Source organism: Enterobacter sp. KBR-315C3_2022 (assembly GCF_041399425.1).
In the GTDB taxonomy this organism is placed as follows: Bacteria; Pseudomonadota; Gammaproteobacteria; order Enterobacterales; family Enterobacteriaceae; genus Enterobacter.
Window position 1 is genome coordinate 1 of record NZ_JBGKEB010000001.1, and the last position, 112,518, is coordinate 112,518.

General features: G+C 57.9%; 114 protein-coding genes, 4 tRNA genes and 1 other annotated feature (1 of these 119 only partly in view). Of the genes, 72 read left to right on the top strand and 46 right to left on the bottom strand.

Annotation, left to right across the window (positions count from 1 at the left end):
* Positions 1-82: 82 nt before the first annotated feature.
* The 7 genes from AB8804_RS00005 to ugd all read left to right on the top strand — a co-directional run bounded on the left by AB8804_RS00005 (position 83) and on the right by ugd (position 7,903).
* The gene (locus AB8804_RS00005; RefSeq protein WP_371181777.1) at positions 83-778 is read left to right on the top strand and encodes a glycosyltransferase; all 696 of its coding nucleotides are present in this window, start codon (positions 83-85) and stop codon (positions 776-778) included.
* Positions 771-2,051 carry a polysaccharide biosynthesis C-terminal domain-containing protein gene (locus tag AB8804_RS00010; RefSeq protein ID WP_371181778.1) on the top strand — a complete coding sequence of 427 codons (1,281 nt, stop codon included), beginning with the start codon at positions 771-773 and terminating at the stop codon, positions 2,049-2,051. Before AB8804_RS00005 ends, AB8804_RS00010 begins: the two co-directional genes overlap by 8 nt.
* Before the next feature lie 13 nt (positions 2,052-2,064).
* Entirely contained in the window at positions 2,065-2,871 is an 807-nt protein-coding gene (locus tag AB8804_RS00015; RefSeq protein WP_371181781.1) for a glycosyltransferase, read from the top strand.
* Between the two features lie 151 nt (positions 2,872-3,022).
* On the top strand, positions 3,023-4,429 hold the full coding sequence (gndA, locus tag AB8804_RS00020; RefSeq protein WP_371181783.1) for an NADP-dependent phosphogluconate dehydrogenase: 1,407 nt from the start codon (positions 3,023-3,025) through the stop codon (positions 4,427-4,429).
* Between the two features lie 91 nt (positions 4,430-4,520).
* Positions 4,521-5,606, top strand: a complete 1,086-nt coding sequence (gene rfbB / locus AB8804_RS00025; protein ID WP_371181785.1) for a dTDP-glucose 4,6-dehydratase — start codon at positions 4,521-4,523, stop codon at positions 5,604-5,606.
* Entirely contained in the window at positions 5,606-6,487 is an 882-nt protein-coding gene (gene rfbA / locus AB8804_RS00030) for a glucose-1-phosphate thymidylyltransferase RfbA (RefSeq protein ID WP_371181787.1), read from the top strand. The genes rfbB and rfbA overlap by 1 nt, the downstream gene beginning before the upstream one ends.
* A 249-nt stretch (positions 6,488-6,736) precedes the next feature.
* Positions 6,737-7,903: a UDP-glucose 6-dehydrogenase gene (gene ugd, locus AB8804_RS00035; RefSeq protein WP_371181789.1), complete on the top strand. Its 1,167-nt coding sequence runs from the start codon at positions 6,737-6,739 to the stop codon at positions 7,901-7,903.
* Positions 7,904-7,955: 52 nt separating this feature from the next.
* On the opposite strand, the gene AB8804_RS00040 is transcribed toward ugd, so the two are convergent.
* Positions 7,956-8,960, bottom strand: a complete 1,005-nt coding sequence (locus AB8804_RS00040) for an NAD-dependent epimerase (RefSeq protein WP_371181791.1) — start codon at positions 8,958-8,960, stop codon at positions 7,956-7,958.
* Between the two features lie 187 nt (positions 8,961-9,147).
* On the opposite strand from AB8804_RS00040, the gene wzzB reads away from it, so the two are divergent.
* Positions 9,148-10,128: an LPS O-antigen chain length determinant protein WzzB gene (wzzB, locus tag AB8804_RS00045; protein WP_371181793.1), complete on the top strand. Its 981-nt coding sequence runs from the start codon at positions 9,148-9,150 to the stop codon at positions 10,126-10,128.
* A 39-nt stretch (positions 10,129-10,167) separates the two neighbouring features.
* On the opposite strand, the gene hisIE is transcribed toward wzzB, so the two are convergent.
* From hisIE to hisL, 9 genes are all read right to left on the bottom strand, one after another.
* Positions 10,168-10,779 carry a bifunctional phosphoribosyl-AMP cyclohydrolase/phosphoribosyl-ATP diphosphatase HisIE gene (gene hisIE, locus AB8804_RS00050; RefSeq protein WP_371181795.1) on the bottom strand — a complete coding sequence of 204 codons (612 nt, stop codon included), beginning with the start codon at positions 10,777-10,779 and terminating at the stop codon, positions 10,168-10,170.
* A complete protein-coding gene (hisF, locus tag AB8804_RS00055; RefSeq protein ID WP_371181797.1) occupies positions 10,773-11,549 on the bottom strand; it encodes an imidazole glycerol phosphate synthase subunit HisF in 777 nt (258 codons plus the stop codon). The genes hisIE and hisF overlap by 7 nt, the downstream gene beginning before the upstream one ends.
* On the bottom strand, positions 11,531-12,268 hold the full coding sequence (hisA, locus tag AB8804_RS00060; RefSeq protein ID WP_371181799.1) for a 1-(5-phosphoribosyl)-5-[(5-phosphoribosylamino)methylideneamino]imidazole-4-carboxamide isomerase: 738 nt from the start codon (positions 12,266-12,268) through the stop codon (positions 11,531-11,533). The genes hisF and hisA overlap by 19 nt, the downstream gene beginning before the upstream one ends.
* Complete coding sequence (gene hisH, locus AB8804_RS00065; protein ID WP_371181801.1) at positions 12,268-12,858, bottom strand: imidazole glycerol phosphate synthase subunit HisH; 591 nt, start codon at positions 12,856-12,858, stop codon at positions 12,268-12,270. Before hisH ends, hisA begins: the two co-directional genes overlap by 1 nt.
* Entirely contained in the window at positions 12,858-13,925 is a 1,068-nt protein-coding gene (gene hisB / locus AB8804_RS00070) for a bifunctional histidinol-phosphatase/imidazoleglycerol-phosphate dehydratase HisB (RefSeq protein WP_371181803.1), read from the bottom strand. Before hisB ends, hisH begins: the two co-directional genes overlap by 1 nt.
* Positions 13,922-14,983 (bottom strand): histidinol-phosphate transaminase, encoded by a 1,062-nt coding sequence (hisC, locus tag AB8804_RS00075; RefSeq protein WP_371181805.1) that lies wholly within the window; start codon positions 14,981-14,983, stop codon positions 13,922-13,924. Before hisC ends, hisB begins: the two co-directional genes overlap by 4 nt.
* A complete protein-coding gene (gene hisD / locus AB8804_RS00080; RefSeq protein WP_371181807.1) occupies positions 14,980-16,284 on the bottom strand; it encodes a histidinol dehydrogenase in 1,305 nt (434 codons plus the stop codon). Before hisD ends, hisC begins: the two co-directional genes overlap by 4 nt.
* Before the next feature lie 5 nt (positions 16,285-16,289).
* Positions 16,290-17,189 (bottom strand): ATP phosphoribosyltransferase, encoded by a 900-nt coding sequence (gene hisG, locus AB8804_RS00085; protein ID WP_371181809.1) that lies wholly within the window; start codon positions 17,187-17,189, stop codon positions 16,290-16,292.
* Between the two features lie 45 nt (positions 17,190-17,234).
* Positions 17,235-17,358, bottom strand: a sequence feature (His leader region).
* Entirely contained in the window at positions 17,334-17,384 is a 51-nt protein-coding gene (gene hisL / locus AB8804_RS00090) for a his operon leader peptide (protein WP_001364200.1), read from the bottom strand. (Overlaps the previous feature by 25 nt.)
* Before the next feature lie 175 nt (positions 17,385-17,559).
* Between hisL and AB8804_RS00095 the strand changes: the two genes are divergently transcribed.
* The 4 genes from AB8804_RS00095 to AB8804_RS00110 all read left to right on the top strand — a co-directional run bounded on the left by AB8804_RS00095 (position 17,560) and on the right by AB8804_RS00110 (position 20,985).
* Positions 17,560-18,384 (top strand): SDR family oxidoreductase, encoded by an 825-nt coding sequence (locus AB8804_RS00095; protein ID WP_371181812.1) that lies wholly within the window; start codon positions 17,560-17,562, stop codon positions 18,382-18,384.
* A 41-nt stretch (positions 18,385-18,425) separates the two neighbouring features.
* Positions 18,426-19,355: a LysR substrate-binding domain-containing protein gene (locus tag AB8804_RS00100; RefSeq protein WP_371181814.1), complete on the top strand. Its 930-nt coding sequence runs from the start codon at positions 18,426-18,428 to the stop codon at positions 19,353-19,355.
* Between the two features lie 219 nt (positions 19,356-19,574).
* Positions 19,575-19,637: a membrane protein YoeI gene (gene yoeI / locus AB8804_RS00105; protein ID WP_128738933.1), complete on the top strand. Its 63-nt coding sequence runs from the start codon at positions 19,575-19,577 to the stop codon at positions 19,635-19,637.
* Complete coding sequence (locus AB8804_RS00110) at positions 19,627-20,985, top strand: APC family permease (protein WP_371181816.1); 1,359 nt, start codon at positions 19,627-19,629, stop codon at positions 20,983-20,985. Before yoeI ends, AB8804_RS00110 begins: the two co-directional genes overlap by 11 nt.
* A gap of 111 nt (positions 20,986-21,096) precedes the next feature.
* Here the strand turns inward: AB8804_RS00110 and sbcB are convergent, their stop codons facing one another.
* Positions 21,097-22,530: an exodeoxyribonuclease I gene (gene sbcB / locus AB8804_RS00115; RefSeq protein WP_371181818.1), complete on the bottom strand. Its 1,434-nt coding sequence runs from the start codon at positions 22,528-22,530 to the stop codon at positions 21,097-21,099.
* Between the two features lie 198 nt (positions 22,531-22,728).
* Between sbcB and dacD the strand changes: the two genes are divergently transcribed.
* The 4 genes from dacD (at position 22,729) to AB8804_RS00135 (ending at position 26,144) form a co-directional block, all read left to right on the top strand.
* Positions 22,729-23,895, top strand: a complete 1,167-nt coding sequence (dacD, locus tag AB8804_RS00120) for a serine-type D-Ala-D-Ala carboxypeptidase DacD (RefSeq protein ID WP_371181820.1) — start codon at positions 22,729-22,731, stop codon at positions 23,893-23,895.
* Positions 23,896-24,025: 130 nt separating this feature from the next.
* Positions 24,026-24,499, top strand: coding sequence for a DNA gyrase inhibitor SbmC (gene sbmC / locus AB8804_RS00125; protein WP_371181822.1), 474 nt, complete (start codon positions 24,026-24,028; stop codon positions 24,497-24,499).
* 92 nt (positions 24,500-24,591) lie between these two features.
* A complete protein-coding gene (locus tag AB8804_RS00130) occupies positions 24,592-25,650 on the top strand; it encodes an FUSC family protein (RefSeq protein WP_371181823.1) in 1,059 nt (352 codons plus the stop codon).
* Between the two features lie 158 nt (positions 25,651-25,808).
* Positions 25,809-26,144 carry a DUF496 family protein gene (locus tag AB8804_RS00135; protein ID WP_028013754.1) on the top strand — a complete coding sequence of 112 codons (336 nt, stop codon included), beginning with the start codon at positions 25,809-25,811 and terminating at the stop codon, positions 26,142-26,144.
* Positions 26,145-26,289: 145 nt separating this feature from the next.
* On the opposite strand, the gene AB8804_RS00140 is transcribed toward AB8804_RS00135, so the two are convergent.
* Positions 26,290-26,365: transfer RNA gene (locus AB8804_RS00140), tRNA-Asn, on the bottom strand.
* Positions 26,366-26,371: 6 nt separating this feature from the next.
* Between AB8804_RS00140 and AB8804_RS00145 the strand changes: the two genes are divergently transcribed.
* The 3 genes from AB8804_RS00145 to AB8804_RS00155 all read left to right on the top strand — a co-directional run bounded on the left by AB8804_RS00145 (position 26,372) and on the right by AB8804_RS00155 (position 28,189).
* Entirely contained in the window at positions 26,372-26,464 is a 93-nt protein-coding gene (locus tag AB8804_RS00145) for a DUF5951 family protein (protein WP_371181825.1), read from the top strand.
* A gap of 93 nt (positions 26,465-26,557) precedes the next feature.
* Positions 26,558-28,033 carry a multidrug efflux MATE transporter EmmdR gene (gene emmdR, locus AB8804_RS00150; protein ID WP_371181827.1) on the top strand — a complete coding sequence of 492 codons (1,476 nt, stop codon included), beginning with the start codon at positions 26,558-26,560 and terminating at the stop codon, positions 28,031-28,033.
* Positions 28,034-28,113: 80 nt separating this feature from the next.
* A tRNA-Asn gene (locus AB8804_RS00155) sits at positions 28,114-28,189 on the top strand.
* Positions 28,190-28,310: 121 nt separating this feature from the next.
* Here AB8804_RS00155 and AB8804_RS00160 read toward each other — a convergent pair.
* The 4 genes from AB8804_RS00160 to AB8804_RS00175 all read right to left on the bottom strand — a co-directional run bounded on the left by AB8804_RS00160 (position 28,311) and on the right by AB8804_RS00175 (position 33,336).
* Positions 28,311-30,083 carry an aminopeptidase P family protein gene (locus tag AB8804_RS00160; RefSeq protein WP_371181829.1) on the bottom strand — a complete coding sequence of 591 codons (1,773 nt, stop codon included), beginning with the start codon at positions 30,081-30,083 and terminating at the stop codon, positions 28,311-28,313.
* A 15-nt stretch (positions 30,084-30,098) separates the two neighbouring features.
* Positions 30,099-31,553 carry an AMP nucleosidase gene (locus AB8804_RS00165; protein WP_371181831.1) on the bottom strand — a complete coding sequence of 485 codons (1,455 nt, stop codon included), beginning with the start codon at positions 31,551-31,553 and terminating at the stop codon, positions 30,099-30,101.
* Positions 31,554-31,640: 87 nt separating this feature from the next.
* Positions 31,641-32,963, bottom strand: coding sequence for a shikimate transporter (gene shiA / locus AB8804_RS00170; RefSeq protein ID WP_371182781.1), 1,323 nt, complete (start codon positions 32,961-32,963; stop codon positions 31,641-31,643).
* Between the two features lie 297 nt (positions 32,964-33,260).
* Positions 33,261-33,336, bottom strand: a tRNA-Asn gene (locus AB8804_RS00175).
* A 320-nt stretch (positions 33,337-33,656) separates the two neighbouring features.
* On the opposite strand from AB8804_RS00175, the gene nac reads away from it, so the two are divergent.
* On the top strand, positions 33,657-34,574 hold the full coding sequence (gene nac, locus AB8804_RS00180) for a nitrogen assimilation transcriptional regulator NAC (RefSeq protein ID WP_371181832.1): 918 nt from the start codon (positions 33,657-33,659) through the stop codon (positions 34,572-34,574).
* Positions 34,575-34,670: 96 nt separating this feature from the next.
* On the top strand, positions 34,671-35,621 hold the full coding sequence (gene cbl, locus AB8804_RS00185) for an HTH-type transcriptional regulator Cbl (RefSeq protein ID WP_371181833.1): 951 nt from the start codon (positions 34,671-34,673) through the stop codon (positions 35,619-35,621).
* A 121-nt stretch (positions 35,622-35,742) separates the two neighbouring features.
* Here the strand turns inward: cbl and AB8804_RS00190 are convergent.
* Positions 35,743-35,818: transfer RNA gene (locus AB8804_RS00190), tRNA-Asn, on the bottom strand.
* 100 nt (positions 35,819-35,918) lie between these two features.
* Positions 35,919-36,716: a DgsA anti-repressor MtfA gene (gene mtfA, locus AB8804_RS00195; RefSeq protein WP_371181834.1), complete on the bottom strand. Its 798-nt coding sequence runs from the start codon at positions 36,714-36,716 to the stop codon at positions 35,919-35,921.
* 501 nt (positions 36,717-37,217) lie between these two features.
* Between mtfA and AB8804_RS00200 the strand changes: the two genes are divergently transcribed.
* On the top strand, positions 37,218-37,607 hold the full coding sequence (locus tag AB8804_RS00200; RefSeq protein ID WP_371181835.1) for a DUF1090 domain-containing protein: 390 nt from the start codon (positions 37,218-37,220) through the stop codon (positions 37,605-37,607).
* 224 nt (positions 37,608-37,831) lie between these two features.
* Complete coding sequence (locus AB8804_RS00205; protein ID WP_371181836.1) at positions 37,832-38,491, top strand: class I SAM-dependent methyltransferase; 660 nt, start codon at positions 37,832-37,834, stop codon at positions 38,489-38,491.
* Between the two features lie 63 nt (positions 38,492-38,554).
* Here AB8804_RS00205 and AB8804_RS00210 read toward each other — a convergent pair whose 3' ends face one another.
* The 8 genes from AB8804_RS00210 to fliE are packed head-to-tail and all read right to left on the bottom strand — an operon-like array spanning position 38,555 to position 45,507.
* On the bottom strand, positions 38,555-38,965 hold the full coding sequence (locus AB8804_RS00210; RefSeq protein ID WP_371181837.1) for a flagellar protein FlhE: 411 nt from the start codon (positions 38,963-38,965) through the stop codon (positions 38,555-38,557).
* Positions 38,962-41,055, bottom strand: coding sequence for a flagellar biosynthesis protein FlhA (gene flhA, locus AB8804_RS00215; RefSeq protein WP_371181838.1), 2,094 nt, complete (start codon positions 41,053-41,055; stop codon positions 38,962-38,964). The genes AB8804_RS00210 and flhA overlap by 4 nt, the downstream gene beginning before the upstream one ends.
* Positions 41,055-42,200, bottom strand: coding sequence for a flagellar biosynthesis protein FlhB (gene flhB / locus AB8804_RS00220; protein WP_371181839.1), 1,146 nt, complete (start codon positions 42,198-42,200; stop codon positions 41,055-41,057). The genes flhA and flhB overlap by 1 nt, the downstream gene beginning before the upstream one ends.
* Positions 42,201-42,218: 18 nt before the next feature.
* Positions 42,219-42,857: a protein phosphatase CheZ gene (gene cheZ / locus AB8804_RS00225; RefSeq protein WP_371181840.1), complete on the bottom strand. Its 639-nt coding sequence runs from the start codon at positions 42,855-42,857 to the stop codon at positions 42,219-42,221.
* Between the two features lie 2 nt (positions 42,858-42,859).
* Positions 42,860-43,249, bottom strand: coding sequence for a chemotaxis response regulator CheY (cheY, locus tag AB8804_RS00230; RefSeq protein WP_371181841.1), 390 nt, complete (start codon positions 43,247-43,249; stop codon positions 42,860-42,862).
* 12 nt (positions 43,250-43,261) lie between these two features.
* Entirely contained in the window at positions 43,262-44,317 is a 1,056-nt protein-coding gene (locus tag AB8804_RS00235) for a chemotaxis response regulator protein-glutamate methylesterase (RefSeq protein WP_371181842.1), read from the bottom strand.
* Positions 44,314-45,168 carry a CheR family methyltransferase gene (locus tag AB8804_RS00240; protein ID WP_371181843.1) on the bottom strand — a complete coding sequence of 285 codons (855 nt, stop codon included), beginning with the start codon at positions 45,166-45,168 and terminating at the stop codon, positions 44,314-44,316. The genes AB8804_RS00235 and AB8804_RS00240 overlap by 4 nt, the downstream gene beginning before the upstream one ends.
* Before the next feature lie 15 nt (positions 45,169-45,183).
* Positions 45,184-45,507 (bottom strand): flagellar hook-basal body complex protein FliE, encoded by a 324-nt coding sequence (gene fliE / locus AB8804_RS00245; protein ID WP_371181844.1) that lies wholly within the window; start codon positions 45,505-45,507, stop codon positions 45,184-45,186.
* Between the two features lie 264 nt (positions 45,508-45,771).
* On the opposite strand from fliE, the gene fliF reads away from it, so the two are divergent.
* The 13 genes from fliF (at position 45,772) to fliR (AB8804_RS00310) (ending at position 56,206) form a co-directional block, all read left to right on the top strand.
* Positions 45,772-47,451, top strand: coding sequence for a flagellar basal-body MS-ring/collar protein FliF (gene fliF, locus AB8804_RS00250; protein WP_371181845.1), 1,680 nt, complete (start codon positions 45,772-45,774; stop codon positions 47,449-47,451).
* Positions 47,451-48,437 carry a flagellar motor switch protein FliG gene (gene fliG, locus AB8804_RS00255; RefSeq protein WP_371181846.1) on the top strand — a complete coding sequence of 329 codons (987 nt, stop codon included), beginning with the start codon at positions 47,451-47,453 and terminating at the stop codon, positions 48,435-48,437. The genes fliF and fliG overlap by 1 nt, the downstream gene beginning before the upstream one ends.
* Positions 48,424-49,128, top strand: coding sequence for a flagellar assembly protein FliH (locus AB8804_RS00260; protein WP_371181847.1), 705 nt, complete (start codon positions 48,424-48,426; stop codon positions 49,126-49,128). The genes fliG and AB8804_RS00260 overlap by 14 nt, the downstream gene beginning before the upstream one ends.
* Positions 49,125-50,492 (top strand): flagellar protein export ATPase FliI, encoded by a 1,368-nt coding sequence (gene fliI / locus AB8804_RS00265; protein ID WP_371181848.1) that lies wholly within the window; start codon positions 49,125-49,127, stop codon positions 50,490-50,492. Before AB8804_RS00260 ends, fliI begins: the two co-directional genes overlap by 4 nt.
* A gap of 12 nt (positions 50,493-50,504) precedes the next feature.
* Positions 50,505-50,954, top strand: a complete 450-nt coding sequence (gene fliJ, locus AB8804_RS00270) for a flagellar export protein FliJ (RefSeq protein WP_371181849.1) — start codon at positions 50,505-50,507, stop codon at positions 50,952-50,954.
* The gene (locus AB8804_RS00275) at positions 50,951-52,015 is read left to right on the top strand and encodes a flagellar hook-length control protein FliK (RefSeq protein ID WP_371181850.1); all 1,065 of its coding nucleotides are present in this window, start codon (positions 50,951-50,953) and stop codon (positions 52,013-52,015) included. The genes fliJ and AB8804_RS00275 overlap by 4 nt, the downstream gene beginning before the upstream one ends.
* 129 nt (positions 52,016-52,144) lie before the next feature.
* Positions 52,145-52,651: a flagellar basal body-associated FliL family protein gene (locus AB8804_RS00280; RefSeq protein ID WP_371181851.1), complete on the top strand. Its 507-nt coding sequence runs from the start codon at positions 52,145-52,147 to the stop codon at positions 52,649-52,651.
* Between the two features lie 5 nt (positions 52,652-52,656).
* Entirely contained in the window at positions 52,657-53,649 is a 993-nt protein-coding gene (gene fliM / locus AB8804_RS00285; RefSeq protein WP_371181852.1) for a flagellar motor switch protein FliM, read from the top strand.
* Positions 53,650-53,656: 7 nt separating this feature from the next.
* Positions 53,657-54,040 (top strand): flagellar motor switch protein FliN, encoded by a 384-nt coding sequence (fliN, locus tag AB8804_RS00290; protein WP_112010528.1) that lies wholly within the window; start codon positions 53,657-53,659, stop codon positions 54,038-54,040.
* The gene (gene fliO, locus AB8804_RS00295; protein WP_371181854.1) at positions 54,040-54,411 is read left to right on the top strand and encodes a flagellar biosynthetic protein FliO; all 372 of its coding nucleotides are present in this window, start codon (positions 54,040-54,042) and stop codon (positions 54,409-54,411) included. The genes fliN and fliO overlap by 1 nt, the downstream gene beginning before the upstream one ends.
* Positions 54,408-55,148, top strand: a complete 741-nt coding sequence (gene fliP / locus AB8804_RS00300; RefSeq protein WP_371181856.1) for a flagellar type III secretion system pore protein FliP — start codon at positions 54,408-54,410, stop codon at positions 55,146-55,148. Before fliO ends, fliP (AB8804_RS00300) begins: the two co-directional genes overlap by 4 nt.
* Before the next feature lie 9 nt (positions 55,149-55,157).
* Complete coding sequence (gene fliQ, locus AB8804_RS00305) at positions 55,158-55,427, top strand: flagellar biosynthesis protein FliQ (RefSeq protein WP_112010530.1); 270 nt, start codon at positions 55,158-55,160, stop codon at positions 55,425-55,427.
* Positions 55,427-56,206: a flagellar biosynthetic protein FliR gene (fliR, locus tag AB8804_RS00310; RefSeq protein ID WP_371181859.1), complete on the top strand. Its 780-nt coding sequence runs from the start codon at positions 55,427-55,429 to the stop codon at positions 56,204-56,206. Before fliQ (AB8804_RS00305) ends, fliR (AB8804_RS00310) begins: the two co-directional genes overlap by 1 nt.
* Before the next feature lie 5 nt (positions 56,207-56,211).
* Here the strand turns inward: fliR (AB8804_RS00310) and AB8804_RS00315 are convergent, their stop codons facing one another.
* Positions 56,212-56,736, bottom strand: a complete 525-nt coding sequence (locus AB8804_RS00315; RefSeq protein ID WP_371181861.1) for a hypothetical protein — start codon at positions 56,734-56,736, stop codon at positions 56,212-56,214.
* Positions 56,702-57,508, bottom strand: a complete 807-nt coding sequence (locus AB8804_RS00320) for a transcriptional regulator (protein WP_371181863.1) — start codon at positions 57,506-57,508, stop codon at positions 56,702-56,704. The genes AB8804_RS00315 and AB8804_RS00320 overlap by 35 nt, the downstream gene beginning before the upstream one ends.
* Positions 57,509-57,831: 323 nt before the next feature.
* Here AB8804_RS00320 and AB8804_RS00325 point away from each other — a divergent pair, with 323 nt between their 5' ends.
* Positions 57,832-58,152 (top strand): hypothetical protein, encoded by a 321-nt coding sequence (locus AB8804_RS00325; RefSeq protein ID WP_371181865.1) that lies wholly within the window; start codon positions 57,832-57,834, stop codon positions 58,150-58,152.
* Positions 58,153-58,268: 116 nt separating this feature from the next.
* Complete coding sequence (locus AB8804_RS00330; protein WP_371181867.1) at positions 58,269-59,432, top strand: methyl-accepting chemotaxis protein; 1,164 nt, start codon at positions 58,269-58,271, stop codon at positions 59,430-59,432.
* 436 nt (positions 59,433-59,868) lie between these two features.
* Here the strand turns inward: AB8804_RS00330 and AB8804_RS00335 are convergent, their stop codons facing one another.
* Positions 59,869-61,374 carry a flagellin gene (locus tag AB8804_RS00335; protein ID WP_371181869.1) on the bottom strand — a complete coding sequence of 502 codons (1,506 nt, stop codon included), beginning with the start codon at positions 61,372-61,374 and terminating at the stop codon, positions 59,869-59,871.
* A gap of 302 nt (positions 61,375-61,676) precedes the next feature.
* On the opposite strand from AB8804_RS00335, the gene fliD reads away from it, so the two are divergent.
* From fliD to fliT, 3 genes are read left to right on the top strand one after another with little or no spacing between them, the layout of a single operon-like run.
* Positions 61,677-63,146 (top strand): flagellar filament capping protein FliD, encoded by a 1,470-nt coding sequence (fliD, locus tag AB8804_RS00340; protein ID WP_371181871.1) that lies wholly within the window; start codon positions 61,677-61,679, stop codon positions 63,144-63,146.
* A 45-nt stretch (positions 63,147-63,191) separates the two neighbouring features.
* Positions 63,192-63,599, top strand: a complete 408-nt coding sequence (fliS, locus tag AB8804_RS00345) for a flagellar export chaperone FliS (RefSeq protein WP_371181873.1) — start codon at positions 63,192-63,194, stop codon at positions 63,597-63,599.
* The gene (gene fliT, locus AB8804_RS00350; RefSeq protein WP_371181875.1) at positions 63,592-63,912 is read left to right on the top strand and encodes a flagellar protein FliT; all 321 of its coding nucleotides are present in this window, start codon (positions 63,592-63,594) and stop codon (positions 63,910-63,912) included. The genes fliS and fliT overlap by 8 nt, the downstream gene beginning before the upstream one ends.
* A gap of 253 nt (positions 63,913-64,165) precedes the next feature.
* On the opposite strand, the gene AB8804_RS00355 is transcribed toward fliT, so the two are convergent.
* From AB8804_RS00355 to flgA, 3 genes are all read right to left on the bottom strand, one after another.
* The gene (locus AB8804_RS00355) at positions 64,166-64,609 is read right to left on the bottom strand and encodes a flagella synthesis protein FlgN (protein ID WP_371181877.1); all 444 of its coding nucleotides are present in this window, start codon (positions 64,607-64,609) and stop codon (positions 64,166-64,168) included.
* 17 nt (positions 64,610-64,626) lie between these two features.
* Entirely contained in the window at positions 64,627-64,926 is a 300-nt protein-coding gene (gene flgM, locus AB8804_RS00360; protein WP_371181879.1) for a flagellar biosynthesis anti-sigma factor FlgM, read from the bottom strand.
* 71 nt (positions 64,927-64,997) lie between these two features.
* Positions 64,998-65,696: a flagellar basal body P-ring formation chaperone FlgA gene (gene flgA, locus AB8804_RS00365; RefSeq protein WP_371181881.1), complete on the bottom strand. Its 699-nt coding sequence runs from the start codon at positions 65,694-65,696 to the stop codon at positions 64,998-65,000.
* 226 nt (positions 65,697-65,922) lie between these two features.
* Here flgA and flgB point away from each other — a divergent pair, with 226 nt between their 5' ends.
* The 20 genes from flgB (at position 65,923) to AB8804_RS00465 (ending at position 84,878) form a co-directional block, all read left to right on the top strand.
* Entirely contained in the window at positions 65,923-66,357 is a 435-nt protein-coding gene (flgB, locus tag AB8804_RS00370) for a flagellar basal body rod protein FlgB (protein ID WP_371181883.1), read from the top strand.
* Positions 66,358-66,363: 6 nt separating this feature from the next.
* Positions 66,364-66,768 carry a flagellar basal body rod protein FlgC gene (gene flgC, locus AB8804_RS00375; protein WP_371181885.1) on the top strand — a complete coding sequence of 135 codons (405 nt, stop codon included), beginning with the start codon at positions 66,364-66,366 and terminating at the stop codon, positions 66,766-66,768.
* Positions 66,769-66,776: 8 nt separating this feature from the next.
* Complete coding sequence (locus AB8804_RS00380; RefSeq protein ID WP_371181887.1) at positions 66,777-67,478, top strand: flagellar hook assembly protein FlgD; 702 nt, start codon at positions 66,777-66,779, stop codon at positions 67,476-67,478.
* A gap of 21 nt (positions 67,479-67,499) precedes the next feature.
* Complete coding sequence (gene flgE / locus AB8804_RS00385) at positions 67,500-68,705, top strand: flagellar hook protein FlgE (protein ID WP_371181889.1); 1,206 nt, start codon at positions 67,500-67,502, stop codon at positions 68,703-68,705.
* A 9-nt stretch (positions 68,706-68,714) separates the two neighbouring features.
* Positions 68,715-69,452 (top strand): flagellar basal body rod protein FlgF, encoded by a 738-nt coding sequence (locus tag AB8804_RS00390; RefSeq protein WP_371181891.1) that lies wholly within the window; start codon positions 68,715-68,717, stop codon positions 69,450-69,452.
* 21 nt (positions 69,453-69,473) lie between these two features.
* Entirely contained in the window at positions 69,474-70,256 is a 783-nt protein-coding gene (gene flgG, locus AB8804_RS00395; RefSeq protein WP_371181893.1) for a flagellar basal-body rod protein FlgG, read from the top strand.
* A 49-nt stretch (positions 70,257-70,305) separates the two neighbouring features.
* Positions 70,306-71,016, top strand: a complete 711-nt coding sequence (locus AB8804_RS00400; protein WP_371181895.1) for a flagellar basal body L-ring protein FlgH — start codon at positions 70,306-70,308, stop codon at positions 71,014-71,016.
* A gap of 1 nt (position 71,017) precedes the next feature.
* Positions 71,018-72,145, top strand: a complete 1,128-nt coding sequence (locus AB8804_RS00405) for a flagellar basal body P-ring protein FlgI (RefSeq protein WP_371181897.1) — start codon at positions 71,018-71,020, stop codon at positions 72,143-72,145.
* Complete coding sequence (gene flgJ / locus AB8804_RS00410) at positions 72,145-73,065, top strand: flagellar assembly peptidoglycan hydrolase FlgJ (protein ID WP_371181899.1); 921 nt, start codon at positions 72,145-72,147, stop codon at positions 73,063-73,065. The genes AB8804_RS00405 and flgJ overlap by 1 nt, the downstream gene beginning before the upstream one ends.
* A 94-nt stretch (positions 73,066-73,159) precedes the next feature.
* Positions 73,160-74,806: a flagellar hook-associated protein FlgK gene (gene flgK / locus AB8804_RS00415; protein ID WP_371181901.1), complete on the top strand. Its 1,647-nt coding sequence runs from the start codon at positions 73,160-73,162 to the stop codon at positions 74,804-74,806.
* An 11-nt stretch (positions 74,807-74,817) separates the two neighbouring features.
* The gene (flgL, locus tag AB8804_RS00420; protein WP_371181903.1) at positions 74,818-75,711 is read left to right on the top strand and encodes a flagellar hook-associated protein FlgL; all 894 of its coding nucleotides are present in this window, start codon (positions 74,818-74,820) and stop codon (positions 75,709-75,711) included.
* A 69-nt stretch (positions 75,712-75,780) separates the two neighbouring features.
* Positions 75,781-77,406 (top strand): methyl-accepting chemotaxis protein, encoded by a 1,626-nt coding sequence (locus AB8804_RS00425; RefSeq protein WP_371181905.1) that lies wholly within the window; start codon positions 75,781-75,783, stop codon positions 77,404-77,406.
* Positions 77,407-77,564: 158 nt separating this feature from the next.
* Complete coding sequence (fliA, locus tag AB8804_RS00430) at positions 77,565-78,290, top strand: RNA polymerase sigma factor FliA (protein ID WP_371181907.1); 726 nt, start codon at positions 77,565-77,567, stop codon at positions 78,288-78,290.
* Between the two features lie 358 nt (positions 78,291-78,648).
* Positions 78,649-78,999, top strand: a complete 351-nt coding sequence (gene flhD / locus AB8804_RS00435) for a flagellar transcriptional regulator FlhD (RefSeq protein ID WP_371181909.1) — start codon at positions 78,649-78,651, stop codon at positions 78,997-78,999.
* A 1-nt stretch (position 79,000) separates the two neighbouring features.
* Entirely contained in the window at positions 79,001-79,576 is a 576-nt protein-coding gene (gene flhC / locus AB8804_RS00440; RefSeq protein ID WP_371181911.1) for a flagellar transcriptional regulator FlhC, read from the top strand.
* A gap of 80 nt (positions 79,577-79,656) precedes the next feature.
* On the top strand, positions 79,657-80,553 hold the full coding sequence (motA, locus tag AB8804_RS00445; RefSeq protein WP_371181913.1) for a flagellar motor stator protein MotA: 897 nt from the start codon (positions 79,657-79,659) through the stop codon (positions 80,551-80,553).
* Positions 80,550-81,455, top strand: coding sequence for a flagellar motor protein MotB (motB, locus tag AB8804_RS00450; protein ID WP_371181915.1), 906 nt, complete (start codon positions 80,550-80,552; stop codon positions 81,453-81,455). Before motA ends, motB begins: the two co-directional genes overlap by 4 nt.
* Complete coding sequence (cheA, locus tag AB8804_RS00455; protein WP_371181917.1) at positions 81,442-83,382, top strand: chemotaxis protein CheA; 1,941 nt, start codon at positions 81,442-81,444, stop codon at positions 83,380-83,382. Before motB ends, cheA begins: the two co-directional genes overlap by 14 nt.
* Positions 83,379-83,897 carry a chemotaxis protein CheW gene (locus AB8804_RS00460; RefSeq protein WP_371181919.1) on the top strand — a complete coding sequence of 173 codons (519 nt, stop codon included), beginning with the start codon at positions 83,379-83,381 and terminating at the stop codon, positions 83,895-83,897. Before cheA ends, AB8804_RS00460 begins: the two co-directional genes overlap by 4 nt.
* 66 nt (positions 83,898-83,963) lie before the next feature.
* Complete coding sequence (locus AB8804_RS00465) at positions 83,964-84,878, top strand: LysR family transcriptional regulator (RefSeq protein ID WP_371181921.1); 915 nt, start codon at positions 83,964-83,966, stop codon at positions 84,876-84,878.
* Here the strand turns inward: AB8804_RS00465 and AB8804_RS00470 are convergent.
* The 3 genes from AB8804_RS00470 to AB8804_RS00480 all read right to left on the bottom strand — a co-directional run bounded on the left by AB8804_RS00470 (position 84,859) and on the right by AB8804_RS00480 (position 88,503).
* Positions 84,859-85,638, bottom strand: coding sequence for a substrate-binding domain-containing protein (locus AB8804_RS00470; RefSeq protein WP_371181923.1), 780 nt, complete (start codon positions 85,636-85,638; stop codon positions 84,859-84,861). The genes AB8804_RS00465 and AB8804_RS00470 overlap by 20 nt on opposite strands.
* Positions 85,639-85,648: 10 nt before the next feature.
* Positions 85,649-86,944 (bottom strand): MFS transporter, encoded by a 1,296-nt coding sequence (locus AB8804_RS00475; RefSeq protein ID WP_371181925.1) that lies wholly within the window; start codon positions 86,942-86,944, stop codon positions 85,649-85,651.
* Positions 86,945-87,204: 260 nt separating this feature from the next.
* Positions 87,205-88,503 (bottom strand): serine hydrolase domain-containing protein, encoded by a 1,299-nt coding sequence (locus tag AB8804_RS00480; protein WP_371181927.1) that lies wholly within the window; start codon positions 88,501-88,503, stop codon positions 87,205-87,207.
* 67 nt (positions 88,504-88,570) lie between these two features.
* Here AB8804_RS00480 and AB8804_RS00485 point away from each other — a divergent pair, with 67 nt between their 5' ends.
* Positions 88,571-89,503 (top strand): LysR family transcriptional regulator, encoded by a 933-nt coding sequence (locus tag AB8804_RS00485; protein WP_371181929.1) that lies wholly within the window; start codon positions 88,571-88,573, stop codon positions 89,501-89,503.
* 33 nt (positions 89,504-89,536) lie between these two features.
* Here AB8804_RS00485 and fumA read toward each other — a convergent pair whose 3' ends face one another.
* Both fumA and AB8804_RS00495 read right to left on the bottom strand, forming a co-directional pair.
* A complete protein-coding gene (gene fumA, locus AB8804_RS00490) occupies positions 89,537-91,186 on the bottom strand; it encodes a class I fumarate hydratase FumA (protein ID WP_371181931.1) in 1,650 nt (549 codons plus the stop codon).
* Between the two features lie 56 nt (positions 91,187-91,242).
* Positions 91,243-92,751 carry an anion permease gene (locus AB8804_RS00495; RefSeq protein ID WP_371181933.1) on the bottom strand — a complete coding sequence of 503 codons (1,509 nt, stop codon included), beginning with the start codon at positions 92,749-92,751 and terminating at the stop codon, positions 91,243-91,245.
* A 607-nt stretch (positions 92,752-93,358) separates the two neighbouring features.
* Here AB8804_RS00495 and AB8804_RS00500 point away from each other — a divergent pair.
* Both AB8804_RS00500 and AB8804_RS00505 read left to right on the top strand, forming a co-directional pair.
* Entirely contained in the window at positions 93,359-96,139 is a 2,781-nt protein-coding gene (locus AB8804_RS00500; RefSeq protein ID WP_371181935.1) for a flavocytochrome c, read from the top strand.
* Between the two features lie 94 nt (positions 96,140-96,233).
* Positions 96,234-97,193 carry an FAD:protein FMN transferase gene (locus AB8804_RS00505; protein ID WP_371181937.1) on the top strand — a complete coding sequence of 320 codons (960 nt, stop codon included), beginning with the start codon at positions 96,234-96,236 and terminating at the stop codon, positions 97,191-97,193.
* Here AB8804_RS00505 and dcuR read toward each other — a convergent pair.
* Together dcuR and AB8804_RS00515 are read right to left on the bottom strand one after the other, a co-directional pair.
* Positions 97,174-97,893 (bottom strand): two-component system response regulator DcuR, encoded by a 720-nt coding sequence (gene dcuR / locus AB8804_RS00510; protein WP_371181939.1) that lies wholly within the window; start codon positions 97,891-97,893, stop codon positions 97,174-97,176. The two genes, AB8804_RS00505 and dcuR, sit on opposite strands and share 20 nt — an antisense overlap.
* The gene (locus tag AB8804_RS00515) at positions 97,890-99,518 is read right to left on the bottom strand and encodes a sensor histidine kinase (RefSeq protein WP_371181941.1); all 1,629 of its coding nucleotides are present in this window, start codon (positions 99,516-99,518) and stop codon (positions 97,890-97,892) included. The genes dcuR and AB8804_RS00515 overlap by 4 nt, the downstream gene beginning before the upstream one ends.
* Before the next feature lie 165 nt (positions 99,519-99,683).
* Between AB8804_RS00515 and AB8804_RS00520 the strand changes: the two genes are divergently transcribed.
* Entirely contained in the window at positions 99,684-100,547 is an 864-nt protein-coding gene (locus tag AB8804_RS00520; RefSeq protein WP_371181943.1) for an N-acetylmuramic acid 6-phosphate etherase, read from the top strand.
* A gap of 55 nt (positions 100,548-100,602) precedes the next feature.
* Here AB8804_RS00520 and ompC read toward each other — a convergent pair whose 3' ends face one another.
* Positions 100,603-101,745 carry a porin OmpC gene (gene ompC / locus AB8804_RS00525; RefSeq protein WP_371181945.1) on the bottom strand — a complete coding sequence of 381 codons (1,143 nt, stop codon included), beginning with the start codon at positions 101,743-101,745 and terminating at the stop codon, positions 100,603-100,605.
* A 469-nt stretch (positions 101,746-102,214) separates the two neighbouring features.
* Between ompC and AB8804_RS00530 the strand changes: the two genes are divergently transcribed.
* Genes AB8804_RS00530 through AB8804_RS00540 form a run of 3 tightly spaced genes read left to right on the top strand, consistent with a single transcriptional unit; the run spans position 102,215 to position 104,877 of the window.
* A complete protein-coding gene (locus tag AB8804_RS00530; protein ID WP_371181947.1) occupies positions 102,215-102,916 on the top strand; it encodes a phosphohydrolase in 702 nt (233 codons plus the stop codon).
* A 43-nt stretch (positions 102,917-102,959) separates the two neighbouring features.
* Entirely contained in the window at positions 102,960-104,390 is a 1,431-nt protein-coding gene (locus tag AB8804_RS00535) for a DNA cytosine methyltransferase (RefSeq protein WP_371181949.1), read from the top strand.
* Positions 104,374-104,877, top strand: coding sequence for a very short patch repair endonuclease (locus tag AB8804_RS00540; RefSeq protein WP_371181951.1), 504 nt, complete (start codon positions 104,374-104,376; stop codon positions 104,875-104,877). Before AB8804_RS00535 ends, AB8804_RS00540 begins: the two co-directional genes overlap by 17 nt.
* On the opposite strand, the gene yedA is transcribed toward AB8804_RS00540, so the two are convergent.
* A complete protein-coding gene (gene yedA, locus AB8804_RS00545) occupies positions 104,837-105,751 on the bottom strand; it encodes a drug/metabolite exporter YedA (protein WP_371181953.1) in 915 nt (304 codons plus the stop codon). The two genes, AB8804_RS00540 and yedA, sit on opposite strands and share 41 nt — an antisense overlap.
* A 177-nt stretch (positions 105,752-105,928) precedes the next feature.
* Here yedA and AB8804_RS00550 point away from each other — a divergent pair, with 177 nt between their 5' ends.
* The 3 genes from AB8804_RS00550 (at position 105,929) to dgcQ (ending at position 108,904) form a co-directional block, all read left to right on the top strand.
* Positions 105,929-106,840: a DUF808 domain-containing protein gene (locus AB8804_RS00550; protein WP_371181955.1), complete on the top strand. Its 912-nt coding sequence runs from the start codon at positions 105,929-105,931 to the stop codon at positions 106,838-106,840.
* A 78-nt stretch (positions 106,841-106,918) separates the two neighbouring features.
* Positions 106,919-107,101 (top strand): YodC family protein, encoded by a 183-nt coding sequence (locus tag AB8804_RS00555; protein ID WP_371181957.1) that lies wholly within the window; start codon positions 106,919-106,921, stop codon positions 107,099-107,101.
* Between the two features lie 111 nt (positions 107,102-107,212).
* The gene (dgcQ, locus tag AB8804_RS00560) at positions 107,213-108,904 is read left to right on the top strand and encodes a cellulose biosynthesis regulator diguanylate cyclase DgcQ (protein WP_371181959.1); all 1,692 of its coding nucleotides are present in this window, start codon (positions 107,213-107,215) and stop codon (positions 108,902-108,904) included.
* Positions 108,905-109,199: 295 nt separating this feature from the next.
* Here the strand turns inward: dgcQ and yodD are convergent, their stop codons facing one another.
* Complete coding sequence (gene yodD, locus AB8804_RS00565) at positions 109,200-109,427, bottom strand: YodD family peroxide/acid resistance protein (protein WP_371181961.1); 228 nt, start codon at positions 109,425-109,427, stop codon at positions 109,200-109,202.
* Positions 109,428-109,554: 127 nt separating this feature from the next.
* Between yodD and dsrB the strand changes: the two genes are divergently transcribed.
* Positions 109,555-109,743 carry a protein DsrB gene (dsrB, locus tag AB8804_RS00570; protein ID WP_371181964.1) on the top strand — a complete coding sequence of 63 codons (189 nt, stop codon included), beginning with the start codon at positions 109,555-109,557 and terminating at the stop codon, positions 109,741-109,743.
* 97 nt (positions 109,744-109,840) lie between these two features.
* Here dsrB and rcsA read toward each other — a convergent pair whose 3' ends face one another.
* From rcsA to fliP (AB8804_RS00590), 4 genes are all read right to left on the bottom strand, one after another.
* Positions 109,841-110,464 carry a transcriptional regulator RcsA gene (gene rcsA, locus AB8804_RS00575; protein WP_371181967.1) on the bottom strand — a complete coding sequence of 208 codons (624 nt, stop codon included), beginning with the start codon at positions 110,462-110,464 and terminating at the stop codon, positions 109,841-109,843.
* 296 nt (positions 110,465-110,760) lie between these two features.
* Complete coding sequence (gene fliR / locus AB8804_RS00580) at positions 110,761-111,546, bottom strand: flagellar biosynthetic protein FliR (protein WP_371181968.1); 786 nt, start codon at positions 111,544-111,546, stop codon at positions 110,761-110,763.
* A gap of 7 nt (positions 111,547-111,553) precedes the next feature.
* Positions 111,554-111,823 (bottom strand): flagellar biosynthesis protein FliQ, encoded by a 270-nt coding sequence (gene fliQ, locus AB8804_RS00585; protein WP_112010588.1) that lies wholly within the window; start codon positions 111,821-111,823, stop codon positions 111,554-111,556.
* Between the two features lie 10 nt (positions 111,824-111,833).
* A protein-coding gene (gene fliP, locus AB8804_RS00590; protein ID WP_112010589.1) for a flagellar type III secretion system pore protein FliP crosses the window boundary here: on the bottom strand, positions 111,834-112,518 show its 3' portion. Its footprint extends 53 nt past the window's final position; only the last 685 of its 738 coding nucleotides appear in the window; the start codon falls outside the window, past its right edge; it ends in the stop codon at positions 111,834-111,836.

Sequence of the window (112,518 nt, forward strand, 5' to 3'; positions counted from 1 at the left end):
CAATAGCCATAGAGAAGTTTTTAGTCGTCCAGAATTTAATAATTTAATGCCTTTTAGTAAAATTTTATAAAAATCTAATATTTTGACATTCTCACAAGATATAGCTCGAGAGTTGAGAGATATTAGAGGTTTTGAAAAAAACACCATTAAAACAATATATAATCCTTTCGATTTTAATGAGCTTAAAGAAAAGGCAGACTCAAATTATTCTGGCTCGATTTCTTTACCAGGAAAATATATAATTACTGTTTCGACTTTGACATCTAGAAAAAGGGTTGATAGAACTATATATGCTTTTAAGAAAATTATAAAGAATGATCCTGAACTAAAATTAATAATCCTTGGTGATGGAGAGCTTCGTCTGAAGCTTGATGATGATGTCAAAAAACTTGGTATGGAAAATAATGTCATTTTTCTTGGTTTCCAGCCAAACCCCTATTATTATATTAGTAAAGCGAAATTGCTGATGCTTACTTCTGACTCAGAAGGGTTGCCAACAGTTCTTATTGAATCATTGATTCTTGGTGTTCCTGTAGTTAGCACAGATTGCCCAACCGGGCCTGCTGAAATATTGTGTGGCTGGGGGGAAGAAAACTTAGTCAAGATAAATTCTGATTGTTCGGATCAGATAGTAATAAACGAATTAGCCCATAAAGCATCTAAAGTTATTTCTCATTCTTATACTAGTGACGAGGTTGCGATAAAATCTGGTCTTGAAAGATTTGAAGAGAATGTTATTGCAAAACAATGGGAGGAGTTGGCTGAGAATTATGATTAAGAAATATTTAAATTCTTTCTTCTCTCTCGCTCTCAGAATGATGACTATAATTTCATCATTTTTGTTCAGCTGGATTGTTGCTCGTTATTATGGTGCAGAAAATGCCGGGACAATATTCTTTTATATTACATTACTTACTATAATTGTAACCATTTCATCGCAAGGCACCGAAATTGGAATAGCAAAGGCCGTTGCTAGAATTAATTTAGAGAATAAAGTAAACATAAATGGTCTTTTTAATTATGTTTTCACAAAAAGTTTAAAACTGTATTTTTTGGTTTTCCCGTTGCTTGCTATTTATGTATTTTATGAGGCAGTGGCTTACTACGATGCTTCTATAATTGTAGTCGCTTTAATGATTTCGGGAATCTGCTTTGTTTATATGAATGTTATTTCATACCTGTATCAAGGGGTTGGTAATATTCTGATGATGATTCTCACCCAACGAACAGTCTTCAACTTTTTAGCTTTTATTTTTATCGCAACTTCATACTTCTTATTTTATCGCACATCATTAGATATCAAAAATATATCTTTATATAAACAAATAATTATCATTATGATAGCGGCAGTATTGGCTGCATCATTTTTTTACTTCAACCACAAAAGAAAATTTGGTCACTCAAGAAGCATATTTAAACCAGATGATTTTGATCATTCGTGCAAGCAATTGTTTCGCATTCAATTTCTCCAGTTAGCAACAATGTATGGCTCTCAGATTATTATTAGTTTGTTTGCCACAAAATCTGATATTGCAGGTTTCATTGTTTCGCAACGAATTTCTACATTGCTAGGTTTTTTTGTACTTGCAGTTAGTGGTGTCGTTTCAAGTCAAGTATCACGTGCATACTCTGTTCGTGACTGTCATTCGGTGCAAAAGCATGCTTATCAATCATTTGTTTTTTCGGCATCTTTAGGACTTCCTGTAGGGATTCTTTTGATTGTATTTTCAAAAGAAATTCTTTCTGTTTTTGGGCCTGATTTTGTTCAGTTTTCCATGGTTCTTATAATTCTCATCATTTCTCAGATTGTAAATTGTTTTACCGGTGCATGTGACATAGTCTTAATGTTTATCGATGGCGAAAAAGAACACAAGCGTAACGTTATTATTGGCACTATACTTGCTTTAGGCCTTTCTTTGATACTGATTCCATTTTATTCCGCTATAGGTGCTGCTATTGCCGCCGCGCTTTCAGCGATAATGGTAAATATTTTGGATGTATTATCGATTAGAAAAAGAGCGGGTTTTTGGATGTTTAAATCAAAACATTAAATTAGGATGGTAAATGAAATTTTCAGTATTACTTTCATTATATAACAAGGAAAAACCCTCTTTTCTTTCTGAGTGTCTAGATAGCATCGCAAATAATACTCTTTTACCTGAACAAATCGTTATCGTTTATGACGGCCCTATCGGTAGCGACCTCGAAGCAGTGGTTAATGACTTTTCAAAACGATTACCTATTGATATCGTTCCATTAAGCAACAATGTTGGTTTGGGTTCTGCTTTAAATCATGGTTTAAAATTTTGTAATTATGAAACCATTCTGAGAATGGATACAGATGATGTTTGTACTCAGGAACGCTTCTCCAAACAAATTAATTATTTAAAATTGCATCCTAATATTGGATTGCTTGGAGGAGCTATAAGAGAGTTTGACGAAAACATGAGTATCCCAGGGGGGATTCGGTTTTCTAATAGTGATCATGGCGAAATAAAAGATTATGCAAAAAAAAGAAACCCTTTTAACCACATGGCTGTTGCGTTTAACAAAACAGCAGTTGAGAGAGTAGGGGGATATCAACATCATCATCTGATGGAAGATTATAATCTTTGGTTGCGTATGATTGCTTCTGGTGTTGAGACTCACAACCTAAAAGAAGTACTTGTAAATGTCAGAGCAGGTAATAGCATGTTAATTAGAAGGAAAGGATTAAAGTATATTCGCAGTGAGGTTAAGCTTGCCAAACTTAAGTATGATCTTAAGATAGATGGTTTCTTCGGTACTTTATCTTGTGCTTTTATTAGAATTATACCCAGACTAATGCCAGTATTTTTACTGAACTCAATCTATAAGATCCTGAGAAAATAATTTTTCATCATTGATTGATTTTAATACACTTTTATCATTATGTGGCCGGTTAACTTCGATTTGCTATTCATCGCAATGATCATGAGTTAACATCATTCATACATTTCAAGCCGCGCACAGTCGCGGCGACCACACCTGACAGGAGTATGTAATGTCCAAGCAACAGATCGGCGTTGTCGGTATGGCAGTGATGGGGCGCAACCTGGCGCTCAACATCGAAAGCCGCGGTTATACCGTCTCCGTTTTCAACCGCTCCCGTGAAAAAACTGAAGAAGTGATTGCCGAGAATCCGGGCAAGAAGCTGGTTCCTTTTTATACGGTTAAAGAGTTCGTTGAGTCCCTGGAAACTCCACGCCGTATCCTGTTAATGGTGAAAGCGGGCGCAGGCACTGATGCTGCTATCGACTCCCTGAAGCCTTACCTTGATAAAGGCGACATCATCATCGATGGTGGCAATACCTTCTTCCAGGACACCATTCGTCGTAACCGTGAACTGTCTGCTGAGGGCTTGAACTTCATCGGTACCGGCGTATCCGGTGGTGAAGAGGGCGCTCTGAAGGGTCCATCCATCATGCCTGGCGGGCAGAAAGAAGCGTATGAGCTGGTCGCGCCAATTCTGACCAAAATTGCAGCCGTGGCTGAAGACGGTGAGCCATGTGTGACCTATATCGGCGCTGACGGTGCTGGCCATTACGTGAAGATGGTCCACAACGGTATCGAATACGGCGATATGCAGCTTATCGCTGAAGCGTACTCCCTGCTGAAAGGCGGTCTGAACCTCTCCAACGAAGAGCTGGCCGAAACCTTCACCGAGTGGAACAAAGGCGAGCTGAACAGCTACCTGATCGATATCACCAAAGACATCTTCACCAAGAAAGACGAAGACGGTAAGTATCTGGTTGATGTGATTCTGGACGAAGCGGCGAACAAAGGTACCGGTAAATGGACCAGCCAGAGCTCTCTGGACCTGGGGGAACCGCTGTCTCTGATCACCGAATCCGTATTCGCTCGCTACATCTCTTCCCTGAAAGAGCAGCGCGTTGCGGCATCTAAAGTTCTCTCTGGTCCGCAGGCGAAGCCAGCGGGCGAGAAAGCCGAGTTCGTAGAGAAAGTCCGCCGCGCACTGTATCTGGGTAAAATCGTCTCTTATGCGCAGGGCTTCTCCCAGCTGCGTGCCGCATCAGACGAAAACAACTGGGATCTGAACTACGGCGAAATCGCGAAGATCTTCCGCGCTGGCTGTATCATCCGCGCTCAGTTCCTGCAGAAAATCACCGACGCCTATGCTGAAAATGCCGGTATCGCAAACCTGCTGCTGGCACCGTACTTCAAGAAAATCGCTGACGAGTACCAGCAAGCCCTGCGTGATGTGGTTGCCTACGCCGTGCAGAACGGTATCCCGGTGCCGACCTTCTCCGCAGCCGTGGCGTACTACGACAGCTATCGCGCTGCCGTGCTGCCTGCCAACCTGATTCAGGCGCAGCGCGACTACTTCGGTGCGCATACTTACAAGCGTACTGATAAAGAAGGCGTGTTCCATACCGAATGGCTGGATTAATCTGATTCTGCCATTCCACTAAGCCCGGTAGCGATACCGGGCTTTTTTATCTTGTAAACTCCACTCAACTCACTTTAACGGAATAGACTGCGTGAAAATTCTTGTTACTGGCGGTGCCGGTTTTATTGGCTCCGCGGTTATACGACATATAATTAGCAATACTCAGGATAGCGTTGTTAACGTTGATAAATTGACCTATGCCGGTAATCTGGAATCCCTGAGTGAAGTGAGCACCAGCGAACGCTATGTTTTTGAACACGCCGATATCTGCGATAAAGCCGCAATGGAGCGCATTTTCGCGGTCCATCAGCCGGACGCGGTAATGCATCTTGCAGCAGAAAGTCATGTCGATCGTTCAATTACCGGCCCCGCAGCGTTTATTGAAACCAATATTGTTGGCACCTATGTTCTGCTGGAGACCAGCCGTGCGTACTGGTCTGCGCTGGATGATGTTGCTAAAGCGGCGTTTCGTTTCCATCATATTTCAACTGATGAAGTTTATGGGGATTTACCGCATCCAGACGAATCAAATGGATTGGACGCGCTACCGCTCTTTACGGAACAAACGGCATATGCGCCAAGCAGCCCGTATTCAGCGTCAAAAGCGTCTAGCGACCATTTAGTGCGCGCCTGGATTCGCACATATGGGCTACCGGGTATTGTGACCAACTGTTCGAATAACTATGGCCCTTACCACTTCCCTGAAAAGCTTATTCCGCTTGTCATCTTAAATGCGCTTGAAAATAAGCCGCTGCCTATATACGGCAAGGGAGACCAGATCCGTGACTGGCTTTATGTGGAAGATCATGCCCGCGCGCTTTATACCGTATTAACGACGGGCCGGGTGGGCGAAACCTATAATATCGGCGGGTATAACGAGAAAAAGAACCTTGAAGTTGTTCACACCATTTGCGATCTGCTTGATGAGATCGTACCTAAAGTCGGCACCTATCGTGAACAAATCACCTATGTAGCCGACCGCCCGGGGCACGACCGCCGCTATGCAATAGACTCCCACAAGATCAGCAGTGAATTGGGCTGGACGCCGCAGGAGACCTTCGAGAGTGGAATACGTAAAACCGTTGAGTGGTATTTGAATAATTCGACGTGGGTCTCGAACGTTAAAAGTGGCGCGTATAAAAGTTGGATTGAGCAGAATTATGGGGAGCGTAAATAATGACCAAACGTAAGGGGATTATACTGGCCGGTGGCTCAGGAACGCGGCTCTACCCCGTCACGATGGCGGTCAGCAAACAGCTGCTGCCAATCTATGATAAGCCGATGATATATTATCCGCTCTCTACCCTAATGCTTGCGGGTATTAGGGATATCCTGATCATCAGCACGCCGCAGGACACCCCTCGTTTTGAGCAGCTGCTTGGCGACGGCAGCCAGTGGGGGCTGCGCCTGCAGTATAAAGTGCAGCCAAGTCCTGACGGACTGGCACAGGCCTTTATTCTCGGGGAAGAGTTCATCGGTGAGGACAACTGCGCCCTGGTGCTTGGCGATAACATTTTCTACGGACACGACTTGCCGAGGCTGCTTGAGGGCGCGGCCTGTCAGGAAGAGGGCGCGACGGTTTTCGCTTACCACGTGAGCGATCCTGAACGCTACGGCGTCGTTGAGTTTGATAAAGAAGGCACGGCGATTGGGCTTGAAGAGAAACCGAAGCAGCCCAAAAGCAACTACGCCATTACCGGCCTCTATTTTTACGATAACGACGTGATCGAGATGGCGAAAAGCCTGCGGCCGTCAGAACGCGGAGAGCTGGAAATTACCGATATAAACCGCCTGTATATGCAGCAGGGCCGATTGTCCGTCGCCATGATGAGGCGCGGCTATGCGTGGCTTGATACCGGCACCCACCAGAGCATGATTGAGGCGAGCAATTTTATTGCTACCATCGAAGAGCGCCAGGGCTTAAAAGTCTCTTGTCCTGAAGAGATTGCATACCGCAGAGGCTTTATTGATGCGGAGCAGCTTCGTAAACTGGCAGAACCGCTGAGCAAGACGGGATATGGTCAATACTTATTAAACCTGACCAAGGGATTAGTCTGATTTGATTTTCGATGGTGCGGGTAATTTTGGCTTTACTATTTTTTGTGAATTGCGTGCTGAGAGCCCGCTCTGCCGTGTTTTCCGTAATGATTTACCATTCTGTCACGCTTATCTTTTACGGGATAATCATTGATCCCCTCGGGGCATTCACCTTGACACCCAATCCGTATTAGCGATAAAAAATCCGCAGCTATCATTTAGGTGACTCAGTAATGAGCACCAGACACTCAAACTTTAAGAAGTGAACGAATGAAAATAACCATCTCCGGAACCGGCTACGTTGGCCTATCAAACGGCATCCTGATTGCGCAGAACCATGAAGTGGTTGCGCTGGATATCGTGCAGTCGAAAGTGGATATGCTCAATCAGAAGCAATCCCCGATTATTGACAAAGAGATTCAGGATTATCTTTCGAACAAGCCGCTGAATTTCCGCGCAACCACCGATAAAGAAGATGCCTACCGCGATGCGGACTACGTCATCATCGCTACGCCGACGGACTACGACCCGAAAACCAACTACTTCAATACCTCGACCGTTGAAGCGGTGATCAAAGACGTGGTGGCGATCAATCCAAAGGCGGTGATGGTGATCAAGTCTACGATCCCCGTCGGCTTCACCAAATCCATCAAAGAAGAGCTGGGTATTGATAATGTCTTCTTCTCGCCGGAATTTCTGCGCGAGGGCAGGGCGTTATACGATAACCTGCACCCTTCCCGTATCGTGATTGGTGAACGCTCTGAGCGCGCCGAGCGTTTTGCCGCGCTGCTCCAGGAAGGCGCTATCAAGCAGGATATTTCCGTGCTGTTTACGGACTCGACCGAAGCCGAGGCAATTAAGCTTTTCGCCAACACCTATCTGGCAATGCGCGTGGCGTACTTCAACGAGCTGGACAGCTATGCGGAGAGCCTGGGCCTGAACACGCGTCAGATCATCGAAGGCGTCTGCCTCGACCCGCGCATCGGCAACCACTATAACAACCCCTCATTCGGCTACGGTGGCTACTGTCTGCCAAAAGACACCAAGCAGCTGCTGGCCAACTATCAGGCGGTGCCAAACAACCTGATCTCTGCGATTGTTGATGCCAACCGCACGCGTAAAGATTTTATCTCCGACTCGATTCTGGCGCGTCAGCCGAAGGTCGTCGGCGTGTATCGTCTGATCATGAAGAGCGGTTCGGATAACTTCCGCGCCTCTTCCATTCAGGGGATCATGAAGCGTATTAAGGCGAAGGGCGTGCAGGTCATTATTTTTGAACCGGCGATGCAGGAAGATGAGTTCTTCCACTCCCGCGTGATCCGCGACCTGGATGCGTTCAAAAAAGAAGCGGATGTAATCATCTCTAACCGCATGGCGGAAGAGCTGGCAGACGTGGCGGACAAAGTGTACACCCGCGATCTCTTCGGCAGCGATTGATACGCAGTATTAAGACCATAAAAAACCCGGCTTATGTGCCGGGTTTTTTGTTTTATACCTTGTAGAAGTCTCGATACCAGTCCACGAAGTTCTTCACCCCATCCTTGACGGAGGTCTGTGGTTTAAACCCGATGACCTCGTAAAGCGCAGCGGTATCTGCACTGGTTTCCAGCACGTCACCCGGTTGAACCGGCATCATATTTTTCTCGGCCTTTTTGCCAAGCGCCTCTTCCAGGGCGGTGATGTAATCCATCAGCTCCACAGGCGAGCTGTTGCCGACGTTATACACGCGGTACGGCGCGGAGCTGGTGGCAGGTGAGCCGGTTTCAACGGTCCAGTTAGCGTCAGCCTGTGGGATCACATCCTGCAGGCGGATAATGGCTTCCGCGATATCGTCGATATAAGTGAAGTCGCGCTTCATCTTGCCGTAGTTGTAGACGTCGATGCTCTTGCCTTCAATCATCGCTTTAGTGAACTTGAAGAGCGCCATGTCCGGGCGTCCCCACGGGCCGTACACGGTAAAGAAGCGCAGGCCGGTGGTCGGCAGGTTGTAGAGGTGCGAGTAGGTGTGCGACATCAGCTCGTTGGCCTTTTTAGTCGCCGCATACAGCGAAACCGGATGGTCAACGGAGTCATCCGTTGAGAACGGCATCTTGCGGTTAAGACCGTAGACGGAACTGGAAGAGGCATACAGCAGGTGCTGAACCTTGTTGTGACGGCAGCCTTCCAGCACGTTGAGATGGCCCACCAGGTTGGCGTCGGCATAGGCATGCGGATTTTCCAGCGAGTAGCGAACGCCCGCCTGCGCGGCCAGATGGATCACCCGGTCAAATTTCTCGTCAGCGAAGAGTGAGGCCATTCCCTCGCGATCGGCCAGGTCAAGCTTATGGAAGATGAAATTATCGGATTTGAGCAGATCCAGACGGGCAAGCTTCAGGTTAACATCATAATAATCATTCAGATTATCAATACCGATAACGTTGTGTCCGGCGTCAAGAAGACGCTTGCAGACGTGGGAGCCGATAAAACCCGCTGCACCTGTAACCAAAAATTTCATATCGATCCTTATCCAATTCTTACGGGTGCCTTTACGCACCAGACTGCGTCTATGATAGCGCGACACGCAAAGGTTGCCTAACTCATCTTTACGATATAACTAATCGGATTCTTATAGAAAAATCCCCAGTAAACGATAAACTGTGCAGATAAAATTTTTTTGCGCTTTTTTTGCCGTTAAGGATTGTATGACGCAGAACAACAATAGCCCGGTCATGCGAAGCAATGACCCGGAGCAAATTGATTTACTTGATTTAGTGCTGCAGCTGTGGCGTGGGAAGTGGGTAATTTGCGCATTTGTCGCCGTGTTTATTGTTCTTGCGGTCGTCTACATCACGACCGCCAAAGAGAAGTGGACCTCAACGGCGATCGTCGCCCAGCCGGATGCTGCGCAGGTTGCAACTTACAGCAATGCGCTGAATATTTTGTACGGTAGCGCTGCGCCCGGCATGCTGGACATTCAGACCCGCGTTATAGGTCGTTTTAACGCGTCGTTCTCGGCGTTATCGCAGGCGTTAGAAAACCAGGACATTCCAGAAAAGCTGGTGATTGAGCCTGCGGTCAAGGGGCAGCCCCTGCCGCTAAACGTTTCCTATACCGGCGAGTCCGCTGAAGCGGCGCAGAAGCAGCTCGCGCAGTATATTCAGCAGATTGATGAACAAACGGCGAAAGAGCTGACCATTGACCTGAAGGACAACATCAAGCAGCAGATCGCCACCCTGAACGACTCTCTGGAAAACCAGGAGAAAGTGGCGCAGGAGCAGAAAGATCTGCGTATCAAGCAAATCAGCGAAGCGCTTAAGAATGCTAAAGCCGCGAAAATTACGTCTCCGCGCCTCCAGCAGACGCAGGATGTGACGCAGGAAACGATGTTCCTCCTGGGAAGCGAAGCGCTGAAGTCGATGGTAGATAATGAATCGTCGCGACCGCTGGTCTTCTCCCCGGCCTATTACCAGACCAAACAGTCTCTGCTGGATATTCAGAATTTAGACGTTGAGCCCGGTACGCTTCACGTTTATCGCTACGTGATGAAGCCCGATCTGCCCGTCCGTCGCGACAGCCCGAAAAAGGCGATTACGCTGATCCTGGCCGCGCTGCTGGGCGGGATTATCGGTTCCGGCGTCATTCTGGGGCGTAACGCTTTGCGCAACTACACGCCAAAGGCGTAATGCGCAGATAAAAAAAGGGCCGGGTTTCCCCGGCCTTTTTTATTGGTGACGTTTTCGCAAATTCTCAATTACCGCCGTCAGGTCCAGCTCCTGATCCTGCAGCAGCACCAGCAGGTGGTACATCAAGTCGGATGCTTCATTCGTCAGCTCTTCCCGGTCGTGCACGGTGGCGGCCAGCGCGGTTTCGACGCCTTCCTCACCCACTTTCTGCGCGATACGCTTGGTACCGCTGGCGTAAAGCTTTGCCGTATATGAGCTGGCAGGATCGGCCGTTTTACGTTCGGCGAGCAGCTGTTCCAGCTGATACAGGAACAGCCACTGGTGCCCCGCTTCGCCGAAGCAGCTGCTGGTGCCTTTATGGCAGGTTGGGCCAATAGGGTTAGCCAGCACCAGCAGCGTATCGTTATCGCAGTCTGGCATAATGCTGACCGCGTTGAGGAAATGGCCCGAGGTTTCGCCTTTCGTCCACAGGCGCTGCTTTGTGCGCGAGAAGAAGGTCACTCTGCCGCTATCGAGGGTTTTCGCCAGCGCGTCCTGGTTCATATAACCCACCATCAGCACTTCGCCGGAAACGGCGTGCTGTACCACCACCGGCAGTAATCCGTCCGTTTTTTCCCAGTCCAGCTGCGCCCGTTGTTGCTCTGTTAACATACCCTGATCTCCACGCCCTGGTCGGCCAGGAACGTTTTTAACTCACCAATATTGATTATCTGCTTGTGGAACACGGAGGCCGCCAGCGCGCCGTCAACGTTCGCATCCCGGAAGGCCTCAAGGAAGTGTTCCATCGTGCCCGCACCGCCGGAAGCAATCAGCGGCACGTTGCATACCGCGCGCACTTTCTTCAACTGCTCAAGGTCGTAGCCGTTACGCACGCCGTCCTGGTTCATCATGTTCAGCACGATTTCGCCCGCGCCGCGCTTCTGCACTTCTTTTACCCAGTCCAGCGTCTCCCACTGGGTGACGCGGGTACGGCTCTCATCGCCGGTATACTGATTAACGTGGTATTTACCCGTTGCGTCGTCGAACCAGGTATCAATGCCGACCACGATGCACTGCACGCCGAAGCGATCCGCGAGCCGGGTAATCAGCTCCGGGTCGGCGAGGGCAGGTGAGTTGATGGAAATTTTGTCAGCGCCAAAGGTCAGTATTTTGGCCGCGTCTTCGGCGGATTTGATCCCGCCCGCTACGCAGAAGGGAATATCAATCACCTCCGCGACGCGCGCCACCCAGCTTTTATCCACCACGCGCCCGTCGCTGGAGGCGGTGATATCGTAAAATACCAGCTCGTCTGCACCCTCATCGGCGTAGCGCTTTGCCAGCGGGACGATGTCGCCGATGATCTCATGGTTGCGGAACTGCACGCCTTTCACCACCTGACCGTCACGCACGTCCAGGCAGGGAATTATCCGTTTTGCCAGCATTGAATCGCCTCCGTCACCGTAAATTTTTCTTCGAGTAAAGCGCGCCCGACAATCACGCCGCGCACGCCGGTTCCGCGCAGGGCGGAAATATCGGCCAGCCCGCCGATGCCGCCAGACGACTGAAACGCCACCTGCGGATAGCGCGCGCACACTTCTTCATATAAAGAGACGTTCGACCCGGCCAGCGTCCCGTCGCGCGAAATATCGGTGCACAGCACGTGCTTCAGGCCAACCGGCAGATAAATCTCGACCAACTCCTCAAGGGTTACGCCGGAGTTTTCCTGCCAGCCGCTGACGGCAACCTGCTTGTTGCCCTGCTCGTCGATGCGCACGTCCAGCGCCAGCACCAGCGCGTCTGCGCCAAAGCGGCGGAACCAGCCTTTTACCGTGTCAGGATTTTTGACGGCGGTGGAGCCCACCACCACGCGCGCCACGCCCGCGTCCAGCAGGGCCGCAACGTCCTCTTCCGTACGAACGCCGCCGCCAACCTGGACGGGAACATCCACGCCGGCAACCAGTTTTTTCAGCAGCGGGATCTGGCGCTTCGCCGGATCTTTTGCCCCCGTGAGGTCGACCAGGTGCAGAACGTCCGCGCCCTGAGCCGCGTAGTCCTGCAGGCGCGGCAGCGGGTCATTGCCGTAGTCGCGCTGCTGGCCGTAATCGCCCTGATGGAGACGAACAACCGTGCCGTCAATTAAGTCCAGTGCGGGAATAATCATCACATCTCCAGGAAGTTTTTGAGCAGCTGTGCGCCCGCGGCGCCGGAGCGTTCCGGGTGAAACTGCACGCCGAAGAAGTTGTCCTTCTGTACCGCCGCGGTGAACGCTTCGCCGTAACTGCACTGGGCGATGGTGCACGCGTTAACCGGCATGGCGTAGCTGTGCACAAAGTAAAAATAGCTGCCGTCCTCAATGCCGCGAAACAGGCGGTCGCCCGCCTTCGGGTAGACACGGTTCCAGCCCATGTGCGGCAGCGGCAGGCCGTGGTCGGTCATTTTCGGCACGTCCTCTTCGATAATGCCGAGCAGCTCGACGCCGTTAGACTCTTCGCTGCGGCGGCCGAGCAGCTGCATGCCGAGGCAAATCCCCAGCACCGGCTGGGTGCAGGCTTTGATCAAATCGACCAGCTCGCGCTCGCGGATCTGATCCATCGCCGCCTGGGCCGTGCCCACGCCCGGCAGGAACAGCTTATCCGCGCGCAGCACCACGTCCGGGTCGCGGCTCACCGCGGGCTCGTAGCCGTGGCGGGCAATGGCCGATTTCACCGAGTTGAGGTTGGCGCATCCGGTATCCAGAATCACCACGTTCATCACAGCACTCCTTTTGACGAGGGCAGGGCGTCGCCTTCCACGCGGATCGCCTGGCGCAGAGTGCGGCCAAAGGCTTTAAACAGGCTCTCCACGCGGTGGTGATCGTTCTTGCCTTTGGTTTTCAGGTGCAGCGTCAGGCCCATGGTATAGGTCAGCGAGCGGAAGAAGTGCTCCACCATTTCGGTGCTGAGATCGCCCACGCGCTGGTAGGTGAAATCGGCTTTATATTCCAGGTGCGGACGTCCGGAGATATCCATTGCGCAGCGCGCCAGGCATTCGTCCATCGGCAGTACGAAGCCAAAACGGTTGATGCCGCGCTTGTCGCCGAGCGCCAGCTTGAGGGCCTCGCCCAGCGCCAGGCCGGTATCTTCCACGGTGTGGTGGTCGTCAATGTAGAGATCGCCTTTGACCGTAATCTCCATGCGGAAGCCGCCGTGGGTGGCGATTTGGTCCAGCATGTGGTCGAAGAAGCCCACGCCGGTGTGGATCTTGCTGCCGCCTTCGCGGTCCAGCCAGACCTTCACGTCAATCTGGGTCTCTTTGGTGTTGCGCTCCACGTGGGAGTAGCGGTCGCGCCTGGTGAGCTGCTCGCCGATTTTCGCCCAGTTCAGATCGTCGGTGCCGTAGCGCAGGCCCGTAATCCCCATATTTTGCGCGAGCGTCATGTCGGTGGCGCGGTCGCCGATGACGTAGCTGTTGGCTTTATCCAGCGCCTCGTCGGCAAGATAGCGCTCAACGAGCTTCACCTTCGGCTTGCGGCAGTCGCACTCGTCGGCCGGCAGGTGCGGGCAAATCAGCACCTCGTCAAACTTCACGCCCTGCGAGGTGAGGATCTGCATCATCAGGTTGTGCGGACCGTCAAAGTCCGCCTGCGGGAAGCTCGCCGTGCCGAGGCCGTCCTGGTTGGTGATCATCACCAGCTTAAAGCCCGCTTTCTGCAGCTTCAGCAATACCGGGATCGCGTCCGCTTCAAACGCCAGCTTGTCGAAGCGATCGACCTGAAAATCGCTGGGTGGCTCCGAAATAATCGTGCCGTCACGATCGATAAAGAGGTACTTCTGGCTCATACTTTCTCCGCTTTCAGGGCGTCAATCACGCGCTGGCTCTCTTCGCGCGTGCCTACGGTAATGCGCAGGCAGCCGCTTAAGGATGGTTGTTTATTCTGGTCTCGTAAGATAATGCCCTGATCCCACAAAGATTTAAATACGGCGCTGGAGGCCGTAAAGCGCGCCAGGATGTAGTTAGTCTCAGAATCAAACACCTGCTCCACGCAGGGAATCGCCTTCAGCGCGGTGACCAGGTACTGGCGTTCCTGCAGAATGCTCGCCACGCGCTCGCGCATTGCGTTGATCCCCTGAGGCGCGAGCGCCTGCGCCGCAATGTCCGCAACCGGCGTTGAGAGCGGGTAGGGGGCGATCACCTTCAGCAGCAGGTCGATAACCTCTTTATTCGCCAGCGTAAAGCCGCAGCGCAGGCCAGCGAGCGCGAAGGCTTTTGACAGCGTGCGTAAAATCACCAGGTGCGGATACTCCTCAAGCCAGCCTGAGAGCGTGGCCTGAGGGCAAAATTCGATATAGGCCTCGTCGGCAACCACCAGCGCCTTGCCGCGCGTCATCTCCAGCAGCGTGCGGATATCCTGCGGGTTGATAATTTGCCCGGTCGGGTTGTTGGGGCTGCAGACGAAAACAACCTTCACGCCGTCAAGGCTGTCGGCAATGCCCTGTAAATCCAGCTGCCAGTCGTCCAGCGCCTGCACGTTACGGCAGGCAACGCCAAAGGTTTCCGCGCTGACGCTGTACATGCCGTAGGTCGGCTGGCAGTACATCACCGCGTCTTTGCCCGGCTCGCAGAACGCGCGGATCAGCAGCTCGATGCCTTCATCCGCGCCGCGGCTCACCAGCACCTGCTCCGGCTTCACGCCCGCATACTGCGCATAGTTTTCGATCACCGCTTTCGGCTGACACTCCGGATAGCGGTTCAGCGTCTGCTGCGAAAGTTCAAACTGCACCGCGGTGGGGTATTCGTTGGCGTTCAGCCAGACGTCGCCGCTGCCGCCGAGACGGCGAGCAGACTGATACGGAGTCAGTCGACGAACGTTTTCGCGGGCTAATTCTTCAATGTTCATGCTTGCTCCTTCAGGGCGGCGACGCGCAGCGTCACGGCGTTTTTGTGGGCGGTCAGGCGCTCGGCGGCGGCCAGCGTTTCAATAGTGGCGGCAAGCGAGGCAAAGCCTTCGCGGGAAAGCTCCTGCACGGTCATGCGCTTCTGGAAATCCGCCAGCCCCAGGCTGGAACAGGTGGCGGTGTAGCCGTAGGTCGGCAGCACGTGGTTTGTGCCGGAGGCGTAATCCCCCGCGGACTCCGGCGACCAGTCGCCGAGGAACACCGAGCCCGCGCTGGTGATGCGCTCAACCAGATCCCGCGCGCGGCGGGTCTGAATGATCAGGTGTTCAGGGCCGTACTGATTAGAGATGGCAACGCACTGCTCCAGGTCGCGGGTCACGATCAGGCGGCTGGCGGAGAGCGCCTGGCGCGCCGTGTCGGCGCGGGGTAAGTCTGCCAGCTGGCGCTCGACCGCCTCGCCCACGCGTTTCGCCATAGCGGCGTCCGGCGTCAGCAGAATCACCTGCGAGTCCGGGCCGTGCTCCGCCTGTGAAAGCAGGTCGGAGGCCACGAAGTCCGGCGTAGCGCCGCTGTCGGCAATCACCAGCACCTCGGACGGCCCGGCGGGCATATCAATCGCCGCGCCGTCCAGCCGCTGGCTGACCTGGCGCTTCGCTTCGGTGACGAAGGCGTTGCCCGGCCCGAAGATTTTATCCACCTTCGGCACGGATTCGGTGCCGAAGGCCAGCGCGGAGATGGCCTGGGCGCCGCCGACCTTGAAGACTTCCTGCACGCCGCAAAGCTTCGCCGCGTAGAGGATCTCATCGGCAATCGGCGGCGGGGAGCAGAGCACGACTTTCTGGCAGCCGGCAATGCGCGCCGGGGTCGCCAGCATTAATACGGTAGAGAACAGCGGGGCCGACCCGCCCGGAATATAAAGGCCGACGGAAGCCACCGGGCGCGTGACCTGCTGGCAGCGCACGCCGGGCATCGTCTCCACGTCAACCGCAGGCAGCTGCTGCGCGGTGTGGAAGGTCTCAATATTTTTAACCGCCACGGCCATCGCCCGCTTGATCTCGTCGCCGAGGCGGCCTTCCGCTTCGGCCATTTCCTGCCCGGTGACCCTTAACGCGTCGACCTCGGTTTTATCAAACTTTGCGCTGTACTCGCGCAGCGCGTCGTCGCCGCGGCGCTTAACGTTTTCCATAATTTCCGCAACGGTGCGGGTGATGCTTTCCGAAGCTGAAATCGCCGGGCGCATCAGCAATTCACGCTGCTGCTCTTCGGTGCAGCTATTCCAGTCGATGAGGGTGTTAAAGGTCATGGCAATTACTCCATCATCTTCTCAATGGGCAGTACCAGAATCGAGCTTGCGCCCAGCTCCTTCAGCTTTTCCATGGTTTCCCAGAACAGGGTTTCGCTGCTGACCATGTGCATCGCCACGCGCTGCTGGTCGCCCGCCAGCGGCAGAATGGTCGGGCGCTCGGCGCCCGGCAGCAGGGCAATCACCTCGTCCAGACGCTCCGTCGGCGCATGCATCATGATGTATTTGGATTCGCGCGCCTGAATCACGCCCTGAATGCGGGTCAGCAGGCGGTCAATAAGCTGCTGTTTGGCATCCGCCATCTCGCCGTCGCGCTGAATGAGGCACGCTTTTGAGCGGTAAATAACTTCTACTTCGCGCAGGCCGTTTGCTTCGAGCGTTGCGCCGGTTGACACCAGATCGCAGATGGCGTCCGCCAGCCCCGCGCGAGGTGCCACTTCAACGGAGCCGTTCAGCAGGCAGGATTTAAACTGCACGCCTTTCTGATCGAGGTAACGCTTGAGCAGGTGAGGGTAGGAGGTGGCGATTCGCTTGCCGTTCAGCGCCGCCGGGCCGTCCCAGGCTTCGTCTGCCGGGGTGGCGAGCGACAGGCGGCAGCCGCCGAAATCGAGACGACGCAGGGTGAAATAGCGCGGATCTTCGCCTTGGGCGCGGCGGGTCAGGAGCTCTTCTTCGAGCACGTTTTCGCCGATAATGCCAAGGTCAACCACGCCGTCCATCACCAGTCCCGGGATATCGTCATCACGTACGCGCAGAATATCGATAGGCATGTTTTCCGCCAGCGCAATCAGGCGCTGGGTGTGCAGGTTAATTTTAATCCCGCAGCGGGCCAGCAGCTCGCGTGAATCGTCGCTCAGACGGCCTGATTTTTGAATAGCTATGCGCAAACGTGAGTTATCTAACATTCTTTTTTCCTCGTTAACCTGTTTTAACCTGTCTGAATACGGTCCAAAAAAAAGCCCCCGGAAGAAGATCTTCCGGGGGCTTTCTCATGCGTTCATGCACCACTGGAAGATCCAAACGTCTTCCAGCACACATCGCCTGAAAGACTAGTCAGGATGATGGTGATGATGGTGGTGTTTAAATTGAACGCGTGTCATATAAATTCTCGTTGAATGCTTATGCATCAGATGTCTTTTAACCTAAACCACTTAGGCGACAGAAAGCAAGGGCTTTTTTTTATCATTAATTCATTTCATATTGATGCAATGAATTGTGTGTTTGCCAGCGCTGGCGTAGCCTTATGAAAGACAGGTGAGAGCCAGGAGAATTTGCATGAAAAAGGTCGCGATTGTCGGTTTAGGTTGGTTGGGAATGCCGCTGGCGATGTCGCTCGCCGCAAGGGGCTGGCAGGTGACCGGAACGAAGACCACGGTGGATGGCGTTGAAGCGGCACGGATGTGCGGCATCGACGCCATTGAGCTGCGTCTGGAGCCCGAGCTGGTTTGCAATACCGATGAGCTCGATGAACTTATGGATGTCGATGCGCTGGTAATTACGCTCCCGGCGCGCCGCAGCGGCCCGGGAGAAACGTTCTATCTCCAGGCGGTGCAGGAGATTGTGGATAGCGCGCTGGCGCACCATATCCCGCGGATCCTCTTCACCAGCTCAACGTCGGTTTACGGCGACGCTGACGGGACGGTAAAGGAAACTACCGAACGCCAGCCGGTGACCGCCAGCGGACGGGTGCTGAAAGAGCTGGAGGACTGGCTGCATAACCTGCCGGGCACGCAGGTGGATATTTTGCGCCTGGCCGGACTGGTGGGGCCGGGACGTCATCCCGGACGTTTCTTTGCCGGAAAATCGGCGCCGGACGGGCAGCACGGCGTCAATCTGGTGCATCTTGAGGATGTTATCGGCGCGATTGAGCTCCTGTTACAGGCTCCAAAAGGCGGTCACATCTATAATATATGTGCACCTTCTCATCCAGCGCGCAGCGAGTTTTATCCGCTGATGGCGCGCCAGCTTGGCCTGACGCCGCCGGTCTTTAGCGCGGCGCGGGGAGAAGGCAAAGGCAAAGTCGTTGATGGCAATCGTATTTGCCGTGAACTGGGATTTGAGTATCAGTATCCCGATCCGCTGGTCATGCCAATGGAATAATTCCGCCAGCGGAAAATCTCGCACACCGTAAGGGGGCGAACATGAAGCCGCTGCTGGATGTTCTGATTATTCTGGATGCGCTGGAGAAAGAGGGGAGCTTCGCGGCGGCATCGGCGAAGCTCTATAAAACGCCTTCGGCCCTGAGCTATACGGTGCATAAGCTGGAGAGCGATCTCAATATCCAAATCCTCGATCGCACCGGCCATCGCGCGCGTTTTACCCGCACCGGACAAATGCTGCTGGAAAAGGGCCGCGACGTTCTTCACACGGTGCGGGAGCTGGAAAAACAGGCCGTTAAGCTCCATCAGGGATGGGAAAACGAGCTGGTCATCGGCGTTGACGATACGTTTCCCTTTTCCCTGCTGGCGCCGCTTATCGAAGCGTTCTATCAGCACCACAGCGTCACCCGGCTGATCTTTATCAACGGCGTGCTGGGCGGCTCCTGGGACGCCCTGACGCAGGGACGTGCCGATATTATCGTCGGCGCGCTCCACGAGCCTCCCCAGCTCAGCGATTTCGGCTTTGCCCGGCTCGGCACGCTTGAACAGGTTTTTGCCGTTGCGCCGCATCACCCGCTGGCGAGCGAGCCAGAGCCGCTGAATCGCCGCATCATTAAGGGCTTCCGCGCAGTTGCGGTCGGGGACAGCTCCCGTCCGGGCTGCGCGGTCTCTTCACAGCTGTTAGACGAACAGGAAGCCATCACCGTATTTGATTTTAAAACCAAGCTGGAGCTGCAGATAAGCGGACTAGGCTGCGGCTATTTACCGCGCTATCTGGCGCAGCGGTTTATAGAAAGCGGCGCGCTGGTGGAAAAGCAGGTTTTAGCGCAAAGCAGCAACGAACCGGTGTGGATTGGCTGGAATGAACAGACCGCCGGGCTCGCCAGCGCCTGGTGGCGGGAACAAATTTTAGCAAATAGTGCTATTGCCGCGGTTTACACTCAGGCAGATGCGGGTAAATCAGTCGGTTAGCGAAATTAATTTATTGATGGCTTTCTCAATCTATTGCGTTTTGTGTCTGGAATAGGGCAAAATGCCGCCGCTGCAAACAAATGAATAATCGACGATATAAAAGGCGTCGGTTATTTTTTTTTGCATGTACGAAACGAAACTAAAAACCAAGAGGCCGGGCTTCGTACCGGATAGATATTTACTAAAATCCGACAGTTGTTGTCGCTGAGGAAGACTGAAATGGGGCAATTTTTCGCTTACGTGGCGGTTATCACCGTAAAGGAGATTAACCATGTCGCATAACGCAACTCCAAAAACCTCTCGCGTGGAATTACGTAAAACGCTTACGTTGATTCCGGTTGTTATGATGGGCCTTGCCTACATGCAGCCAATGACGCTGTTCGATACATTCGGTATCGTATCAGGCCTTACTGACGGTCACGTTGCAACGGCGTATGCCTTTGCGCTGGTCGCTATTCTCTTTACTGCGCTGAGCTACGGTAAACTGGTTCGCCGTTTCCCGTCCGCAGGCTCCGCGTATACCTATGCTCAGAAATCCATTAGCCCTGCGGTTGGCTTTATGGTGGGCTGGTCATCTCTGCTGGACTATCTGTTCATGCCGATGATCAACATTCTGCTGGCTAAAATTTACTTTGAAGCGCTGGTACCTTCCGTACCGTCGTGGATCTTCGTTGTGGCGCTGGTGGCCTTTATGACCATCTCTAACCTGCGCAGCATCAAGACCGTGGCGAACTTCAACACCCTGATTGTGATTCTGCAGATGGGTATTGTTTCCGTCATCGTGGGCCTGATCATCTATGGCGTGATGCACGGTGAAGGCGCCGGTACCCTGACCAGCACCCGTCCGTTCTGGTCTGAAGGCGCGCACGTTGTGCCGATGATCACCGGTGCGACAATCCTGTGCTTCTCGTTCCTGGGCTTCGACGGCATCTCTTCACTGTCTGAAGAGACCAAAGACGCCGAGCGCGTGATCCCGAAAGCGATTTTCCTGACCGCGCTGATTGGCGGCCTGATCTTCATCGGTGCGTCTTATTTCCTGCAGCTGTACTTCCCGGACATCTCTCGCTTTAAAGATCCGGATGCGTCTCAGCCTGAAATCATGCTGTACGTGGCAGGTAAGACCTTCCAGTGGGGCGTGCTGATCTTCTCCAGCGTGACCGTTCTGGCCTCCGGTATGGCTGCGCACGCGGGCGTTTCCCGTCTGATGTACGTTATGGGCCGCGACGGCGTGTTCCCAACGCGCTTCTTTGGCTATGTGCATCCGAAATGGCGCACGCCAGCGTGGAACGTGCTGCTGGTTGGCGCAATCGCGCTGCTGGCGATTAAATTCGACCTGGTGACGGCAACTGCTTTGATCAACTTCGGTGCGCTGGTGGCGTTCACCTTCGTTAACCTCTCCGTGATCTCTCAGTTCTGGATCCGCGAGAAGCGCAACAAAACGCTGAAGGACCACTTCAACTATCTGGTTCTGCCGGTGTGCGGCGCGCTGACCGTTGGCGCACTGTGGATTAACCTGGAAGAAAGCTCCATGGTTCTGGGTCTGATCTGGGGCGCTATCGGCCTGGTTTACCTGGCATGCGTGACCAAGAGCTTCCGCAACCCGGTTCCTCAGTACGAAGACGTCGCCTAAGACGGTGTCGGGTGGCGGCTAAGCCTCACCCGACCTGCACAACCTTTAGGCCCGCGCCAGCGGGCAAAAAAAAGCCGGAGACATCGCCTCCGGCTTTTTTGTACCCTTCGGTCAGACGATTTCCTGCGCGTACTGGAACAGGGCTTTCAACAGCGCCTGCTTCTCGGCATCGCCCTCGTACTGCCCGTACAGCATCTCCAGCTCTTCGGCATAGCGTTGAAGGTACTCTGGCGTAAAGACGTTACGACGGTGCTGCAGCCAGCGCTCCTGCTCGGCTTCATCCAGCGTGCCGGGGAAGTTACGCGCCCGGTAGTTAAATATCAATTTTTCAATGCGCTTATCGGCGAAGGTAATGTCCAGCGCCGGCAAGTTGCGCGGTTCGGTCTGCAGCACAATTTTCATCGCCGCGCGGTCGGCGTCGCTGAAGAAGCCGTTGTACAGCTGGGCATCGACGTTATCGGACGGGATAAACGGCTCGGCTTCGGCAAAGATCGCAACGGCCTTTTCGCGCACCTGCGGGTTCTCTCGCAGCACCTTCAGGTTATCCAGGCAGCGCTGACGGTCAATCCCCAGCCTGTCGGCATCCTCCGGGCGCAGCGTATTGGCCTGCGCCAGAACCGGGCATTTATTGATATGCACCAGCTTCACCGGCACGGCGGGCAGATCGCCCAGCTCGGCTTTCGGGGTGTACAGCCGCTCGCGCAGCGCGTCGCTGTCGAGCTCGAGCAGCGGGGAGATGTCGCCAGCCAAATCGACCATAATGACGGCGTTGCGGTTGTCCGGATGCCAGGCCAGCGGCGCAACCCAGCTGGTATTCCCGCGCCACGCGCCAAACATCCCGGAAATATGCACCAGCGGCTTCATCTGCGGGACGTCGATAAGCGTTGTGAGCTTATGCTTGCTGCGATGGCTGAGCAGATAATCAAAGAGCCGCGGCTGCGCGGCCTTCACCAGCTTCGCCATGGCGATAGTGGCATACACGTCGGCCATCGCGTCGTGGGCGTTGCTGTGCTCAATGCCGTTGGCGCGCGTCAGATGCTCCAGACGGAAGCTCGGCAGGCCCTCTTCATTTTCCGGCCAGTTAATGCCTTCCGGGCGCAGGGCATAGCAGGCGCGCATGATGTCCAGCAGGTCCCAGCGCGAATTGCGGTTCTGCCAGCTCCACGCGTAGGGATCGTAGAAGTTGCGGTAAAAAATGTTGCGCGTCACTTCGTCATCGAAGCGAATATTGTTGTAGCCCACCACGCACGTATTGGGCACGGTAAAGAGATCGTGAATGCGGCGCGCAAACTCCGCTTCACTGACGCCTTTCTCTCGCGCTTCCTGCGGCGTAATGCCCGTCACCATCACGGCGCCCGGCTGGGGCAGATAATCATCCGCCGGACGGCAATAAAAGACTTCGGGTTCGCCGATAATGTTGAAATTTTCGTCGGTACGGATGGCGGCAAACTGCGCCGGACGGTCCAGCGCCGGATGGGTGCCAAAGGTTTCGTAGTCGTGGAATAAAAACGTGAGCGCGGCAGAATCAGACACCAGTAATACCATCCTGTTAAAAAATGACGCCTCTATGGTAAACGATCGCGGTGGGCAGGCCGAATAAAAAGCGACGTCAGAGGCGATTTTTGCGCGCCGCCTTCAGATCAAAATAAGACATTTGTCACATTTTTTTGCAATTAAACAAGGTAAGGACACGCGAACTCCCGTAAAAAGGTCAACGATTTTTAATGACCTGAGGATATACCGTTGAAACGCCGTCTGTTTATTGCTGTTTCTTTACTCGCTTCGAGCATTTCTTCCGCGTGGGCCGTTACGCCGCTGGATTTTGCACCTCAGCCTCCGGCCATTCAGGCGGGCTCCTGGGTGCTGATGGACTACACAACCGGGCAAATTTTAACGGCGGGCAATGAACATCAACAGCGTAATCCTGCAAGCCTGACCAAGCTGATGACGGGATACGTCGTCGATCGCGCCATTGATAGCCACCGGATTAGCCCTGACGACATCGTCACCGTCGGCCGCGACGCGTGGGCGAAAGGCAATCCCGTTTTTGACGGCTCGTCGCTCATGTTCCTGAAAGAGGGCGACCGCGTGTCGATACGCGACCTCAGCCGCGGGCTGATCGTCGATTCAGGCAACGACGCGTGCGTGGCGCTGGCGGACCACGTGGCGGGCGGCCAGCCGCAGTTCGTTACCATGATGAATGACTACGTCGAGAAGCTGAACCTGCGCGATACCCACTTTGAAACGGTGCACGGCCTAGACGCACCGGGTCAGCACAGCTCGGCCTACGACCTTGCCGTCCTCTCCCGCGCGATTATTCACGGCGAGCCTGATTTCTACCACATGTACAGCGAGAAAAGCCTCACCTGGAACGGCATTACGCAGCAAAACCGCAACGGCCTGCTGTGGGATAAAACCATGAACGTGGACGGCCTCAAAACCGGCCATACTTCAGGCGCCGGTTTTAACCTGATTGCGTCCGCAGTCGACGGTCAGCGCCGCTTGATCGCGGTGGTGATGGGGGCTGACAGCCCAAAAGGGCGTGAGGATCAGGCCCGCAAGCTGCTGCACTGGGGTCAACAGAATTTCGACACGGTGCAAATCCTGCACAGCGGTAAAAAGGTGGGCACGGAGCGTATCTGGTACGGCGATAAAGAGCAGATCACGCTGGGTACGGACCAGGACTTCTGGCTGGCGCTGCCGAAAGCGGAGCTGCCGAACATCAAAGCGAAGTACGTGCTGGACAAAAAAGAGCTGGAAGCGCCTGTTGCGGCCCATCAGCGCGTGGGCGAAATCGAGCTGTACGATCGCGATAAGGTGGTCGCACACTGGCCGCTGGTCACGCTGGAAAGCGTCGAGAAGGGCGGCCTTTTCTCCCGCCTGGGTGATTACCTGCACCATAAAATCTAACGATTGCTTTCCCCCTTTAGAGCAGGCTGGCAGGGTTGCGAGTCTGCTCGCATAATCATCACACGCCGTTTGCCGGTAAGCGAAATTCTGACTTATAGTGTATAAACATACAGTAATGAGTGGAGGCAGCATGGACTATAGCATCAGGCAGCAGCAGAAACGCAGGATCGCGGGTTTTCACATGGTGGGGCCGTGGGAAAACACGGTAAAGCAGGGTTTTGAACAGCTGGCTATGTGGGTTAATGGGCGGCACATTCAGCCGCTGGAGTGGGTCGCCGTTTACTATGATAACCCGGATCAGGTCCCGGCAGAAAAGCTGCGCTGCGACACGGCGGTAACGGTGCAGGATGATTTCGTCATTCCTGAAAACAGCGAAGGGGTCATACTGACCGAAATCGCCGCAGGGGATTACGCGCTCGCCATCGCGCGGGTTGAAAATCACGACTTCGCGACGCCCTGGAATCAGTTCTTCAACTCCCTGTTAGAGGACCACAAATACCAGATAGCCCCCAAACCCTGCTTTGAGCGCTATCTTAACGATGGCAATGCCGAGGGCTACTGGGTTATCGAAATGTATATTCCCGTTGAGCATAAAGTGTCTTAGTCCCGGTAAAAGCAGGGTTTTTCGGCCGGACGCATTCCGCCCGGCTGAAAACGCAGTACAATTACGGTTTGCCGTGTAGCTGGAGAGCGGGTGTGCGTCCCGACAAATCATTAACTCCCTTTGAAATACGCCTGTATAAACACTACCGCGTGGTGCATGGGTGCCGTATCGCGCTGGCGTTTGTCCTGACCTTTGTCCTCGTCCGTTTGCTCAATATTCCGGAAGGAACCTGGCCGCTGATCACGCTGGTGGTTGTGATGGGGCCAATCTCTTTTTGGGGGAACGTCGTTCCGCGGGCCTTTGAGCGTATTGGCGGCACCGTGCTTGGCTCCGCGCTGGGGCTGATTGCGCTTAAGCTTGAGCTCATCTCGTTTCCCGTTATGCTCCTGTGGTGCGCAGCGGCGATGTTTCTCTGCGGCTGGCTGGCACTGGGGAAAAAACCGTATCAGGCCCTGCTGATTGGCATCACGCTTGCGGTGGTGGTCGGTGCGCCAGCGGGGGATATGACAACCGCATTATGGCGAAGCGGAGATGTGATTCTCGGCTCGCTGCTGGCGATGCTGTTTACGGGCGTCTGGCCGCAGCGGGCGTTCCTGCACTGGCGGATCCAGATGGCAACGTACGTGACCGCATTTAATCGCGTTTATCAGGCCGGTTTTTCGCCTAACCTGGTGGAACGACCGCGGCTGGAAAAGCATTTGCAGAAAATCCTCACTGATGTGGTCAAAATGCGCGGGCTGATCACGCCTGCCAGCAAAGAGACGCATATCCATAAAGGCATTTTCGAGGCGATTCAAACGGTGAGCCGCAATCTGGTCTGCATGCTGGAGCTGCAAATCAACGCCCACTGGGCCTCTCGCCCGAGCCATTTGCTGATGCTTAACGCCCAAACGCTTAAAGAGACGCAGCACATGACGCAGCAAACGCTGCTCACCATCGCCCATGCGCTCTATGAAGGTAATCCTCAGCCCATACTGGCAAACAGCGAGCGGCTCAATGAGATCGTGGCCGAGCTGAAGCTGCTTATGAACGAGCGGCAAAGCGACAACGTGGCGGAAACGCCGATTCACGGCTACGTCTGGCTAAGTATGGAACTGGCCCGCCAGCTCGAGCTGCTATCGCAGCTTATCTGCCGTGCGCTGCGCAAATAAAAGCCTTATGTGACGGCTGCTGCTTCGATTCAGCAGCAATTGGGGTTATGATAGCTTTAAACGTTATACTGATTGTCATTAGCCGCCGCTGTCAGTAAGGTTACTGTTACAACGGCTGCCTTAACGAATCCGAATCTCACATTATCAGGGGTGTAAAAATGGAAACTATCAAGCCTTCGTTCCAGGATGTTCTGGAATTTGTCCGCCTGTTCCGCCGCAAAAACAAGCTGCAGCGTGAAATCCAGGACGTTGAGAAGAAGATCCGTGACAACCAAAAGCGCGTTCTGCTGCTGGATAACCTGAGCGACTACATCAAGCCGGGTATGAGCGTAGAAGCGATTCAGGGCATCATCGCCAGCATGAAGAGCGATTACGAAGATCGCGTTGACGATTACATCATCAAAAATGCCGAGCTGTCCAAAGAGCGTCGCGACATCTCTAAGAAGCTGAAAGTGATGGGCGAAATCAAAAACGCCGAAGCGAAAAGCGAATAAGCACCTTCAGACTTAAAAAAAGCTCCCGGTAACCCGGGAGCTTTTTTTTCGCCCTATTGTAGGCCCGGTAAGCGTAGCGCCATCGGGCATTGTTACCGGGCTTAGAAAAGCAAGAAGCCTGCTATAAAAGCAGGCTTCTTAAATGTGGCTCCTCTGACTGGACTCGAACCAGTGACATACGGATTAACAGTCCGCCGTTCTACCGACTGAACTACAGAGGAATCGTTGTGGAGGCTTATCTTAGCGGCGAAAAAACTTTTGTCAAACACGATTATGGAACAATGCGATTGATTGCCGATTCCGTCGACAGTTTGTTGTAATTCCACACATCTTTTTCGGGAAATACTTTGCAGGATAGGCATTTCTACATCATCATTTGAAATGGAGTTTCAACTTTCTCGCTAAGGTCCATTTTGAACGTCACCGCCCCCCTACGCCAGGCCATCGCGCGCACGCCCTGGTATGCAAAACGTAAAAGCTATCGAGTTCTGTTCTGGCGAGAAATCACCCCGCTTGCTGTGCCCATCTTTCTGGAGAACACCTGCGTTCTGCTGATGGGAGTGCTCAGCACCTTCCTGGTCAGCTGGCTCGGTAAAGAAGCCATGGCCGGCGTCGGGCTGGCGGACAGCTTTAATATGGTGGTGATGTCGTTTTTCGCCGCCATCGATCTTGGCACCACGGTGGTGGTGGCATTTAGCCTTGGGAAGCTCGATTCCAAACGCGCTCGCGAGGCGGCCAGACAGTCGCTGATGATCATGACCGTTTTTTCCATCATCCTGGCGGCGGTGATCCACTACTACGGCAGGGAAATCATCAATATTGTCGCCGGAGAAGCGACCGCCGAGGTGAAGGACCTGGCGCTAACCTACCTCGAAATGACCGTGCTCAGCTATCCGGCGGCGGCGATTGCGCTGATCGGCAGCGGCGCGCTGCGGGGCGCGGGCAACACCAAAATTCCGCTGTTGATAAACGGCGGCATGAATATCCTGAATATCATTATCAGCAGCATATTGATCTACGGCGTCTTTTCCTGGGACGGCTTAGGGTTCGTCGGAGCCGGGCTTGGGCTGACGATTTCGCGCTATATCGGCGCGGCGGCCATCGTCGGGGTGCTGGTCGCAGGCGTCACGCCGTCGCTGCGCATCACCCTGAGAAGCTATTTTCGGCCGTTCAACTTCTCGATCATCTGGGAAGTGATGGGCATTGGGATCCCGGCCAGCATTGAATCGGTGCTGTTTAACGGCGGCAAGCTGCTGACGCAGATGTTTGTCGCCGGGATGGGAACGGACGTGATTGCCGGTAACTTTATTGCCTTTTCCATCGCCTCGCTCATCAACCTGCCGGGGAATGCCCTCGGCTCCGCGTCGACCATCATTACCGGAAAACGCCTTGGTAAAGGGCAAATAGGGCAGGCGGAGCGCCAGCTGCGCCACGTTTTCTGGCTGTCGACCATTGGGCTCACGGCCATCGCGTGGGGTACCGCGCCTTTTGCCGGGCTCATGGCCTCGTTCTATACCCACGAGCAGGATGTCAAAGAGGTGGTTAAGATCCTCATCTGGCTCAACGCCGCGTTCATGCCGATCTGGGCCGCTTCCTGGGTGCTGCCCGCAGGGCTCAAGGGCGCGCGCGATGCCCGTTTTGCCATGTGGGTATCGATGCTCGGCATGTGGGGCTGTCGCGTGGTCGCGGGGTATACGCTCGGTATTATGCTCGGGATGGGCGTCGTCGGCGTCTGGCTGGGGATGTTCCTCGACTGGGCCGTGCGCGGCGCGCTGTTCTACTGGCGAATGGTAAGCGGCCGCTGGCTGTGGAAATACCCGCGCGTAAAGCCTCAGCCGATCGTTTCTGAAGCTGAAGAGTGCCTGCCAAATGCGCGAAGTGGAGAATAAATCAGCAAACGAACGGAAATCTGCATTCTGCCTTTGACATCACGGGGGAGCATCGATAATATGCGCCCCGTTCACACGATTCCTCTGTAGTTCAGTCGGTAGAACGGCGGACTGTTAATCCGTATGTCACTGGTTCGAGTCCAGTCAGAGGAGCCAAATTTAAGAAGCCTGCTTTTATAGCAGGCTTTTTGCTTTTCTGCGTTCTGGAAATTGTCGGGTGGCGGCTTCTCCTTACCCGACCTACGGGACAGCAGGCCGGATAAGGCAACGCACCGCGCTAGCGGTTCACCCGAATCGGCGCGGTGGCCTCAACCAGCCACGGCCGCGCGTCGCTGTTCACCCGCGGCGACAGCGCTTCCCGAACCAGCTGATGATAATCATCCAGCCACTGCTTCTCCTGCTCGGATAACAGCTGCAGTTCAACCTGGCTCAGGTCGATGGGGATCAGCGTCAGCGAGGCAAACCGGCAAAATCCCGGACGGCTCTCAACAATTTCCACCTGATTTTCAATACGAATACCGTGGCTGTCGCCCAGATAGTACCCCGGCTCGATGGTCATGATATTGCCCGCCACCAGCGGCCACGAATTGACCTTCTTCGCGATGCGGTGCGGGTTTTCGTGGATCAACAGCTGATGCCCCACGCCGTGCCCGGTGCCGTGATCGTAATCCAGCCCCATTTCCCACAGCGGACGGCGCGCAAACGCATCCAGCTGGTGGCCGTGGCTGCCGGACGGGAATTGCAGCGTAATCAGCGATAAAAAGCCTCTCAGCACGGCGGTGTAGTGCAGGCGCTGCTGCGGGTCAACCTTGCCCCAGGCCAGCGTGCGCGTGGCGTCGGTCGTGCCGTTACGATACTGGCCGCCAGAGTCATTGAGATAAAAATGGTTATGGCCAATCGGCTTATTGCTGGCCTCGCTGGAGTGATAGTGGCACATCGCCGCGTTGCTGGACGACGCCGAAATCGTGGCAAAGCTCTGCTCAATAAATCCCGGCTGCTGCTGGCGGAAGGCGAGCTGCTGCGCCTGCACCTCAAGCTCGGTAAGCGGCTGGCCAGAGGCGGCGCGCCTGGGCACTTCCCGGCTCAGCCAGGCAAGAAAATTCACCCACGCCGCGCCGTCCTGATGATGGCATTCACGATACCCCGCCAGCTCCACCGGGTTCTTACCGGCCTTGAGCAGCGTAATGGGGTCCGTCAGCCAGACAATGTCACCCTGCGGCTCAATCGCGAAGCGCAGCGCGACCGGCGCGGAATCCGGGTCGACCACGATCCGCTTGCCCTTCGCAAGCTGCTGACAGCGAGGAATAAACGCCTCCTGCGGTGAAAGGGTAAACTGCCCGGCGACGGACGGCGGAAGGTCCGCCAGCTTGTCGTCATTCACAAACCACTCGACGGCACCGTCGCGTCCCAGCAGGGCAAAGGAGAGGGGAACCGGACTGGTTGGAATATCCGAGCCCCGCACGTTCAGCAGCCACGCAATGCTATCCGGCAGCGTGACCGCCAGGTAATCGGCCTGCATGTCGTTGAGGATCGTCGCCACGCGCTGCCGCTTGCTGGCGCTGCTTTCACCGCTTACCTCATCGGGCATGGCGCGGATAAGCCCCGCAGGCGCGGCGGGCCGCCCGCTCCAGAGCGTATCGAACGGCGAGTCGTTCAGCGCCACCAGCTCGCACGGCGTGGTTGAGAGCTGCGCGTAGTCCGCGTTGGTCATCAGCATCGCCTCGAAGCCAATGCGCGCACCGGGCGCCACGTTTGCCGCCAGCCATTCCGCCAGCGGCTCGTTGTGCAGGTGATGGATGGCGAACTCATCCATGTTGACCTGCACGCGGGCCTGCACCTGGTAGCGACCGTCGACGAACAGCAGGGCCCGATCCTGAAGGATCAGCGCCAGCCCGGCCGAGCCGTCGAAGCCCGTCAGCCAGGCGAGCTTTTCATCGTACGGCGCGCAGTACTCGCTTTGCCAGGCGTCGGCCCGCGGGACGATCATGCCGTCGAGGCCGTTTTCACGCAGCCAGTTTCGCAGGGCGGCAAGCGGTGATGTGGTGTGCATGGTGTTTCCTTTTCTTTAGCGGAACGGCGGCTCGTTAAAGGTGCGCAGCTTGCGGGAGTGCAGCTTATCGCCCTCGGCGCGAAGGAGATCGATCGCCCGAATGCCGATTTGCAGATGCTCCGAAATCGCCCCTTCGTAGAAGCGGTTGGCCTGGCCCGGCAGCTTAATTTCACCGTGCAGCGGCTTATCCGACACGCAGAGCAGGGTGCCGTACGGCACGCGGAAGCGGTAGCCCTGCGCGGCGATGGTGGCGCTCTCCATATCGATAGCGACCGCGCGGCTGAGGTTAAAGCGCAGCGCCGAAGCCGAATAGCGCAGCTCCCAGTTGCGGTCGTCGGTTGTCACCACCGTGCCGGTGCGCAGGCGCTGCTTCACCTCTTCGCCGGGCATGCCGCTCACCTCTTTGGTGGCGTCGTACAGCGCGCGCTGGACCTCCGCGATGCTCGGGATAGGGATATCCGGCGGCAGTACCGCATCCAGCACGTGGTCGTCGCGCAGGTAGGCGTGGGCCAGCACGTAGTCGCCAATCAGCTGGCTTTCGCGCAGGCCGCCGCAGTGGCCGATCATCAGCCAGACGTCCGGGCGCAGAACCGCCAGATGGTCGCAGATGGTTTTGGCGTTCGACGGCCCGACGCCGATGTTGATTAAGGTGATGCCCTGGCCGTCCGCGGTAATCAGGTGCCAGGCTGGCATCTGGTGTTTCTTCCACGCCAGGTCGGAAATCGCCTGCTCCGGCGCTTCGGTTTCGGCGGTGATCCAGATCCCACCCGCGCAGGAGAGGGCGATGTAGGGGCTTTCCGGATCCAGGATCTGGCTGCAGCCCCAGCGGACGAACTCGTCTACGTAGCGGGTGTAGTTGGTAAACAGCACGAACGGCTGGAAATGCTCGGCGGGCGTGCCGGTGTAGTGGCGCAGGCGGGCCAGGGAAAAATCGACGCGGCGGGCGTCAAAGTGCGACAGCGGGGAAAACTCTGCCGGATGATAAATACCGTCCGCGGTTTCATCGCCAATCTGCGACAGCTCGGTGGTCGGGAAGTGGCGCGTCAGCCCCGCGCTCATCGAGCGGTCAAGGGTGAGCGCCGAGCCGTCGATCACGTAAGGATAGGGAATTTCGTGCAGCGAAGGCTCAACGGAAATGTGGGCATCGTAATCCTGATACAGCAGCGTGAGCTGCTCTTCAAGATAGGGCCGAAACAGCGCCGGGCGAGTTACCGTGGTGCTGTAGCAGCCTGAGTGGGTAAAGCGGGCGTAGGCGCGGGTTTTTGGCGTGTTGGTCGCGCGGCCATCCCACGTCACGGAGAGCGAAGGATAAACAAAAAGGCCACGACTTCTGGCCTTTTCATCGGGAAGCTTCCCGCTTTCAATGTAAACCGCAATCGCGCTGCGCAGCGCGTTGACGGACTGCTCGTACAGCGCGTCGAGTTTTTCCAGCGCCTGAGCCGGGGTCAGGCTGGAGCCCTTATTATTCATCTCTGTCTCCTTGTTCCACAGGTGTTTCACAGTTGTGTGGCGATACCCGATAGTATGTCACACGCATGTGAAACAAAAGTGAGGAGATCAGCCGCGGGGCGACTCTTTCATAAATAGCGCCGTGGCGGCAGAGAGCAGGCAGCCCGCCAGCAGGTAAATGGCCACGCTGTGCCAGTTGCCGCCGGAGAAGGTCACCAGCGCGGCGGCGATGAACGGCGTAAATCCGCCTCCCACCACGCTCGCCACCTGATAGCCCACGCCCGCGCCGCTGTAGCGATAGCTGGCGCCAAACAGCTCGGTGAACATCGGCTGCTGTACGCACACCACCATATCGTGGGCGACGTTCGCCAGCATGATGGCAAAGAAGACGATCCAGAAGACCGACTGCGCCTCCAGCGCCATAAAGAACGGCCAGGCGCTCAGGGTGCCGATGAGCGCGCCGGTGATATAGACGCGGCGGCGGCCAAACCGATCCGCCAGCCAGGCGAAGCAGGGGATGGTCAGGCAGCTGATCCCGCCGACCACCAGCCCGATGTTCAGGAACAGCTCGCGCGGCAGGCCAAGATTTTGCGTCGAATAGTTCAGGGCAAACGCCGTCACGATATACATCGTCAGCAGCTCGCACAGGCGCAGGGCGATGATTTTCAGAAAAGCGCCAGGATGCTGGATCAGAGCCTCCATCACCGGCAGCCGCTTTTTCACCGCGGGCGTTTCGCGCTGCTGCTGCTGCTGCTCAAACTCCGCGGACTCCTCCATCCCGTTGCGGATCCACAGGGCGGCAACCACCAGCACGATGCTGAAGATGAACGGGATGCGCCAGCCCCAGCTCAGGAACTGTTCGTCGGTGGTAAGCTGGCTTATCAGGGAGACCAGCCCGGTCGAGAGCAGCAGGCCAACGCCGTAGCCCACCTGCACGCCGCTGCTGTAAAACGCCTTCTTGTTCTTCGGCGCGCTTTCGACGGAGAGTAGCGCCGCGCCACCCCATTCGCCGCCGACGGCGAAGCCCTGTATCGCACGCAGGGTGACCAGCAGCACCGGTGCCCACCAGCCGATGGCGTCAAACGACGGCAAAATGCCGATCAGTGCGGTGGCGATGCCCATCATCCAGACGGTGAGCATCAGCATGCGCTTGCGCCCCAGGCGGTCGCCGAAGTGGCCGAAGATGATGCCGCCGAGAGGGCGGAACAGGAATCCTACGCCAAAGGTCGCAAAGGCGGCGAGCGTGCCCATTGCGGGGCTAATCTGCGGGAAAAATTCCCGGTTAAACACCAGCGCGGCGGTAATGCCGTAGAGCAGAAAATCGTACCAGTCGACGACGGCCCCGGCGAAGCTGCCGAGCGCGGCGCGGCGGGCGCGGTTGAGAGGAAGCGTCTCCTCGCCGGGACGATTTGAGGTTAAGGTGGAGTCCATAGTTGTCATGTCCGTACTGATTTTTAATTATTGGTATAAGAAAAGGTCACTCACACTGCGGCCATTGTATAAATGGAACGTATGAGACTACCGCGCAAGGCGGCGGGAGGAAACTGATTTTATTTCCAGAAGGAAAGACTTTGCGCGCCAGCGCCTACGGCTTAAAACCGCAGTGCTTATTCGCTTGAGGAAGGGATGATGCGATGTATGTAGGTCGGATAAGGCGAAGCCGCCGCCCGACAATTTCCAGAACGCAGAAAAGCAAAAAGCCTGCTGTAAAAGCAGGCTTTTCAAATTTGGCTCCTCTGACTGGACTCGAACCAGTGACATACGGATTAACAGTCCGCCGTTCTACCGACTGAACTACAGAGGAATCGTGTGAACGGGGCGCATATTATCGACCCCGGTCGCCGTTGTCAAAGGGCGAAATGCGGCATTGCATTCGTTTGCTGACAAATTGGGCAAAACGGTGTTTTTAGCGCCGTCACTGCACCGTTGCAGTGCGCCTGTACCCCTTATGGGGCAGATCGTCATCGTCTGTCTACGGGGGCAAACGGATGATGACGATTAGATTTGCTTATTTTCAGGCGCTTAGCGGCAAAATCGACCTTCCTTCAAAAGCTGGCATTCATATTGCAAAACCTGATTAACACCGAAATCCGCTATGGCACACCATTTCGAACAGGGGGCAATATGAACTTTAGACGACTGAAATACTTTGTGAAAATCGTCGACATCGGCAGCCTGACTCAGGCTGCGGAAGTACTGCACATCGCCCAGCCTGCGCTGAGCCAGCAGGTGGCTACGCTGGAAGGCGAAATGGACCAGCAGCTGCTGATCCGCACCAAGCGCGGCGTCACGCCGACGGAAGCGGGAAAAATCCTCTACACCCACGCGCGCACTATCCTTCGGCAGTGCGAGCAGGCGCAGCTGGCGGTGAACAACGTCGGCCAGACCCTGAGCGGCCAGGTCTCTATTGGGCTGGCGCCGGGCACGGCCGCGTCCTCGGTGACCATGCCGCTGCTGCAGGCGGTGCGCGCCGAGCTGCCGGACGTGCTGGTCTATCTTCACGAAAACAGCGGCACCGTGCTTAACGATAAGCTGCTGAACGGCCAGCTTGATATGGCGGTACTTTACGATCGCTCGCCGATCGCCGGGATCGCCAGCCAGCCGCTGCTGAAAGAAGATCTCTACCTGGTGGGCACCCGCGACTGTCCGGGGCAGAGCGTCGATTTAACCGCCGTCGCGGAGCTGAACCTGTTCCTGCCGAGAGACTACAGCGCCGTGCGCGCCCGGGTGGATGAAGCGTTCTCCCTGCGCCGCCTGACGGCCAAAATCATCGGTGAAATTGACTCCATCTCAACGCTTACCGCGGCCATTGCCAGCGGAATGGGCGTGACGGTCCTGCCGGAATCCGCGGCGCGCTCGCTGTCGGGAGCCGCAAACGGCTGGATGGCGCGCATAACCACCCCTTCGATGAGCCTGCCGCTCTCCCTGAACATCTCTGCCCGCGGCTCGCTGTCGCCGCAGGCGCTGGCGGTAAAAGAGATTTTGATGTCGCTGGTCAGCAAGCCGTCGCTGGAGAACCGCGAGCTGCAGCTCGTCAGCTGATATTCCAGAAAAGCATAAGATGCTGGTTTTTATTATTTGTTCTGCAGGTCCGCTGACTCTAACAATAGCGTTATGTCAGATGCGCCGGAGTGAATCGTGAATTTCCAGCAACTTAAAATTATCCGTGAGGCGGCCAGGCGGGACTTTAACCTGACCGAAGTCGCCAACATGCTTTATACCTCCCAGTCGGGCGTCAGCCGCCACATCCGCGAGCTTGAAGAAGAGCTCGGGATAGAGATATTCATTCGCCGCGGCAAGCGGCTGCTGGGCATGACGGAGCCGGGCAAGGCGCTGCTGACCATTGCGGAGCGCATCCTCAACGAGGCCAGCAACGTCCGCCGTCTGGCCGATCTCTTTACCAACGACGCCACGGGCGTGTTGACGATTGCCACCACCCATACGCAGGCGCGCTACAGCCTGCCGCCGGTGATAAAGGCCTTCCGTGAGCTCTTTCCGGACGTTCGCCTGGAGCTGATTCAGGGAACGCCTCAGGAGATCGACGGGCTGCTGCAGAACGGCGGGGCGGATATTGGCATCGCCAGCGAGCGGCTGAGCAACGACCCGCTGCTGGTGGCCTTCCCGTGGTTTCGCTGGCACCACAGCCTGCTGCTCCCCGCCGATCACCCCCTGCACCAGGTTTCCCCGCTGACGCTGGACGACATCAGCAAGTGGCCGCTGATCACCTACCGGCAGGGCATCACGGGGCGCTCGCGCATCGACGAAGCCTTCAGCCGCCGCGGGCTGACGCCGGATATCGTGCTAAGCGCGCAGGATTCCGACGTGATTAAAACCTACGTTGAGCTGGGGTTGGGCATTGGCCTGGTGGCGGAACAGTCCGGCGGTGAACGTGAGGACGGCGATCTGGTGCGGCTGGATACCCGTCACCTGTTCGATGCGAACACCGTCTGGCTGGGGCTTAAGCGCGGCCAGCTGCAGCGCAACTACGTGTGGCGCTTTATTGAGCTGTGCAACGCCGGGTTATCCGTGGACGACATTAAGCGTCAGGTGATGGAGCCGGAAGAGGTGGCGATCGACTATCAGATTTAGATGCGGGTTAGCCCGGCGACGCCTGCCATCCCGTAGATCGGGTAAGGCGAAGCCGCCACCCGGCAATTTCTCAGAACGCAGAAAAGCAAAAAGCCTGCTGTAAAAGCAGGCTTTTTAAATTTGGCTCCTCTGACTGGACTCGAACCAGTGACATACGGATTAACAGTCCGCCGTTCTACCGACTGAACTACAGAGGAATCGTGTGAACGAGGCGCATGTTAATGGCCCCGGTAATGTGTGTCAACACTAAATTTAACGTGCTGATTCAAATGATTAATTAAGCTGCAAACTGCCGTTTTAGTGTACTTGAATGGATGAATTAACGTCAGGGTCGCCATTTTGACGTAAACGGTTCAGCGGATCCTGCTGGTAGAAGTGGCAGAAGCGCTGCCACAGCGCCGGGAAGCGCGGCGCGAACAGCTCGGGCGCGCTAAAGAAATATTCCGACAGCACGGCAAAGCATTCGGCCGGATCGGTGGCGGCGTAGGCGTCGATGCTTGCGCCGCTTTCGCCGACCAGATCGATCTCATCCTGGATGTTGTCCATCGCCGCGTGCAGGTCATGCTCCCAGCCCGCCACGTCGCGAAGCGGGATGAAGGGCACGCCGCTGGCGCGATCGCCGTTGCGGGTGTCCAGCTTGTGCGCGACCTCGTGAATAATCAGGTTGAAGCCGGAGGCATCGAATGAATCCTGAATATCCAGCCAGTTCAGGACGATCGGCCCCTGCTGCCAGCTCTGCCCGGACTGCACGACGCGCTGGCTGTGGACAAGCCCAATATCATCTTCCCACTCGTCATCAACCACGAACGGCGCAGGGTAGATCAGCACTTCGTGGAAACCGTCCAGCCACTCAATGCCCAGTTCCAGAACGGGTAAACAGAAGAGCAGGGCGATGCGCGCGTTTTTCAGCGGATCCAGTTCAAAACCCTGCAGCGGAACCAGGCGTTTTTGCTGCAAAAAGCGGTCGGCCAGCTGAACCAGCTTAAGCTGTTCATCCGGCAGAAGGTTCGCCAGTACGGGAATAGCCAGCGCCTCATCCCATGGCAACGCCATATCTGGACGGGCTTCATTTGATTTCCAGGGCCACTTAATCATCGCTTTGCTCGCAAACTCGCTACCAGAACAAAAATGAAGGATCGGGATTGGTTAACATGCCAAACAAACCGCCATGATGGCAACCATCAAAACGGCAGGATGCCGGAGGAGGACCGGCAGCGCTGCAACGTTATCACTTAGGCCGAAGAGTGAATAGCGCTTTGAAAATCCGTCCTTCATTTTGTGAGCTTAGTCGTTAATTTTCGCGTAATCAGCTTCTTACGTGCAGATTAACGAGACGGCCCTTGCGTTCTGCCGGTCCTGGCGGGAGACGCCACCGGGAGGAGGGCAAGCTTTTTAATGCCGTTAAGAAAAATCTGTATTGCCGCGTTAATAGTTAAGCTGTCTAACTCTAAAGAAGTAATCATTACCGTCTCTTTATTGCGTATTTGACTTTGTGCGATGTAAAAATCTTATTTTGGCAATGAAAGCGTGTTTTAGACCTGCGTACTAAAGTACACTGAACGTGAGGATTAGTGATTATTAAGGAGTGTTACTACAATGAACAAAATGACGATGCTTTGTGCGCTTTCCCTGATGGCTGCATCATTTTCTACTTCTACCCTGGCGGCCGATTCGCTCTCCGGATGCGCCGCCAAAAAACAGAACGTTCAGCAGCAAATAAACGAAGCGAAAAAATACGGTAATACGCATCGCGTTGCGGGGCTGGAAAAAGCCTATTCCGAAATAGCGGATAATTGCACTGACGCGTCGTTAGAAAAAGCGCGTGAAGAGAAGGTCAGCGAGAAAGAGCAGAAAGTTGCTGAAAGAGAGCAGGAGTTGCGCGAAGCGAAAGCCTCCGGCCGTAGCGATAAGATCGCGAAAAAAGAGAAAAAGCTTGAAGAGGCCCGTGACGAATTAAAAGAAGCGCGCGCGGAGCTGAATAAGTAAACCTTCTGCCACACGTTTACGCCAGGGGCGGCAAACGCGCGCCCCTTTTTAACGCCCGATAAGCGCAAGCTGCTTTCCCCCTCATCGTTATCCATCTTTATCTCAAATGCCCTAATTGCCACCGATCCTGCATGATAATCAAACGCCTGACCCATTGAAAATCATGAATATTATGGCATGCTGGTGGCCTTTTTCTTTGCGATTGTGCCTTTGCAGGAGCCTTGATGAATAAAGAGACAAATGATGGAATAAAAGTTTACACGCCCCTGGCGCTGAAGCTGTACGACTGGTGGGTGCTGCGTATTTCGAATCGCTATGCCTGGCAGTGCCAGACCGACCGCTACCTTGTTCCCCACTTCCGAAATAATATGAAAAGCAATCATCTGGACGTGGGCGTGGGAACCGGTTTTTACCTGACCTACGCGCCGGATATCTGCAGCGTGTCGCTGATGGACCTGAATGCCTCGAGCCTGAACGCGGCGACCGCGCGCGTCGGCAAAGGCCGGATCAAAACGTCCGCCCTGCACGACGTGTTCAACCCTTATCCTGCGCACCTGCACAATCAGTTTGATTCCATTTCAATGTTTTATCTGCTCCACTGCCTGCCCGGCAAGATGCAGGAGAAAGCCCCCGTCATTCGCCACGCTGCCGACGCGTTAACCCACGACGGCGTGCTTTTCGGCGCAACCATTCTGGGCGATGAGGCCAGCCATAACGCCTTTGGGCGCAAGCTGATGGCGGTGTATAACGAAAAGGGTATTTTTTCAAACCGCGCGGACGGCGTGGAGGATTTACGGACGATCCTTTCCGCCGCCTTTGAGCGCGTGGAGATCGCCGTGAAGGGCAAGGTCGCGCTGTTTAAGGCCGAAAGAAAGAAGGACTAATTATCCCTCCCGGCGTACTTCATCGCTGAAAAAGGCGTTACCGGCATCCGGTAGCGCCTTTTTTCATCGCGGGGAGGTATACGCTACCGTCAGCGTATTGCTCAGCACGCTTACGGGCGAGCTGTATATCCCGCCCCTGACGGTGGCGTATTCAAAGCGAAACGGTCCGCCGGGGGGAATATCCGCGGGGAGCGCGATTTCGCCCGCCATGCCGGGCAGCATCAGGCAGCGGGCGGCGCTGCACAGCCGGATGCGCATCCCGATCGGCGTGGGGCCGTTGGTGCTGATTTTCCAGTAGGCGCGCGAGGCCGTCGCGCCGGAGGCGAGCGGAGAGGGGCTTTGCACCGGCCTGCTTTTCACCACCTGGCCTCCCCGCGTCATCGTGCCGCCAAAGCTCTGGCTGCTCCAGGAGCCGTCGGCGGCCAGCGCCAGAGGCGACGCCAGCATCAGCCCCGCCAGCGCGTGCGTCATCATGCTTTGCCCCCGATCAGATACGTCATGCGCACGTTGCGCGAGGTATTAAGCTCCTGGCTGGACAGCACCGCCAGCTGCGGGAAGATGCGGCGCAGATAGCGCGACAGCATCAGGCGCAGGGCAGGGTTCACCAGCAGCACAGGCGGCGCGCCCAGCCCTTCCTGGTGCAGCAGCGCTTTTTCCGTCTCCTTCATCAGGTTCTCCGCGATGCCCGGCTCGATGGCGCTGCCGCTCTGGGTGGCCTGCACCAGCAGCTGCTCAAGAGACAGATCCAGACCAATCAGCTGAATGTCGTCCTCGCCCGGGAACCACTGCTGGGTAATGGCGCGGGACAGGCGGGCGCGCACGCGTGCGGTCAGCTCGTCGGCGTCGCTCTGGGCGGTGGCAAACTCGGCCAGCGTGTCGATGATGGTGCGCATATCGCGGATCGGCACGCGCTCGGACAGCAGGTTTTGCAGCACCTTGTGCAGCGTGGTCAGGCTGATGACCGCCGGGATCAGGTCCTCAATCAGCTTCGGCGACTGTTTGGCGATCTGGTCGAGCAGCTGCTGCGCTTCCTGACGGCCAAACAGCTCGTCGGTGTGGGTGCTAATCAGGTGGTTAAGGTGGGTTGCCACCACGGAGCTGGGGTCGACCACCGTGTAGCCCAGCGTTTGCGCCAGCTCGCGGTGCACTTCGTCAATCCACAGCGCCGGGAGGCCAAAGGTCGGCTCCGTGCACGGCGTGCCGGGAACCTCGCCCTCCGCGCAGCCGGGGTTGATCGCCATCCAGCGATCCGGCTGAACCTCGCCCTGGCCGACGATGACGCCCTTAAGCAGGATGCGGTAGCGGGTCGGGGCTAAATCGAGGTTATCGCGAATATGCACGGCAGGGGGCAGGAAGCCCATCTGCTGGGCAAATTTCTTGCGGATGCCGCGCACGCGCGTCAGGAGCTGGCCCTGCTGCTCGTGGTCCACCATCGGGATCAGGCGATAGCCGACCTCCAGGCCCAGCGTGTCTTCCATCTGCACGTCGGACCACGTGGCTTCGTGAACCTGCGCCACCTCGGCGTCGGCAGCGTCGGCATCGGCGTGAACCGCACCCGGCTTCTTCGCTTCCCCTTCGCGCCCGCGCAGCCACCAGGCGGTGCCCAGCAGCGCGGCGGTGAACAGCAGGAACACAAAGTTTGGCATACCGGGGATCAGGCCCAGCAGGCCGATAACGCCCGCGGCCAGCACGATCACGCGCGGGGAGGTGAACAGCTGGCCCACCATCTGTTCGCCCACGTCCTGGTCGTTCGCCACGCGGGTGACCACCACGCCCGCGGCGGTCGAAATCACCAGCCCCGGGATCTGCGCCACCAGGCCATCGCCAATGGTCAGCAGGGTATAGGTCTCACCGGCCACGCCGGCGGACATGTCGTGCTGCATTACGCCGATCACCAGCCCGCCGATAATATTGATGGCCATGATCAGCAGCCCGGCAATGGCATCGCCGCGCACGAACTTGCTCGCACCGTCCATCGAGCCGTAGAAGTCCGCTTCCTGCGTCACCTCTTTACGACGGCGCTTCGCCTCCTCCTCGCCGATCAGTCCGGCGTTCAGGTCGGCGTCAATCGCCATCTGCTTGCCCGGCATCCCGTCGAGCGAGAAGCGCGCGCCCACCTCTGCGATACGCCCCGCGCCCTTGGTGATCACCATAAAGTTAATGATGATCAGAATCACGAACACGATGATGCCGATGGCAAAGTTGCCGCCGACCAGGAAGTGGCCAAAGGCCTCAACCACCTGGCCCGCCGCTTCCGGACCGGTATGGCCGTTCATCAGGATCACGCGCGTGGAGGCGACGTTAAGCGCCAGGCGCAGCAGCGTCGAGAACAGCAGCACCGTCGGGAACGCCGAAAACTCCAGCGTGTTCTGGGTGAACATGGCGACCAGCAGGATCATGATCGACAGGACGATATTAAAGGTAAACAGCAAATCCAGCACAAAGGTGGGCAGCGGCAGGATCATCATCGCAAGGATGGTCATGATCAGCACCGGGCCAGCCAGCACCTGCCACTGGGTTTCCTTCATGTTGGGTAAACGTAATCGGGTGGCGATATTGGCCATCACTCTCTACTCTCTTGTGCAAAATCCATCTCCGCCGGAACGGGCAGATCTCTAGGTGTCAGCGGACGCGAGCCGTAGCCCTTGCGCCAGCGCTTCAGGCCATAAACCCAGGCCAGCACTTCCGCGACCGCGCTATACAGCTCGGCGGGAACCGGCGCGCCGGGTTCACAGTGGCGATACAGGGCGCGCGCCAGCGGCGGCGCCTCAAGCATGGGGACCCGGTGCTCTTCGGCCAGCTCGCGGATGCGCAGGGCAATCAGCCCGCTGCCGCTGGCTACGACCAGCGGCGCCCCCATCGCGCCTTCCTGATACTTCAGGGCCACCGAAAAGTGGGTCGGGTTATTCACCACCACGTCGGCGGTGGGGACGTCGTTCATCATGCGTCCTTGCGCCATCTGGCGCTGCAGCTGGCGGATACGCCCTTTAATTTGCGGGTCGCCTTCCTGATTTTTAAATTCGTCTTTGATTTCCTTCATGCTCATGCGCATCTTCTTGAAGTTGCTCCAGAGCTGGTAAACCACGTCGAAGGCCACCATCGGGATCAGCGATAGAATAATGACCAGCATGCAGCCGAGGAGCAGGCCGCTAATGTCGACCAGCGCCATCCCCAGCGGCTCAAACATCAGGTTGATAAACCGGCTCTTGTTGAACCACAAAAACAGCCCGCCGCCCGTAACCGCCAGCGACACCTTCAAAATGCTTTTCACCATCTCGGAGACCATTTGCGCGGAAAACAGGCGCTTGATGCCCTTCAGGGGGTTGAGCTTTTTAAGGTCAAACTTGATGGCCTTGGCGGTCATATTCAGGCCGCCGATAATTGACGGCGTCACCACGGCGGTCAGAAACAGCCCGCCAACGAACGGCAGGATCGCCAGAAAGGCCATGCCCATCAGCGAGCCCGCGTGGTGCAGCATCTGCTGCGGGTCGCTGACCAGCAGCCTGTCGAACGTCAAACCGTTGTGCAGCAGCTGCTGCAGCTTGGTTGCCAGATAGCTCCCGCCGATCAGGATCAGCCCCCAGCCCGCCAGCAGCATGGACAGGCTGGTCAGCTCGCGAGACCGGGGAACCTGTCCCTCTTCCCGCGCCTTTTGCTTTCGGTGGGGCGTGGGGTCTTCCGTTTTTTCGCTGTCGTTTTCTTCAGACATGGCGTTAGCCCGGCATGGTTAAAAGCCGAGTGACTCCAGCAGATCGTCCACCTGCTCCTGCGAGGCGACGATACCCTTCACGCTGGTATCAATCTGCGGACCGTTTTTGAGGTGCGCGTCGTCGTCCTGCGCCTCGGCGGCGCGTTCGCCCATGTTCTCCACCAGCACGCTGATCAGCTCTTCTTCCACCGTGGCGATCACCTGCATCAGGCTTTGCAGCACCTGGCCGGTCAAATCCTGAAAATCCTGCGCCATCATGATTTCGGTCAGCTGGCGGTTGGTTTGCTGGGTTATTTCAGGCACGTCGTGCAGAAAGCTGCGGGTGTCCTTCACCAGCGCTTTTGCATCCTCCAGCGGCTGCGGGTTTTCGAACCAGGCGTTCCAGCGCCCGGTCAGCTGCGTGGCGTTCTCGCTCAGGCTCTCCTGCAGCGGGCGCGCCGCTTCTACGCTGGTCAGGGCGCGATCGGCGGCCTGCGAGGTTTTGCCGACTACGTAGTTCAGGCGGTCGCGGGTGTTGGGAAACGCGTCGGCCACTTCCTTCAGCGCCTGCTCCAGCCCGAGGTTGGCCATGCTGTCGCGCAGCAGGCGGGTAAGGTGACCGATGCGGGAGAAGATCTCTTTGGCGTTATCCGCCTGCAGGTTTAACGGCGTGCTCATGATTATTGCCCGAGTTTTTCAAAGATTTTGCCGAGCTTTTCTTCCAGCGTCGCGGCGGTGAATGGCTTGACGATGTAGCCGTTAGCGCCCGCCTGCGCGGCGGCGATGATGTTCTCTTTCTTCGCTTCGGCGGTGACCATCAGCACCGGCAATTTTGCCATTGCGGCATCGGTGCGGATGGTTTTGAGCAGCTCCAGCCCGTCGACGTTCGGCATGTTCCAGTCGCTGACCACGAAGTCGAAATCGCTGCCGCGCAGCTTGTTCAGCGCGTCCTGGCCGTCTTCCGCTTCGTCAACGTTCTTGTAGCCCAGATCGTTCAGCAGGTTGCGCACGATGCGCCGCATGGTGGCGAAATCGTCCACCACCAGAAAACGCAAATTTTTATCCGACATGGGTAAATCTCCTTAACGTCGTGAGTCGGTTTTGGGGGAATTTTTATAGGCAAAACTGTCCAGCAGGCACTGGCTAATCTCGTCAAGATCGACGACCTTTTTCGCCGCGCCGAGCGCAATCGCCTCGCGGGGCATGCCGAAGACCACGCAGGTGTCCTCGCTCTGCGCGAGCGTGAACGCCCCGGTCTGGCGCAGGTGCAGCAGGCCGCGCGCGCCGTCGCCGCCCATTCCGGTCAGAAGCGCCGCGCTGGCGTGTCGGCTGGCCTGGCGGGCCACCGAGTCGAACAGCACGTCGACGGAGGGGCGGTGGCGGTTAACCGCAGGCGCATCGCTGAGCCTGATCCGGTAGCCGTTGTCCTGGCCGATGATCTCCATATGGCGATCGCCTGGCGCGATCAGGGCGGTCCCCGGCAGCACCGGCTCGCCGTCCTGCGCTTCGCGCACCGCAATCTGGCACAGCGAGTCAAGCCGCTGGGCGAAGGAGTAGGTAAACCCGGCGGGCATGTGCTGGGCGATGACGATCCCCGGCGTGCCGACCGGAAGCGGCATCAGGACCTGGCGCAGCGCCTCCGTCCCGCCCGTGGACGAACCGATGGCGATAATGCTTTGCTGTCGCACCCTGATCCCCGCGAGCAGCGGCCTGGCGGTCGGCGCGCGTGGCGTCAGCTTCGCGCGCGCGGCGATGCGGATTTTCTCAATCACCAGCTGGCTCCAGCGGGCGATGTTGTCCTCCTCGCGGTGCTCCGGCTTCGGCAAAAAATCCACCGCGCCGTGCTCCAGCGCCCGCAGGGTCGCCGCCGAGCCGCGGGTGGTGAGGGAAGAGATCATCACCACCGGCATCGGGCGCAGGCGCATCAGGCGGGAGAGAAACTCCAGCCCGTCCATGCGCGGCATGTCGATATCCAGCGTCAGGACGTCCGGGTTAAGCTGCTTAATCAGCTCGCGTGCGATAAACGCATCCGGCGCGGTTCCCACCATTTCCATATCGGGCTGCTGATTCACCACCGCGCTCAGCATGTTGCGCATCAGGGCTGAATCATCGACCGCCAGCACGCGAATCGGGCTCACCGTGTTGTCTCCGTCAGTTCATAAACCGACTGCCCACGCAGGCGCAGCGGAATATGTGAAGGGTTAAAATGTTCCGAATGGCCGACAAACAGCAGGCCTCCGGGCTTAAGCAGGCGGGCAAAACGCTGCAGCAGGCGCTGCTGGGTGGGCGCATCGAAATAAATCATCACGTTGCGGCAGAAAATGGCGTCGAACGGGCCGGGAACGGGCCACTTTTCGTCCAGCAAATTTAGCTGCTGATAGTGAATGGCGGAGAGCAGCTCGCGCTTCGCCTTGACCATTTCGCTGTTCTCCCCCGCGCCGCGCAGAAACCAGGTCCGCTTTTGCGCCAGCGTCAGCGCGTCCAGATCGCTCAGGCGGTAGACGCCCGCTTCCGCTTTGGTCAGCACCTCGGTGTCGATATCCGAGGCCCAGACGCGCGGCCCCGAAAGGGACGGGCCCAGCGCCTCGTCCAGCGTCATGGCAATCGAGCACGGCTCTTCCCCGGTCGACGCGGCGGTACACCAGACGCGATAGCCGCTGCCGCGCAGGCGGGCGTGCTGGGCGAGGATCGGAAAGTGGTACGACTCGCGGAAAAACGAGGTCAGGTTTGTCGTCAGCGCGTTGATAAAGCTTTGCCATTCCGGGTGCTCTGAGTGCGATTCAAGCAGGGCGATATAGTCGCTGAAGCTGGTATGCGCCAGCGCGCGCACGCGGCGGGAGAGACGATTAAAAATCATCTCCCGCTTCTGGGCGTTGACGACAATTCCCGCGCGCTTATAGATTAATTTCCCGACGCGCTGTAATTCGCTGTCAGATAACGAAAGCGTATTAAGGGATAAGCGTGCAGGAATGCTGTTAATTTCACTCATAGAAGAGGATTGGCCTTAAACCGGGGTATTCATTATTTCCTGATAGGCGCCGATCATTTTATTCCGCGCCTGCATGCCAAAGCTGAATGAAATAGACGATTTCTGCATCGCCAGCATCACGTCATTAAGCCCAATATCGCTGCTGCCGGACATCCATTCCTGCGTTTTTGTTTTTGCGTCTACCTGCGTTTTATTTATTTCATTAATGCTGTTAAATAAAGCATCAGAAAACGAGGGCATGTCGCCGCGCGCCGCCTGCAGGCGGTTAGACGGGCCGCTGACCTGCTGTGCCTGGGTCTGAATTTGATCGAGTACGCCACGCATTAATGTTGCTGACATTTTCAGTTCCTGATAAATAAGATAAAAAACGATGTTTATTGCGCATCTTTTAAACGTCGACAGCTTACCACGTGAATAAAAACGTCAGAAAATCCAATAAGCCGACAGAACTTTGAGCTTATTTATCCTTAAAAAAAATGCCTTTCGGACGATAATGCCCGCCTGAAAAATTCTTCTGCTTTTTGAAATCGTCGACAACACTCTCGCGAATTTCGTGAGCTGACGTGCATCCGTGATGCGCGCTATTTCATACAGGAATACGGCATGAGTGCCACACTAAATGATGTAACGAATAATCCAGCCGATCGCATTAAGTCGATGCTGCTTTCGCTGCGCGGCAGCCCGAAGCTCCTGCTGGTGATTTGCGGCGCGGCGGCGCTTTCCGTTCTTATCGCGCTCATGTTCTGGGCAAAGGAGCCGGACTACCGGGTGCTGTTCAGCAACATCAGCGATGAAGAGGGCGGTGCGATTGTCGCGCAGCTTACCCAGCTCAACGTTCCCTACCGCATCGATACGCCCGGCGGCGTGATTATGGTGCCGGGGTCGCAGGTGCACGAAGTGCGCATGAAGCTGGCGCAGCAGGGGCTGCCGAAGGGCGGTTCGGTCGGCTTTGAGCTGCTGGACCAGGAAAAGTTTGGCATCAGCCAGTTTACCGAGCAGGTGAACTACCAGCGCGCGCTGGAGGGCGAGCTGGCCCGCACGATTGAAAACCTGGGGCCGATCCAGAGCGCGCGCGTGCATCTGGCCACGCCAAAGCCGTCGATGTTCGTGCGCGAGCAGAAAAAGCCGACCGCGTCGGTCACCGTGAACCTCATTCAGGGCCGCGCCCTGGACGATGCGCAGGTGGTGGCGATTACCCATCTTATCTCCAGCGCGGTGACCGGGCTGACTGCCGACAGCGTCACGATTGTCGATCAGCGCGGCAACCTGCTGACCCAAAGCGGCGCGCGCGGCCTGCAGACGGCGCATCTGAAATATACCAATGACATTGAAAGCGACTACCAGCAGCGCATTCAGCGCATTCTGGCTCCGCTGGTGGGCGACGGAAACATCCGCGCGCAGGTGACGGCGCAGATTGACTTCACCGAGCAGGAGCAGACGCAGGAGCAGTACCAGCCGAACGCCGATCCGCAAAAAATGGCGATCCGCAGCCGTCAGGCGAGCCTCTCGGAGCAGGGCAACCGCCGCGGCGTCGGCGGCGTGCCGGGCGCGCTAAGCAATACGCCCGCACCGCCCGCAACCGCGGAAATCACGCAGCCGCCGGGAACGCCGGCCGACGATAAAAAAGAGAAAACTACCGGTACCCGCAGCGCCAGCGACGGCGCGCAGCCCTACAACAACCGCAGCGACGAGACCACCAACTTTGAGGTGGACCGCACGCTCACCCATACCAAATCGAACGCCGGGCGCATCCAGCGCCTCTCCGTGGCGGTGGTGATCAACCATCTGCCGCAGGGCGAAGAGGGCAAGCCGGGCCCGATTAGCGAGGCCGAGCTCACCCGCATCAACGCGCTGGTGAAAGAGGCGATCGGCTACAACGCCGCGCGCGGCGACAGCGTCAACATTCTCAACTCGGCGTTTAACGGCGTGGTGGAAGAACCCGTCCCGCCGTTCTGGCAGCAGGATCGCTTTTACGCGCTGCTGATGTCGATTGCCCGCTACCTGGTGATTGCGATTATCGCCTGGGTGATGTGGCGCAAGCTGGTGCAGCCCGCGTGGATCCGCCATCAGGAGACGACCCTTCGCCGCCTGGAGATGGAAAAAGAGGCGCGCGAAGAAGAGCTGGCCGCGAAGAAACGCGCGGCTGAAAAAGGCGCGCGCGACCGCGCGCAGCAGAAAGTGGATACCGAAATGCACAGCCAGCAGCTGCGCGAGCTGGCGGAGCAGGAGCCTCGCGTGATCGCCCTGGTGATCCGCCAGTGGATGAGTAAGGAGCCGAAATAATGAATGCCTCAGATAAAAGCGCCATCGTCATGCTGACGCTGGGGGATGTCCTGGCCGCAGAGGTGTTCAAGCACCTCAACGCCCACGAGGTGAAGCTGATCAGCGCTTCGATGGTCAATATGGCGGGCTTCACCCACGACCAGATGGCCATGGTGCTGGAAGAGTTTAAGAAAGACTCCAGCGAATACGCGGCGCTCAGCCTCAACACCAACGACTACCTGCGCAGCGTGCTGGTCAAGGCGCTGGGCGAAGAGCGCGCCTCGTCGCTGCTGGAGGACCTGCTGGATACCCATCAGGGCACCAACGGCATCGAGACGCTCAACTTTATGGAGCCGCAGGCGGTCTTTGACCTCATCCGCGAAGAGCATCCGCAGATCATCGCCACCATCTTGGTGCACCTCAAGCGCAACCAGGCGGCGGACGTGCTGGGCAAATTTGAGGATCGCGAGCGTAACGACATCATGCTGCGTATCGCCACCTTCGGCGGCGTGCAGCCTGCCGCGCTGCAGGAGCTGACGGAAGTGCTGAACAACCTGCTTCACGGCCAGAGCCTCAAGCGCAGCAAGATGGGCGGCGTGCGTCCGGCGGCCGAAATTCTCAACCTGATGAAGTCTCACCAGGAGGAGGCGGCGATCGAGGCGGTGCGCGAGTTCGACGGCGAGCTGGCGCAGAAAATTGTCGACGAAATGTTCCTGTTCGAAAACCTGGTGGACGTGGAAGACCGCAGCATCCAGCGCCTGCTGCAGGAGATCGAGAGCGATACGCTGATCATCGCGCTGAAGGGGGCCGACGAGCCGCTGCGCATGAAGTTCTTCCGCAATATGTCCCGCCGTCAGGCGGAGCTGATGACCGACGATCTGGCCTCTCGCGGCCCGGTGCGCCTGTCGCAGGTCGAGGCCGAGCAGAAGACGATCCTCAACGTGGTGCGTCGCCTGGCCGAGTCCGGCGAGATCCTGATTGGAGGCAGCGACGATGCCTACGTTTGATGATAAAACCCCGCGCGAATGGCGCAGCTGGCAGCCGGAGAACCTGCTGGGTGAAACCGTAGACGTGCCGCTGCCGACGCTGGATAACGCCCAGTCGGAGGCCCAGCTGAAGGCCGAGCTGGCGCGCCTGCGCAAGCAGGCGGAGCAGCAGGGTTTTGCCCAGGGGCAGCAGCAGGGCCAGGAAGAGGGGCGCAGGCAGGGCTTCGAGCAGGGCGTCAAGGAGGGGCGCGAGGCCGGGTTTGCGCAGGGCGTGGAGCAGGCGCGCGCTGAGCAGCAGGCGCTGCTGCGCCAGGCCGAACAGTGGGTGAACAACCTCAAGCTGGCGCTGGAAAACCTCGACAGCCTGGTGCCCGCCCGCCTGGTGCAGCTCTCGCTGGAAGCGGTGCAGCAGCTGTACGGTTCGTCCACCGTGGCGGATCACCACGCCCTGATTGCACAGATCCGCAAGCTGATGAAGCAGGACCCGCTGCTGCACGGCACCTTCCAGCTGTACGTCAACCCGGCGGAGTTCGCCGCGGTTGAGGAGGCGCTCGGTGAAACGCTGCGCGCGATGGGCTGGGCGCTGCACCGCGACGCGCAGCTGGCCGCGGGCGGCTGTCGGGTGGTTTCGCCGGACGTTGAGGTGGACGCCAGCCTGGAGACGCGCTGGCAGGCCATCTGCCAGCTGGCGCGCGAGGAGCTCGCGCAATGAGCCAGCAGCAGCTAAAGGCGTGGCTCTCGGCAATCGACCGGGTAGAGGAAAAGCTGGCGCAGGTGCCCGATTTTCGCCAGTACGGCAGGCTCACGCGCGCCACGGGGCTGGTGATGGAGGCCGTGGGGCTGAAGCTGCCCATCGGCGCGCTGTGCATCGTTGAGCGCCAGACCGACGCGGGCATTGTGCCGGTCGAAAGCGAAGTGGTGGGCTTCAACGGCCAGACGCTGTACCTGATGCCGCTTGAGCACGTGGACGGCATTCTGCCGGGGGCGCGCATTTACGCCCTGCAAACCGACAGCCACAGCGGCAAGCAGCTGCCCGTCGGCCCGCACCTGCTGGGCCGCGTGCTGGATGCGCAGGGTCGCCCGCTGGACGGACGTCCCGCGCCGGGCAAACCCGCCGCCAGCCTCTTTACCCCGACGCTAAACCCGCTGCACCGCGATCCGATCAAAAGCGTGCTCGACGTCGGCGTGCGGGCGATTAACGGCCTGCTGACGGTGGGGCGCGGCCAGCGCATGGGCCTCTTCGCCGGGTCGGGCGTGGGGAAAAGCGTCCTGCTCGGCATGATGGCGCGCTTCACGACTGCCGACGTTATCGTGGTGGGGCTTATCGGCGAGCGCGGGCGCGAGGTCAAAGATTTTATCGAGAACATCCTCGGCGAAGAGGGGCTGGCGCGCGCGGTGGTGGTGGCGGCACCGGCGGACGTGTCGCCGATCCTGCGCATGCAGGGCGCGGTGTACGCCACCCGCATCGCCGAAGATTTTCGCGAGCGCGGCCTGAACGTCCAGCTGATCATGGACTCCCTGACGCGCTACGCCATGGCGCAGCGCGAGGTGGCGCTGGCGATTGGCGAGCCTCCGGCAACCAAAGGCTATCCGCCGTCGGTCTTCGCCCGCCTGCCCGCGCTGGTGGAGCGCACCGGCAACGGCGTGAAGGGCGGCGGGTCGATTACCGCGTTCTACACCGTGCTGACGGAAGGGGACGACCAGCAGGATCCGATTGCCGACTCGGCGCGCGCGATCCTCGACGGCCACATCGTGCTGTCGCGCCGCCTCGCCGAGGCGGGCCACTATCCGGCGATCGACGTGGAAGCCTCGATCAGCCGCGCCATGACGGAGCTGATCCCGTACGCGCAGTACCGCAGGGTGCAGCGCTTCAAGCAGCTGCTTTCGGCGTATCAGCGCAACCGCGATCTGGTGAGCGTGGGGGCGTACGTTAAGGGCAGCGACGCGCTGCTGGACCAGGCGATCGACACATACCCGTCTCTGGAGGCGTTCCTCCACCAGGCGATCCACGAGCGCAGCGGCTATGACGACGCCGTCCGCGCGCTTTCCGGGCTGTTCCCGGACATCACGGGGTAACACGGTGACGCAATGAAGGTGAATAACCCGATGAACCTGCTGCGCGACATGGCAGAAGAGACGCTGACCGAAACCACCCGCGCGCTGGGCGGCGCCCGGCAGCAGCTGCAGCAGGCGGTCGCGCAGCACCAGCAGCTGCAGCGCTACGAGCAGGAGTACCAGCAGTCGCTGCGCCAGGGAATGATGGGCAGCGGCATGTCGGTGGCGGATCTGGTGAATCACCAGTCGTTTATCGTGGCGCTGAAGCAGGTGGTTAAGAAGCAGGAAGGCCACGTTAACGCCTCCGAGAAAGCGGTTGAGCAGGTGAAGCAGAGCTGGGTGCAAAACAAACAGCGCCTGAACGCGTTTGAAACGCTGATTGCGCGACGCGCCTCGGCGCAGGCGCTGGAGCAAAGCCGCCGCGAGCAGAAGCTGATGGATGAATTTGCCCAGCGTGTCGGACAGAAGAGAGAAAGGCTATGAACATCGATATTGCCACCCTGCTACTGGGTGGAACGCAGGAAAAACCAAAGGCGGGAGCGCTGGCTGACAAGGGCTTTAGCCTCGAGCTAGACGACAGGCTGGCCTCTCTGGCGCAGCTTTTTCCGGGCATTGAGCCGCAGATGCTGGCGGCCGCGCTGCCCGCCGGACTGCTGGCGCAGGAGGTGGCCGATATGCCAGAGCTTGAGGGCGAGATGATAGCCGTCCAGCAGGGGCTGACAGATACCCTGATCGGCGTAACGCTCGACGACGGCGAAGGCGGAGAAAGCCCGCAGTGGCAGCTCCAGCAGCTGGTCGCCCGCAGCGTCACCGGGGCCGACGCCGCCGCGCGCCCCGCGGCGGGTAAAGCCGCAGCGGGCGAGATGAGCGAAAGCGCGGGCGAGCGCGGCAGGGCGACGGAGCTACTGGCCGTCGGCGAAAAATCCGCGCCGGTCAACCCGCTCGCGGCACCGTCACCCGCCGCCGTGCAGGCTTCTGCGGCGGTCCCTTCCGTCGAGGCCGCTGCGACCGCCACCGTAGAAATAACGACCACGCCGTCGGCGAGCGCCGTCGCGATGCCCGCCGCCGTGCGCACCGGCCTCAGCCACGCGCCGCAGCAGGTGGTGACCGTTAACCACCCGCCGGACGCGCCGGAGTGGAAGCAGTCGGTCAGCCAGCACATCGCCATCTTCAGCCGTAACGGCCTGCACAGCGCCGAGATCCGTCTGAATCCGGAGGAGCTGGGCTCGCTGCATATTTCGCTGCGCATGCAGCAGGATCAGGCGCAAATTCACATCGTGAGCGAGCACGGACACGTGCGCCAGATGATGGAGCAGGCCATGCCGCAGCTGCGCGCGGCGATGGCGGAGTCGGGGATCCAGCTCGGCCAGGCCAACGTCAGCGCCGAGGGGCAGCAGGCCGCCAGCGGCGAGCAGGGCGGGAATGCGCAGGGGGAACGCCAGCTTGAATCCGAAGGGGAAGAGGGGCCGGTTGAACAGGAGATTGTCCCGACGTTATTAACCACCGCGCCGGGAAATATATACGGAATTAATACCTTCGCGTGAAGTGCTGAATTACGTTCAGTAATGAAATTTTATCGCCTGATTATCAGGATGACGATCTGGACTACAATATCCGCCATATTGACCCGAGGGTAATGTTGTTCCCTCACTTATTTATCAGGTGTACGTTCAATGAGTAATAAAAATAAAAAGGTCGCCAGCGGCGGAGGATCTCGCTCGCTTCTGATGACGTTCATGTTTTTGACTGCCGTTGCCGCGTGCGGTTTTTCTGGCTACCTGTTCTGGGAAATGAAGTTCGCGAAGCCCGCGGCGGCTGAAGCGGAATTAGCCGCGGGGCCTGCCCCGGCCCCCGTGCAAGTCGAGCCGCTGTACGCCTCGATGAATACCTTTACCGTCAGCCTGAAGCCGACGGCCAACGAGTCGGACCGCGTGCTGTATCTGGGCCTGTCGATTCGCGTGGCGGAACAGGCGTCGCTGACCGCGCTGCAAAGATATTTACCGGAATACCGCAGCCGCTTATTTATGCTGCTGACCCAGCAGACCTATGACGATTTAGCCACGGATGAAGGAAAGCGCCGTCTGATTAATAACATCAGGGCCGAGCTGGATAAACCTCTGGCATTTAATCAGTCTATTCGCGTCACTGACGTCCTTATTAATGAATTTATTCTGCGGTAATTATTATGGCTGACAGCTTTTTATCTCAGGATGAGATCGACCGGTTGCTGAATGCGGATGCAGACAGCGGCAGCGATCCGAACAGCAGCAGGGCCGACGCGGGGGTAAAGCCCTACGATCCGCACACGCAGCGCCGGGTGATCCGCGAGCGTCTGCACTCGCTGGAAATTATCAACGAGCGGTTTGCCAGGCAGTTCCGCATGGGGTTGTTTAACCTGCTGCGCCGCAGCCCGGACATCACGGCGGGAAACATCCAGATCCAGCCGTATCATGAGTTTGCGCGCAACCTGCCGGTGCCGACAAACCTCAACCTGCTGCACCTTAACCCGCTGCGCGGAACCTCGCTGATGGCGTTCTCGCCGGGGCTGGTGTTTATGGCCGTGGACAACCTCTTCGGCGGCGACGGGCGTTTTCCGACCAAAGCGGACGGGCGCGAATTTACCCCAACCGAGCAGCGCGTGATCCACCGCATGCTGTCGATGGCGCGCGAGGCCTACGAGTTTGCCTGGAGTTCGATTTACAAAATCAAAACGGAATACATCCGCTCTGAAATTCAGGTGAAGTTTACCAACATCACCTCCTCGCCGAACGATGTGGTGGTCACCACGCCGTTTTCGGTGGAGATCGGCTCGCACCGCGGGGAGTTCAACATCTGCATTCCGTTCAGCACCATTGAGCCGCTGCGCGAGCTGCTGAGCAACCCGCCGATGGACAACTCCCGGCACGAGGACACCGAGTGGCGCGGCATGCTGGCAAGCCAGATGCGCGAAACCGAGCTGGAGCTGACGGCGCGCTTCGCCGACATCGGCACCCGGCTGTCCAACGTGATGCAGCTGAAAAAAGGCGACGTGATCGCCCTGGACAAGCAGGAGTTTATCGAAGCCAGCGTCGGCGGCGTGCCGGTCTTTACCGCCCGGTACGGCGCCGTTAACAACCAATATGCCCTGAAGGTCGAGCAGATGATTCAGCCTTCATTACTATCATTCAACAAGGAGTAATTTCCCCATGAGCGACATGAACACCTCATCGGGCCCTGACGGTCAGTCCATCGATAATCTGTGGGGTGACGCCATGACCGAACAGCACGCTGCGGGAATTACCGACACGATGGCTGCGCCTGCATTTTCGGATGAAATGAACCTGATCCTCGATATCCCGGTAAAAATGACCGTCGAGCTGGGGCGCACCAAAATGACCATCAAGGAGCTGCTGCGCCTGAGCCAGGGCTCGGTGGTGTCGCTGGACGGGCTGGCGGGCGAACCGCTGGATATCCTGATCAACGGCTATCTGATCGCGCAGGGGGAAGTGGTGGTGGTGTCCGACAAGTTCGGCATCCGCATCACCGACATCATTACCCCGTCCGAGCGCATGCACCGCCTGAGCCGCTAATGAACGCAACGACCTCCCTTCCGGCCACGGGCTCGGTGCTGATGACCGTCACCGGCGCGCTGGCGCTGATCGTCCTGCTGATGGTGGTGCTGGCCTGGGCCGCCCGCCGCAGCGGGCTGTCGCGCCGCCTCAACGACGCCCGCGGCACCATGACCCTGGTGGCGACGCAGTCGCTGGGCCCGCGCGAGCGGCTGGTGCTGGTGGACGTGGGCGAGCAGCGCCTGGTGCTGGGCGTGACCGCCACGCAGATTACCTGCCTTACCGCGCAGCCGCGCCCGGAAAGCGCGCCTCAGGCCGACGCGCCGGTGGCGGCATTCCCGCAGATGCTGGACAAGCTGCGCCAGAAGTACCGTCCGGGAGGCGAGCGGTGAAGCGTTACGCGCTGAACGCGCTGCTGGCGATCGGCCTGCTGCTGCCCGCGGCCTGCGCAACGGCGGCCAACGCTGACATCACCCTCGGCCAGCCGACGGGCGAGGGCGGCTGGACGCTGCCGGTGCAAACCCTGCTGCTGCTGAGCGGCTTTACCTTTATTCCCGCCGTGCTGCTGATGATGACCGGCTTTACCCGCATCATCATCGTGCTGGGCCTGATGCGTAACGCCCTCGGCACGCCGACCGCGCCGCCGAATCAAGTGCTGGTGGGGCTGTCGCTGTTTTTGACCTTCTTTGTGATGTCGCCGGTGTTCAGCCAGATTTACGAGAAGGCCTGGCAGCCGCTGCAGGAAAACAACATCACCATGGAAGCGGCGCTGGCCGAAGGCGTTAAGCCGCTGCGGGCCTTTATGCTCGACCAGACCCGCGAAAGCGATCTGGCGATGCTGGCCCAGATTGCCAAAACGCCGGATATCGCCTCGCCGGAAGACGTCCCGCTCAGCATCCTGGTGCCCGCGTTTATCATCAGCGAGCTGAAGACCGCGTTCCAGATTGGCTTCACCATCTTCATTCCGTTCCTGATTATCGATCTGGTGGTCGCCAGCATTCTGATGGCGCTCGGGATGATGATGGTCCCGCCAACGACCATCGCCCTGCCGTTCAAGCTGATGCTGTTCGTGCTGGTGGACGGCTGGCAGCTGCTGGTGGGCTCGCTTGCCCAAAGTTTTTACAGTTAGGAGACGAACATGACCCCTGAAAGCGTAATGGTGGTGGGCATGCAGGCGATTAAGGTCGGGCTGATGGTATCCGGCCCGCTGCTGGTGGCCGCGCTGGTCACCGGCCTGATTATCAGCATTCTGCAGGCCGCGACCCAGGTCAACGAAATGACCATGACCTTCATCCCCAAAATCCTGACGATCGTCGGGATTGCGGTGGCGCTCGGCCCGTGGATGATGAAAATCTTTATCGAATATACCCGCGCGGTTTTTGCCAGCATTCCCTACGCGATCGGCTGATGGCCTTCGGACTTCCTCTCGATCAGCTCTACGGGCTGATTAGCCACTACGTTTTCATCCTGGTGCGCGTTGGCGCGCTGCTGCACGTAGCGCCAATTTTCAGCGAGAAAGCGGTGAGCAAGCGGCTGCGCGCGGGCCTTTCCCTGCTGATCGCTATCCTGATCGGCGGCACGCTGCCGGACGCCGGGGTGGGGCTCTATTCGTGGGAAGGGGCGTGGGTGATGGGCAAACAGGTCATCATCGGCGCGGCGATGGGGCTGACGCTCCAGCTGCTGTTCGCCGCCGTGCGCATGGCGGGCGAAATCATCGGCATGCAGATGGGCCTGTCGTTTGCCACCTTCTTCGATCCCGGCGCGGGCAACAGCCCGGTGATCTCGCGCTTTCTCAACCTGCTGGTCACGCTGCTGTTTCTGGCCTTTAACGGCCACCTCTGGCTGCTGGCGCTGCTGGCGGAAACCTTCCACACGCTGCCAATTGACGCCGCGCCGCTGCACGCGGGCGGCTTCCTGTACCTGGTGACGCACGCCGGGCTGATCTTTAGCCAGGGGCTGATGCTCGGGCTGCCGATTATCTCCCTGCTGCTGTGCATTAACTTTGTGCTCGGGCTGCTGAACCGCCTGACGCCGCAGCTCTCGGTGTTTGTGATCGGCTTCCCGCTGACGCTGAGCTTCGGCATGCTGGCGCTGTTTCTGCTGGCGCAAACCCTGGCGCCGTTCTTTGAACGCCTGATGGCGACGGGCTTTGACCATCTGGCGCAGCTTATCCAGGCGCTGGCGTAGCGGCGCTAGTTGGTGCAGACGATGCGGGCTACCGATTCGGTGCCGGAGGCCAGAACCTTGTTATCCAGCAGATAAATGGTGCTGGTGCCCACTTCCCCCTTGCCGATCTGCGGGTAAATATAATCCTTCACCTCCTGATCGGTGCTCTGGTCGCCCAGCTTGCGGTGCTGGCTGGTCACCGTCAGATGAATGCGCTTGCCTTCTATCTCGGAGTCGAATCGCACCTCGCGGTGTATCGGCGTGGGGCGTCCCGCCAGCTTGCCGTCCACAAAGCGGCTCAGGCTGCCGATGTAGGTGGTGTGGCCGCTGAACAGGTCGTCGCGGTACGAGCGGTAGATCCCGCGCGCCAGCGTGGCGTTGTCCTTGTCCTCAATGGCGTAAAAGGAGGTCGGTGCGACGCACGCCGACTTATACGGCAGATGATAAAAGCTGTAGAACACCATCCCGCCGAACCCGGCGAGCAGGCTGAAGGTGAACAGCAGCGCGAGCCAGAGGTTAGTAGAGGCGAAAAAAGAACGATTCGCAGTCATTTCCCGAGTCCTTTAAGCGTTGTTGGCAGGCAATCAGCCCCTGAAACTTGCTCATTTTTTCTGAGCCGGTCGTGACGTACAGCACCGGGGCGGGCTTTTCTCCGGCCCGTTTATCCAGCACGTGCTGGACGTAGGTTTGCAGCGTGGCTTCAATGAGCGCCTGTTTATTCTCCTCGCTCGCCTGCACCAGCACTTCCGCGCCGGGCGGCACCCCCGGCCCGGACCAGGGCACAAAATGGATTTGCATGGGGCTAAAGAAAAAGAGGCTGCGCATCAGCACGGCCAACCCTACGCCGACCAGCAGACCGGCAAGCGCCACGCCGGTGGCCAGCCAGAGGCCTTTACGGGCGCGCGGCGGGGCGGGGGCGACGACGGCAGCAGGGAGGGCTTCCGGTGCGGGCGTCATACTGGGGGACGCTTCGAGGGGAGCGGATTGCCCGTCGCCATTTTCCCGCACAATCAGCCGGTAGCCGCTGCGCGTGACGGCGACGAGGGTAATGGTTTCATGTACGCCGAGCTGGATAAACGCGCGGCGGAGCTTGGTGATCATCACCCGCACGCTGTTGTCGGTGACTTCGACCCCGGCGCTGCGCCAGCCGATATCCATAAGCTGTTCCTGAGACAGCACTTCACCGGGCGCATCCACCATGGCGGCGAGACACAGGCATGCGCTTTGCGGAAGCGTAACGCTCTCCTCGCCGTCCGTGCGGGAAAGGATGCGCGTGTGAACATCCAGCGTTACGCCCGTTCCAATCGCAATGTTATTGAGCATAGTTATTTGATTCTTCTGATGTCATGGGTAACGCTTCCGGCTGTTGTAATTAATAGTAATGAAAACACGTTCTTGCTAGCCAGCGGCCCGAAAGCGACATGCTTTTTATGCCTTACGTCTTTTTTTTGCAACCATTAAGTCATAACGGCCCTGGTAACTTTAAGGTTATTAACGGCGCGCTCATTAACCTTATTAAAAATGCGCCATTGGCGGTTTTGCTTTAATTTCATTAAAACCAATCGGTTAGTTTTGTTATTGAAATAATAGGCCTTTTCTGGCGTTGAGAACGATACGCAACGCTCATTTAGCGTTAATAAAAATTAATGGACAGTAAATTATTAATTGTAGGGAGAAGGGCGGGTGAACGGTTGCGAACGCGATGCGGGAATTTATACTGGGGTGAAACACATCTTATTGAATTTATTACGCAGATATTAATTTCAAGGATGGCTTATGTTAACGCTCAAACGCTGTTTACACACTTCCGATGCCTCGTCGATGTTTCCCGTCTTTATTTGCCGGAGACCCTGTATAGGGTGCTGAGCCTGCTCATCATCGCCTGGGGAGGAACCTGTTACAGCCTCGACGGCTGGCTGGTGAAGCGCGGGCAGAGCGGGCGCAAAGTTGTTTTTGTTGAGGGATAACAGGAATGCGCTGTTATTAACGGTTTGACGAGCATATTTCCCGATCCCCGCATAATAAAATAGCCCTGAAGAAAAGGCAGCGTCCTGCTGCCGTTTAACGTACAGGCGCTAAGCACATGGTTTTAACAGTCATACTGGTCATTATCTTTATTACGTTACTTATTCTGGTGCAGACCGGGGTGATCCCGTGGTTTATTCGCACCGAAGGGGATCGCCTGCGCTCGCAGGTTGATACCCTGGCAACGCAGCTCAGGGAGCAGCTCGATCGCGTGGAGGCGCAGCAGCGCTCGGTAACCGAGAGCGTGGTGACGCTTAAAAGCTTCGCGCTGGACAAAAGCACCCCCGGCGAGCCGGACGGCACCGAAGAGGCGGGCAGCAGCCGCCCGTTCTACGGGGCGCTGGTGAAGGAGATGGGCGAGCGCCTGGGCGGCCGCGCGTGGATTGTCGAAGATACCGGGCGCATCATTGGCGATGCCGCAGGCGCGCCTAACGTGCAGTCGCTGAACGATACCGATCTGCCGATGGCGGTGCCGCTGCGCTCGCTGCTGGCGCAGTCGGGCGAGGGGCTGCGGCACACCAGCTTTCGCAGCGCCAGCGGCGAGCACACCCTTATCGTTATGCCGGTGGCCGAGACGCCGTGGCTGTTGGCGATTGACGTCCCTACCCGCCGGATGGGCGAACGGGCGGGCATTCTCCTTCGCAAGCCCTGGCCGCTGGCGGCGCTGCTGCTGGTTTCCACCCTCACGCTGCTGCGCAGCCTGAACCTGCACCTTTCCCGCCTTAACGAAGAGCTTCCTTCCCAGCTGAAAAGCGAACACGGAGAGCATCTGCCGCCGCTGATGCAGGAGGTGGGCGTGCAGGTCAACGCCATCGCCCGTGCCGCCGTCGTCATCGGTCAGGAGAATGAACGCCTGCTGCGCGTGCCGGAGCCCAACCCGAACGTATTAGCCACCCTGAATGAAAGCGCGACCAGCGTAGTGCAGGCGATGGGGGCGCTGAACGATGCCGCGCTCGCGATTGCCGACAGCAGCGGGACGCTGGTCCAGCTTGCCAGCCGCGCCTACAGCTACTCCCTGCATAACGAAGAGAGCGTGTTTGCCGTGGAGTCGCGAAATCTGGCCAGCCGCTGCGCGCGTTCCTCGAAAGAGCTGCGTGCGCTGATTGAGGACGCGATGATGCAGGCGCAGAGCGGCGTGCCGTCCGTGGCGCACAACAACAGCGTGCTGATTGAAGAAGTTTATACGGTGGCGAACGCGCTGACGCAGCGGGTAAAAGGGTAGCCGTTGGCTTCTCCCTCTCCCTGGAAGAGTGACAGCCTGGCACAGAATGCTCCCTCTCCATTCAGGGAGAGGGCTGGGGTGAGGGGGAAACACAGCGCCAGACTTCATGCCTTTCACCCCCATTACTCGCTTTTCTGAACACGTCTCGCAAGTTTGAATTTCTCCCTGACGACCCTCTGTTAATCCCTTATCGCCGGGCGGCGCTACGCTAGCCCGGCCTACGAACTGCACCGAACGCTGCCTCTCCATTCAGGCAGAGGGCTGGGGTGAGGGGGGAAAACAGATCGTCAGACTTCATGCCTCCTTCCCCCTCACATCGCTTTCCTAACTCCCGCGCTGGATCCGCGCGTATTTATAGAATAAAAAAAGCCCTCCACAAGGGAGGGCAACCGCGCACGGAGGACATGCGCGTAAGTGTTTGAGGCGGTTAAGCAGATTAACGCAGCAGGGACAGCACGTTCTGCGGAACCTGGTTAGCCTGGGCCAGTACGGACACGCCAGCCTGCTGCAGGATGTTCGCGCGGCTCATGGCGGACACTTCCACGGAGAAGTCGGCGTCCTGAATACGGGAGCGCGCTTCGGTGGTGTTGATGATGTTGGTGTTCAGGTTCGCGATGATGGAGCTGAAGCGGTTCTGAACGGCACCCAGGTCGGCGCGGAAGTCAGACACAACGGTCATTGCCTTATCGGTATTTTCCAGCAGCTTGTCGGCAGCCAGCTGGCCTGCGCCCTGCTGGATAGCTTCTGCGTCGCCGAAGCGGGCTTTAGCGCTGCCAGCGACCGCGCCAGCAGCGTCCAGCGTGAAGGTGTGAACCTCGCCGTCTTTGTTCATTGCATAGTAGGTGCCAGCAGGCGCTGAACTATCTGCGGAGAAGATTTTCATTTTGGAGGTTGCCATGTCGGCCCCGCCGAACAGGCTCGCGGAGATATCTTCCATCATATCTTCGGTAAGGGTCATATCGGTCGTGGCACCGGTGACGGTAGAACCCACGTCAAGCCGCTTCATGTTGGCCACGGTGCTCTTACCGTTCAGAAGCATATCTTTATCGGCACCCGTTACCTCGGTATAGGCAGTGGCTGCGACTTTACTAATTTCTGCATGCGTTGCAGGAGGACCACCAACAGCTTTAAAGGTAATTTGGTCAGTGTCTATCTGGAAGAGTTTATCGTTCGCTTTGCTATAGGCGAAGACTTCACCGGTTTTGTCATTGACATGGAATTCAACATCGGCAGCATCTACCGCGCCAATTGCCTTAAATACTACAGCTCCATCAGTAGCCTGGTTAACTTTCCAGTTGAGCGCTTTACCACTAACTGTAGCTTCAATGCCAGTGTCTACACCGTCACCTTTTACCGCTGCAGCCTCTTCATACTTGCTGGTGCTGCCCATTTTAATGCCGATGGAAGCAAAGTCATCCATGAAGGTATCCAGGCCCAGGGTTTCAAGGTCCAGCTTGTTAAGCTTGATGTTGATGGTGTCGGAATCTTTATCACCGATCTGGATGGTGATTTCTTCACGGGAGCCGTCAAACACGTTTACGCCGTTGAAGTTAGTCACTTCTGCCACGCGGCTGATCTCTTCCAGGCGTGTACCGATCTCTTTCTTGATGGAGTCCAGGTCGCTGGTGGAGTTGGTGCCGTTCTTCGCCTGTACGGTCAGCTCGCGGATACGCTGCATGTTTTCGGTCACTTCTTCCAGCGCGCCTTCGGTGGTCTGTGCCAGGGAGATACCGTCGTTGGCGTTACGCGCCGCCTGGGTCATACCGCGGATAGAGGAGGTGAAGCGGTTAGAAATGGCCAGGCCCGCCGCGTCGTCTTTGGCGCTGTTGATACGCAGACCGGAAGAGAGGCGCTGGATCGCGGTGCCCAGAGAGGTCTGGGATTTGTTCAGGTTGTTCTGAGCCATCAGGCTCAATGCGTTGGTATTAATGACCTGTGCCATTGTTATATCCTTTTAATATGATAACGACTATAAGTGGTATGCGTTCGTTGATGCGCATACTGAATTCATCGGGGGAAATAAAAATGACTAAATTATTTTTTCAGCTTTTTTATAAACCAAAGAAATGCGCGCATATCTGCCTTCAATTTTGTAAATCAATTAACGCAATAGCGTAATAAGCCCGCAGTTCTGTTTTCGTGAAGGGTAATCATTGTTGGCCTATAAATGAAAAATTAAACTTACTTCTCTATTACCCGATAGGAATAGTGTCAGGCTAATCTATTTCAACAGGACTATTCATTATGGCTTCAACCAATTTCTTAGGCGTCGGCTCGGGGCTGCCGTTTGACCAGTGGCTGGCGGACGAGCGCAAGGGCATTACCCAAAAGCTGAACCCTTACCTGCAAAAGCAGAGCACCTATAAAGGGCAGATTTCCGCGTGGGGCTCTATTTCCAGCGCGCTGAGCACCATGAAGGACAACCTCGGCAAGCTTGAGGACGAAGGGTTCAACGGCGTCAGCGTCAGCGATAACAAAACCTTTAAGGCCACGGCGGGCAGCGGGGCGATCCCTAACAGCTACTCTATTGCCGTAAAACAGCTGGCGACAGCGCATCAGCTGAGCGTCAGCCATGGGTCACGAGACAAGCAGATAGCAACGAGCGCCAGAGATACCACGGTAAAAATTTCGATGGAAGGCAGCGATAAGCCGCTTGAAGTCACCCTGAAGCCGGATGAAACCTCCCTTGACCAGATCGCGAAAAAGATTAACGCGCAGAAAGGTGACGTGGTGGCGGAAGTCATCACGGTCAGTGATACCGAGCATAAGCTGGTGCTGACCTCCAAAAAAACCGGTGAAGCGGGCAAGATGACGATGGAGGTTTCCGGCGATGGGGCAGTGGAGAGCGCACTGCGCGGTGCCGTCTCGGACGAGCCGAAAAATGCCGAGATTTTTCTGAATGGTAAACTGGTTACGCGCAGCTCGAATACCATTAGCGATCTTATCGGCGGGGTAACGCTTGAGCTGCGGGAAGTCTCCGAGCTAAAGGACCCTGACCTCGGCGAGGACAATCCGTTGAGGTACAAAACCGAATCCCTCACCATCACCGAAGACACCTCAAAGGTGAAAACGCTGATTGAAGAGTTCGTCAAGAACTACAACAGCTACCTCAGCACCGTCGCCAGCGCGACCAAATATACCGCGCCGGATCGCGAAAGCCAGTCAACGACGCCTGATTCTACTAACGGCGCGCTCTTTAGCGACGGCTCGCTGCGCCGTCTTACCACCCAGCTTAAATCGACCGTTAGCGGGAACTATCCGGATGCCGACGCCGTTATTCAGTCGCTCGGCAGCATCGGTATTACCGTGAAGTTCGACGGCAAGGTTGGCGACGAGCGCGGCGGCGTGCTGGGCGAGCTGTCCATCGATACCAAAAAGCTCGATGCGGCGCTGAAGGACAACCCGAAAGCGGTGGAGGCGCTGTTTTTGGGTAAAGACGGTAATGACGGGATTAAAGACCGCATGGAGGGGATATTCAATACCTACCTCGGCGATAAGTCTTCGATTACCAAAAAAGAGGGGGTGATCGAAACCGCGCTCGAAACCCTGCGCGAGCAGGAAAAGCGCATCGGCAAGCAGATCACCGCCGTTGAAGCGCGTATCGAAGAGACCATGCTGCGCCGCGAAAAAGAGTATCAGCGTCTGGATAAGGCGATGAGCGACATGAACAACATGCAGTCCCAGCTTCAAAGCTCTCTGGCCGGGCTGATTTAATCTTCACCACTATCCGGGCAGCGCGCTGCCCGGCAGGATTTGACGATGTACACGAAGAAAGGCTTTGACGCCTATACCGCCGTCTCGCTCGACGGCCAGATTGCCGGCGCTACGCCGCACCAGCTGATCGTCCTGCTCTATGACGGCGCGATTAACGCCATGCGCCGGGCGGAGATCTACTTCCAGTCCGGCAACATTGCCCGCCGCGGGGAGATGATCTCCCGCGCGATTAACATTATCGACAACGGCCTGCGCGCGGGGCTGGACCACGAGAAGGGCGGGCAGATCGCCGCCGAGCTGGAGAGCCTGTACGAGTACATATCGCGCACGCTGCTGGAGGCGAATCTCAGCAAGAGCGGCGAAAAGCTGCCGCACCTGATTTCGCTGATGACCGGGATGTCCGAAACCTGGCAGGCTATCGACCCGCAGGGCAGGCAGGTGAAGCATGGATAAGGCGGTCATCGAGCTTATCGGACAGCTGATGGCGAGCAACGCCACCCTCCAGCAGCAGGCCGAAGCCGGCGAGTGGGACGCGTTTTTAGACGAAACCGCGGCGTACACCCTGGGGATGCGCACGCTGTGCGACATCGATCTAACCCAGCTGGCGCAGCACAACAAGCCGCAGGTCACTGCTCAGCTGGCGCAGCTGCTGGAGAATGACGCGCAGCTCACCCGCGCCATTCAGGGCCGCCTCACCGAGATTGGCACCGAACTTTCCGCCATGCGGAAATCTAGCGCGTCGGCAAAGGCGTACAGCGCGGTTTAGATTTAACCCCCCTCACCCTAACCCTCTCCCCATAGGGGAGAGGGGACAGTCACGTGCGGTTTTTGCTCATATCCCAGGGGAGAGGGGACAGTCACGTGCGGTTTTTGCTTATATCCCAGAGGAAAGGAGACTGCTCGGTGCGGTTTTTTCCCTCTCCCCTATGGGGAGAGGGCCAGGGTGAGGGGTATTGATCCACCGGACAAAAAAAAGCCCGCCAGAGGCGAGCAAAAGAGGACAACGCAGACAGAAACGGTTAGATGCTGATGTTGTATTTGCGCCCGGTCGAGACCTGGCTGGATTCGCCCGCCGGGCCGTAGAGCGCGCTGGCGCGGCCAACGTGCTCAATCGCCTTCTGAATGTGCTGGTTCTTCTTCATATGGCTTTGCAGCAGCGATTCCACCTGCTGATTAAGCGCCTTCGAGCTGCGCACCTTTTCATTCACCTGTTGCCAGCTTGAAAACAGCTTGCCGTGGCCCGAGTAGGGGGCCTGCGTGGCGCTCTGCTGCTCCTGCTGGCGGCGCATGTCGTCGTAGTACTGAATGGTCGACAGCAGCTGATTCTTGTTATCAGCCAACACCTGAAGAGAAACCGGGTTGATCTGCGTGCGGTTGAGCTGATTAACCTCTTCAATCATGATCGCCTCCAGTTCATCCAGAGACGTTTTCATTTGCGTGAGTATTGGGTAAAGCTTGTCCATAACGGTCCTGTTTGCGGTTAAAACTGGAAAATATCCTGCACCATGGCCTGGGCGATTTTCTCAGGCTCAATGCGCAGCGTGCCTGCCGCCAGCGCGGTGCGGATAGACTCGACGCGCGCGTAATCGATATCGCGGCTGTCGTCGTTCTGGATCTTTTTCGTCAGCGCGCTGAGGGTGACGTCGGTTTTGTCGTCCTTATGCGGCTGCGCCACGTTGACGGAAGCGTCGCCGTCCTGAGGATGGATGCGGGCGCGCAGATCCTGAGCGGGGGCGATGCCCGCGATCGGTGCGGCATTCTGGCTGCTGGTGATGCTCATAATTGTCCTCACAGATAATCATTTATGTGACTGATACTTCTTTCATCGGTGATTCAAAAAAAACCTAAAATTTATTGCTGTGAAAAAATGATCACCTGTCCCGCCGGGTCCACTTTGCCGCTCACGGTGCGCCCGCCCGCGGTTTTGACCTTGAGCGTTTCATCCACCGCCGCGTTGTTCAGCGCCTTTCCCTGGCTGCGAATGCGAAAGCCGTCTCCCGCCGTCACCAGCTCGACCGTCTGCCCGGCCCGCAGCCGCCACTGCTGGCGCAGCTGGTTTTCCAGCAGCGGCTTGCCCGCCGCCACGGCGCGCGTCAGGCGCTGGCCGACGATGGCGTCGGGGTTAAAGATCAGGCCGCCGGGCTGGTGGTCAATATTGCCCGTAACCGGCTCAATGTCGCTGCGCTGAACGATTGCGCCGCCCGGCAGGCTCTGGCTGGCAATCCACCACGTGCCCTGGGCGCTGATGCGCACGGGCAGGAAGTGTCGGCGCGCCCCGCACTGCGCCAGCACGGTACGCTTGCCGGTCAGGCGGTCGTCGCGCCCGACCAGGCTCAGTTCGGGGTTGTCGCACACCGCGGCCAGCTGCGCGGGCGTGGCGAGTAAAGACACCGTGCGGACCACCTCGGCGTCCCGTTCAGGCTGCTGGATTAAGGCATCAAGCTTGAGCATCAGCCGCTGCTTTGCCGTTTGGTCCGACGGCACGCTGGCGCTCGCCGGTGCCGTGCAAAGTAAAACGGCCAGCGCCGTGCTGAATAATCGATGCGTCATCTGATTGCCTTTATCGTGCGGAATGAATGATATAAAAGTGGATAAATTATATACGTTCCGGCCGCGCTTTTATGGAATTAAATGGTGACACTTTTGTCGGCAATTAAATTCATCGGCGTTTTAACTTTTCGCTATCAATTTCTATTTCGCTAAATGCGCTTATTAGTGTCGAGTCTTCGCAGTGTGATATTTCACCCTCGGTGACTACACTATCGCAGTTTAAATAATGCGAAGCAGGAACTCTATCGTTATGAATAAACTCGATGATGCCTTTCGCTTTCAGCAGCAGGCATTAGGTTTGCTTTCGCGCCGTCAGGATATTCTGGCGTCGAATATTGCGAATGCCGATACGCCGGGCTACCAGGCGCGCGATATTGATTTTCCCGGCCAGCTAAAACAGGCCATGGAAAACGCGTCGATGGCGAAATTACCCGTCTCGCTGTCGTTAACGTCGAACCGACATATTGAAGCCAAAGCGCAGCCGTTTGACGACGGCCAGCTGCTTTATCGCGTGCCGGATCAGCCCAGCGCCGACGGTAATACCGTAGATATGGATCGCGAGCGCGTTAATTTCGCCGACAACGCCGTGAAATATCAGTCGGGGCTGACGTTCCTCGGTGCGGATATTAAGAAAATGATGACTGTATTAAGTCAGGGGTAATAAACAATGTCGCTCTTTAGCGTATTTGATATTTCGGGTTCGGCAATGGCCGCCCAGTCCCGCCGCCTGAACGTCAGCGCCAGCAATATGGCCAACGCCGACAGCGTGGCGGGGCCGGACGGCCAGCCTTACCGCGCCCGCCAGGTGGTGTTCAAGGTGGACAACGCCGCCGGGCAGGAGATTGGCGGCGTAAAGGTGGATGAGGTGACGGAAAGCACCGCGCCGGACCGCCTGGTCTACGAGCCGGGCAACCCGCTCGCCGACGAGCAGGGCTACGTGCGCATGCCGAACGTCAACGTCATGAACGAGATGGTCAACACCATTTCGGCCTCCCGCAGCTACCAGGCCAACGTGGAAGTGATGAACTCCGCCAAAAGCCTGATGCTGAAAACATTAACTCTTGGGCAGTAAGGACGCGTATGGCGGTCTCTTCGATTAACAACAACAGCGGTTCCGATAACGGCGGCACCGGCAGCAGCGCGGCGGATCTGTCGAATCAGTTTATGACCCTGCTGGTGGCGCAGATGAAAAACCAGGATCCGACCAACCCGATGGACAACAACCAGCTCACCTCCCAGCTGGCGCAGTTCAACATGGCCGCGGGCGTGGAGAAGCTCAATTCTTCCATGGGCACCATGCAGGCCATGATGGTCCAGCTTGGCAGCATGAGCGCCTCGTCGTGGGTGGGGCGCAGCGTGCTGATCGAGGGTGAGGCGAAGGTCTCCTTCGGCGGAGAAAAAAATACTATTCAGCAGGTGGGCATAGAGCTGCCGGAAAGCTCAGACGATATCAATTTCGCGCTGGGCGGCGACGCCGAGACGGTCACCGTCACGCTGCACGACGGCGACCAGGCCTATACCGCCGAGCTGAAAAACCTGAAGCAGGGCATCCATAAGTTCAACCTGGACGACCTGAAGGACTTCAAGCCCGCGCCGCCGCCGCGCGACGTGGAGTACACGGTGACGTATGAAGCCTCTAACCCTGACGGTGAAAACCCTGAGGCCTTTGGCCTGGTGCAGGAGCAGGTTCAGGGCGTCACGATGGGGCCGCGCGGGCCGATCCTGCATCTGCAGGACCACGATCCGATTGAAATGGACAAAGTGTTCGTCATTCAAAAATAAACTTACTTCTGGAAATTAATCATGGGTTTTTCACAAGGTCTTAGCGGTCTTAGCGCCGCGGCAAAAGCGCTGGACGTGGTGGGTAACAACATTGCCAACTCGCAAACGGTCGGCTTTAAGGCGGGCTCCGTCTCCTTCGCCGATATCTTTGCCGGTTCGAACGGCATGGGCGTACAGATTGCGAGCGTCGATCAGAAATTCAGCAACGGCGTGCTGGCGGGAGGAAGCTCTCCGCTGGATATGGGCATTAACGGCAACGGCTTCTTCCGCATGGTGGATTCCGCCGGGAGCGTGTTCTACGGGCGTAACGGCCAGTTTAAGGAAGATGAGAACGGCTACATCGTCAACCGAACCAACGGCCTGTTCTTGAGCGGCTATCAGGCGACGGACGGGGTCATCAACCCCGGCGCGCCGGTGGGGCCTATCCGCATTCCAAAAGAGGATGTGCCGCCGGAGGCCACCACGAAAGGCTCCATGAGTGGCAACCTTAACTCAGGACACGATCCCCTCGATCCTACTAAGTTCGATCCGGAAAAAGGCGATACCTACAGCTACTTCAGCGAAATGAGGGCCACCGACAGCCTGGGCAATGAGCACACGATTAAGGTCTATTTCGTTAAGACCGGTGACAACCAGTGGACGGCTTTCGCGCAGGACGGCACCGCGCCCGAAATGGACGGAACAGATCCGAAATTTACCGAGATCCCCCTGGCGTACACCGATGACGGCAAGCTCACCTCTTCCGGCATCGGCACCGTGAAAGGGGTTTCATGGAACGGCGGCGCGCCCATCGAGATGGAGCTGGATCTGAGCAAAATGACCCAGTACGCATCGGACGACGTCGCAAAATCCGAGGCAAACGGCCAGAAGCTGGGTAAGTTCAATAGCTACGAAGTGAGCGAAAGCGGCGAAATCACCGCGATCTACAACAACGGCCAGCGCAAGATCGTGGCCCAGGTGGTGCTGGCGGACTTCGCCAACCCGGGCGGTCTGGAACAGCAGGGCAATAACCTGTGGGCGGAAAGCGTGCAGTCCGGCACGCCGTTTATCGGCATCTCCGGCAGCGGCAGCTTCGGCGATATCGCGGGCGGCATGGTGGAGCAGTCGAACGTCGAGCTGGGCGACGAGATGGTCAACATGATCGTCTACCAGCGTAACTACCAGTCCAACTCGCAAACCATCAAAACCCAGTCTGAAGTGCTTCAGACGCTGGTTAACCTGCGCTAGGGCTGAGCTATGGATCGCGCTATCTATACCGCCATGAGCGCCGCCAACGCGGCGCTTAACCGCCAGGCGGTCACCTCAAACAATCTGGCGAACAGCTCGACGGCGGGCTTCCGCTCGCAGCTCGCCGCTTTTCGTGCCGTGCCTGTCGAAGGCGAAACCCTGCGCACCCGCGCGCTGGTGGCGGAATCCACCCCGTTTCACGACGCCACCATGGGGCCCATCACCCACACCGGGCGCAGCCTGGACGTGGCGCTGCCGCAAAACGGCTGGCTGGCGGTGGCACTGGCCGACGGCAGCGAAGGCTATACCCGCAACGGGGCGATTGAAGTCAACCAGGCGGGGGCGCTGAGCGTCAACGGCCGCCCGCTGATGGGCGACGGCGGCCCGCTGGAAGTGCCGCCGCAGTCCCACGTCACCATCGGCACCGACGGCACCGTCTCGGCGCTCGGCATGGGCGATGACCCGACGGCGCTGGTCCCGGTTGGGCGCATCAGGCTGGTCAACGCGGAGATCGGCGACCTGCGGCACGGCGACGACGGCCTGTTTCGCCCGGCGGCGGGCGGCGCGCTGGCGCAGGATGAAACCCTGCGCCTCACGCCGGAAGCCCTTGAGGGCAGCAACGTTAGCCCGGTCCACGCCATGACCCAGATGATCGCCAACTCTCGCGGCTTCGACATGAACATGAAGGTGATTCGCACCGCCGACGAAAACGCCCAGAAGGCTAACCAGCTATTGAGCGTGAGCTAAGCTCGCGCAAGGAGTCTCAACATGATTCGTTCTTTATGGATCGCTAAAACCGGGCTGGAAGCGCAGCAGCTCAACATGGACGTCATCTCCAACAACCTGGCGAACGTGAACACCAACGGCTTCAAGCGCCAGCGCGCCGTGTTCCAGGATCTGCTGTACCAGAACATGCGCCAGCCGGGCGCGCAGTCGACCGAGCAGAACACCCTGCCGAGCGGTTTACAGCTCGGTACCGGCGTGCGCCCGGTTTCGACCCAGCGCGTGCACACCCAGGGCGGGATGAACCAGACCGGCGACGAGTTTGACGTCGCCATTGATGGCGAGGGCTTCTTCCAGGTGCAGATGCCGGACGGCAGCACCGCCTACACCCGCGACGGCCACTTCTCCAAAAGCCCGGACGGCCAGCTGGTGAACGCCGAAGGCTACCCGATTCAGCCGGGGATCGTGATCCCGCAGGATGCCAAAAGCATCACCATCGGCAGCGACGGCATGGTGAGCGCCAAAATTCCCGGCCAGGCGGAAGAGCAGCAGATCGGCCAGCTGACCCTGACCACCTTCGTCAACAACGCGGGCCTCGAAAGCGTGGGCGGCAACCTCTACAGGGAGACGCAGGCCTCCGGCGCGCCGAACGAGCTGAACCCCGGCATGGAGAGCGCGGGCACGCTGAAGCAGAGCTACGTCGAAATCTCCAACGTCAACGTGGCGGAAGAGCTGGTGACGATGATTCAGGTGCAGCGCGCCTACGAAATCAACAGCAAGGCGGTTTCGGCATCGGACCAGATGCTGCAGCGTCTTTCCCAGCTGTAATGTCCTCTTTCTGGCCGCCCGCGCGGCCAGATATTTTATCGACACTGATATGAAAACACTCTCAATGAATCGTCCTGCCGTCGCCCGTTTTGCGCTGGCGGCAAGCGTGCTGCTGCTGAGCGGCTGCGCGCACATTATGCAAAGCAAGCTCGTTGAAGGCCCGACGACGGCAACACCATTACCGATGGCACCGGCAGCGACCGGCGGCTCGCTGTTTCAGGCGGGGCAGGGGATGAACTACGGCTATCAGCCGATGTTCGAAGACCGCCGCCCGCGCAACGTCGGCGATACGCTGACGATCCTGCTGCAGGAGAACGTGAGCGCCAGCAAAAGCTCCTCCGCCAGTGCCAACCGTAATGGATCGGCCGGGATGGGGCTGATCGCGGTGCCGACCAAACTGAATGGCTGGCTCGGCGACGGCAAGGCGGATTTTGAAGCCGAAGGCAAAAATGATTTTTCCGGCAAGGGCGGCGCGGCGGCGCGCAACACCTTTACCGGCACCATCACCGTGACCGTCAACGAGCTTCTGCCCAACGGCAACCTGCGCGTGGTGGGCGAAAAGCAGATCGCCATTAACCAGGGCACGGAGTTTATCCGCTTTTCCGGCGTGGTGAACCCGCGCTTTATCAGCGGCGGCAACACCGTGCCCTCCACCCAGGTGGCGGACGCGCGCATCGAGTACGTCGGCAACGGCTACATCAACGAAGCGCAGAACATGGGCTGGCTGCAGCGCCTGTTCCTGAACCTTTCTCCTTTCTGATATGACCATGAAAAAAGAATCTATCCTGTTTTTCTTAAGCATCCTGCTCTACGGCATGATGCTGAGCGCGCCGAAGCTCGCCAGCGCGGAGCGCATTCGCGATCTGGCGACGGTGCAGGGCGTGCGCTCGAACTCCCTGATGGGCTACGGCCTGATCGTCGGCCTCGACGGCACGGGCGACCAGACCATGCAGGCGCCGTTTACCGGGCAAAGCCTGAACAACATGCTCTCCCAGCTCGGGATCACCGTGCCGGCGGGCACCAACATGCAGCTGAAAAACATTGCGGCGGTGATGGTGACCGCCGAGCTGCCGCCGTTTGCCCGCCCCGGCGATAAGCTCGACATCGTGGTCTCCTCCGTCGGTAACGCCAAAAGCCTGCGCGGCGGAACGCTGCTAATGACGCCGCTCAAGGGCGCGGACAACCAGATCTACGCCATCGCCCAGGGCAATATCCTGATTTCCGGCGCAGGCGCGCAGGCGGGCGGCAGCCGCGTGCAGGTCAACCAGCTCAACGGCGGGCGGATCAGCGGCGGCGCGACCGTCGAGCGCGAGGTGCCGAACGACTTCGCCACGCAGAATATCGTCCGCCTGCAGCTCAACGAGAGCGACTTCTCGCTGGCGCAGCAGATCAGCGACGCCATCAATCAGCGCTACAGCGGCGGGGCGGCCATCCCGGAAGACGCGCGCACCGTGCGCCTCTTCGCGCCGCCGGACGGCCCGTCGCGCGTGCGTTTCCTTGCCAATATTCAGGACATCCCGCTGCGGGTGAACGTGCAGGACGCGAAGGTGATCGTTAACTCCCGCACCGGCTCGGTGGTGATGAACCGCCACGTCTCGCTCGACTCCTGCGCGGTGGCGCACGGCTCGCTGACCGTGGAGGTGATGCAGAACAACGTGGTCAGCCAGCCGGATACGCCGTTCGGCGGCGGCGAAACGGTGGTGGTCCCGCAGACGGACATCTCCGTGCGCGACAGCGGCGGCTCGCTGCAGCACGTGCGCAGCAGCACCGATCTCAACGCGGTGATCCGCGCGCTGAACGGCCTTGGCGCTACGCCGAACGAGCTGATGTCCGTGCTTCAGGCGATGAAGAACGCCGGCTGCCTGCGCGCGAAGCTGGAGGTGAACTGATGAACGCCTTCGACAAGTTCGATCGGCCCGCCTTTGACGTGCGCTCGCTCGACGCGCTGAAGCGGGAGGCCGGGCGCGCGTCGCCCGGCGCGCTTAAGGCGGCGGCGAAGCAGATGGAGGGGATTTTCGTGCAGATGATGATGAAAAGCATGCGCGACGCCACCTTCAAGGACGAGCTGATGAACAGCCAGTCCGCCGAGATGTACACCGCCATGCACGATCAGCAGGTCGCGCAGAACATTGCCGGGAGCGGCCAGCTCGGCTTTGCCGATCTTATCGTCCGCCAGCTCGGCGGCGAAAGCGATGCGCCAGCGGTGACTGCGCCGGGGCGCGACTTCTCCCGTCCCGGCCTGTCGCCCGTTCCTGCCACCGGCCCCCTGCGCCTGCCCGCGCCGGTGTCGTTTGCGAAGCCCGCCGAAGGGGCGCATCCGTTTATCTCCCGCCTGCTGCGCCCGGCGCAGGAGGCCGCGCAGGAGAGCGGGCTGCATCCGCACCTGATCCTGGCGCAGGCGGCGCTGGAGTCCGGCTGGGGCAAGCGGGAAATCCCTGCCGCCGACGGCTCGCCGAGCCACAACCTGTTCGGCATTAAGGCCACCGGCGACTGGCGCGGCAAAACCACCGAAATTACCACTACCGAATACGTCAACGGCGTGAAGCAGAAGGTGAAGGCCGCGTTTCGCGTGTATGACTCCTACGAGCACGCGCTGAGCGACTACGCGAAGCTGCTGACCAAAAATCCGCGCTACCGCGGCGTGATGCAGTCCGATTCCGCGGAGCAGGGGGCGAAAGCGCTGCAGGCGGGCGGCTACGCGACGGACCCGGCCTACGCCAAAAAGCTCATCACCATTATTCAGAAGGTGAAGGGCGATATTCAGCAGGGCGTGAACGCCTATAAAAACGATCTCGATAAAATTTTTTAGAGAATTTTTTTATCACCGATGAAATAAGCAGAACCATGAACTTTCAGGCCCGGAGATAAGCAGCGGGTCTGCGAACGGAGACTATCCAGACCCTATGAATAATTTATATAACCTGGCCCGAGGTGGCTTAAGCGTTGCGCAGGCGGCGCTCCGGGCGACCGGTGATAACCTGACCAACGGCATGTCGCACGGCTACAGCCGCCGCAACATGATCATCGGCGAGCTGGGCGGCATGTCGACGCAGCAGGGCTTTTTCGGCTTCGGCGCGCAGGTGAACGGCATTGAGCGCGCCTACGATGCCTTTGCCAACAACCAGCTTCGCGGCGCTATCTCCCAGTATTCCTTCCTCAACGGGCGCATGGAGCAGCTGGCGGATATCGACAACATGCTGGCCGACGAGTCGGACAACGTCTCGGTGTCGCTCGGTAACCTGTTCAAGGCGATGTCGACGCTCAGCACCACACCGGAAGACGCGGCGGCGCGTTCGGCGGTGTATAACGCCTTAGGCTCGCTCGCCAGCCGCTACAACGCCAGCGGCAAGCGCCTGAGCGGGCTGGAAAAAAGCACCAATACCCAGATTGAGCAGAGCGTTAAGGATCTCAACAGCTATACCAAACAGCTGGCGGAGATTAACAAGCAGCTCGAGCGCGCGCAGGGTTCCGGCACGCCGCCAGCAGATCTGCTGGACCGCCGCGACGTGCTGCTGGAGGAGATCAGCAACCAGATTGGGATTGAGGTGTCGGAGGACGCCCAGAGCGGGCGCGTTGACGTCGCTCTCCCGGACGGACGTCCGCTGGTTTCCGGCGATAAAGTCTACGCGCTGAAAACCTCAATGTCTGACAACGACCCGAACAAAACCATCGTCTCCTACGTGGATGCCAACGGCAGTGAGACGCCGCTCGACGAAGACCGCATTACCAAAGGCCGCCTGGCGGGGCTGTTTACGTTCCGCAATGAGGATCTGGCGCTGGCGCGCGAGGAGCTGGACAAGATGGCCTTCGTCATGGCCAGCCGGATGAACGAGCAGAACGGACAAGGCTATTTGCCGAACGGTTCTCCAGGTGGCGATCTCTTCACGCTGCCGGATATCACCGCGCGCGCGAACAGCGACAATCAGGGGACGGGCAGGCTCGGAAAAATTGAGGTGACTTCCTTTCGCAGCGTGAACTCAGAAGAGTACACCATCAGCTACGACGATGCCGCGGGGAGCTGGCGCGTGACGGGGGCGGACGGGCGGGACATTCCGTATGCGACCGGACCTGACGGGATCCAGTTCGACGGCCTCAAGATCCAGCTACCCGACCCGGCAACGGTGGAAGATGGCGACAGCTTTACCTTTAACCCGATGTCCGGCGCCGCCGAGGGGCTGAGCCGCAAAATTACCGACGCCCAGGGGTTTGCCGCCTCAGACTCAAACGATCCCGCTGATAAAGCGAACAACAAAAACCTCGAGCTGATGCTGAAGATCCAGGACGAAAAGCTGATCGGCAACAGCACGCTGGCGGAGGCCTACGCCAGCCTGGTCGGCACCATCGGGGATAACGCGCGCAGCGTCAAATCCAACCTCGTGAGCGCGGAAACCGATATGAAGACCAAGTTTGACACCAGGCAGGCGCTCTCCGGCGTGAGCATGGACGAAGAGAAGATCAACCTCGACATGTTTATGCAGTACTACCGCGCCAACGCGCAGCTTCTGCAAACCGCCAACGACATGTTTGATTCGCTGCTCGCGATCCGATAGGGGAAGAAAAAATGCGATTGAGTACGCTTTATATGTATCAGCAGAGCGCGCAAAGCATGTCCGCGCGCATGAGCCAGAGCAATGAAACCTACCTGCGGATGTCGGCGGGCAAAACGCTGCTGAAAGCCTCGGACGATCCGGCCGCGGCTACCGACGCGGTGAAGTATAAGGATGCGCTGGCAAAGCTTGAGCTGTATAGCGACGTGCGCTCCCGAACGCGCGGCGCGCTCGAGCACGAGGACAACATCCTGAGCGGGGTAGGGAACCTGCTTACCACCACGCTGAAAGAAAAGCTTGTGGCGGCGGGGTCGGGCGCCTATTCCGATGCGGATCGCAATGCCCTGGGCAAGGAGATCGAGGGCATTCGCCAGAATATGCTGGATCTCGCCAACAGCCGCGACGGCAACGGCCGCTATATCTTTGGCGGTTTCCAGACGGGCAAGCCCGCGTTTTTGGAAGATGGCACCTATGACGGCGGCAATGAAGCGCGGAAGCAGACCGTTGCCGACGGCACGGAAATGCAGGTAGGCCATCTGGGCAGTGAAATCTTTGACGATATCTTCGGCATTCTTCAGACCGCCATTGACGAGCTGTCTAAAGAAAAAATGGATGACGACGCGCTGGAGGACGCGCTAAAAGCCGCAGGCGAGGCCGTCGACGCGGGCATTGACCGTCTAGGCAAGGCCCAGGCCGAGCTGGGCACCCAGCTGCAGCAGCTGGACGCGCTGGATATATCCGGTGACGTGATGATCATCGACATGAAGGTCAAGGTGGATACCGCCATCGGTGCCGACACGGGCGTGCTGGTGTCGCTGATGGCGGAATCGCAGATGTCCGATCTGGCGCTGAACGCCTCAATGTACGTCTACAAAAACATGCAGAAGATGAATCTGTTTAACAGCTAATTATTTCCCAATCCAACCTCAACAGGTGCCGCCGCGTACGGTTTACCCGCGCGCGGCAGGTGAGAATCTATGTTAAAGAAACTGAAAATTTATACCGCGGTAAGCCTGATTATCGGGCTCTTTGCCGCTTTGCTCTTTAGCGTTACGGCCTATTCGGTCTATGACGCCGTCAGCAATAACCAAAACTTCAAGCGCATGGCGCTGGCCGCGGAAAATAACGACCAGATGCGCGACGCGGCCTATAACATCAGCGCCGTGATGGCTAACACCAACGGCCTTATGCTGCAGGCCGCGCTGGGCAATCCGGTATCGGAGAACGTCACTAAGCATACCCATAACGTAGTGAAAATTGCCCGCCGTAATATGGACGATTTTATGGCATCGCCGTTTAACACGCCGGAAGAGAGCCGCCTGGCGGCTGAGGTGAATGCGGCGTTCAACGAGGTCTATAAGGCGGCGGAAGCGAAGCTCGGCTACCTGGGCAATCCGGCGGGATATACCGGCTCGATTGAGCATGACATGGACATGCGCACCACGCTGCGCAACAAGGTTGAGCAGTATACCGACGAGAGCGCGCGCCTGAGCGAAAGCTACATTCGCGAATCCGCCCGCGGCTACCAGATTATGCTGGGCCTTGGCATTGCGGTGCTAATCGCCGCTGCGGTAATGCTGTTCGCCGTACGCTACTGGCTGCGCGAAACGCTGGTGCGCCGGATGGAAAGCACCGTGGCGTCGCTGCGCAGCGTGGCGGCGGGCGATCTGAGCCAGGCGATTGAGAGCGGCAGCCAGAACGAAATCGGCAGCATGTTGACCGAGCTGGAAACCATGCGCACCTCCCTGACCGGCACCATTCTCGGCATTCGCGAAAGCGTGCAGCGCATCCACAGCAACGCGCAGGAAATCGCCCACGGCAATAACGATCTCTCCTCCCGTACCGAAGAGCAGGCGGCGGCGCTGCAGGAGACGGCGGCCAGTATGGAGCAGATCAAAACTACCGTGCGTCAGAATGCGGACAACGCCCACGCGGCGCGCGAGCTGGCGGAAGGGGCGAGCACCAACGCCCACAGCGGCGGCGAGGTGATGCAGAGCCTGGAGCAGATTATGGCGCAGATCACCACCAGCTCCCGTCAGATCGCCGACATCAACGGCGTGATCGACAGCATAGCCAATCAGACCAACATTCTGGCGCTTAACGCGGCGGTAGAAGCGGCGCGCGCTGGCGAGCAGGGCCGCGGCTTTGCGGTGGTCGCGGAAGAGGTGCGCAACCTGGCGAAGCGCAGCGCCGATGCGGCGAAAGAGATCAGCCAGCTGATTAACACCAGCGTGAGCAACATCGATATCGGCTCGCGCCAGGTCGGGCAGGCCAGCGCGGTGATGCAGGATATCGTTACCTCCGTGGCGCAGGTGACGCAGATTATGGGCGAAATCACCTCCGCGTCGGACGAGCAGAGCGCGGGCATTAACCAGATTTCGCAGGCGGTGAACGAAATGGATCTGGTGACGCAGCAGAACGCGGCGATGGTTGAGGAAGCGGCCCTGGCGGCGGGCGAGCTGGAGGCCCAGTCCGACGCGCTGGAAACGCTGGTGGCGCAGTTCAGGCTGGACAACGCGCGCGCTCAGGAGAAAGTTTCCACTGAACAGCGCAAGCCGCAGCGCCAGCAGGATGACGCGCTTGCCCAGTGGGAAACGTTTTAATCCCGATAACTACCGCTATGAATAATGTCTTATTTAGCGTTAAACGTTAGCGCGAAATAAAGTAATAGAATGCGCATTTTTATAAGGGCTTATTGCACTATTTGAATGCGCCATTTCACCGGATAATTCTCAAAGAGAATAGCGGGTGGAATACAATCGTGGATGGTATTTATACGGCCGAAGGGCTGGAAGATAAATCGGTAGTCTGGTCAAAGTATCACTTTATTGTGCGGCAGGAAGCGCTGCGCTTGCATAAGCGGCTTCCTGCCAGCGTCGAGCTGGATGATTTAATTCAGGCCGGATCGATAGGCTTTTTAAATGCGGTAGAGACCTTTGACCCGAAGAAAGGCGTTGCGCTCAGCGCGTGGATTAGCCAGCGCGTGAAGTGGGCGTTATTAGACGAGCTCAGAGAAAGCGATTGGGTTCCGCGACGGGTGAGAACGCATTCGCGGGAAATTGTCGCCATAATACAGCAGATAGAGCAGGAAAAGGGCGGTGAAGCGACCGAGACGGATATTGCAGAACGGATGGGCGTGACGCTGAAGGAATTTCAGCAGATGCTGGCGGATAATAACAGCAGCCAGATGTATTCCGTCGACGAACTGCAGGAAAATTATGCCGACAGCTGGGAATCCTGTGACGATGAGAATGAATCGATCAATCCGGTGCATGATGCCGTCAGGCAAAACCTGATAGAAAAGATTACGGAGCATATTCAGTTTATCCCTGAAAGAGAGCAGATATTACTGCAGCTCTATTATCTTCAGGATATGAATATGAAAGAGATTGGCCTGGTCTTTGATATTACCGAGACGCGGGTCAGCCAGCTCCATAGCCTGGCGCTAAAAAGGTTAAGAAGCCGTATGGAAGCCTCTTCAAAATAAAAACAGGCTATTAACATTCACGCGATTGAAAGATGCACAACGCAGGCGTGAACCTTAAAGATGAGGTTTAATAACGTTTAACAACGTTGTTAACATGATTTAAATCAATGGGTTAACATTAATCGCCCGATTTAGGACGATTCCTGGCTCTTGTTCCGAAAATTCTTAATGTTTATGATTTTTGCAGTTTTGAGATGCAGCCTCCTTTGGCATTGAATGAAGACAAATCATTTACTGAAGAAGAGTGACTTACTTCAGTGAATATCAATACCAAAAGACTCTCTGCATCAGTTAAGTTGTTTTAATCCTTTAAGCTGATATGCCATATTCTGGCCTAAAACATTGGGAGCTTTCGCCTGTGTCCAACTTCGACGAGTATTTACAGAATATCCATGACATTAACCTGTCCTATTTGCTGCTGGCCCAGCAGCTTATTCGCCAGGATAAATTCGCCGCGGGTTTTCGCCTTGGTTTATCCGAGGGGACCATTGACAATCTAAAAGAACTTTCGCTGCCGCAGCTCATGAAGCTGGCGACGACAAATCAGCTTATTTGTCGTCTGCGCGTAGATGATGAAGTGGTAATTGAAAATCTGACTAAGGATTCTCGTATCGAAGCGCTCCAGCAGATCCACACCGGTATTATTTTGTCGACCAATCTGCTTAATGCATTAAGCGATGAAGATGCCGTTGCGGCGCAGGAGGCATAATATGTGTGATGGAAAAAGCCTGCTGCAGGAAATTCATGAAGTCAATATTGCGATGGGGTTAATTTCGCTCGGCGCAAGGATGCAGGTGCTGGAGTCTGAAACGTCATTAAGCCGTCGTCGCCTCCTGCGCTTATATAAAGAATTACGCGGGTGTCCGCCGCCAAAAGGCATGCTGCCTTTTTCTGAAGACTGGTTTATGTCGTGGGAGCAGAATATTCACTCTTCGATGTTCTACAACATTTATCTGTACCTGAAAAAGACCGAGCAGGGGCGTCCGATTGAAATGCTGATGAAGACCTATCGTCTTTATCTCGAGCAGTGCAGCACCTGCTCCGATGAAAAGCCGGTGCTGGGATTAACCCGCGCCTGGACATTATTACGCTTTATCGACTGCGGCATTATTTCCCGTAAGGCCTGCAGCGTGTGCGGCGGCGGTTTTATCGTCACCACGGAATTTATTAAAAACCCATTTACCTGCAGCCTGTGCAGCCCGCCGTCGCGCGCGCTGAAGAAGTCCCAGGTGAGCCCAACCGGGCTGCTGGGGAACTTTGCCGCGCCGGAAATCATGACGGCATAACCCAACGGCGGCAGTGCGCAAGATGGCGTTTACCCGATGCCGGGAAGCCGGCATCGGTCAAATAAGTAAAAGGAGAGAGTGTGTTAGTTATTGTTGGCTATCTTGTTGTCATTCTGACCGTGTTTGGTGGTTTTCTGCTGTCCGGCGGTAATCTGATGGCGCTGTTCCAGCCGCTGGAACTGCTGATTATCGGCGGGGCCGGGGTGGGGGCGTTTATCGTTGGCAACAACGTCAAATCCCTCAAGGCGACCGGCAGGGCGCTGGTCAAGCTGTTCGTGGGCAAGCGCTACAACAAAGCGGTCTACATGGACCTGATGGCGCTGATGTTCCTGCTGCTGTCGCAAAGCCGCGTTCACGGGCTGATGTCGCTGGAAAAGGACATTGAAGACCCGCAGAACAGCGACATTTTTAGCGCCTATCCCCGCCTGATGAGCGACCCGATGCTCAGCAACTTCATTCTCGACTACTTCCGCCTGATGATCGGCGGCAGCATGAACTCGCACGAAATCGAAGCCCTGATGGATGAAGAGATCGAGACCTGCGAAGAGGAGCTGGAAGTGCCCGCGCACAGCCTGAATACCGTCGGCGACGCGTTTCCGGCGTTTGGCATCGTGGCGGCGGTGATGGGCGTGGTCAACGCGCTCGGCTCGGCCGACCGCCCGGCGGCGGAGCTTGGCATGCTGATCGGCCACGCGCTGGTGGGCACCTTCCTCGGCATTCTTATCGCCTACGGCTTCGTGTTGCCGCTGGCGACGCTGCTGCGCCAGAAAAGCTCCGATCAGGTCAAGATTTTACAGTGCATCAAGGTCACGCTGCTCTCCAGCCTCAACGGCTACGCCCCGCAGATCGCCGTTGAGTTTGGCCGCAAAACCATTTTCACCAGCGAGCGCCCGTCGTTTGAAGAGCTGGAGGAGCACGTTCGCGAAGTGAAATCCAACGCCACGCTGAAAACCAAAGCGGCGGATAGCGCAGCATGAAAAACGTCACGCCTGTCATCATTTCGCGCAAGCGCAAAAAGAAAAAGCACGCGCACCACGGCGGGACGTGGAAGATTGCCTATGCCGACTTTATGACCGCCATGATGGCGTTCTTTCTGGTGATGTGGCTGCTCTCGCAGTCCACGGACATGGAAAGAGAGCTGATTGCCGACTACTTCCGCATGCCGCTGAAGCCGTCAATGGCGAACGGCAACAAAACCAGCCTGAGCGACAGCGTCATTCCCGGCGGCGGGGATGACATTCTCAAGCAGCAGGGCGAGGTGTTTAAAAGCCAGACCCACAGCAGCGACAGGCAGAAGCGCATCGAAAGCCTGAAGCAGGCGAAGGAAAAGCTGCAAAAGATGATCGAAACGGACCCGCGGCTGAACAACTTCAAATCCAACATTCTGCTGAACCTGACCAACGACGGGCTGCTGATCCAGATCACCGACTCGCAGGACAGGCCGATGTTCCGCGTGGGCAGCGAGCTGCCGGAATCTTACATGAACGGCATTTTGCAGGCGCTGGTGCCGCTGCTTCAGGAGCTGCCGAACGCGCTGAGCCTGACGGGGCATACCGATTCGCTGCCCTACGCGGGCGGCGGGGCGGGCTACAGCAACTGGGAGCTTTCCGCCGGACGCGCCAACGCCGCGCGGCGGGTGCTGGTGCGGGCCGGGCTTAACGACGAGCGCTTCCTGCGCGTGATTGGCACCGCCAGCCGCATGCCGCTGGAAAATACCTCGCCCGACAGCGCGGTAAACCGCCGCATCAGCATTCTGGTGCTCAGCCGCTCGAAGGAGCAGGAGATCCGCCTCGAGGATACGCAGGCGCAGCGCGCGCAGAGCGTGCTCGACGGCGTGGATCTGCAAAACGTGCAGGGCTATACCGATGGACATTTATGATTTTTCGCAGATTTTTTTCACCGAGGCCGAAGAGCTGCTGGCGGAGATGGAGCAGCAGCTGCTCCAGCTTGACGTCGATGCCCCTGAGCAGGAGCAGCTGAACGCCATTTTTCGCGCCGCGCACTCGCTGAAGGGCGGCGCGGGCACGTTTGGCTTCACCGCTCTGCAGGAGACCACGCACCTGCTGGAGAACCTGCTTGACCAGGCGCGGGCAGGGGAGCGGACGCTGAGCCGGACGATCGTTAACCTTTTTCTGGAATGTAAAGACATTATGCAAGCGCAACTGGAAGCCTATCAGTCTTCTCAGGAGCCGGACGAGGCAAGCTTTCGCTATATCTGCGAAGCCCTGAGGGAGATCGCCCTTGACGGCAAGGCGCCGCAGGCGGCTCCTGCCCCTGAAGCGAAGCCTCAGCCCGCTGCTGCGGCGTCGGATGACGAAATCACGCTAAGCGTCACCCTGAGCAACATCGACGCCCGCGAGCAGGCGATGCTGCGCGAAGAGCTGGAGAACATGGGGGAGCTTTTGGCGATCGAAACGACCGCAAACGGCCTGCACGCTACCCTGCTGACCAGCGCGACGGCGGACGATATCACCGCCGTGCTCTGCTTCGTGCTGGACGCCAGCCAGATTGAGGTCAAGCCCGTTGCGGACGCGCCTGCGCCGGTCGCCGTGAAGCCGGTTGTGGAAAAGCCCGCGCCCGCGCCGAAAGCGCCGCCGCCCGCGCGCGCGGTGAACCCGGAGTCGGGCAGCATTCGCGTGGCGGTCAGCAAGGTTGACCAGATCATTAACCAGGTGGGCGAGCTGATCATCACCCAGGCGATGCTGTCGCAGCTGTCGCGCACGCTGGATCCGGCGAGCTACGATCTGCTCTCCGGCTGCGTGGCGCAGATGGAGCGTAATACCCGCGAGCTGCAGGAGTCGGTGATGTCTATCCGCATGATGCCGATGGACTACGTCTTCAGCCGCTTCCCGCGGCTGGTGCACGACCTCGGTAGCCGCCTTAACAAGCAGGTGGAACTGACGCTGAAGGGCGGCTCGGCGGAGCTGGATAAGAGCCTGATTGAGCGCATTATCGATCCGCTCACCCACCTGGTGCGCAACAGCCTTGACCACGGCATCGAAGAGAAAGAGGTGCGCGTGGCGAAGGGCAAGTCCGCCGTCGGGAACCTGACGCTCTCTGCCGAACATCACGGCGGCAATATCGTGATTGAGGTCAGCGACGACGGCGCGGGGCTGAACCGCGAGAAGATCCTCGCCAAGGCGCGCGCTCAGGGCATGACGCTCAGCGACTCCATGAGCGACGACGACGTGTGGATGCTGATCTTCGCCGCCGGTTTCTCAACCGCCGACAGCGTGACGGACGTCTCCGGGCGCGGCGTCGGCATGGACGTGGTGCGGCGCAACATCCTGGCGATGGGCGGCCATGTGGACGTGCTCTCCACGCCGGGCGCGGGCACCACCATCCGCATTATCCTGCCGCTGACGCTGGCTATCCTCGACGGCATGCTGGTGAAGGTCAGCAACGAGATTTACGTCCTGCCGCTCGGCGCGGTGATGGAATCCCTGCGCCCTGCCGAGGAGATGCTGTGCCGCTTTGTCGGCGAGGAGCGTCTGCTGCAGGTGCGCGGTGAATACCTGCCGCTGGTGCTGTTGCGCCAGCGGCTCTCCGTGGCGGGCGAGGCGTCGGCCGATGACGGCATCGTCGTTATCGTGCAGAGCGCGGGCTGCCGCTACGCGCTGTGGGTCGATCAGCTGATTGGCCAGCAGCAGGTGGTGGTTAAAAACCTCGAACAGAACTACCGCAAAGTACCGGGCGTCTCTGCTGCCACCATTCTTGGCGACGGCAGCGTGGCGCTGATCCTTGACGTGGTTGAGCTTTCCACGCTCAACGTACAACAACCCCACAGGGAGGGGAGAAAAGCATGACTGTAGCAACCGCCGCGAAGCCCGCCAGCGCCGACGCGATCGCCCAGGAGTATCTGGTCTTTCGCCTGGGTGAAGAAGAGTACGGCATCGATATTTTAAAAGTGCAGGAGATCCGCGGCTGCGATCGCCTGACGCGTATACCCAACTCACCGGAGTTCATCAGCGGCGTGACCAACCTGCGCGGCGTGATTGTGCCGATCGTCGATTTGCGCGTGCGCTTCAATTTGCCCAACCCGTCGCATGACGACAGCACGGTGGTGATTGTCCTCAACCTTAACGAGCGCGTGGTCGGCATCGTGGTCGACGGCGTCGCCGACGTGCTGTCGGTGGCGGCGGAGCAAATTAAACCGACGCCGGACGTGGCCTCGGTGCTCTCCGGGCGCTACCTGCTCGGCCTTGGCGTGCTCGATACGCGGATGATTATTCTGGTCAACATCGAGATGCTGCTGAGCCGGGAAGAGATGGCGCTGGTGGACGCCGTCGCCGACGCGTGGGCCGAACCGCAGAAGTGTTAAGGGTCTGTTAAAATCGGCGCAAACCCGTCATGATGGTCTTCCCGATAACGGAAAAACCGCGACGCCATGCCCGTAAATTTTGACCTCAACGACCTTTACGCCTTCAGAGCCCTGGTGGAATACGGCAGCTTTCGCGTTGCCGCGGAGTCCATCTGCCTGTCCCCGTCGGCGCTAAGCCGCAGGATTGAAAAGCTGGAGGCCGCGCTCGGCGCAAAGCTTTTTGACAGAACCACCCGCCGGGTCACCTTGACCCTCTACGGGCAGAATTTTGCCGAAAGGTCGGCGCAGCTTCTCGATAACGTCGAGTCCATGCTGGCGGACATTGACAAGGTTAGCGAGGAGCGCACGGGGCTGGTCACCGTCGCCGCCGTGCCTTCGGCAGCCTACTATTTTATGCCGGACGTGATCCGCCGCTTTCAGGCGCGCTACCCTCGCGTGCGCATCAAGCTCATCGACAGCAGCGCCGGAAACGTGATGGAGGCGGTCACCCGCGGGCAGGCGGATTTTGGCATTTGCTTTGCGGGCAACCTGCCTTCCGGCGTGGAGTTTGTGCCGCTGGTGGAGGACGTCTACGTTGCCGCCTGTCGGCGCGATAGCCCGCTGGCGAAACGAAAGAGCCTGACCTGGGAGACGTTTTACCAGCAGGACTACATCGGCCTCGATAAAACGTCGGGCAACCGCAACCTGCTTGACCATCTGCTCGGGCATATTCAGCCCGCGCGTCCCAGCCTGTGCGAAACCCGCCACGTGACGACCATGCTCGGCATGGTGGAGGCGGGCGTGGGCATTGCGGCCGTTCCCGCGATGTCGATGCCGCGCGCCGAACACTCGCTTCTGGCCCACGTTCCCCTGACGGAGCCGGTGGTGAAGCGCACCGTTGGCCTGATCCGCCAGAGCGGGCGGATCCAGTCCTATATTGCGGTCGAGCTGGAAAAGCTCATCACCGAGCGGTACCAGCTGCCTAAGGACGCTGAGCCCTGACGGGCTGCAGGCCGGTGCTGATAATCACCTGCTGCGCCTGCGCGGACGAAAGATACGCCAGCAGAGCTTTCGCCCGCGCGGGATGGTCCGCCCGCTGGGTCACCGCCCCCGCGAAGCGGGTGATGTACTGGAGGTTGTCCGGCAGCTTGCCGACGAAGGTCACGCCCGGCACGGGCAGCAGCTCGCTGACCTGCTGAAAGCCCAGCGCGTATTTCCCTTTTGCCACCTCTTCAGCGACCGGTATACGCTCGACCTTCTGTGCCTTCGCGCCTGCCTGCTGCTCAATGCCCAGCGTTTTGAACAGCTGCGTTTCAACGTATCGGCCGCTCGCGCTGTCGGAATAGGCAATCGTGCTCGCGGCCAGCAGCGTTTGCCGCAGCTCGGCGTCCGTGCCGATTAACGGCACCGGCGCGCCTTTTTTGACCACCACGCCAATTGGCGAATCCGCCAGTTCGACGCGCGAGCCCGTCGCGACGAGACGGTCGCGCTCAAGCTGCTCAAGCGCGGTGCCGACCATGATCGTGACGTCGGCGTGCTCGCCGCGCGCCAGCCGGTTTGGAATCGCCTGCGGCGTTTTGCCCATCGACGGGCCGGAAACCAGGACGATGCGATCGCCGCTTTTGGCCTCATAAGCCGGGGCCAGCTTCTCCAGCGCGGCCTTAAAGCCGCCGGAAATCATCACCGTCACGTCCTGGGCGACGGCGGCGGTGCTGGCGGAAAACGCGATCAGCGCGGCAATGCAGGAACGATAAAATGTCATAAGCGACTCCTCAGCGGGCGGTTTGCAGGGCCAGCGCGCGGCGGCGATAAAGGTAGAGCGTGGCGAGCAGGGCGCAGACGGCCGCGAAGCTCATCCAGTAGCCGGGCGCGGCCTTGTCGCCGGTGTACTCAATCAGCGCCGTGGAGATAACCGGGGTAAAGCCGCCAAAGACGGCGGTCGCCAGGCTGTAGGCCAGCGAGAAGCCCGCCACGCGCACGTTGGCGGGCATGATCTCGGTCAGCGCCGGGATCATCGCGCCGTTGTACAGGCCGTAGAGGAACGAGAGCCACAGCAGCACGCCCAGCATCATGGAGAAGCTCGGCGCGTGCGCTAAGAACGTCAGCGCCGGATAGCTGGTGGCGAGCGCCAGCAGCGCCATGGTAATCAGCACCGGCTTGCGCCCGAAGCGGTCCGACAGCGCGCCGCCAATGGGCAGCCAGATGAAGTTGGAGACCGCGACCAGCAGCGTGACCAGCAGGCTGTCGGAGGCGCTGAGCATCAGCACCTTTTTGCCGAACGTCGGCGCGTAGACGGTGATCAGATAAAAGGCGGTGGTGGTCATCGCCACCATCAGCATGCCCGCGACCACGACCTGCCAGTTGCCGAGCAGCGTGGTGAAGACCTGCCGCATCGCCAGATGCTGGCGGCGGGCGCTAAATTCTTCGGTCTCTTCCAGCCTGCGGCGCAGGAAAAAGATAAACGGCACGATGATGCAGCCGAACAGGAACGGCAGGCGCCAGCCCCACTCGCGAATGGCGCTCTCCGCCAGTAGCGCGTTGAGCGCGAAGCCCATCGCGGCGGCCACCATAATCGCCACCTGCTGGCTGCCCGACTGCCAGCTGGTGTAAAAGCCTTTACGCCCCGGCGTGGCGATTTCCGCCAGATAGACCGACACGCCGCCAAGCTCGGCGCCCGCCGAGAACCCCTGCAGCAGGCGGCCCGTCAGCACCAGCAGCGGCGCCCACAGCCCGATGCTCTGGTACGAGGGGATTAGCACGATCAGGAACGTCCCCGTTGCCATAATCGACAGCGTAACGATAAGCCCCTTTCGACGGCCTACCTTGTCGATATACGCGCCGAGCACGATGGCGCCAATCGGGCGCATCAAAAAGCCCGCGCCGAAAACGGCGAAGGTCATCATCAGCGAGGCAAATTCGCTGCTGGCGGGGAAGAAGGTGTGGGCAATGTAGGTGGCGTAAAAGCCGAACAGAAAGAAATCGAATTGCTCAAGAAAGTTTCCGGAGGTGACGCGAAGGATCGCGCCCGCTTTGCTCCGGACGGTTGCAGGTGAGGTTGAGGGATACATGGTGATCTCCAGTGTTATCATTGACGTTTTGCTCGTCTGTCTTTGAAAACTGGATCAGGAAGCCGAAATAGATAAGCGCAATAAACGCATCGACCGATGCGTTATGCGCATCAATGACGATTCGTTGACGAAAAGTTACATAAGCAACAATAACTTAACAAATAGGCGTTTTTACACGCGCCGTTTTTCGCTAAGTCATTGATAGTGCGTTTTTGTGACGTCACGCAGATGAAAAGCCGGGCGCTGCCCGGCTTCCCGCACTAGCGCAGCGCGTTGCCTATCGCGCTAAACATCAGCGAGGCCTCAAGCGGCTGGGCGCTGAACGACGGCTCGGCCTGCGGCCAGGTGGACCACTGTACGATCACCAGATTTTCCGCCTGGTTGACCATGATCATCTGGCCGAAAATGCCTAACGCCCACAGGGAGTTTTTCAGCGAGTCGCTTGCCGCAGGCGTCACGTGTTGGGCATTGACGGGCACTTCGTTGTTCCACCACTGGTAGCCGTAAAGGCCGTTCGGGTGCGCGTCCGAGACGGAGCCTTTGGCCTGCGTCCAGCGAGAGGCGTCTGCTACCCAGCCGTCCGGCAGGATCTGCTGGCCGTTCGGCAGCGTGCCGTTGTGCAGGATAAATTCGCCGAAGCGCCCCCAGTCCTCCAGCGTGGCGTTAAAGCCGTGCGCGCCCACGTCGTGCTGGCCCTTCGCGTAGGAATGCCAGACGCCGTCGCTCGCCATGCCGTACGGCTGCCAGATGCTTTTCTCGAGATATGCCGCCAGCGTCATGCCGGTGGCGCGCTCCAGCACGTCGCCCAGCAGCCACGCGCCGCCGGAGGAGTAGGACCAGTTTTCTCCAGCCGGATGCGCGCGGTGCAGACCGGAAACCAGCGTGCGCACGCAGTCGTAGGTGCCCGGCTTAGCCTCGCACTCGGTCAGCTGCGCGAAGTCTGATTTCGGATTGGTGTAGTCTTCGTTCCACGCCACGCCGGAGGTGTGGGTGATCAGCTGCTTCAGGGTCACGCCGTCCCACGCGGTGCCTTTTAAATCCGGCTCGTAGCGGGTGACGAGATCGTCCAGGGAGTGAATTTTCCCCTCCTTGACGGCAATGCCGACCAGCGTTGAAACCACCGATTTGCCCACCGAGCGGGAGGTCCACAGCGTGGTGTCGGTATTGCCTTCGCCAAGATATTTGTACGCGATTTTGCCGTCCTTCAGCACCAGCATGCCGCTGACGTTCTGGCGCTTAAGATAGTCCTTCAGGCTGTAGGTGCTACCGTTCACCTGATAATGCGCGTCGGTGAGCGGCTTTTCGGCGGCGATGAGCGGGGTGGATTTGCCATGGCGGAAAACGTCGCCCTCGTAGTTGCGGTAGTCGTTGCGAAAGCCGACCACGCGGTCGGCCTCGCTCCAGGTCAGCATTTTGTGCGCGTCCGGGAGCGTTTTATCAAACGGCGCGGGGCAGGCGCTAAGATCCGTGCCTTCGCAGGCCGCCATCGCGACGGGGGAGAGCAGGCTGCCGAGAATCAGGCCCGCCAGCAGGGTGTAGTTTAAGGATGTGTTTTTCATATTGATCTCGTTTGGCTCAGGAATGGCTTCAGTTTAAGAACCTCCGGCCTATAATAAAAAACGCTTAATGGGGGAAATTCCCCCCAAATATCAAACGGAGAGAGACGTGGCGGCGCTAATTTATTCATTTGCCCAGCTTGAGGCGTTTACCGCCGTGGCCGAGCAGGGCAGCCTGAGCCAGGCGGGGGTTAAGCTCGGGAAAGATCGCACGACGCTGCGCGATCTAATTGATTTTCTTGAGGACGGGCTGGGCTACGCGCTGTTTCTGCGGGAAGGGCGCACGCTGCGCTTAACGCCCGAGGGGGAGCAGCTTCAGCGTCAGGCCCATCTGCTGATGCGCCAGGTGCGTGCGTTTGAAGCCTTTGCCAGAGAGGTGCCCTCCAGCGCGACGCAGGAGGTTGCCCTCGTTTACGATCCCTTTACCCCGCGGGCGTTTTTACAGACGCTGATTGCCGACATGGCCAGGCGCAGCGTTCGCCTGAGTTTGACCTGCGCCTCACGCGACGAGGCGGAGCGCGCGCTTGCGCAAGGCAGTGCGGATTTAGGCATCTGCCAGGCGCGCAACCGCAGCGTAGGCAACGAAATGGAGTGGCGGGCGCTGGGAGCTATTGATATGGATTTCTATGCCTCAGAAGCCCTTTTTGCCGCCGCGACGGAGCCGCTTTCGCTGCTCGACCTGTCGCTTGTTCCGCAGGTCATCATGCACGACGCCTCCGACGAGCCGGTTGCCAGGCGGCTGCAAATCTCCGGGCACACGGTGTTCACCAACGAGCTTGAGATGCTGCGCGGGCTGCTGGAGCAGGGATGCGGCTGGGGGTTTTTGCCGACGCACCTTAATGCCGCGCGCTGGCAAAAGGTTAAAAGGCTCAATACCGAAGTGGGCAGCCAGGGGATTAGCCAGACGATGGTGACCATCTGGAAGCCGGGGAGTGACAAGCGGGAAATGATGAATGACGTCCTGTCTCTGCTGCCGGAAATGTGGCGGAACAGCATGTTATAGGCCGGGTAGGCGTAGCGCCACCCGGCTTAACACTCAGCGCTGTGAACACCCGTTACACTGCTTGTTCTGGATCTGCTGGAAGAAGTCGTTACCTTTGTCATCGACGAGGATAAACGCCGGGAAGTTCTCTACTTCGATTTTCCAGATAGCCTCCATGCCCAACTCAGGATACGCCACGCACTCCAGGCTCTTAATGCTGTTTTGCGCCAGCACCGCCGCCGGGCCGCCGATGCTGCCGAGGTAGAAACCGCCGTGCTTGTGGCAGGCGTCCGTTACCTGCTGGCTGCGGTTGCCTTTCGCCAGCATGATCATACTGGCACCGTGCGACTGCAGCAGATCGACGTACGAATCCATGCGGCCTGCGGTGGTTGGGCCAAGCGAGCCGGACGCGTAGCCTTCCGGCGTTTTTGCCGGACCCGCGTAGTAAATCGGGTGATCTTTGACGTACTGCGGCAGCTCTTCACCGTTGTCGAGCAGCTCTTTCAGCTTCGCGTGGGCGATGTCGCGCGCCACGATGATGGTGCCGCTCAGCGACAGGCGGGTTGACACCGGATGGGCGGAGAGCTGCGCCAGGATCTCAGGCATCGGCTTGTCGAGATTGATACTCACCACGTCGCCTTCGCCCTGCTGGCGCAGCGACTCGGGAATATACTGGCCCGGATTGTGCTCCAGCTTCTCGATCCAGATGCCGTCGCGGTTGATTTTCGCCTTGATGTTGCGGTCCGCCGAGCAGGAGACGCCCATGCCGATTGGGCAGGACGCGCCGTGGCGCGGCAGGCGGATCACGCGGATGTCGTGGGCAAAGTATTTGCCGCCGAACTGCGCGCCGAGGCCCAGATTTTGCGCTTCGGTCAGCAGCTCTTGCTCAAGCTGCACGTCGCGGAACGCCTGACCGTGCTCGTTGCCCTCGGTGGGCAGCGCGTCGTAGTAGCGGGTTGAGGCCAGCTTCACGGTTTTCAGCGTGGCCTCAGCGGACGTACCGCCAATCACGAACGCGATGTGGTACGGCGGGCAGGCCGCGGTGCCGAGCGTGCGCATCTTCTCGACCAGGTAGTTTTTCAGCTTCGCAGGGGTAATCAGCGCCTTGGTTTCCTGGTACAGGTAGGTTTTGTTGGCGGAGCCGCCGCCTTTTGCCATGCACAGGAATTTGTACTCGTCGCCGTCCACGCTGTAGAGGTCGATCTGCGCCGGCAGGTTGGTGCCGGTGTTGACCTCTTTATACATATCCAGCGCCGCGTTCTGGGAGTAGCGCAGGTTGTCTTCGATATAGGTGTTGTACACGCCCTGGCTCAGCGCCGCCTCGTCACCGCCGCCGGTCCAGACGCGCTGGCCTTTTTTGCCCATGATGATCGCCGTGCCGGTATCCTGACAGGTCGGCAGCACGCCTTTTGCCGCAATTTCCGAGTTGCGCAGGAACTGCAGGGCAACGTATTTGTCGTTCTCGCTGGCGTCCGGGTCGTTAAGGATGGCGCCAACCTGCCGCTGGTGGGAAGGGCGCAGCATGAACGCAGCGTCGTGGAAGGCCTGCTGGGCCAGCAGGGTGAGCGCTTCTGGCTCAACCTTCAGCACCTCCTGACCGTCAAATTCAGCAACGGAGACGTGCTCGTTGGTCAGCAGGTAGTATTCGGTGTCGTCGTGAGACAGCGGGAAGGGGTTCTGGTAGACAAAGGGTTTGTTTGACATAGCTCTTCACTCCATAAAAATAAAACCGCCGGAGGTTGCCCACCGACGGTTATGAATCAGAACATCATGGACATCCACGGATAGCCAATCAGCAGCAGGGCCGCCAGGAAGATGGCACCGAAGATAGTGCCCAGGCGCCAGTAGTCTTTCGTTGGCAGGTAGCCGCTGCCGTAGTAAATCGGGCTTGGGCCGGTGCCGTACGGGGTGATAATCCCCATGATGCCGAGCGAGGTCACCATCAGCAGGACGAACACTTCCATGTTCATGCCCGGAATGGTGGAGGCGATGGTCAGCATCGCAGGCAGCAGCGCGGTGGTATGCGCGGTGGTGCTGGCAAACAGGTAGTGCAGCAGGTAGAACGCCAGCAGCAGGACGATGGTCGCCACGCCCGGAGAGATACCGCTCATCAGCTGGCCGCCTTCTTTACCCAGCCAGCCGATAAAGCCGGTAGAGGAGAGGCCGTCCGCCAGCGCAACCAGGGTGGCGAACCACACGAAGGTGTTCCAGGCGGCCTTGTTGCCGGTGATGTCGTTCCACTCCAGCACGCCGGTCCACAGCATCAGGCCGACAATCAGCAGGGCGGCCATCGCCGGTTCAATCCACGCGGCAGCGAAGATCCACATCAGCAGGGCGCAGCAGACGAATACCAGCAGCAGGATTTCATTGCGGGACAGCTTGCCCAGTTTTTCCAGCTCGCGGGTCGCCCACAGCGGCACTTCGTTGTTCACCTTCACTTCAGGCGGGTAGAACCAGTAGGCCAGCAGCGGCATGGTCAGAATCAGCAGCACGCCCAGCGGCAGGAAGGCGATGAACCAGGTGCCCCAGGAGATGTTAATCCCGACGATGCTTTTCACCAGCGCCAGCGCCAGCAGGTTAGGCGCAAGCGCCGAGAGGAACATGGAGCTGGTGATACAGGCGGCGGTAATGGCGACCCACATCAGATAAGAACCCATGCGGCGCGCGCTCGGATCGTTAGGTTTTGAGCCGTACAGCGGCGGCAGGTTAGCGATGATCGGGTAGATGGTCCCGCCGCTGCGCGCGGTGTTGGACGGGGTGAACGGCGCGAGCAGCAGGTCCGCGAAGGTGATCGCATAGCCGAGCGTCAGGCTGCGGCGGCCGAGGTATTTCACCAGAATCAGCGCCAGGCGGCGGCCGAAGCGGGTTTTGTCATAGCCCGCGGCGAACATGAACGCGCCGAAAATCAGCCACACGGTCGAGTTACCGAAGCCGCTTACGGCCCACTTAAAGGAGGCGCCCGCCAGCTTAAACTTCGGGTCAGCCAGCTGTTCCGGGCTAAACAGCACCCACTGGCTGAACAGCGCAATCGCCACCACGCCGGTCAGGCCAATCACCGCGCCCGGCAGCGGTTCGAAGATCAGGCCGACGATCACGCCGACGAAGATCGCGAAGTAGTGCCATGCATAAGGAGGCAGCCCGTCCGGCACCGGCACAAACAGCAGCAGCACGGCGACGACAATCGGCAGCGCCATCATCATCAGACGTTTTGATTTACCGTCTGGTGCTTTACTCGCCGCAGGAGGCGTTACAGCAGTTTTTGTATTCATAGTGTCACGTCTTAAGTTGTTAAGAATTTTGTGCTGAAAAATGCTGGCTCGCTTTTTTTAGTTTCTTTTCTTTCTTTAGTTATTAAAGCGGGTTTGTACATTTTCCATAAATACGGATTAACGCTTTTTTGTCGGCGTTAAATTAAAAAAAGATGATGTTTATATATTGCGCCTTTAGATGCCATTACTATTGATCGCGATCAAAAAAAGAGAATTGAGGCGCTATTTTTCATCGCCCGTAAATAACCCTACAGAGCTATGTGGTTAATTATGTATTGAGTAAACTGCGTGTATCTTTCTGGTAACATCTGGAAAATCCATTATCGTTCATATCGTTGTTTTATATAGGTATTTGTTCTTTTGTGAAATGAGGGCGCCGTTAGCGACTGGTTAACATTGTTTAAATTGTTGTGAATTAACTTATTTATATGACTAACACCAATGTGTTATTAATGTTATCGAAGGGATTAAATAGTTTATTAACTAACGTAATTCATTTAGTAACTAAAGAAAGCGTTATATTAGTAGCATGACATCAGCATAAAAATATCGAACTAAAAAGAGCCTGATAACGAATTCTTAATTTTTAAAGTTTGGAGTTTTTAATATGAACGCGAACGAACGCATGTTAAGCCCATTTACCTTACCTAATGGCACCGAGCTGAAAAATCGTTTGTTGATGGCACCGATGACCACCTGCACCGGCTACTATGACGGTACGGTCACCGGCGAGCTGGTGGAGTACTATCGCGAACGCGCGGGCGCCATCGGCACCATTATCGTCGAGTGCTGCTTCGTCGACGATCTCGGCCTGGCCTTCCCGGGCGCGATCGGTATCGACAGCGACGAGAAAATCGCGGGTCTGGCGAAAATCGCCGAGGCGATCAAATCTAAAGGTTCCAAAGCGCTGCTGCAGATCTACCACGGCGGCCGCATGGTTGATCCGAAACTGATCGGTGGCCGTACCCCGGTTGGCCCAAGCGCCGTTGCCGCGCCGCGCGACGGTGCCGCGACTCCGGTTGCCCTGACCGGCGAAGAAGTGGAAGCCATGATTGGCAAGTTTGGCGAGGCGGTTCGTCGTGCGATCCAGGCCGGTTTTGACGGCGTGGAAATCCACGGGGCAAACACCTATCTGATCCAGCAGTTCTACTCGCCGAACTCCAACCAGCGCGATGACGCGTGGGGCGGCAGCCGCGACAACCGCGCCAAATTCCCGCTGGCGGTGCTGGATATCACCCATAAAATGGTGCGCCAGTACGCGGACGATGCGTTCATTATCGGCTACCGCTTCTCACCGGAAGAGATGGAAGTCCCGGGCATTCGCTTTGACGACACCATGTACCTGCTGGAAAAACTGGCGGCGCGCGGCGTGGACTATCTGCACTTCTCCGTTGGCGCAACCCTGCGTCCTTCCATTGTCGATACCCAGGACCCTACGCCGCTTATCGAAAAATACTGCGCGATGCGCTCCGACACGCTGGCGCAGGTGCCGGTAATGGGCGTGGGCGGCGTGGTGAACGCCGCTGACGTCAATGAGGCGCTCGATCGCGGCTACGATCTGATTGCCGTGGGCCGCGCGACCATCGCCTACCCGGACTGGACCGACCGCATCGCCGCGGGCGAAACGCTGGAGCTGTTTATGGACAGCACCCGCCGCGAGGCGCTGAGCATTCCTGAGCCGCTGTGGCGCTTCTCGCTGGTTGAAGCGATGATCCGCGACATGAGCATGGGCGAATCCAAATTCAAACCGGGCCTGTTCGTTGAGAAGGTTCAGGATGACGCCAATGAGCTGATTGTGAACGTCAGCCTCGAAACCGACCGTATCGCCGATATCGAGCTGGCGTCCGGCCCGTCCGATGACGTTGAGTTCGTTACCAGCTTTGAAGAGATCCGCTCGCGCATTCTTGACGCCAACACCCCGCACGTGGATGCCATCACCGGCGCGACCAGCCAGAGCGAAGCGGTGAAAAAAGCGGTGTCGAAAGCGATGCTGAAATCCAGCAAGGCGCTGGCGGCGGAAGAGGGTGCCGATCCGAACGAAACCAAATGCGTTGACGTTGTGGTGGTCGGCAGCGGCGGTGCCGGTCTGGCGGCGGCGATTCAGGCGCACGACGAAGGCGCAAGCGTGCTGATCGTCGAAAAAATGCCGACCATCGGCGGGAACACCATTAAAGCCTCCGCCGGGATGAACGCGGCGGAAACCCGCTTCCAGCGCGTGAAGGGCATTCAGGACAGCAAAGAGCTGTTCTATCAGGAATCGCTGAAGGGCGGCGGAAACAAAAACAACCCGGAACTGCTGCGCCGCTTTGTCGAAAACGCGCCGCAGGCCATCGAGTGGCTGGCGACCCGCGGCATTATGCTTAACGACATCACCACCACCGGCGGGATGAGCATCGACCGCACCCACCGTCCAAAAGACGGCTCCGCGGTGGGCGGGTATCTGATCAGCGGCCTGGTGCGTAACGTCAACAAACGCAATATCGAGGTGATGCTGGATACTTCCGTCAGCGACATTGTTTTTGAAAACGGCGAAGTTACCGGCGTGCGTCTGACCACCGAAGAGAACGAAACGCTGACCGTGGCGACCAAAAGCGTCATCGTGGCGACCGGCGGCTTCAGCGCCAACAGCCAGATGGTGGTGAAATACCGCCCGGATCTGGAAGGGTTTGTCACCACCAACCACAAAGGGGCGACCGGCGGCGGCATCGCGCTGCTGGAGCGCATCGGGGCGGGCACCGTGGACATGGGCGAAATTCAGATCCACCCAACCGTTGAGCAGAAAACCTCATACCTGATTTCCGAATCCATCCGCGGCGGCGGGGCGATTCTGGTCAATCAGAAAGGGGAACGCTTCTACAACGAAATGTCGACCCGCGATAAAGTCTCCGCGCAAATTATCGCCCTGCCGGAAAAATACGCCTACATCGTCTTTGACGAGCACGTTCGCGCTAAAAACAAGGCGGCGGACGAGTATATCGCCAAAGGGTTTGTCACCAGCGCCAGCTCGCCGAAGGCGCTCGCGGAGGCGCTCGGCATGGATCACCACGCCTTCCTCGCCACGCTGGAGCGCTACAACGGCTTCGTAGAGAAACAGCACGACGATGATTTTGGCCGCACCACCGCGCTGCGCGCGCCAATCAACGAAGGGCCGTTCTACGCCATTCAGATTGCGCCGGGCGTGCACCACACCATGGGCGGCGTGACCATCAACACCAACACCTGCGTGCTGGACGCGCATCACAACGTTCTGCCAGGCGCCTACGCTGCCGGTGAGGTCGTTGGCGGCATCCACGGCGGCAACCGCATCGGCGGCAACGCGGTGGCAGATATCATTATCTTTGGTACCCTTGCAGGACATCAGGCGGCGATGCGTTCGCAAAGACGCTAAGGCTCCTGGGTTGTAGGCCGGATAAGCGCTGCGCTATCCGGCCAGTTCCCCGTCAGGCGCGGTGCCTGCCGGGGCAGCATCTAAGGAAACCGCCATGTCTGACAACCACGTCTACAGCTACTCCGCCGTCCTGATGGGCTCGCCCATTCTCCTCAAGCTTTTTTCCCACGACGAGGCGCTTGCCTCCCGCGTATTTCGCCTTATCAAACGCTATGAAGACCTGCTTACGGTGAACCGCGCGCACTCGCAGGTGATGGACATTAACCACGCCGCCGGAAAGCACGCCGTGGCGGTCAGCCGTCCGGTATTCGAGCTGATACGCTGCGCCAAAGCGGCGAGCGTGGTAAAGGACAGCGCGTTTAACCTGGCCATCGGCCCGCTGGTGAAGCGCTGGAAGATCGGCTTTCAGGGCGACAGCGTGCCGCCCGCCGATGAGATTGCGGCGCTGCTAAACATCACGCGCCCTGAAGACGTGCTTCTGGACGAGGCCAGCAGCAGCGTGCTCCTCGCCAAAGCGGGCATGGAGATTGACCTGGGTGCGATTGCAAAAGGCTATATCGCCGACAGGGTGCGGGACTACCTGCGTAATGAAGGCGCTGAGCTTGGCCTGATTAACCTCGGCGGAAACGTTCAGACGCTGGGCTCGCCGGACGGCGGCTGGAGCATCGGGCTGAAAAAGCCGTTTGCCGGCGACGCGCTGATCGGCACCCTGACGGTAGAAAACCGCTCGGTCGTCACCTCTGGGACCTACGAGCGCTACTTCGAGCAGAACGGCAGGCGCTATCACCACATTCTTGACCCGCGCACCGGCTATCCGCTGGACAACGAGCTGGACAGCGTCACCCTCATTTCGAAAGATTCCATCGACGGCGATATCTGGACCACGCTGATGTTCGGCATGGGCGTGGAGAAGGGCTGCGCCGCGCTGCGCGCCCGGCCCGACATCGAGGCTATCTTTGTGACAAAAACAAAAGAAGTGGTGCTCTCTTCAGAACACCACTTCCGCTTTACCCTGCTGGACGACGGCTACCGGGTTACTGGCAGTACTGCTTGAGCAGGCCGGTCTGCTCCGGCTGGAGCCGATAGCGGTAGACCGGACGCCCGGTCGCGCCGTAGTGGATGCTGGTGAAGAGGATGTTAATCTGCGCCAGCCAGATCAGATACTTGCGGCAGGAGACGCGCGAAATAGTGACCGCGTTTGCGAGATCGTCGGTGGAAAACTCGCTCTCCGGATGGGCGTCAATCCACTGGCAGATGGTGCGCAGGGTTTGCGGAGTCAATCCTTTCGGCAGCTTTTTGCTGTCGGCCAGCTCCGGCGCGCCGCCGTGCAGCAGCCTGTCCACGTCGGCCTGCTCGTAATACTGGTGCGAGCCCATCAGATTGCGCTTGGCCTTCCAGCCGTTGAGCGCCTCTTCAAAGCGCGGAAACTGGAACGGCTTGATCAGATAATCCACCACGCCGTAGTGCATGGAGGTCTGGATCGTGGCGGCATCCGAGGCGCTTGAAATCATAATCACGTCAATCGGGCGGCCCGACGCCCGAATCACAGGCAGCAGGTCCAGGCCGTTGTCCTGCTGCATATAGACGTCCAGCAGCACCAGATCGACGGGCTGGCCCGGATCGTTAACGATGGCTTTCGCCTGGCCAAGCGTGGAGGCGACGCCGCAGCAGCTAAATCCCTCAACGCGGTTAACATACAGACGGTTGAGGTCGGCTACCATGGCGTCATCATCGACAATTAACACATTTATCACGCGATATTCCTCTCGCTATCCCAGGGGATGTGAACAAAAAATTGGGTAAATACGCCAGGCTCAGACTCGACGGTAATGTCTCCGCCAAGGTTCTGGATCTGCTGGCGCGCCAGGAACAGCCCAACGCCGCGGTTTTCACCCTTCGTTGAGAAGCCCCGGATAAAGACGTCGTCCAGATGCTCGGGATCGATGCCCGGACCGTCGTCGCTGACTTCACAGCTGAGCCAGCCGTTTTGATAGTGCAAAAGCAGGGTTATCTCGCCCTCGGGCTGATCGGCCATGGCGTCGAGGGCGTTTTCAATCAGGTTCCCCAGCGCCGTGACCAGCACGGCGACCTGCTCCTCGTTGGCCGTATCGGGGATGTGGCACTCGTCGGCCAGCGTCAGGGTAATGCCCGCCTCCTTAGCCCGGTTGATTTTCCCCAGCAGGAAGCCCGCAATCACCGGCGATTTAATCTTGCGCTGAACCGTGCCGATGTCCGTCTGGTAGTTTTGCGCCGTCTGAAGAATGTACTCTTCCAGCTTGTCGTAGCGCTTGATGTTCAGCAGGCCCAGGATCACGTGCAGCTTGTTCATAAACTCGTGCGTATGCGCGCGCAGGGCGTCGACATAGTTCACCATGCCGTCCAGACGCTGCATCAGCTGGCTAATCTCCGTTTTGTCGCGGAAGGTGCTGATCGCGCCAATTACCCGATTCTGACTTTTAACGGGCACCATATTGCAGAGTAGCAGACGCCCGTTGCAGCCGATCTCATGATCCTTACGCGCCACGCCGGTTTGTGACACCTCGCGCAGGCTGGCGAGCAGCGCGGCGTGCGGCGGTTTGCCGCTGCTGTCCGCATGTTGGCCCGACGGCAGAAGCAGAATTTCGCGCGCGGCGTGGTTGATCATCGTGACGCGCCCCTGAATATCCACCGCAACGACGCCCTCGCGCAGCGACTGCAGCATCGCCTGGCGCTGCTCGAAAAGCGCGGAGATTTCGTACGGCTCCAGGCCGAACAGAATACGCTTAAGGATGCGCACCAGGCCCCAGATCGCCAGCGAGCTCATCAGAATGCTGAACAGAATGGTCCACACGGCGTTCAGCCGCCCGCGGGTAATTTGCTCTTCGACCTTTTTCAGCGAAATGCCCACCACCACCACGCCAATCTGGTCGTGCTGGTCGTCGTAGACGGGGGTAAACACGCGCAGCGCCTCGTCGAGGACGCCTCGGTTAACGGAGACGTTCTCTTTCCCTTCCAGCGCGGGCGGCAGGTCGTCGCCGATAAAATGCAGCCCCAGCAGCGCCTCGTTAGGGTGCGAATAGCGAATACCGCGCATGTCGGTGACGACGGCAAACAGCAGGCCGTTGCGCTTTGTGACGGCCTGCGCGATGGGCTGGATGATATCCGCCTGCGGCGGCTGCATCAGCCCGCGCTTGATCTCCGGGCTGTCGGCCAGCGTGCGGGCAATGCCGAGGGCCGTGTCCTTGACGTCATCCCGCGTGGCGTGGGTGATTTGCACGGAATAGAGCGCAAACACCAGCAGCAGCACGGAGCCGATTATGGCGCAGACCATCAGCGTGACCAGGGTGTACAGTTTCATGGGGCGCCTGCGCGTCTCAGGGAAGGGCTGCAAATCGCTCATTACCGCTCCGCGGTGAAAAATAAAGGGGGTAATTATTACCGATGACGAGCATTTCTTAAAGCCGCGTAAATCTTGCCGTTGCGCCGCTTTTTCGTGAGCCCCCTCGCAGGTCATCCATATAAAACACTTTATAGTGTGTGGGAACTCATAATAAGGAGGCTGTTTATGAGCACTATGCTTACCGGTTTGGTCAAGGAAAGACGGCACGCCAGCACGATGAATATCGACAGATTGTCCACGCTGGACATGCTGAACGTTATCCACCAGGACGATGCCCTTATCTCTGAATCTATCACCCCGTTTTTACACACCATTGCCCGCGTGGTCGATAACGCGGCGGCAACGCTCGGCCACGGCGGCCGCCTGGTGCTGGTGGGGGCGGGCGCTTCCGGGCGGATAGCCCAGCAGGCGGCAGACGAATTTGCGCCGGGCAAACATCCCGTTATCGCCCTTTGCGCGGGCGACGATGCCGGAAGCTACGAGCGCGGCGTGGAATGCCTGCAGGCAATGGCGTTCGGCGAGCATGACATGATGCTGGCGCTGACCGTCGATGGGAAAACGCCGTGGGTCTGGGGGGCGATGCGCCACGCGTGGTCATTGGGTTGCCCTGTCGCCATTATTACCGCTGACGGGCAAAGCGAAGCCGCGCAGCTGGCAAGCATGGTGATTGCGCCCGCGCTGGGGGCGGAAGTCGTGGCAGGCTATAACCAGCCGAAAGCGGGGATCGCCCAGAAAATGGTCATGCATTTGATCGTCACCGGGCTGGCCGTGCGCACCGGTCGGGTCTACAGCAACCTGCGCGTCGACCTGGACGCGAGTAGCACCAAATGGCAGGAGCGGCAGATCGCCATCGTGATGGAAGCGGGAGGCTGTACGCGCGCGGTGGCAAAAGCGGCGCTGGAAGGCTGCAACCATAACTGCAAAACGGCGGTGCTGATGGTGATGACCGGGCTGGACGCGTGGAAAGCGCACGAGCTTCTGGCGCAGAATAACGGGTTTATCCGCGTGGCGCTGCAGGAAGCGCCGTAATACGATCTGAAGAGAAAAAAAAGGCCGCATTCGCGGCCTTTGGTGTTTCTAGTGCTTAGAACTGGTAGGTCATGCCAACGCCAACGATATCGTCGGTAGAGATACCGTAGTCCGCATACAGATCGTCATTTGAATCCAGCATGTTGATTTTGTAATCAACATAGGTGGAGAAGTTCTTGTTGAAGGTGTAGGTCAGGCCCAGGTCGATGTAGTTAACCAGATCCTGGCTGTAGCCCTGGCCGTCCAGGTCTTTACCTTTTGAGTAAACCCATGCCAGGGAAGGACGCAGGCCGAAGTCGAACTGGTACTGTGCAACCGCTTCGAAGTTCTGGGTCTTGTTCGCGATGCCGATATCACCAAATGGCGTCATGTTGCGGGTTTCAGCATACATCATTGCCAGATAGACGTTGTTAGCATCGTATTTCGCGCCAACGGTCCATGCTTCTGCTTTTTCGCCGCCAGCTGCGCCGATGGTTTCAAAGCCTTTACCGTATGCAACCTGTGCGTTAGTACGATCGGAAGAAGAGTAGGCCGCGCCCAGGGTCAGGCCGGACAGATCGCCCGCGAAGTCGTAGGAGGTGGACATGCCGTAGCCGTCACCGTTCTGGAAGCGAACGTTGTCGTGACCGTTTTTGGTGCCTTCCTGATCTTCGTTAGCGTTAGCGCCTTCGTTCGCGCCCTGGTACTGCAGCGCGAAGTTCAGGCCGTCAACCAGGCCGAAGAAATCGGTGTTGCGGTAGGTTGCCAGACCGTTCGCACGGCCAGTCATGAAGTTGTCGGTCCAGGTGTAAGAGTCACCGCCGAACACTGGCAGCATATCGGTCCACGCTTCAACGTCATACACCACGCCGTAGTTACGGCCGTAGTCAAATGAACCGTAGTCAGCAAACTTCAGGCCAGCGAAGGCCAGACGGTTGAAGGAGTTGCGGCCTTCAGATTCGGTGTTGTTTGCGTAGGTTTTGAATTCCCACTGGCCGTAACCGGTCAGATCGTTAGTGATCTGGCTTTCGCCTTTGAAACCAACCTGAACGTAGGTTTCATCGCCATCGTCGCCCGGGTTGTCGGAGAAGGTGTGACGGGCATCAACTTTACCGTACAGATCGACCTTGTTGCCGTTCTTGCTGTAGATCTCTGCCGCATTTGCTGCGCCAGCCATTAATAAAGCGGGTACTAAAATCGCCAATACTTTTCTGTTCATTATATATTCCCTTAAACTATAATAGATTTGAATATATGTAATCACTCTCCGTGACTACGTGACGGATACTATTCCAGGAGCCGCACTTTTAGTTCAAAAATAAATGTAATAAAATTATAATAAGTATTTCAAAATGTGTTTATTGATATCATTATTTTTCTTGCTTATAAATACATGCCTTTTATTTGGTTTATCTATATGTATTTATTGCAATTTTAAATGTTTTAAAATGAAGTGATTCGTTTGGTGATTGTATTTGGATGAGTGATTTGGAATTGATTTTGATATTTCAGAATGGTTTTTGTTGCCAGGTTTAGGGAATGTCTTAATTGTTTAAGGATGTCCTGAGTAATAATTCAGATTTCAAAGGGGGAAGGCGATTTATATTTTCGCTTTAAAGGTGAGTTTATCCCAGTGCCAGACCCGATGAATATTGTTATCGTACCTCTTTTACCTGATGGACATGACGATGAAACTTGCGCAGTGGCAACACCGCTTTGAAGGCTGGCTTGAGCAAAACCATGCGACGGACGACAGCGCGCACGATATCTCCCACTTCCGACGCGTCTGGATGACGGCGCAGAAGCTCATGGGCGACCAGGCGGTCGATCCGCTGGTGATCCTCACCGCCAGCTACTTTCATGACGTCGTGAGCCTGCCTAAAAATCATCCGCAGCGCGGCCAGTCTTCGCGGCTGGCGGCGCGGAAAACGCGAGACGTGCTGAGGCGTGATTTTGCGGATTTTCCCGCAGAGGCCATCGCCGCCGTGGAGCATGCCATCGAGGCGCACAGCTTTAGCGCGGGCATCGCGCCCGCCACCCTTGAAGCGAAAATTGTGCAGGATGCCGACCGGCTGGAAGCGCTCGGGGCTATCGGCCTTGCGCGCGTTTTTGCCGTGTCGGGCGCGCTGGGCGTGCCGCTGTTTGATGCCCTCGACCCCTTCGCCGACGCGCGGGAATTGAATGACGCCGCATACGCCCTCGATCATTTCCAGACCAAGCTGCTGCGCCTGCCCGAGACGATGCAGACCCCTGCCGGACGCGAGCTGGCGCAGCACAATGCCGATTTTCTTATTCACTTTATGGCAAAACTCAGCGCAGAATTGCAGGGGGATTGCCTGGGCGTTGATAGCCGGGTGCTGAGCCGCTTTCGCCACAGTTTGATATCCTGAACTGTGTTACTCTGTTTTCAGTCTATATTGTGCGGTTGAGAGAATGCAGGAATTACAATCAGTGATGGAACCCGCGTCCGGGCGGGTGGTGAAATCAACGGCAACGGTGCAGGCATTGCTGAGCCAGCTGCTGGATATCTACGATGCAAAAACCCTGGCAAACCAGCTCGCGGCGCACGGCGAGAGCCACTGGAGCCCGGCCATTCTCAAAAGACTGCTCACCAGCGACCGCGCGGGGCACCGCCTGAGCGAAGGCGAGTTTCGCTACCTGCAGAACCTGCTTCCGCGCCCGCCTGCCGCGCATCCGCACTACGCCTTCCGCTTTATCGATCTCTTCGCCGGCATCGGCGGCATTCGCCACGGGTTTGAGGCCATCGGCGGGCAGTGCGTTTTTACCAGCGAGTGGAACAAGCACGCGGTGCGCACCTATAAAGCCAACTGGTATTGCGATCCGCATGAGCACCGCTTCAACGCCGATATCCGCGACGTGACCCTGAGCCATAAAAGCGGCGTCAGCGATGAAGAGGCCGCGGAGCATATCCGCAAGGCGATTCCGGCGCACGACGTTCTGCTGGCGGGCTTCCCCTGCCAGCCGTTTTCGCTGGCGGGCGTATCAAAGAAAAACGCGCTCGGCCGCGCCCACGGCTTTGCCTGCGACACGCAGGGCACGCTGTTTTTTGACGTTGTGCGCATCATCGACGCGCGTCGCCCGCCCATTTTCGTGCTGGAGAACGTGAAGAACCTGAAAAGCCACGACGGCGGCAAAACCTTCCGCATCATCATGCAAACGCTGGACGAGCTGGGCTACGACGTGGCCGACTCGGAGCACATGGGCGCCGACGATCCGAAAATCATCGACGGCAAGCATTTCCTGCCGCAGCACCGGGAGCGCATCGTGCTGGCGGGGTTCCGCCGCGATCTGAACCTGAAGGGCGATTTCACCCTGCGCGACATTCCGGCGCTGTATCCGGCGTGCCGCCCGACGGTGGCCGATCTGCTGGAGCCTGCCGTAGACGCGAAATTTATTCTTACCCCGGTGCTGTGGAAGTACCTCTACCGCTATGCCAAAAAGCATCAGGCGAAGGGGAACGGCTTTGGCTTCGGGATGGTGAATCCGACCGATCCGCACAGCGTCACGCGCACGCTGTCGGCGCGGTACTATAAGGACGGGGCGGAAATCCTCATCGACCGGGGGTGGAATAAGGCGCTCGGCGAGCAGGATTTTGACGATCCGCAAAACCAGCTTCACCGCCCGCGTCGCCTTACGCCGCGCGAGTGCGCGCGCCTGATGGGGTTCGAAACGCCGCAGGGCTACAGCTTCCGCATTCCGGTGTCGGACACCCAGGCCTACCGCCAGTTCGGTAACTCCGTCGTGGTGCCCGCGTTCGCCGCGGTGGCTAAGCTGCTGGCCTCGCGGATTGCGCAGGCCGTGGCGCTGCGCGCGGGCGAGGCCGTCAATGACGGACGTGCATAGTAAAGCCACGCGCAGTAAAAACATGCGTGCCATCGGCACGCGTGACACCGCGATTGAAAAGCGCCTGGCGGGCCTGCTGGCACACGCCGGGTTTACGTATAGCGTGCAGGACGCGGCGCTCGCCGGGCGTCCGGATTTCGTGGTTGATGACTATCAGTGCATCATTTTCACCCACGGCTGCTTCTGGCATCACCACGACTGCTACCTGTTCAAAGTCCCCGCGACCCGCACCGATTTCTGGCTGGAGAAGATTGGCAAGAACGTGGCGCGCGACGCCCGCGATACCGCCGCGCTGATCGCGCAGGGCTGGCGGGTGCTGGTGGTCTGGGAGTGCGCGCTGCGGGGAAGGCTAAAGCTGACGGATGCGGCGCTGGCGGAGCGGCTGGAAGAGTGGATCTGCGGCGGCGGTCAGGCCGCGCAGATCGACACACAGGGCATTCACCCGGTTACGGTTTCTCCGCCTCACAGGGCGTCACCACCGGCTTAGCGGGCAGCAGGTATTTGCCCAGCGTCACCAGCACCACCGCAAACACAATCACCCCCAGCGCCAGCCACTCAATGGTGGAGAGCGTTTCGCCGGCAAAACCGGTTCCCAACAGCACGGCGACCACCGGGTTAACGTAGGCATAGCTGGTGGCGACGGCAGGGGAGACGTTGCGGATCAGGAACATATAGGCGTTGATGGCGATCACCGAGCCAAACAGCGCCAGATAGCCCACGGCGAGGAAGCCAGAAAGCGGCGGCATCGCCGTCAGCTTCTCGCCGGTCAGCAGCGAGGCGATAAGCAGCACGATGCCTGCCGCCAGCATCTCAATCGCTCCGGCCATCATCCCGGTCGGCAGCGTAATGCGCGAGCCGTACACCGACCCAAACGCCCAACTCATCGAGCCAATCAGAATAATCACCGCGCCCCATGGGTTGCCGCTCAGGTTGCCGCCGCTGTTCAGCATCACGATCCCGGCAAGCCCGATAGCAATGCCCAGCCACTCCAGCTTGCGGGTGCGAATGCCAAACAGGCGGCTAAAGCAGAGCGTGAACAGCGGCACGGTCGCCACCACCACTGCCGCAATGCCGGACGGCACGTTGCGGTGCTCCGCAATGGTCACAAACCCGTTGCCCACAGCCAGCAGCAGCAGGCCAATCAGGGCGGCGTTAAGCATCGGGCGAAGCGGCGGGAGCCTGTGGCCGCGAAGCAGCAGAAAGGCCAGCAGCAGGATCCCGGCGGAAAGAAAACGCACGCCGGCCATCAGCAGCGGCGGCCAGCTTTCCACACCGATACGAATAACGAAATAGGTGGAACCCCAGATGATATACAGCGAAAAAAGCGCCCCAATGAGCGGTAATAAGTGCCGGAAACGCATAATCCCTCACGACGGAATAAAAAGGTCGCTCATAGTAAACGCCAAAACTATCGGGCTGGCGAGTGCTTTAATTGTGTTTGTAACGTGAATTTTATGTTGACTTAATGTGCCTGTTTCCGGGTTTCGGGTTTTGCTCCATACTGTTCATGTCATTACTAAAACAAGAAGGATAGGATTTTGGCAGGAAGTAGCTTATTAACATTACTGGACGATATTGCCACTTTGCTGGACGATATTTCCGTCATGGGAAAACTGGCCGCGAAGAAAACGGCCGGCGTGCTGGGCGATGATTTATCCCTTAACGCCCAGCAGGTGAGCGGCGTTCGGGCAAACCGCGAGCTGCCCGTCGTCTGGGCCGTGGCGAAGGGGTCGTTCCTCAATAAGGTGATCCTCGTGCCGCTGGCGCTGCTGATCAGCGCCTTTATCCCCTGGGCCATTACGCCGCTGCTGATGATTGGCGGCGCGTTTTTGTGTTACGAAGGGGTCGAGAAGGTGGTGCATACGCTGGCCTCGCGCAAGGAGAGCGACACGCCTGAAGTGCGGCAGCAGCGCCTGGAGTCGCTTGCCGCGCAGGATCCCAAAACCTTCGAGCGCGACAAGGTAAAAGGCGCCATTCGCACCGATTTTATTCTCTCGGCGGAAATCGTGGCGATCACCCTCGGAATCGTCTCCGAGTCACCGCTGCTCAACCAGGTGCTGATCCTGGCGGGCATCGCGATTCTGGTGACGATCGGCGTGTACGGCCTGGTGGGGGTTATCGTCAAGCTGGACGATATGGGCTACTGGCTGGAGAAGAAAAAAAGCGCCGTGGTGCGTGGCGTCGGCAAAGGGCTGCTGGTGATGGCGCCGTGGCTGATGAAAAGTCTGTCGGTCGTCGGGACCTTAGCGATGTTCCTCGTGGGCGGCGGCATTGTGGTACACGGCATTGCGCCGCTTCACCATGCGATTGAGCATTTTGCCTCCTCTCAGGGCGCGGTTGTGGCCTCGATTCTGCCGACGCTGCTGAACCTGGTACTGGGCTTTATTATCGGCAGCATCGTGGTTGCCGCCGTTAAGCTGGTAGAAAAAGCGCGCGGATCGTCGCATTAATTGTTACTTTATGCAGTATGCAAAAAGGCCGTTCCTCGTCTAAATTGATAACGTTTCACCCTGATACAGGAGGCAGGTATGGTCTTTTTGGTCAGTGATGAAGTTAAGCCTAAGAGCGGCGGCCCGAGCATGATCGTAACCGGTTATTCCAGCGGAATGGTGGAATGCCGTTGGCACGATGGATATGGCATCAAACGGGAGGCTTTTCGTGAAGATGAGCTTCAGCCGGGAGACGGGCGGCAAAAGCACGATATGGCGTAATCACGCGACGCCCGGCCCTGCCGGGCGTTTTTACTGCTGGCTATCGAACTGCCGGGTTTCGCGCGTCTGGGGTACGTGCGGAGGATGTAAAGTGGCAATCAGGGAGTGTGTGTGCAGCGCGATACCGACGATTTAAAGCGATTTATTCTGCAATGGCTGCGCAAGCGCAGCAATCCCGGTCTGATTGTTAATCTCTGTTTTCTGGTGGTGCTGGTCTTTTCGACCCTCCTGACCTGGCGTGAGGTGGTGGTGCTTGAAGGCGCATATATCTCAAGCCAGCGCAATCACCTGGAAACGGTCGCCAGCTCGCTGGATCGCCAGCTGCAGTTCAGCGTCGATAAGCTGCTTTTCTTTCGAAAGAGCATGGGCGAAGCGCTCCATACGCCGCTGGCCTTTGCCGTGCTGCAGGATGCCGTTTCGCGCTTTAACGTCGTGCGTACGCACACCTCCTGGCAGCTGGCCGTTGATAAGAATCGCACGCTGCCGATCAACGGCGTGTCCGACGCCTTTGTGGAAAAAACCACGCTTCTCAACCGCGATGACGATCGGCTCGATCGTGAAATCTCCGCCGCGCTGGAGGTAGGGTATTTGCTGCGCCTGGCCTCGTCGAACGGCAAAAAGGAAGCGCGCGGCATGTACGTCTCCCGCGCCGGCTTTTGGCTCGCCACGGATACGACCGCGAAGAATGTCGACGCGGTGTCGCGCTATTACCAGTTTGTCACTCAGCCCTGGTTTACCCGCCAGTCCGAGCGCGAAAACCGCGCTCGCGGCGTGCGCTGGTTTTTTTCCTCTTCTTCACACGGTGCCGGAACGATAACCGCTAGCGTGCCGGTCTACCTGGATCACTACTGGTACGGCGTCATCGCCATGGACTTCACGAAAGAGACCATCCGGCGTCTTCTGGCGGACGCGGTGGACGACCGCACGGAAGGGGAATACCAGCTTTACGACACCCGGCTGTCGCTCATCGCCTCCTCAGAGGCGTCGGCCAGCAGCATCAATCAGTTTGACGCCGATGAGCTGGCCCAGATTGCCCATGCGATCGAAAGCGACACCAAAGGCGGGGTGCGCTTAGGCAGCCGCTTCGTAAGCTGGGAGCGGCTGGATCACTTTGACGGGGTTATGCTGCGCGTCCATACGCTGGACGAGGGCGTGCGCGGGGATTTCGGCAGCATCAGCATCGTGCTGGCGCTGCTGTGGGCCTTGTTCACCGCAATGCTGCTGATCTCCTGGCTGGTCATTCGCCGGATGGTCAGCAATATGTATACGCTGCAGCACTCGCTGCAGTGGCAGGCCTGGCACGACCCGCTCACGCGCCTGCACAACCGCGGCGCGCTGTTCGAACAGGCCATAGCGCTGGGAGAACAATGCCAGCAGCAGTCGCGGCCGTTCTCCGTTATCCAGATCGATCTCGACCACTTCAAGTGCATCAACGACCGCTTTGGTCATCAGGCGGGCGATAAGGTGCTGTCCCACGCCGCGGGCATCATCGCCAGCGGGCTGCGCGATAACGACGTGGCCGGGCGCGTCGGGGGAGAGGAGTTCTGCGTCGTTCTGCCGGGCATAGCGCTGCCGGAAGCGGCGGCGATCGCCGAGCGGATACGCTTGCGCATCGACGCAAAAGAGATCCTCGTGAAGAAGAGTACCACCATCCGCATCAGCGCATCGTTCGGCGTGAGCTGCGCGCACGAGAAGGGGAACTATAGCTTCGAGCAGCTCCAGTCGATCGCTGACGACAGGCTCTATCAGGCCAAGCAGCGCGGGCGCAACCGCGTGGTATGGCGCGATGAGGGTAAAGCATAAGGAGTGTTGATGCATGACGCGAAGCGTCTTAGGAATATTCTTAAAAAATTGCCGTTAAGGCAGCAATAATGACTGCGAACTCTTCTGAGACCCGCATTCGGCGCGCACTTCTCTTTTTTAAGAAATTACCTGGCGAAAAGTTATACATTCATCAACAGAATATATGCTTGTCAGCCACAGGGGTTGAGGATACTGTGGCTGCTGCATCAGATTTCCTGGTGTAACGAATTTTCAAGTGCTTCTTGCATAAGCAAGTTTCATCCCGGTCATCCCCATGGCCGGGATTTTTTTCGCCTCAGCGATTGGTCTCAGAGACGCTGAAATCGTGAATGTCGAGCTCGAAGGCTTCGGCCAGCTCGCGATAGGTGTGATAGTCCCTCCCGTTCACAATGACCCTGTCGGAGTCGTCGTTCGTACGCCGCACTTCGGACTCGCTGATCTCATTGATCGCGGCAAGCAGGGCATCGACGTCCACTTCAACCTCGCGTTTGATGGTGTCGCTGTACTCTTTATCGGTCTTCATTGCAGTTACCTCCGTTAAGCGTGTCCTACACAGTATAGACCGCGCAGAAAAACGCCATTCGCGCCGGGAGAACGGTGTCAGATAATCCGTTTTGTTCTACACTGGCTCAAAACCACAGGAGGAATCTATGAAGGTCAACGATCGGGTCACTGTCAAAACGGACGGCGGGCCGCGCCGCCCAGGCGTCGTGCTGGCGATTGAAGAGTTTAGTGAAGGCACCATGTACCTGGTATCGCTGGAAGATTACCCTCTCGGCATCTGGTTCTTTAACGAGCTGGGTCATCCGGACGGCATCTTTGTCGAAATGGCCGAATAGCGCGATGTCGGGTGCACGCCCGACTCCGAACGACAAATAGCAAAAATCTCTGGCCAGGCCAGAGATAGAAGGTAGGGAACAGCAGGTAAAAAGCCGATCAGCGCATATTAACGAATATCCCATTCGTCACATTATCGGTCAGGCGCACTACATGATATATGACTTGCTTATTATGGGTTTTAATTTTCCTTTTAATATTTCCTTTGTGCGATGAAACGGTCTTGGCTTTGATATTCATCTGATCGGAAATCTGAATAGTACCTTGTCCGGCCATCCACATACGCAACATGCTTGATTCAGTTCTACTTAATGACAGGGTGGGCAAGTTAACCACCCCAACTTTTTTTACTTCTTTATTCAAATAATCACCCAGGATGTCGTCCAGTGACTCCGGCTTTATCGATTTTGAGCTGATCAATAAATTTTTCCTGACCAGCAAATATTCGTCAAAGTGAATATTGGCTATCGCCATAAAAACAATAAACATTGTCTTCGGATGCTGATTAATGATTAGCTTAATTTTCTGACTGTTGGCTGGGTCGTGTATGAAACAGTCCTCATTAATAAACACCACGCCTGGCGTAAACTCCTCACAAGCGGCTGCAAGTTCGTCAACGGTGTGTGCATCGTTGATTTCTCTCTTTCGTACCCCTCTGCTTGCCAAATACCCTGTTAGCCCTAACCGGGTGTAGCTGCATAAATCCATAATGATCGTTGACATGGCATACCCTCACTCAATGCGTAACGATAATTCACCATCTGCCTGAGAGCTCATAAACAGCCATACGGGATGGAAAAACGTAATAAACCTGTGAGCATGACAAAGACTTTCAGGCGGCACTCACTATCCCGTAAAGTTACGTATAATTTGCCAGGAATCTTCTTAAAGTAAAGTAAATATTAAGTATTGTGAAGTGGTTAGAAACATTTAAACCGCACCAGTTATATCCTGGTAGATGTTTTCCATGATTTATTTTAGGAATATCCTCAGAAAGACATTGCGGAGAGTGCGGTTTATTATTTGCGTGGTAATTCGCTGACTATATCCGCTAAGAGGTTGAATATCTCGCTGAATAAATGTTCGCAGAAGGGGGCGATAAGTGGCATCAGGAATGACAGTAATAAAAGTCCGACCATCAGGGTAATCGGAAAACCGATGACAAATACCGAAAGCTGCGGCGCCATTCTGTTCAGCAGCCCTAATGAGAGGTTTACGGTCAACAGCAGGGTGATGATCGGCAGCGCCAGCATCAGCCCGTTGAGGAAAATCAGGCCCGCCGCGCGCACCAGCGCCAGAAACGCGTTGCTGTTTACCGGGTTTTCGCCAATTGGCAGGGTGTGGAACGTATCGACCAGCAGGGAGATCAGCCACAAATGGCCGTTGAACGACAGAAACAGCAGCATCGCCAGCATATCGATAATGCGGGCGATAACGGGCATGTTGAGGTGGCTTCCCGGATCAACGAAGGTCGCAAACGACAGCCCCATCTGCAGGCCAATCAGCTCCCCGGCGGTACGAACGGCGGCAAAGGCTAGCTGCATCGTGAACCCCACGGCCACGCCGATCATCACCTGCTGCAGCGCAACCCATACCGCGTTGGCGGAAAAAATAGGAATATTCACCGGCGGCAGCGACGGGGCAATGATGACGGTGATAACGATCCCGAGGCCCAGCTTGACGCGCTTGGGAATGGCCTTCTCGCTCAGAATGGGGGCCGTTGAAATAAGCGCCAGCACGCGCAGCATCGGCCAGAAGTACAGGCCGAGCCACTGCATCCATTGATCGCTGGTGAAGTGCAGCATCGTGATATCAGCCGATGATGTACGGCAGGTTGGTGAACAGGTTGCGCATGTAGTCCAGCAGCAGGTTGAGCATCCACGGCCCGGCGACGACGATCGCCACAAAGACGGCGATAATTTTCGGGATAAACGACAGCGTCATTTCGTTAATCTGCGTGGCGGCCTGCAGGATACTGATAATCAGGCCGGTGACCAGCGCAACGAGAAGCAGCGGGGCGGCAACGGCAATCGCGACCTTCATCGCTTCCGTGCCCATCATCATGACCGATTCCGGCGTCATTTCGCGCTCCTCAGCTGTAGAAACTTTGCGCCAGCGAACTCACCAGCAGCTGCCAGCCGTCAACCAGCACGAACAGCATGATCTTAAAGGGCAGGGCGATGGTGGCCGGGGGCACCATCATCATCCCCAGCGCCATCAGGACGCTGGCAATCACCAGGTCGATAATCAGGAACGGAATGAAAATGGTAAAGCCGATCTGGAACGCCGTTTTCAGCTCGCTGGTGACGTAGGCGGGCAGCAGGATGCGCATCGGCACGGCTTCCGGCCCCTGAATTTCGCCCGTGTTCGCCAGGCGCGCAAACAGGGCCAGATCCGCCTCGCGCGTCTGGCGGAGCATAAACTCGCGCAGCGGCTGCGCGCCCTTGTCCAGCGCCTCCTGCATCGAGATCTTGTCCTCGCTGAACGGCTGGTAGGCGTCGGTATAAATCTTATCGATGACCGGGGACATAATAAAAAAGGTCAGAAACAGGGCGAGGCCGAGCAGCACCTGGTTCGGCGGGGCCGACGGCGTGCCGAGCGCGTTTCGCAGCAGGCCAAACACGATGATGATGCGGGTAAAGCTGGTCATCATCAGCAAAATGGCCGGAATAAAGGTCAGCGAGGTAATGAAAACCAGCGTCTGAACGGGCAGCGACCAGCTCTGGCCGCCTCCGGCGAGCGGCGTGGAGACCAGGCCCGGCAGCTGTGCATAGACG

Bases quoted from the DNA above. Each gene is read 5' to 3' on its own strand.
- AB8804_RS00010 (WP_371181778.1), top strand. From the start codon at position 771: ATGATTAAGAAATATTTAAATTCTTTCTTCTCTCTCGCTCTCAGAATG.
- AB8804_RS00015 (WP_371181781.1), top strand. From the start codon at position 2,065: ATGAAATTTTCAGTATTACTTTCATTATATAACAAGGAAAAACCCTCT.
- gndA (WP_371181783.1), top strand. From the start codon at position 3,023: ATGTCCAAGCAACAGATCGGCGTTGTCGGTATGGCAGTGATGGGGCGC.
- rfbA (WP_371181787.1), top strand. From the start codon at position 5,606: ATGACCAAACGTAAGGGGATTATACTGGCCGGTGGCTCAGGAACGCGG.
- ugd (WP_371181789.1), top strand. From the start codon at position 6,737: ATGAAAATAACCATCTCCGGAACCGGCTACGTTGGCCTATCAAACGGC.
- AB8804_RS00040 (WP_371181791.1), bottom strand. From the start codon at position 8,960: ATGAAATTTTTGGTTACAGGTGCAGCGGGTTTTATCGGCTCCCACGTC.
- wzzB (WP_371181793.1), top strand. From the start codon at position 9,148: ATGACGCAGAACAACAATAGCCCGGTCATGCGAAGCAATGACCCGGAG.
- hisIE (WP_371181795.1), bottom strand. From the start codon at position 10,779: ATGTTAACAGAGCAACAACGGGCGCAGCTGGACTGGGAAAAAACGGAC.
- hisF (WP_371181797.1), bottom strand. From the start codon at position 11,549: ATGCTGGCAAAACGGATAATTCCCTGCCTGGACGTGCGTGACGGTCAG.
- hisA (WP_371181799.1), bottom strand. From the start codon at position 12,268: ATGATTATTCCCGCACTGGACTTAATTGACGGCACGGTTGTTCGTCTC.
- hisH (WP_371181801.1), bottom strand. From the start codon at position 12,858: ATGAACGTGGTGATTCTGGATACCGGATGCGCCAACCTCAACTCGGTG.
- hisB (WP_371181803.1), bottom strand. From the start codon at position 13,925: ATGAGCCAGAAGTACCTCTTTATCGATCGTGACGGCACGATTATTTCG.
- hisC (WP_371181805.1), bottom strand. From the start codon at position 14,983: ATGAACATTGAAGAATTAGCCCGCGAAAACGTTCGTCGACTGACTCCG.
- hisD (WP_371181807.1), bottom strand. From the start codon at position 16,284: ATGACCTTTAACACCCTCATCGACTGGAATAGCTGCACCGAAGAGCAG.
- hisG (WP_371181809.1), bottom strand. From the start codon at position 17,189: ATGTTAGATAACTCACGTTTGCGCATAGCTATTCAAAAATCAGGCCGT.
- AB8804_RS00095 (WP_371181812.1), top strand. From the start codon at position 17,560: ATGAAAAAGGTCGCGATTGTCGGTTTAGGTTGGTTGGGAATGCCGCTG.
- AB8804_RS00100 (WP_371181814.1), top strand. From the start codon at position 18,426: ATGAAGCCGCTGCTGGATGTTCTGATTATTCTGGATGCGCTGGAGAAA.
- AB8804_RS00110 (WP_371181816.1), top strand. From the start codon at position 19,627: ATGTCGCATAACGCAACTCCAAAAACCTCTCGCGTGGAATTACGTAAA.
- sbcB (WP_371181818.1), bottom strand. From the start codon at position 22,530: ATGGTATTACTGGTGTCTGATTCTGCCGCGCTCACGTTTTTATTCCAC.
- sbmC (WP_371181822.1), top strand. From the start codon at position 24,026: ATGGACTATAGCATCAGGCAGCAGCAGAAACGCAGGATCGCGGGTTTT.
- AB8804_RS00135 (WP_028013754.1), top strand. From the start codon at position 25,809: ATGGAAACTATCAAGCCTTCGTTCCAGGATGTTCTGGAATTTGTCCGC.
- AB8804_RS00160 (WP_371181829.1), bottom strand. From the start codon at position 30,083: ATGCACACCACATCACCGCTTGCCGCCCTGCGAAACTGGCTGCGTGAA.
- AB8804_RS00165 (WP_371181831.1), bottom strand. From the start codon at position 31,553: ATGAATAATAAGGGCTCCAGCCTGACCCCGGCTCAGGCGCTGGAAAAA.
- shiA (WP_371182781.1), bottom strand. From the start codon at position 32,963: ATGGACTCCACCTTAACCTCAAATCGTCCCGGCGAGGAGACGCTTCCT.
- nac (WP_371181832.1), top strand. From the start codon at position 33,657: ATGAACTTTAGACGACTGAAATACTTTGTGAAAATCGTCGACATCGGC.
- mtfA (WP_371181834.1), bottom strand. From the start codon at position 36,716: ATGATTAAGTGGCCCTGGAAATCAAATGAAGCCCGTCCAGATATGGCG.
- AB8804_RS00200 (WP_371181835.1), top strand. From the start codon at position 37,218: ATGAACAAAATGACGATGCTTTGTGCGCTTTCCCTGATGGCTGCATCA.
- AB8804_RS00205 (WP_371181836.1), top strand. From the start codon at position 37,832: ATGAATAAAGAGACAAATGATGGAATAAAAGTTTACACGCCCCTGGCG.
- AB8804_RS00210 (WP_371181837.1), bottom strand. From the start codon at position 38,965: ATGATGACGCACGCGCTGGCGGGGCTGATGCTGGCGTCGCCTCTGGCG.
- flhA (WP_371181838.1), bottom strand. From the start codon at position 41,055: ATGGCCAATATCGCCACCCGATTACGTTTACCCAACATGAAGGAAACC.
- flhB (WP_371181839.1), bottom strand. From the start codon at position 42,200: ATGTCTGAAGAAAACGACAGCGAAAAAACGGAAGACCCCACGCCCCAC.
- cheZ (WP_371181840.1), bottom strand. From the start codon at position 42,857: ATGAGCACGCCGTTAAACCTGCAGGCGGATAACGCCAAAGAGATCTTC.
- cheY (WP_371181841.1), bottom strand. From the start codon at position 43,249: ATGTCGGATAAAAATTTGCGTTTTCTGGTGGTGGACGATTTCGCCACC.
- AB8804_RS00240 (WP_371181843.1), bottom strand. From the start codon at position 45,168: ATGAGTGAAATTAACAGCATTCCTGCACGCTTATCCCTTAATACGCTT.
- fliE (WP_371181844.1), bottom strand. From the start codon at position 45,507: ATGTCAGCAACATTAATGCGTGGCGTACTCGATCAAATTCAGACCCAG.
- fliF (WP_371181845.1), top strand. From the start codon at position 45,772: ATGAGTGCCACACTAAATGATGTAACGAATAATCCAGCCGATCGCATT.
- fliG (WP_371181846.1), top strand. From the start codon at position 47,451: ATGAATGCCTCAGATAAAAGCGCCATCGTCATGCTGACGCTGGGGGAT.
- AB8804_RS00260 (WP_371181847.1), top strand. From the start codon at position 48,424: ATGCCTACGTTTGATGATAAAACCCCGCGCGAATGGCGCAGCTGGCAG.
- fliI (WP_371181848.1), top strand. From the start codon at position 49,125: ATGAGCCAGCAGCAGCTAAAGGCGTGGCTCTCGGCAATCGACCGGGTA.
- fliJ (WP_371181849.1), top strand. From the start codon at position 50,505: ATGAAGGTGAATAACCCGATGAACCTGCTGCGCGACATGGCAGAAGAG.
- AB8804_RS00275 (WP_371181850.1), top strand. From the start codon at position 50,951: ATGAACATCGATATTGCCACCCTGCTACTGGGTGGAACGCAGGAAAAA.
- AB8804_RS00280 (WP_371181851.1), top strand. From the start codon at position 52,145: ATGAGTAATAAAAATAAAAAGGTCGCCAGCGGCGGAGGATCTCGCTCG.
- fliM (WP_371181852.1), top strand. From the start codon at position 52,657: ATGGCTGACAGCTTTTTATCTCAGGATGAGATCGACCGGTTGCTGAAT.
- fliN (WP_112010528.1), top strand. From the start codon at position 53,657: ATGAGCGACATGAACACCTCATCGGGCCCTGACGGTCAGTCCATCGAT.
- fliO (WP_371181854.1), top strand. From the start codon at position 54,040: ATGAACGCAACGACCTCCCTTCCGGCCACGGGCTCGGTGCTGATGACC.
- fliQ (WP_112010530.1), top strand. From the start codon at position 55,158: ATGACCCCTGAAAGCGTAATGGTGGTGGGCATGCAGGCGATTAAGGTC.
- fliR (WP_371181859.1), top strand. From the start codon at position 55,427: ATGGCCTTCGGACTTCCTCTCGATCAGCTCTACGGGCTGATTAGCCAC.
- AB8804_RS00315 (WP_371181861.1), bottom strand. From the start codon at position 56,736: ATGACTGCGAATCGTTCTTTTTTCGCCTCTACTAACCTCTGGCTCGCG.
- AB8804_RS00320 (WP_371181863.1), bottom strand. From the start codon at position 57,508: ATGCTCAATAACATTGCGATTGGAACGGGCGTAACGCTGGATGTTCAC.
- AB8804_RS00325 (WP_371181865.1), top strand. From the start codon at position 57,832: ATGGACAGTAAATTATTAATTGTAGGGAGAAGGGCGGGTGAACGGTTG.
- AB8804_RS00330 (WP_371181867.1), top strand. From the start codon at position 58,269: ATGGTTTTAACAGTCATACTGGTCATTATCTTTATTACGTTACTTATT.
- AB8804_RS00335 (WP_371181869.1), bottom strand. From the start codon at position 61,374: ATGGCACAGGTCATTAATACCAACGCATTGAGCCTGATGGCTCAGAAC.
- fliD (WP_371181871.1), top strand. From the start codon at position 61,677: ATGGCTTCAACCAATTTCTTAGGCGTCGGCTCGGGGCTGCCGTTTGAC.
- fliS (WP_371181873.1), top strand. From the start codon at position 63,192: ATGTACACGAAGAAAGGCTTTGACGCCTATACCGCCGTCTCGCTCGAC.
- fliT (WP_371181875.1), top strand. From the start codon at position 63,592: ATGGATAAGGCGGTCATCGAGCTTATCGGACAGCTGATGGCGAGCAAC.
- AB8804_RS00355 (WP_371181877.1), bottom strand. From the start codon at position 64,609: ATGGACAAGCTTTACCCAATACTCACGCAAATGAAAACGTCTCTGGAT.
- flgM (WP_371181879.1), bottom strand. From the start codon at position 64,926: ATGAGCATCACCAGCAGCCAGAATGCCGCACCGATCGCGGGCATCGCC.
- flgA (WP_371181881.1), bottom strand. From the start codon at position 65,696: ATGACGCATCGATTATTCAGCACGGCGCTGGCCGTTTTACTTTGCACG.
- flgB (WP_371181883.1), top strand. From the start codon at position 65,923: ATGCGAAGCAGGAACTCTATCGTTATGAATAAACTCGATGATGCCTTT.
- flgC (WP_371181885.1), top strand. From the start codon at position 66,364: ATGTCGCTCTTTAGCGTATTTGATATTTCGGGTTCGGCAATGGCCGCC.
- AB8804_RS00380 (WP_371181887.1), top strand. From the start codon at position 66,777: ATGGCGGTCTCTTCGATTAACAACAACAGCGGTTCCGATAACGGCGGC.
- flgE (WP_371181889.1), top strand. From the start codon at position 67,500: ATGGGTTTTTCACAAGGTCTTAGCGGTCTTAGCGCCGCGGCAAAAGCG.
- AB8804_RS00390 (WP_371181891.1), top strand. From the start codon at position 68,715: ATGGATCGCGCTATCTATACCGCCATGAGCGCCGCCAACGCGGCGCTT.
- flgG (WP_371181893.1), top strand. From the start codon at position 69,474: ATGATTCGTTCTTTATGGATCGCTAAAACCGGGCTGGAAGCGCAGCAG.
- AB8804_RS00400 (WP_371181895.1), top strand. From the start codon at position 70,306: ATGAAAACACTCTCAATGAATCGTCCTGCCGTCGCCCGTTTTGCGCTG.
- AB8804_RS00405 (WP_371181897.1), top strand. From the start codon at position 71,018: ATGACCATGAAAAAAGAATCTATCCTGTTTTTCTTAAGCATCCTGCTC.
- flgJ (WP_371181899.1), top strand. From the start codon at position 72,145: ATGAACGCCTTCGACAAGTTCGATCGGCCCGCCTTTGACGTGCGCTCG.
- flgK (WP_371181901.1), top strand. From the start codon at position 73,160: ATGAATAATTTATATAACCTGGCCCGAGGTGGCTTAAGCGTTGCGCAG.
- flgL (WP_371181903.1), top strand. From the start codon at position 74,818: ATGCGATTGAGTACGCTTTATATGTATCAGCAGAGCGCGCAAAGCATG.
- AB8804_RS00425 (WP_371181905.1), top strand. From the start codon at position 75,781: ATGTTAAAGAAACTGAAAATTTATACCGCGGTAAGCCTGATTATCGGG.
- flhC (WP_371181911.1), top strand. From the start codon at position 79,001: ATGTGTGATGGAAAAAGCCTGCTGCAGGAAATTCATGAAGTCAATATT.
- motB (WP_371181915.1), top strand. From the start codon at position 80,550: ATGAAAAACGTCACGCCTGTCATCATTTCGCGCAAGCGCAAAAAGAAA.
- cheA (WP_371181917.1), top strand. From the start codon at position 81,442: ATGGACATTTATGATTTTTCGCAGATTTTTTTCACCGAGGCCGAAGAG.
- AB8804_RS00460 (WP_371181919.1), top strand. From the start codon at position 83,379: ATGACTGTAGCAACCGCCGCGAAGCCCGCCAGCGCCGACGCGATCGCC.
- AB8804_RS00465 (WP_371181921.1), top strand. From the start codon at position 83,964: ATGCCCGTAAATTTTGACCTCAACGACCTTTACGCCTTCAGAGCCCTG.
- AB8804_RS00470 (WP_371181923.1), bottom strand. From the start codon at position 85,638: ATGACATTTTATCGTTCCTGCATTGCCGCGCTGATCGCGTTTTCCGCC.
- AB8804_RS00475 (WP_371181925.1), bottom strand. From the start codon at position 86,944: ATGTATCCCTCAACCTCACCTGCAACCGTCCGGAGCAAAGCGGGCGCG.
- AB8804_RS00480 (WP_371181927.1), bottom strand. From the start codon at position 88,503: ATGAAAAACACATCCTTAAACTACACCCTGCTGGCGGGCCTGATTCTC.
- AB8804_RS00485 (WP_371181929.1), top strand. From the start codon at position 88,571: ATGGGGGAAATTCCCCCCAAATATCAAACGGAGAGAGACGTGGCGGCG.
- fumA (WP_371181931.1), bottom strand. From the start codon at position 91,186: ATGTCAAACAAACCCTTTGTCTACCAGAACCCCTTCCCGCTGTCTCAC.
- AB8804_RS00495 (WP_371181933.1), bottom strand. From the start codon at position 92,751: ATGAATACAAAAACTGCTGTAACGCCTCCTGCGGCGAGTAAAGCACCA.
- AB8804_RS00500 (WP_371181935.1), top strand. From the start codon at position 93,359: ATGAACGCGAACGAACGCATGTTAAGCCCATTTACCTTACCTAATGGC.
- AB8804_RS00505 (WP_371181937.1), top strand. From the start codon at position 96,234: ATGTCTGACAACCACGTCTACAGCTACTCCGCCGTCCTGATGGGCTCG.
- AB8804_RS00515 (WP_371181941.1), bottom strand. From the start codon at position 99,518: ATGAGCGATTTGCAGCCCTTCCCTGAGACGCGCAGGCGCCCCATGAAA.
- AB8804_RS00520 (WP_371181943.1), top strand. From the start codon at position 99,684: ATGAGCACTATGCTTACCGGTTTGGTCAAGGAAAGACGGCACGCCAGC.
- ompC (WP_371181945.1), bottom strand. From the start codon at position 101,745: ATGAACAGAAAAGTATTGGCGATTTTAGTACCCGCTTTATTAATGGCT.
- AB8804_RS00530 (WP_371181947.1), top strand. From the start codon at position 102,215: ATGAAACTTGCGCAGTGGCAACACCGCTTTGAAGGCTGGCTTGAGCAA.
- AB8804_RS00535 (WP_371181949.1), top strand. From the start codon at position 102,960: ATGCAGGAATTACAATCAGTGATGGAACCCGCGTCCGGGCGGGTGGTG.
- AB8804_RS00540 (WP_371181951.1), top strand. From the start codon at position 104,374: ATGACGGACGTGCATAGTAAAGCCACGCGCAGTAAAAACATGCGTGCC.
- yedA (WP_371181953.1), bottom strand. From the start codon at position 105,751: ATGCGTTTCCGGCACTTATTACCGCTCATTGGGGCGCTTTTTTCGCTG.
- AB8804_RS00555 (WP_371181957.1), top strand. From the start codon at position 106,919: ATGGTCTTTTTGGTCAGTGATGAAGTTAAGCCTAAGAGCGGCGGCCCG.
- yodD (WP_371181961.1), bottom strand. From the start codon at position 109,427: ATGAAGACCGATAAAGAGTACAGCGACACCATCAAACGCGAGGTTGAA.
- dsrB (WP_371181964.1), top strand. From the start codon at position 109,555: ATGAAGGTCAACGATCGGGTCACTGTCAAAACGGACGGCGGGCCGCGC.
- rcsA (WP_371181967.1), bottom strand. From the start codon at position 110,464: ATGTCAACGATCATTATGGATTTATGCAGCTACACCCGGTTAGGGCTA.
- fliR (WP_371181968.1), bottom strand. From the start codon at position 111,546: ATGCTGCACTTCACCAGCGATCAATGGATGCAGTGGCTCGGCCTGTAC.
- fliQ (WP_112010588.1), bottom strand. From the start codon at position 111,823: ATGACGCCGGAATCGGTCATGATGATGGGCACGGAAGCGATGAAGGTC.